This is a genomic window from Phaeobacter sp. 11ANDIMAR09, from assembly GCF_001294455.1.
In the GTDB taxonomy this organism is placed as follows: Bacteria; Pseudomonadota; Alphaproteobacteria; order Rhodobacterales; family Rhodobacteraceae; genus Pseudophaeobacter.
Genome location: NZ_LIKT01000001.1, coordinates 57156 through 169966 on the forward strand (window position 1 = coordinate 57156; position 112811 = coordinate 169966).

Genomic DNA, 112811 nt, shown 5'->3' on the forward strand with positions numbered 1-112811 from the left:
TGACGCCGCCACATTGGCACTGTCCAACCGGCTCATCTGGCCGGCGCCAACGCCAACGGTCGCATTGCCTTTGACATAGACGATGGCATTGGATTTGACGTGTTTCGCCACTTTCCAGGCAAAAAGCAGATCCTGCATCTGTTCATCCGTAGGTGCCTTCTTGGTGACAACCTTCAGATCCTCCATGCCAACGTAACCCACGTCTTTGTCCTGAACCAACACGCCGCCGCCCACCTGTTTATAGGCGGTTTGGGCCGCACGGGTGTCAGGCAGGCCATCGGTCAGCAAAAGACGCAGGTTCTTTTTGGCAGCAAAAATCGCCTTGGCCTCATCCGAGGCACCGGGGGCAATCACCACCTCGGTGAAGATTTCGACAATCTTGGTCGCGGTCTCTGCGTCCAGCGGCTGGTTCAGGGCAACAATACCACCAAAGGCCGAGGTGCGGTCACAGTCAAAAGCCTTTTGGTAGGCCTCGGTCAGGCTCGCGCCTTTGGCTACACCGCAGGGGTTGGCGTGCTTGATGATGGCCACGGCAGCTGTCTCTGCCGGATCAAACTCCGCCACCAGCTCATAGGCGGCGTCGGTGTCATTGATGTTGTTGTAGGACAGTTCCTTGCCCTGCAGCTGCACAGCAGTGGCCACACCGGGACGGCCCGTGCCATCGGTATAAAAGGCCGCCTGCTGATGGCTGTTTTCACCATAGCGCAGGGTTTGCTTCAACTCGCCGGCAAAGGCACGGCGACGTGGCGTTGGTTCGTTGATCGCCCCCGCCATCCAGGTCGACACGGCCGCATCATAGGCGGCTGTGCGCGCGTAGGCGATCTGCGACAGGCGCTGACGGAAGGCATAGGAGGTCTGACCGTCGTTGGCGTCCAATTCCGCCAGCAGAGCATCATAGTCTTCGACATCGGTCACCACGTTCACGAACAGGTGGTTCTTGGAGGCGGCGCGGATCATTGCCGGACCGCCAATGTCGATGTTTTCAATCATCTCATCATAACCGGCACCACGCGCCAGAGCGGCCTCGAACGGATAGAGGTTCACCACAAGCAGGTCGATGGCGCCAATGCCATGCTCGGTCATGGCGGCCACATGGGTGTCATTGTCGCGCAGCGCCAGCAGACCACCATGCACCATCGGGTGCAGGGTCTTGACCCGGCCATCCATCATTTCCGGAAAGCCGGTCACATCCGCGACGTCTTTCACGCTAAGGCCTGCGTCCCGCAGCGCCTTGGCGGACCCACCGGTCGACAGCAATTCAACACCACGCGCAGCCAGCGCCTTGCCCAGATCGATCAGGCCGGTTTTATCGGAAACGGAAAGCAGCGCGCGGCGTACGGGGTGAAGGTCGGTCATGGCAGGGCGGTCCTTTGTAGGCTCAGATGAGGCTCATTCAAAAATCTCGGGGTCATCCCGATTCAGGTCGCGCACGGCAATGGCAGTCTCCTGCGCCTTGCTGAGCGTCCACCGGACGCGTGTCGCATACTCGATTGCGCGCCCAGATAAAACGATCTGCTTTGCCGCACGAGGCTTTAATCGCGTTTTTTCCAGATAAACACTGGGTTCCAGCTTCAATTCGCAGCTTCCATCGTGGCGAAACACCCAGATCTCGCCGCTCTTCAGCGCCATCGACACCGCGGATCCGCCCAGATCCAGCGCCGAATCCACCTCCGGATGCAGGTGCAGGCGCAGTTCGAACTCTACGCCCTGGGTGCCGGAGCGATCCAAAACCTTGGAAAAGACCCGCTTGGCAGGGTCCTCAATGGCAACCAATAGGTCCTCCCCCGACAGCCCACGCCCATCATCCGACAATTCCAATGTACGCGCATGGGTGAGACCAAAGTCCCGCAGGTAGCCATCGTGGCCGCCCTGAAAGCGATGCCCATCGGCCAGTTCATCTAACGCAACCTGCACCGCTTTGGGGCCATCCACCAGCAGTTCTTGCCCCGTGGTGCGATCCGGCGTGGCCAGGCGGGCGCTGGAATGCCCCGCCAGACATAGGGTCGAATGAGACGGCGTTGCCCGCCCAGCACGGCGCCATTCCAAGCCAAAAGTCTCGCCAGAGCCGCAATTGACAATCAGCGGCCGTCGCCCGGAGGTCAGCTCAAAGGCCAGGCTGGAAGCATGGCCATTGCTTGATGCGGCCCCGGCGGGCGGCACGGCGGCATCAATCACGACCGAGGTACGACGCGCCGCCAGGCGCGCATAGCCCATAGCCAACCCGTCACGGTGATCGCCCGCAACATGGCTGGCCGCAAGGGCATGATCCAACCAGCCCTCCAAACCCCGTCCGCCGCCATGAAACCGTGCCAATCCGCCGTCGGCATGACGCAGGGTACGCAGTGCTGGGGCGATCCGCTCAATCGCCGCAGTCTGTGCCGCGGGCACGGTGCGACCGGCCTCGTGCAGGGCGGCCGCAGCCCATGTCAGCAGGGTAAAGACTTCCAGCAGTTCTTCAGGATTGCGCGTCGGCACGCCGCCGCCAGCATCAATCTGGGCTTCGCATTCCAGGGCCAGAGCTCGGATCGCTGGATCCGCAAGCTCTTCGCGCCCCTGCAGGGCCAGCCCGGCATAGATCAATCCTGTGAGGGCCTCAAACCGAGGCAGTCCTGGCGAGGCCCCCTGCCAGCGTTGAGACAAGAACCAGGTCTGTTGCGACAGGGATTGATAAAATACCTCGGTCTCGGCGCGATCTTTGCCACTGAGCAAGAACAGAGCGTGGTTGATCCAACGAATGACCCGCCGCCCTGTCAGATCCGGTGACCAGGCCAAGGCAGAGCCCCGTCCACCCCCTGATCCATGGGTTTCAATCCAACCCCAGACCCATTTCTGCGCCTTAACCCGCGCCCTGATATCGCCTACGGCGGCCAGATCATCGAGCCAGCCAAAGCCCTGCCGTTCGGCATCAAAGGCTGCATCTGGGGCATTTACGTCCCACAGGCCGGTGGTTTCCGATTCGACCAGAAAGCCCGCAAACAGCAGATTGCCGGCCACCAGCTGGCGGCCACGGGCAAAGCTGCCAATGGTGCGCGGTTCGGGTTGCGACACAAAGCCCGTCGCCGCTGGCTGCTTACGGGCGCGCCAGGCGTAAAGCCTATTCATCATGCGAGTCCCGCGACTCGCCACTCTGTCGTATCTGGACATGCTCTCTGCCTCACGCCTTTGGGGCTGTTGATTGCCGGCGTTTTGGCAAAAGGATAGCCGCCTTGGCCCGGCAAGTCACCGATGAATGCAGGCTCAAGGTGCGGCGCTAGGCAGATTTACGCAAGAGCGCCATGTAAAACCCGTCCATGCCACCCTGCTCGGGCCAATAGTCCGGCCGCAACCGCAGCCCACCCTCTTCGGTGATCCAGGTCGGATCAATTCCCAATGTCTCCAGCACAGATCGATCCACGGTCATATCGGGAAACATCTCCAACGCCTCTTCAATCTGGCACTCGCCTTCGTCCGGCAAGAGCGAGCAGGTGCAAAACACCATACGCCCGCCGGGTTTGACCAGGCTCCAGGCGTGCACCAACATCTGCGCCTGCAAATCAATCAACGCGCCAAAGGCACTGCCATCCTTGGCATGAGGCAAATCGGGATGACGGCGAATGGTGCCGGTTGCCGAACAGGGGGCATCGAGCAAAACCCCATCAAATTTGCCGGCCTGCTCCAGGGCATCGCCCACCACCAGATCAGCCACCAACCCGGTCCGGGTCAGGTTCTCCTGCAACCGCTCCATCCGGGAGGCTGAGGTATCCACCGCCGTCACACTGGCACCAGCGGCAGCCATCTGCATGGTCTTGCCACCTGGCGCGGCACAAAGATCCAGCACCCGCTCGCCCTGTTTGGCCTGCAGAATCTTCGCCGGCAATGCCGCCGCAGCATCCTGCACCCACCAGTCACCCGCCTCATATCCAGCCAGGGCAGAGACCTGCCCGGCTTCGGTCAAACGATGCGATCCCGTCGCCAGCACACGCCCCCCCAAAGCCGTCAGATCCGCACCGGGTTTGCCGGTGAGATCCAGCGGCGCGCCCGCATAGTGCGCGGCCTCAATCCTCAGCATGGCCTCGGCACCCCAGGCATCCGCCAAGGGCTTGCGCAGCCATTTGGGCAGGCGCGGCATCCGCAGCTTTGCCCATTCCGCCGGGCCTTGCTCCGCCACTTTGCGCAGCACCGCATTGACCAGACCTTTGAGTTTCCCATGACGGCGGTGCTTGGAGATGATCGCCACCATATCATTGACCACACCATGCGCCGCCGCGCCGTGACACAGTTCCACGGTGCCCAAACGAAGGGCATTTTGCACCGTCAGCGGCGTTGATTTCTTCAAGTGCTTTTGCAGCACCCGATCGGCGCGTTCCAGGCTGCGCAGGGTCTGCAGTGTCAGACGTTGGGTCCGCGCCCGATCCTCAGGTGTCAGACGTTCCAAGGCCCCCGCCGCATAGCATTCCGCCAGCAGACGCCCCTCACCCAGAACCTGATCCAAAAGATAGATCACCGTACGGCGGGCCTGAGTTCCATCGGACATTGCTGCTCTCCTTGCCTTAGACGGCGCCGCGCGCACCTCAGCGCAGACACCCCTGGTGACTTGTTCCCACCAGAAAGGCGCGTATATCATGGCCTCAGCATAAAGGAACCCGCCATGAGCGACGAGACCCCAAGCCCCAAAACGGCAGAACCCGCCATCGACCCCAATCTGCCGCCCGCGGCCCAGCGCGCCCTGGCTGAAGCCGCTGAACGCCGCAAACAGGCCGAAGCAAAAGCCCAACCACCAGCCGAGCTGGGCGGGCGCGACGGCTTGGATCCGGCCCGCTATGGCGACTGGGAGAAAAAGGGCATCGCAATCGACTTCTGACCCTTTTGCGCCTTTTGGATCGCGGAACATCGCGCTTTTTTCGGCGTGTGAACGCGTGGTTGGTTGCTTAAATTTCAGGATATCTACTTTGAAAATCGGCAATATTATTGGTGTGGTCTGCGTTCTTCTTGCAGCTGTCGCTGTTTACTAGCTCTTAACCCAAAAAAGCCCACAGGAACTGGCGCTGGATACCCTCCGGGATGCCCACTGGGCCGCCGAAGGCGCAGATGTCGACATTCGACTGGAGGCCTGCCGATTGGATATTTCAATCCGGCAGGTTCAACCTAACGGCACTGGGCTGCGTCGATCCCGTTTGGTCACCGAACTCTCCGACTTCCGCCAAGACACCGTAAATATCCTACCGACCAACGATGGACGCGCGATCCTGTCCTTAATACCCAAACCAATTTCGAATCAGCAGCTTGCATCGGCTCAAAGGCTTTTGTCCAATATCCCATCCAGCATGCGAGACCAAAAGGGCCATACCCTGACGATGTTCCACAATGATGGCAGGGTGACGCAGAACAGCCCTCTCCCATCCGGGCAGGAAGGCCATTGGCCAAAGACCGATCTGCGCCGCCTCCTGGAGCAGCCAAATGGGAAACTCACCTTTCAGCTCAGAGCGCTTCTCCCCGATACAGAACCGGGACAGGCCGCAGCAGCAATTCAACCCCACAAGGACGCCCCTGCGCTCTTTGACTTTGTACAGGCCGTTGAAGCCGATTCAACACTTGTCGGCTATAGTTTCAATCTGATCTTCAACACAGAGACAGCCGCGCGCGACACCCTGATACTTGGCGGTTTGGAGTTCCCCACCCAGGTCCGGTTTACAGTCGCCTCCGAAGACAGAGCCCGCGAAACTGCCAAAGCCCTGTTAGGATATAGTCACGCCAACTGCCGGTAAGACTGCAGCCCTTCAGCGTTGAGGACCTGAGATGATTTTGGAAATACGCCGCTACACCCTTCACCCTGGCCAGCGAGAGGCCTTTATAGACTTCTTTGAAGAGGTGAACCGCGCCGCCCTACGAGCGGCCGGCATGTTGGTTTTTGGGCCAATGCGCGATCTCGAAGACCCAGACAAAGTGCATTGGATCCGTGCTTTTGAAAGCCTGGAGCACCGCGATGCGGTCAAACAGGCCTTTTACGACGGCCCCATCTGGACGCAGGAGGTCGAGCCTCTGGTGATGCCGCTGATCGCCCATTTTGAGGCCTCCGTTGTGGAAACCACTAAGGGCTTTGAAGGGTTCAGAGAAACTCCCGATCTCTGACAGCAGCGTGCAGCAACGGGCTCTCTAAAGCCCCTTGCCCATCATCTTTCCAAAAATATTCCCGCCGGAGGCACACAGGCGGCTTTGCCGCCCAAGAACATGCGGCGCCCCAGCGGGGCGCCTCCGGGCTTCAAAGCCCCAACACATCCAGCATGTCGTATTCGCCGGGCGCCTTGCCCTGCCCCCAAAGCGCAGCCTTTAGCGCGCCGCGGGCGAAGATGGCGCGGTCTGTCGCCATATGGCGCAGCACGATGCGCTCGCCAGCCGCAGCAAACAACACGTCATGCTCGCCGACGATATCGCCACCGCGAATGGCGCTGAACCCGATATCGCCGCGTTTGCGTGCCCCCGTGATGCCATCGCGGCCAGAATCCGACACCTCCGCCAGTTTCACCCCTCGCCCCTCGGCGGCGGCCTCCCCCAGCATCAAGGCCGTGCCCGACGGCGCGTCCACCTTGTGGTGATGATGGGCTTCGATCACTTCGATGTCAAAATCCTCATCCAGCGCTGCGGCGACTTTTTTGGTCAGCTGTACCAGCAGGTTCACCCCCAGGCTCATATTGCCAGCCCGGATCAGAACCGCATGACGCGCCGCAGGTTCCAGCTGGGCGATCTGTTCCTCCGACATGCCGGTGGTGCCAATCACATGCACCGCCCGCGCCTGCGCCGCCAGCTTTGAAAACGCCAGCGTGGCTTCGGGAGAGGTGAAATCAATAACCGCCTGCGCTTTAGAAAAAGTCTCCAAAGGATCATCGGTGACCACCACCCCAATCTCGGCGCCACCCATGACGACGCCAAGATCCTGACCTACCCAGGCATGGCCTGCGCGCTCCACCGCGCCAACCAGTCGCGCCCTGTCGCTGTCCAGAACCGTCTTGATCAGCATCTGCCCCATGCGGCCAGAGGCCCCCGTAATTACGATGCCTGGTGTCTCACTCATTGCTGTGGTCCTCGCCGCTTGCTGGATGGATCGTTAAAAACTCTGCTGGTTTCCTCCTACCCGCTTGGCCATGACTTGGCAAAGGGCTGGTTTGGGCTTAGATCCAAGGTATGGCAAAGAACAAATCTCCCGAGGGGCGTGCCCCCTCCCAACGGCAGCTGCGCGTCGGCGAGCTGATCCGCCGGACCCTGTCCGAAATCCTGTCGCGCGGCGATCTGCATGATCCCGAGCTGAACCGTATGTCCGTCACTGTTGGCGAAGTCCGGGTCACCCCCGATCTGCGCATCGCCACGGCCTATGTGCTGCCTCTGGGTGGCAAAGGCCAGGAGGATCTGCTGAAGCTTCTGGGCCGCAACAAATGGGAGCTGCGCACCCTGGCGGGCAAGAAGCTGGGGATGAAATACACCCCCGATCTGCGCTTCCAGCTGGATCTCACCTATGATCAGATGGATGCCACCCGACGGATGCTGGAACAGGACGCGGTGCGCCGCGATATCGAGAGTTGATCCGCCGGACCCTGATCCTGCTGGCGGCCCTCTGGGCCCTGCCTGCAGTTGGGTCCGATTCCGGCGCAGTCAGCTGCTCTGACCTCAGCTACCAGGACAACCGCTACACGATCTGCGAAGTCGATGCGGCGCGGGCCCAGCTCAAGCTGTTTTTACGCGACGACAAGGAGCAGGTCTTTGGTCATTTCTCCAACATCGAGGATGCACTCAAGGCCGAGGGCAAAGACCTGATCTTTGCCACCAATGCCGGCATGTATCACGCCAACCGCGCCCCGGTGGGGCTCTATATCGAAGACGGCAAGCAGGAGATGCGGCTGATCCCCAATGCCGGGCCGGGCAACTTTGGTCTGCTGCCCAATGGGGTCTTCTGCCTGCGCCAGGGGCGCGCCGATGTTTTTGAAACCCTGGCCTTTCGCGATGCGGGCATCAGCTGCACCTCGGCGACGCAATCCGGGCCGATGCTGGTAATCGACGGCGCGCTACATCCGCGGTTTTTGCCTGACTCCAGCTCCTATTACATCCGCAACGGCGTCGGCACCTCCGCCGATGGTACGCGCGTGGTCTTTGCCATCTCGCGCAATGCGGTCACCTTTCACCAATTCGGCAGCCTGTTCCGCGATCACCTAAAGCTGCCCAATGCGCTCTATTTTGATGGCAATATCTCGCGGCTGCATGCGCCCCAGATTGGGCGCAGTGACGCGGGTTTCATGATGGGCCCGGTGGTGGGCGTGGTAGAGTAGCCCCCAGCTGTCAAGGTCAGTTGACTGGCGGCACGCCGCGCGCCTCGAGCAGTTTGACATCAACATCTTCGCGCCGGGCGCCTGCACGGAATTCATCGTAATAAATGACATGTGTTGGCAGCGCGACGCCCCAGTCGTATTCGAAAGGCGTTGGCGAAGGGCTTCTGGAAGTGCCATCCTCGTGGCTCTGCGCAAAGGCTCTTGCCGCGGCCGGTGTCCGCCCTTTTTGCGCCAGATAGCGGCTGACAAAACTATTGTAGATCCCGTACTTCAATCCCAGTTTGGGCCGCTTGTTGCGAAACTCTGCGGGCATAAAAGGTGTTTTGCGCTGACAAATCAGCTTGCCGTCTTTGAACAACTGAAAATAGCGCGCCTGCCCCTGATGCCCATAATGCGCGTAGATGGTGACATCTATCCAACGCCCCTTCCACGAGGCCATCGGCCCAATCCGACATTTCTGCCCATCAGCCCACTGCAGATAGGGGGAATCGTTGTAGGTGATATGCCACATCGGCATCGACCACCCCTCAGCCTTGACTTGCCCCAACAGGGTATTCGCCCGCCCCAGGCTGACAAAATCATTGGGTATCAGTATCGAATAGCCATACCAAACCCCCTGCCCCGGCTTTGAAAACGCATTCTTGGGGCGCTCTTTCATCTCGACCCGCCCCCGATCGGTACTGCAGTCATCCCAGCCAGAGCTGCGACCACAATCACCATGGCGAATTTCGAACTGCTGCGCCCGCTCTCCACGACGGGTCGGCTGTGACACCATCGCATGGCGATACCTTTGCCGGTGCGACAGATCCTCGATCTTGACGTTCCGCAAAACCGAATTGCGCAGGGGACGTTCCTTTGCCTGCAATAAATTAGGTGCGATCAGAGAAGCGACCGCCAGTAAAACGATGGAAAAATACTTCATAAAAACCCCCTATAGGTGTGCACATGTCGAGCAGAGGAGATCCTGCACGTCAATAAAAATTGACAGCCTCTTGGCGATCCGCTAGGCCGCGCGCCTCACTTGGATTTGGGGAATGGGCATGGCACGCAAACGCAAAGGGCGCGATATTTCTGGTTGGCTGGTGGTGGACAAACCCGCCGGGCTGACCTCGACCGCTGTTGTGAACAAGGTACGCTGGGCGCTGGAAGCCAAGAAAGCTGGCCATGCAGGCACCCTGGATCCCGAAGCCACAGGGGTTCTGGCCATTGCTCTGGGCGAGGCGACCAAGACCGTTCCCTATATTACGGATGCGCTGAAGGCCTATACCTTTACCGTGCGCCTGGGGCAGGCCACCAATACCGATGACGCCGAAGGAGAGGTCATTGCCTCCAGCGAAGCGCGTCCCTCGGATGATGAGATCAAAGAGGCACTGTCGCAGTTCATTGGCGATATCCAACAGATCCCGCCCAAGTTTTCCGCTGTGAAGATCGACGGACAACGCGCCTATAAACTGGCCCGTGATGGCGATGAAGATTTTGAAATCCCCGCCCGCCCCCTTTGGGTCGAGGAACTGGTGCTGGTGGATCGTCCCGATGCCGATCATGTGGTGCTGGAGATGACCTGCGGCAAGGGCGGCTATGTCCGCTCCATCGCCCGTGATCTGGGCGCGGCTTTGGGCTGCCATGGCCATGTAAAAGTGCTGCGCCGTATCTGGTCCGGCCCCTTTGATGCAGCGGATGGGCTCAGCCTTGATGAGGTGCTGCGCATGGAGCGGACACCCGAGCTCGACACGCATCTGCGCCCCCTGGAAGAGGGGTTGGCGGATCTGCCCGAGCTGAAATGCACCCCCGAGGGCGCGGTGCGCCTGCGCAATGGCAACCCCGGCATGGTGCTGGCCTCCACTCTGGAGTACGGCGAAGAGGCCTGGGCTTCGATCAATGGTAATGCGGTCGCCGTAGGCATCTACAAGGCGGGTGAATTGCACCCCAGTCGGGTCTTTGTACAGCCTGACTAAAGCCCTGTTTGGCTCACCTGGGCGCAAACGCCGGGCTTGCGTCCTGGCGGCGTGACTGGCAGGACGCAAGCCATGATCACTCGCAGCCATACCAAGGGCGACGCTCCCTCCACCGCCGTCTATTCCGACTGCGAAACCTTTCGCTACAGTCTCACCCGGGTCTGGGATCCGGCCGGGAAGACGGTGATGTTTGTGATGCTGAACCCCTCCAAGGCGACGGAGGTGCAGAATGACCCCACCATTGAACGCTGCGAACGACGCGCCCGCGCCCTTGGCTTTGGTGGCTTTCAGGCCACCAATATCTTTGCCCTCCGCGCCACTGATCCCAAGGTCATGCGCCGCGCCGCCGATCCGGAAGGTCCCGACAATCAGGCCGCGATCCTGGCCGGTGTCGATTGGGCCGATATGGTGATCTGTGCCTGGGGCACCCATGGCGCTCACCGCGACCAAGGCCCCAGCATCGAAACCCTGTTGCGCGGCCAGGGCGCTGTGCTGCACCACCTGGGTCTCAGCAAGCACGGCCACCCTAAACATCCGCTCTATATTGCCTACAGCCAGCCTCCTCTGCCCTGGGATTAACGTATTTTTTACGGGTCCGGATTTTGGAGAATCTTCCAACCCGTTGAAGTTTCCACGGAAAACCCGTTAACCGATGTTCCCTATTTGTTTGGATACAATTAATCCAAATATGGCAGACTGATCACGAATTGACGGTTTGGGTCTGCTCCAATCCGGATCGGTTTTGGAGAGATGCAATGTTGTGGATCGCAGGCCTGCTGGGTCTCATGGGAATAGGTGGCGCCGCCCTGTTGGATTTTGGGGAGGATATGCCAGCTGATGACGCCCAAACCACCGGAGATGGCCCGGATCCCAATGCTCCGGAAACCTCCACCGTCATCCCCGCGGATGAATTCCTTGATAGCACCAGCAGCGGCACCGATCAGGGCCTCGAGCTTTGTGATTTCATCGACACGAATGAGGGGACAACCCCCGACTCCCCCGGAACGGGCGACAGCGGTACTGGCGGGCAGGTCATCTTTGATGGCGACCAGCTCACCGGGACTGAGACAGCAGATATCCTGGGCGGTGGTGACTTTGGCGACGAAATCGCCGGACGAGAAGGGAATGATCAGCTCAATGGCTATGGCGGCAATGATTCCATCGCTGGCGACGCAGGTGATGACAGCCTGCACGGCGACAGCGGCGACGACACCCTGAATGGCGGCAGTGGCGACGACCTGCTGCACGGGGAATACGGCGATGACAGCCTTGCCGGGGGGGCAGGTCACGACAGTCTCTATGGTCACTTTGGCGCTGATACCCTGATGGCGGGCGGAGGCGATGATCTGGCACATGCCGGCCAGGGCAACGATTCCCTGAACGGTGAGCACGGCAATGACGCGCTGCATGGCAATGACGGCGATGACACTCTGCAGGGCGGCGCGGGCCAGGACAGCCTGTTTGGTGGGCTGGGAAATGATTTCGTCTGGGGCGCCGATGATGGGAGCGAACAGGACTATCTGAATGGGGGCGACGGCGACGACACCCTGGTTGCAGGCGGGGGCGATATCGTGACAGCCGGAGCGGGGGCAGATGCGATTTGGGCCGAAGATTTGGCTGCCAGCGGCGAGGCCGTGCAATTGATGGATTTTGACAGCACCGAAGATCAGCTGGTGGTGTTCTGGAATGCCAATACCGAGTCCGAACCAGAAATTTCCGTCCAACCCGATGACGAGACCCCTGGCCAGCACATCATACGCGTCAACGGAACCGAGGTTCTGCGCGTCACTGGGGCCGCGGGGCTAAGCGCCGAGGACATCGCCCTGATGGATGCCTCAGCTGGTCTTCCAGCTCAGACTTCATCGAGTTGATCGCTCGGATAGGTGTTTGGCGCGCGGGTGCCTGACGGGCTAGGCGGCTGGCCTATATCGGGGCTTTGATCTGCCAATGCAGTTCTTCTTTGCCTTTTCTAACAATACCGCCTATACGCCCGCATCTGCCTCGGCTCCTCAACAGATTCGCGGTGGATTACTCCATGGGCCTGTGCTGGACGACATCCCGGCCTGTGCCATCACTCTAACCTTTTAAAGGAGACCCCGATGTCGATCACAGCTGAAGAAAAAGCACGCTTGATGAAAGAATTCGCAACCAAAGAAGGCGACACTGGTTCGCCCGAAGTACAGGTTGCTATCCTCACCTCGCGCATCAACACCCTGACCGAGCACTTCAAAACCCACAAGAAAGACAACCACGGTCGTCGTGGCCTTTTGAAAATGGTTGCTCTGCGTCGTAAGCTGCTGGACTACACCAAAGGCAAAGATGAGGCCCGTTACCAGGACCTGATCAAGCGTCTGGGCATCCGCCGCTAAGAATACCCATCCTTTTGGGATGACCCACGCCCGCTCAATCCTGAGCGGGCGTTTTTTGTTGTTACAGTTTGACAGACCGGCTTGCATCACCTGGGATCGGCTCATAGAAAGAGATGATAGGTTATAACATATGAGATTCCATGCCGACCTCCTCTGCCCGCCCCCAGTCCACAGGCAATCTTGGTGAAACCGGCCTGAAACGCCGCAAACGCAACGAAGATCCCATGCAGACCTATGATCAATTGCCCCGCGATCTGCGACTGTGGATTCAAAGCGCGAAACTGCCCTGGTCGCCCGCGTCCTGCCGCCGTGTCTGGCAAAAGACCAAAGCCCGGGGTGACAGTCTTGAACAAACCCTAGCTAGTCTGGACCGGGCGGAAGCGGCAACGCTGGCACGCGGTATTGGACCGCGCCAGATCTGACAGATCGCAAGGGGCTAAGGCGGATAGGTCCAGAGGTTAACCGACCTAAACCTTTGGATATTTCCCGCCCCTATCGCACCAGGTTTTCGCCTCTTGCATATCTTCGGCTGCACCGTGTCCTCCGCTAGTAAAGGTTGCACAGCAATCACGAGGACACGCATTTTGACCTTTTCAATTCTCTTGCACCGATCCATGGAGCGGGGCGACTTCCAGCCTCTGACTTTGAACCGCGCCACATTCCAGCCAGGCCAAGTTCTTTCGCCCAACACCGCATCCGAACCAACACAACGGGCTGTGGCCCTGCAGGATTTTGCGCGTCAAAAGCCAACAGCAGCTGCGGATCCAGCCAGGGAAACGAGAGGATCCTCGTCGCTCCCTGGCATGCCCCCTAGGCCGTTTCAGGCAGAAACCGGTCAGGCAGCACCCCCCTTGCTGGACAACAGGATCACTCTGCCCCTTCGCGAGGCCTGCCAAGCCCTACCAGCGTCTAGCCTTTGGCGCCAATCCGAACCAAGAGGTCAATCAATTGATCCACATGCCGCTCTTCGGTGCGAAAGGACGACAGGCTGATGCGAAAAGCCGGGCGCTCTTGCCAAACGGTGCCGCCAAACCACGCGCTGCCGCTTTGCTGCACCCGCCGCAGGATCTCTTGCGTCGCGGCATCATCGCCCCCCCGGACCAGGACCTGATTAAGCACCACCCGGTTGAGCACCTCAAACCCCGCCTCATGCAGGGCCACGCCAATCCGTTTGGCCTGGGTATGATGGCGTGTCACCAGCTCGGCCACGCCACTCGTACCGAGGCTGCGCAGAGCCGCCCAGATTGGAATGCCTCGCGCTCGGCGGGAAAATTCCAAGGTCAGGTTCTTTTGCGCATCCGCCGAGGCGCTGGAATAGGCCGCATCACTGTTCATCACCCGGGCCAGGGCCTGCGGGTCGCGGCAGATGGCCATGGCACCGTCATAGGGCGTGTTAAGCCATTTGTGCCCATCCGTGGTCCAGCTATCAGCCGCTTCAATCCCCGTCGTCAGATCCCGCAGCAGGGGTGCCGCACGGGCCCAAAGCCCAAAGGCCCCATCCACATGCACCCAGGCCCTCGCCGCCTTGGCCCGCGGAATGATGTTAGCAAAATCATCAAACTCACCAGTGTTGACCTCGCCGGCCTGTAGTACCAGCAGAGTATTGGCATCAAGCTCCGGCAGCTGCTCTGGTAGGATGCGGCCCTTGTCATCGACCGGCGCCTTGATCACCCGGTTCCAGCCAAAACCTAGAACCTGCAGCGCCTTGCGCACAGTGACATGGGTGCTGGCAGGCACCACTACCTTCACCTCTGGCGCACCATAGAGCCCGTCCTGCACCACATCCCAGCCCTTGCGCGCCAAAAGAGCGGCCCGTGCAGCTGCCAGACAGCTGAGCCCACAGGCGGTGGCCGAGGTGCCAAAGGCCACGGCGCTGCTGCGCGGCAGGTCCAGAATCTCCAGCAACCATTTGCTGGCCTGTTTCTCGATGGCATAGGCCGCTGGGCTCCCGTCCTCGGTCGAGGCACATTGATCCCAGGCAATCGCCAAGCGTTCCGCTGCCGCAGCCACCGGCAGGCTGGCCCCGATGACAAATCCAAAATAGTTTGGCCCATTCGAGGCCACGGTAGCCGGAGAGCCAAGGTCATCCATCAGTGCAATGGTTTCTGCCGCTGCAAAGCCCCGCTTTGGCAGAGGTTCATCAAAACCCGCAAGCGCTGCAATTTCCCGGGTATCGGGAAAAACCCGGCGCTGGTCAGCGCCCGACACATAGCTGCGGGCGCGCCTGTCGGCTTCCTGTAGCAACTGATCCTCATTCATGGCACTCTCCCGCAATCCGAATCCATATCGAAGCCAATCTATATAGAGATTTCCCTATATGAACAAGTCCCTCACGCCCCATCTGATTGCACTGCGCGCGCTGGCCAACCCGCATCGGGTTCAGATCATGGATTGGCTGCTCGATCCCACCTCCCATTTTCCGCCGCAACGGGACGGCGACCTGGTGGAGGATGGTGTCTGCGTGGGCTTCATCACCGACAAGGTTAAACTGAGCCAGCCAACGGTGACCAGTCACATGAAGAGCCTGGAACAGGCCGGGTTGGTGACCTCAAAGAAGATCAAGAACTGGGTGTTCTACAAGGTGGATCCCATCGCCCTGCACCAGATTGCCAGCAGCTTCAGCGCCGCCAGCGCGGCGCGTTATTCCAAAGCAGATTGATCGGCCAGAGCCCCCATCGGCACCGGAAAGATCGCATCATAGGCCCAGTTAAAAACAAAGGCATAGATGAGGTAGAACCCGGCAAAGCCGAGATCCATCAGCAGGGCGGTCCATAGGCCTATTTGCAAGTACCAGGCGATAAAGGGCAACAGCACCGCCAACAATCCAGCCTCGAACAAGAGAGCATGAAAGACCCGCAGCAGTGGCCATTTTCGGGTATGCCCCACCCAGCGCATCATCGCGCGGTCAAAGCCGAGATTGAACAGATAGTTCCACAGTGTGGCCAGCGTTGCCCCAACCAAAGCCACAACGCCGATGGCATGCATCTCCATGGCAAAAACCCAGGCGCCAAGCGGTGTAATCGCCAAAAGGCCAATCACTTCAAAGCTCACCGCATGGCGAATACGGTCAGCTGTGCCGCGCATCACGCGTCCCATGTTTCTGTGTCGTCACGATGCGGGTCCCAAGTCTAAGTTTTCACCGCAACAGGCTTGCGCGGAGATTTCTGATGCTTGTCTTGATACATTTCTGCATCCGCCGCCGCAACAAAGGCATCTATATCCAGGAATTCATCGGGACCAACAGAGGCAGTGCCAATGCTCAGCTGCACCTTATCGCCGAATTCCTCTTTGACCTGCGCGTGAAGCCGAACAGCAAATGCGCTGGCCTGTTTGGCATCTGTGTCGCGCAACAGCACGCAGAATTCGTCACCGCCATAGCGAAAGGCCGTTTGAGGGGCAGCAACAACCTCTGTGATCAGTCTGCCGACAGTTTTTAGGATTTCGTCCCCTGCGACATGGCCTTCGGTGTCATTTATTCTTTTGAACCCGTCGAGATCGGCAAAAACCAGCGACAATCGCCCCTTGGCCCGCCGTGTTGTTTTCAGCTCTTCCGCAACTGAAGAGAAGAAGGCGCGCCGGTTGCCCAGTCCTGTCAAATCGTCCAACAGCGCCAGTTTTTGGATTGTTTCGGTACGTTCGGCCACTTTCTTTTCAAGAGAGCGCGAATACTCGACAAGTTCGTTTCTGGCCAATTGGACCTGAGACATCAGCCCCTGGATATAGGTGTCAAAAACAAATTGCAGATCAAAAGACAACAACCGGCGCAGGGCTTCGGTGGGCGCGCTGCCAGCGCCTGTCTGAGTGAAATGTTTGTTGATGATGCATTCCAGCACATAGAGGGAAGAGACATAGAGCTTGGGCGGCACCCCGATACGGGCATGGACCTTACCGATTCTAAGCCGCGAGTTGACATAATCCGTACCATAGTCCCCCTGAAACAGGGTTATCACATAGTCCCGCATGGCGCTGCGCAACCGCTGCAGGGTTTCCGTATCCCCGATCAATGTCCGAATATGTGGCACCGAAGTTTGGTTGACATAGAATTCGTCGACAACGTCCTGCACGACACGACGAGAAATCTCGCTAAATGACCCAAGTTCAGCCTCATCCTCGCGGCCAAGCCCAAGCAGATCTTTGCGTTCCTGAATATCGACATCCGTAATACCCAATTGTTCTGCAAGCGTCAGAGAAATGTTTTCAGAGGTCGGGGCCGTGCCATCGAGTTCCAAGAAAGCGCCTGATCTTGCTATCATTTTATCACCGCCACTTCGAAACACTTACAATACTCAGCCTCTGGCATCCAACGATCTTCAGACACTGCAGAATTCCCCCTTAACGAGAAAGATGGGTACAGATTACACTTTTAATGAAAAGATTTGAAAGGAATATTACCGTTAAATGTAAACCCTTCATTTGGAATCAGCATGCACAGATAGAGCGTTCACATCCCGGCTTGGCAAAGTTCGCCGCCCTGAGAAAATAGAGAGAGGCGAAAGCCATAAGCTCACTTTCGCCGCCAGCGGGCTCCGTTGGAAGCAGCCAAGCGCTTTTGCTTTCTTTTTCCAGCGTTCTCCTGTATGCGCGGCCTATCTGAGACACGTGCCATGGCCTCGGCACGCGAAATCAAGATGGAAGAGGCCGGCGGCAATGGGGCCGCTATATCAACGGGAGACCCGGGATCCGCCTGGGAGTGCTCCCATTTAGGATGCTGATATGTTCAACGTTACAAAGAAATCGATGCAGTGGGGCGAAGAGACGCTGACACTGGAAACGGGCAAGGTTGCCCGTCAGGCAGATGGCTCGGTCATCGCCACGCTGGGTGAAACCAGTGTTATGGCCAACGTGACTTTTGCGCGTAAGCAAAAGCCCGGCCAGGACTTCTTTCCTCTGACAGTCCACTACCAGGAAAAATACTACGCCGCGGGTAAAGTGCCCGGTGGCTTCTTCAAGCGCGAAGCGCGCCCAACCGAAAAAGAAACACTGACTGCGCGCCTGATCGACCGTCCGATCCGCCCGCTGTTTGTCCCCGGCTTCAAAAACGAAGTCCTGGTCATGTGCACCGTGCTGAGCCACGATCTGGTCAATGACCCTGACATGGTTGCGATGATCGCCGCCTCCGCTGCCCTGACCCTGTCTGGCGCCCCCTTCATGGGCCCAATCGCAGCCGCCCGCGTTGGTTTTGAAGGCGGCGAATACGTCCTCAACCCCACCGTTGACGACATGCAGGATCTGCGCCTGAACCCCGAACAGCGTCTGGATCTGGTTGTTGCCGGCACCAAAGACGCGGTGATGATGGTTGAATCCGAAGCTTACGAACTGTCCGAAGCAGAAATGCTCGGCGCGGTGAAATTCGCCCATGATGCTTTCCAGCCCGTGATCGACCTGATCATCTCGCTGGCCGAAGAAGCCGCAAACGAGCCCTTCGACTTTGCCGCCCCTGACTATGCGGACCTGTTTGAGGCCGTGAAAGCCGCTGGCGATACCGAAATGCGCGCCGCCTTTGCAATCAGCGACAAGCAAGAGCGCACCAGTGCTGTTGCCGCCGCCCGCGAAACCATCAAGGCCGCTCTGAACGAAGAGCAGCTGGACGACGCCAACCTTGGCTCGGCGATGAAGAAGCTGGAAGCTGGAATTCTGCGTGGCGACGTTGTCAAAACCGGCAAGCGTATCGATGGCCGTGCCACCGATGAGATCCGCGACATCGTTTCCGAAACTGGCATGCTGCCACGGACCCATGGTTCCGCCCTGTTCACCCGTGGTGAAACCCAGGGTCTGGTTGTGACCACTTTGGGCACCGGCGACGACGAGCAGTTCATCGACGCGCTGCACGGCAACTTCAAATCCAACTTCCTGCTGCACTATAACTTCCCTCCCTATTCGGTTGGTGAAGTTGGCCGTGTGGGCGGCCCCGGCCGTCGTGAAATTGGCCACGGTAAGCTGGCATGGCGCGCGCTTCAGGCGGTTCTGCCTGCAGCAACCGACTTCCCCTACACCATCCGCGTGGTCTCTGAGATCACCGAATCGAACGGCTCCTCCTCGATGGCGTCTGTTTGTGGTGGCTCCCTGTCGATGATGGATGCGGGCGTTCCGCTGAAAGCACCGGTTGCCGGTGTTGCCATGGGTCTGATCCTGGAAGACGACGGCTCCTACGCGATCCTGTCCGACATCCTGGGCGACGAAGATCACCTCGGCGACATGGACTTCAAAGTGGCCGGTACCGAAGCAGGGATCACCTCCTTGCAGATGGACATCAAGATCGCAGGCATCACGCCCGAGATCATGGAAAAAGCCCTGGAGCAGGCCAAAGCTGGCCGTATCCACATCCTGGGTGAGATGAACAAAGCGCTGTCTGGTGCTGCGGAATTCTCTGTCCATGCGCCCCGCATCGAGACCATGCAGGTGCCCACCGACAAGATCCGTGAAGTCATCGGTTCCGGCGGTAAGGTTATCCGCGAGATCGTTGAAGTTTCCGGCGCCAAGGTCGACATCAATGACGAAGGCATCATCAAGATCGCATCGCCAAACGGCGACTCGATCAAGAAAGCCTACGACATGATCTATTCGATCGTGGCCGAGCCCGAAGAAGGCAAGATCTACACCGGTAAAGTTGTCAAAATCGTCGACTTTGGTGCCTTTGTGAACTTCTTTGGCAAGCGCGACGGTCTGGTCCACGTGTCCCAGATCGAAAACCGCCGCCTGAACCACCCTTCGGATGTTCTGAAGGAAGGTCAGGAAGTGAAAGTGAAGCTCCTGGGCTTTGACGATCGCGGCAAGGTGCGCCTGTCGATGAAAATGATCGATCAGGAAACCGGCGAAGAAATGGCCCCTGAGAAAAAAGAAGACTAATATCGTCTTCTGACCAACCGAAAGGCCCCGGAGTTCTGCTCCGGGGCCTTTTTCGTTTCAACCACGCCCGCTTGCACCTGTTCCGGTGGGCCCCTAGCATAGACAATCAGGTGAGGCCGCCACGCCGGCGTCTATCAGCACGCCGTCTTCCTCGATCAGCGGCAGACAGGCGCAGTCTTTGGGCCAGGTGGTCCAAACCAGGCCCGCGCCCACCCCCAGAACAAGTGCTGCCACCACCACGCTCCACCGCATTTCAGACCCGCCTTTACGCCAACAAGCACCTGGGCAGTAGAGCGGCATTTTTCCGACAAATCCAACGATTTATCGCGCAGGCACCTTAGGAACGGCCCCGGTACTTTTCCCAATGCGCAATCTGCGATAGATGCAGTCCTATGCATTCGCTGATCATTCATATGCCGGGCAGCACCAAGCGCGCCGCCAATGTGGAACACCTGCTGTATTCACTGCCCCAGGCCGAGGTCGTTGAGGCGGTAAACGGGCGCGCCGTGGCCGCTGATCATGTGGAGAACCTGCACCCAGGGGATCTGCACAGTCCCAGATATCCGTTCTTCCCTCTCTCGCCTGGCGAGCTCGGTTGCTTTCTGTCGCATCGGCGCTGTTGGCAGCGCATTATCGATGCGGGCTGGGACTATGCCTTGATCGTCGAAGATGACCTGTCGCTGGACCCAGAGCTTTGGCGGGATGCCCTAACCTTGATCGGCCAACAGGCCAGCCCCGAGAGCTTTATCCGACTGCCCGCAAAAAACCGTGAGGGACCGGCGAACCAGATTGCCCAACAGGGAAGCAGCAAGCTGTTTCTGCCCAAGGTGGTCGGCCTGCAAACTGTCGCCCAGGTGGTTGGCCGTGCGGCCGCCCAGCGCCTGTTGGCGGCGACCGAAGCGCTCGACCGTCCGGTCGATACTTTTTTACAAATGCACTGGATCCATGGGCAACAGATCCAGACGATCCTGCCCAATGGGGTTTCCGAACAGACCGAGGCGCTGGGGGGCTCCACCATCCAGAAACGCAAAACCGGCAGCAAGCTGGCCCGCGAATTCAAACGCAGCCTCTATCGCGCGCAGGTCTCTGCCCGGCCCCAAAAAGCCTGAAGCGCCCCCCCGACCGAAGCGCTTACTTCAGGCGCCATTCTTCCCAGACAAAGGTATAACACCAGGTACAGGAATGGGTTGCAGCGAGCCTGCCGCGAATGGCGTCCCGCGTGGCGCTCCAAGCGGGATCAAACAGGTGAAACTGAACCTGCAGACGTTTGACACGGTCTATAAGACCGGCATCAATCATTCCGGGCAACAGGTCATACTCGCCGCCCTCGATATTGATCTTGGCCAGATCGACGCTCTGCAGGCCGGATGTCGCAAAGAAATCCGCAACTGAACGCACCTCGGCCAAATAGGTCTGACCCGGTTTTGCCCCAAAAGCGGAGGAGGCATCCGCTGAATCGCTCAGCTCTAACTGGCCCGCTTGTGACCCAATGGCGCATTCATGGACAGTTATGTTCGCATTGCCTGCAAATTTGCTCCGCAAGGCCTTGGCAAAACCGGGGTGGGGTTCAAAGATGTGGATCACAGCACCGGGACGCTTGGCGAGGATCACATCGCTCCAGCCCCCCTCAAAGCCGCCTATGTCCAGCACCACAGGCTGCTCGGGCAAATCGTCATAGGTATAAAGGTGGCTTTCAGAGGCTTTATCGGCCTTCCAGGCTTTCATCGCCTTGTGCAGCGGCGCCTTCCAGGGGTTTCGCTTGAGATCAATCCAACGCTTGAGAGACGCCACCTGTTTTTCCTCTTCCCGGTCATTCAGAGCCACACCAGACCGGGATAAGCGCTTTTGCACGCAATGCCAACCAAACAGGGCACGACCAACAGAACAGAAGATACCGCCGCAGCCCTACCACGGCAAAACGGGGCAACCCTGTGATGGCCGCCCCGTCCTTAGTCACGTCAATTTCAGTCCAGCTCAGCTCGGCGCTTTGGTTTTGCGCAGATAGGGGAAGATGGTCTCAAACTCACCGAATTTGGCGGTGGCGTCTTCGTTCGACACGGTGGGTGGGATGATCACATCTTCGCCGGGAACCCAGTTGGCCGGGGTGGCGACGCCATTGCCGGTTGCCATCTGCAGACCATCCAGCGCGCGCAGGATTTCGGCAAAGTTACGGCCTACGGACATTGGATAGGTCATCGACAATTTCAGCTGCTTGTCGGGACCGATGATAAAGACCGAACGCACAGTGGCGCTGTCAGCAGGCGTGCGGCCGTCGGGCATGTAGGCCTCGGCGGGCAGCATGTCAAAGGCTTTGGACACGGCCAGACCTTCGTCCGCGATGATCGGGAAACCTGCGGCGGCATTGCCGTATTTCTCGATGTCGCCTTTCCATTTCTTGTGATCTTCCACGCCGTCCACGGAAACGCCGATCACCTTGGTGCCGCGCTTGGCCCATTCATCATTCAGCTGGGCAACAGCCGAAAACTCGGTGGTGCAGACTGGGGTGAAATCCTTGGGGTGAGAAAACAGAATCGCCCAGCTGTCGCCGATCCAATCGTGAAAACTGATCTCTCCCTGGTCGGTATCAGCCGTGAAATTTGGAACTACATCATTAATACGCAAACCCATGACGGTCTCCTTTTCCTGTCAAATCGCCCCCCATGAAACCGGGGGTCTATTGCTATGCCGTAACGTTACAGTCCCACTTAGGAATGGCCAGCCCAAAAGACAATGCGCTTGGCCAATTGGTCGGATCACAGCCGAACCATGCCTGCCATCTCCTCTGCCTCAAATAATTTGATCAAATTTTTCCGCAAGAGCGCTTGCCCCTGAGGAACCGCAGTGACAAACTGCCGGGTGACTTCCGGCCAACGCGTCGGATTCTGCGTCTGAACAGGAGACCGGACATGATTGAAAAACGCGACTTTTACATCAACGGTGCGTGGGTTGCCCCCGCCCAGGCCCATGATTTTGAGGTCATTGACCCCTCAACCGAAGAGTCCTGCGCGGTGATTTCGCTAGGCGGTCAGGCAGATACCGATGCCGCTGTTGCCGCCGCCAAGGCCGCTCTGCCGGGCTGGATGGCCACCCCTGTCCAAGACCGTATCGCTCTGGTCGAAAAGCTGGTCGAAATCTACGGCAAGCGCAGCGAAGAGATGGCCCAGGCCATGTCCACCGAGATGGGTGCGCCCATTGATATGGCCCGCAGCCAGCAGGTCGGCGCCGGCAGCTATCACCTGCAAAACTTCATCCGCGCCGCCAAGGCCTATGAATTTGACGCGCCGCTGGGCGATCATGCGCCCAATGATCGCATTATCCACGAGGCGGTTGGCGTTGCTGCGCTGATCACCCCCTGGAACTGGCCCATGAACCAGGTGACGCTGAAGGTCGGGGCTGCGGCCGTTGCAGGCTGCACCATGGTGCTGAAACCCTCCGAACAAAGCCCGCTCAACGCCATGCTCTTTGCCGAGATGATGGATGAGGCCGGTTTCCCCAAGGGTGTGTTCAACCTGGTGAACGGCGACGGTGTCGGCGTTGGCTCGCAGCTGACTGCGCATCCGGACGTGGATATGGTCTCCTTCACCGGGTCCACCCGCGCTGGCACAGCGATCTCCAAATCCGCAGCGGAAACGCTGAAGAAGGTGCATCTGGAGCTCGGTGGCAAAGGCGCCAATGTGATCTTTGATGATGCCGATGAAAAAGCCGTAAAACGCGGTGTGCTGCACATGATGAACAACACCGGCCAAAGCTGCAATGCGCCCAGCCGCATGCTGGTTCAAAAAGGTATCTACGACCAGGCCGTTGCCACCGCAGCCGAGGTTGCCTCCAAGGTCACCGTTGGCCCGGCTTCCGAAGAGGGACGTCATATCGGCCCTGTGGTGAATGAGCTGCAGTGGAACAAGATCCAGGATCTGATCCAGAAAGGCATCGATGAGGGCGCCAAACTGGTGGCCGGCGGCACCGGACGTCCTGATGGGCTGAACAAGGGGTTCTACGTCAAGCCCACGGTCTTTGCCGATGCCAACAATCAGATGATCGTGGCTCGTGAAGAGATCTTTGGCCCGGTTCTGACGATGATCCCCTTTGAAACCGAAGAGGAAGCCATCGAGATCGCCAATGACACCCCCTATGGTCTGACCAACTACGTGCAGACCCAGGACAGCGCCCGCGCCAACCGCATGGCCCGTGTGCTGCGCTCTGGCATGGTGGAAATCAACGGCAAATCCCGCAGCGCCGGCGCGCCCTTTGGCGGCATGAAACAGTCCGGCAATGGTCGCGAAGGCGGCAGCTGGGGTATCGAGGATTTCCTCGAAGTGAAGGCCGTCGGAGGCTGGACACCAGAGTAAAGCCTGTCTCGTCAGAGACGGACAGTGCTGGAAGGCCGCCGCTTAGGCGGCCTTTCTTTTTGTCCTATTGGGACCTGGCCTCACAGGACGGGGTGCTCAAAACAAAGGTGGCTCTCCCGCGTCCCACCCCTGCCCTGGCCAAAGCCAGAACAGGGGCGGATCTTGGGCCGGGCGCCGCGCTTTTGCGCGGCGCCCGGCCCAAGGGGAGGAGGGCTTTCGCCAGAAAGTTTCCGACGCGCGGGAGCGCCCCCCCCACCCCAATTGTCTGAACACTGAAACACTGCACCTCAGGAGATTTGGCAAGGCCCTCAAGCAGGCCCTTCCACAACCAGTTGTGGCACCCCATCCGAGGTTTTCTGTACAGAACAGCCATCCCAACCGATCACCCCTTTGACCCGCTGGCGCAGGCTGGAAAAACTCTCGAACTTCACAACATCGACCGGTGTGTCAAAATGGAGGGTGACTCGCCGGTTCTCCCCATCTCCCATCAAAGACAGGGTCCGCAGCTCGCCGGTAAAGGCCTGGCCCAGATAGCGCCCGCGCACCCGATCCCCGACCCGGAGCTGCAACCGGTTGCCGGCGCGCGCCTGCAGGGTGTTCCAGTCCCGCGCGCCATATTGCTGCGCCACCAATTCCAGGGATTTGGAATGGCTCACCTCGACATCGCTGCTGTACAGTTTTTGTCGCAGGCGCTTGGCCTGCATCTTCAACGCTTCCGTCGAAGGTAGATTAGAAAAATCAGTCATCTGTTTCTCGTCCCGATAAGGGCACGCAAATCACGATGGGAGCCGCATTGCCATCCAGCGCGCCAAAATCTGAGCGATAGATGTTGTCTTGATCTTATCCGGGTTTCACCATGGCCCTGATACCAGGGCTGCGGCAGGCAGGAGACCCAAACCTCTGGGTCTCGCTTACGGCAGTTCCCCCGATCCCGTCAAGCCTCAAGACCTGCAGAAACACCTCTTGACCTAAAGCCGGGTTGAGAAAGCACAGTGCCAGGACACCTCACTCAAAGGACGACAGATGACTGCGCATAACCTTCCAGGCCCGGACCAGAGCAAAGCCAGCACTCGCAACACAGCTCAGATCACCGGCCAAGTTTCGGACCAAATCACAGGCCAGATCACCGGCCAGATCACCGGGCTTTATGAAACCCATTTGCCCGTCGCCAATCTGGCCCGCTCCCGTGCCTTTTACCAGGATATCCTAGGCCTCCCATTGGCCCATGAGCTGCCCCAGCGACGGGTGGCATTTTACTGGGTGGGCAGTCCGGAAACCGCCATGCTCGGCCTTTGGGAGACAGGCAGCGCACCGCTAGGGATGCGTTTGCATTTTGCCTTTCGCATGGGGGAGGCCGATATTCACGCCCTTTGCGACCAACTGATCCAGCGGGGTATTCAGCCCCTGGGCCTGATCGGAGAAGACATCACCGAACCAACCGTCATCGGTTGGATGCCCGCCCTGTCAGTCTATTGCAAAGACCCCGACGGCCATTCCATCGAATTCATCGCCAAGCTGCCACAAGCGCCGGATCCAGAATTTCCCCACGGTCCCTACAGCAACTGGTGTCAACGCAGCGTGCCACTGGCAAAATAGTGTTTCGCGCGCGAAACACCGGGGGTGCCAGGCAACTGGTCATGGGCCCAAAAGCGTTCTATGCAGGGCGGGCTCCCTCTGTCCGGGAGATCTACACAGGACCCCATCATGATCACCACCCGCCTGCATGGCCGCCTCGGCAATCAGATGTTTCAATATGCCGCCGCCCGTGCGCTGGCCCATCGTCTGAACACCGGCGTGGTCCTGGACAGTCGCGGGGCCGAGCTGCGGGGTGAAGGCGTTTTGACCCGTGTCTTTGATCTCGACCTCTCCCCTGCCACCAATCTGCCACCGCTGAAACAGAAGGCACCGCTGCGCTATGCGCTCTGGCGGGGACTTGGGCTGGCACCCCGGTTTCTCCGCGAACGCGGGCTTGGGTATAACCCTAGCTTTGAAAGCTGGAGCGATGGCGGCTATCTGCATGGCTATTGGCAGAGCGAGAAATACTTTGCCGACATCACGGATCTGATCCGGGCTGATTTCACATTTCCCACCTTCAGCAATCACCAGAATGCCGAAATGGCGGCGCGGATCACCAAAGACAATGCCATTTCCCTGCATGTGCGGCGCGGTGACTATGTGGCGCTTGCTGCCCATGTGCTCTGTGATCAGGCCTATTATGAGGCCGCCCTCGCCCGCCTTCTCGAGGGGCTACCTGGCGCGGCCCCAACCGTCTATGTTTTCTCGGATGATCCTGACTGGGCCAAAGCCAATCTGCCGCTGCCCTGCGATAAAGTCGTTGTTGATTTCAACGGGCCAGAAACCGATTTTGAAGACATGCGCCTGATGAGCCTGTGCAAACACAATATCATCGGCAACAGCTCTTTTTCCTGGTGGGCCGCCTGGCTGAACAGCAACCCACAGAAACGCGTTGCAGGCCCCAGCAACTGGTTTGGCGACGCTAAGCTCAGCAATCCTGATATCCTGCCGCGCGATTGGCTCAAAATCGCAGGCTGATCCGGGTGCCGCCCGGCGCGATCTAGAAAGGTGCCTTGGCGCGAAACTTCATCGATTCCCCACTGTCGGGATGTTTGACCCGCAGCTCTTCGGAGTGCAGCATCATACGAGGAAAATCGCGCGCCGCACCGGTTGCATACAGCGGATCACCCAGGATCGCGTGCCCCAGCGCCATCATATGCACCCGAAGCTGATGCGTGCGCCCGGTCATTGGCGTCAAACGGACGCGGGTTTCCCCCTCGCCATACTTCACAACGCGGTATTCCGTGAGCGCGGGTTTACCGCTGTCTTGGCAGACCATCTGCCGGGGTCGATTGGGCCAGTCCACGATCAGCGGCAGATCGACTTCGCCCGCACGGGGCTCCAGACGTCCCGCCAAACGTGCCACATAGGCTTTGCGCGTGGTTCGTTTTTCAAACTGCATCGACAGGTTCCGTTGCGCATGGGGCGTCACCCCAAAGACCATCACCCCCGAGGTATCCCGATCCAGCCGATGCACCAACAGGGCCTCAGGAAAAGCAGCCTGCACCCGGCTCAGCAGGCAATCCGCCAGATGTTCCCCCCGACCGGGTACACTGAGCAACCCGGCCGGTTTGTTCACCACCAGGATTTGCGCGTCATGATGCAGAATCTCCAACGGGTCCTGCGGCGGGGTATAGTCACTTGAAACAGCCATGAGCCCCTGCCTACTGTGGCTTTTCCCCGGCGGCAAGTTCCCGCGACGTCGTGCTTGCTGTGATCAGGGAGGAAACGCAGAGTTCGGCCCAGAAATCATAAAAAAACGTCCAGGGAGAGAGACTATGCACCCAACCATTATCAACATGCAGGAAGTTGTTGCCAAAGGCGATGAAGAAGCCATTCTGGAACTGCTGGCCGAAGATGTGACCTTCCTACCCCCCACCTACTGGAAGACCTGGACGGGGCGTGAACCGGTGGCGGCAGTTCTGGGCCATGTTGGCAAGATTTTCTCGGAATTTCGCTATCGCCGCATCATGGGCGAGGGCAAGGATTGGGCGCTGGAATTCCAATGCAAGGTTGGCGATCTGGACACCGTTGGTGTTGATCTGATCACCCTCAATGACGCCGGCCTGATCCAGAATTTTGAGGTGGTCATGCGCCCCTATAAAACCGTTGGTGCCCTGCGCGACGCGATCAATGCGCGGGTAATGACCGATGCCCGTTTTCTGGAATTCCGCAAGGCTCTGAGCTGACCGCACGGCCCCACAGCAACCTTTCACTCGGACTGGCCCTGGCCCATGCTGGCACTTGATCAAATTTTGCGCCTGCCGCTGTTGCCCCTTCTTATGCTTCAGGGTCTGTCCGTGCGGCGGCAAGCGCTGATCCTGCCAGAGCCCGAGGGGCCCCGAAGGGGGCAACAGGGGGCCGGGTCAAGGCTGCGCCTGCTGATTGCAGGGGACAGCTCTGCTGCAGGTGTTGGAGTCGCGCAGCAATCTCAGGCGTTGAGCGGCCAACTGGTGGCGCATCTGGCACCCTGCTTTGATCTGCACTGGCAGCTGGAGGCCACAACAGGGCACAAAACCAGCGACACCATCGCGCAGCTTCAGGCCCTGCCACAGCAGCGTTTTGATGTGGTCGTCCTGGCGCTCGGCGTCAATGACGTGACCGCGGGCACCTCGCGCAGGCAGTTTGCGAGACAACAGGACCAGCTGATGCGGATTCTAAAGGACCGGTTTGCTCCTGGGCTGATATTGATTAGCGGCGTGCCGCAGATGCAGCTGTTCCCTGCTCTGCCACAGCCGCTGGCCTGGGTCCTGGGCCGCCAGTCGGCGCGGCTTGATTCTGTCCTGCGCGCGCAGGCCGAAGAGCACAGCGCCATGGTGCACCTGCCTTTTGAGCTGCCGCATGATGCCGCACTGGTCGCACAGGATGGCTATCACCCTAGCGCCCGCGCCTATTGCATCTGGGCGGGCGTGTTATCCGAACGGATCACCCAGGCCTATAGCAGCAAGGAGTCTGCCTAGACCGCGGATTTAGCGCCGGTCCGCAACTGCCGGATCAGGGGGATGGAATAGATTACCAGCGCCGCCCAGATCATTGGGAAGGCAATCATCCGGGCGCGGCCGAACTCTTCCCCAAAAACAAAGACCGCGATCAGAAAGATCATTGTTGGCGCAATATATTGCAGGATCCCGATGGTGGAGAGCCGCAAAAGTTTAGCGCCATTGGCGTAGACAATCAGCGGCACCGCCGTCACCACCCCACATCCCATCAGCAGCCAGATATCGGCGCCTTGAAAATGGGTTCCGCCATTGGCCGACAGATAGGCCAGATAGCCCAGGGCTGGTGGTGTCAGGATCAGAACTTCGAGCATGAATCCCTGATTGGGGCCTACGGGCAGCTGTTTTTTGAAAAATGCATAAAACCCCCAGCTCAAGGTCAAGGCAATCGCCACCCAGGGCAGCCGCCCGGCCTCGATCGTCAGCACCACCACCGCAGCCGCAGCCAAAGCGATGGCCAGCAACTGCGTGCGGTTCAGGCGTTCTTTTAGCAGTACAGCCCCCAGGGCAATACTGAACAGCGGGTTGATGTAATAGCCCAGAGCCGCGTCCAGGGCATGTCCCGAGGCAATCGACCAGACATAGATCCCCCAGTTCACCGAAATCAGTGCTGCCGTCACACAGGCCATGCCCAGGGTGCGCGGGCTTTTAAGCGCGGCCCGCAGATCCTTGGTTCGCCCCAATAGGATCAAAAGCACCCCCGCCACGGGCACCGACCAAAGCACCCGATGCGCGACCACTTCCGCCGCCGGAATATGTGCGACCAATTTCATGTAGAGCGGCAGGAACCCCCAGAGAACATAGGCCGAAATGGCAAAAGCCAGCCCCTGTGGGGTATCGGTATTCTCTTGCGTTAACTGGGTCATCTTGGCGCTCCTCTGACGCGCCTTTATGGCAGCTCAGACAAAAAGGAGAAGCACAGTTTCTGTTAGATGGGCATCACCAATGGTGATGCATCGCAGCGGGGCTGCCCCGGAGGGCCACGCGCCCTCTGCCTTTTGACTTATCGAATCAAGTTGTTAAATAGCTTGCTATGATATATTGAATAGCTCGCTATTCAAATGAAATCGAAACGGAGACCCGCCATGAAAGCCCGTGTTCACGCCATCGCCGGCGCCCTCGGCCTACTGATGATCCTCACGTTTTGGCTGTCGACCCTCCTCTCCGAGATCTTCGGCTCTGCTGAAACGGTCGCCACGGTCAAAGGAGCGGTTCTTTGGGGGATGTTTATTCTGATCCCAGCCATGGTGATCGTGGGCGCCTCAGGCACTTCGCTGGGCAAGACACGCAGTGGCGCGCTTGTTTCGGCCAAGAAGAAGCGCATGCCTTTCATCGCAGCCAATGGTTTGTTGATCCTTGTTCCTATGGCCTTCATTCTCGAAAACAAGGCTGCCGCCGGTGCTTTTGACACTCTGTTCTACCTGCTGCAGGGCATCGAGCTGATTGCTGGCGCAACAAACCTGACCCTCATGGGGCTGAACATGCGGGATGGCATCCGGCTGAGGGGCAAAGCGCAGTTGGGAGCAAGTGCCAAGGTGACGGCCAGCGAAATACTGGCAGAGAACACCCTGGCGCTTCACCTGACCAAGCCCGCAGATTTCTCCCACAGGCCCGGGCAATGGCTGCGCCTAACCCTGCCCACAACTGGCGAGTCCCGCATTCTGTCGATTGTCAGCGCCCCGCATGAGCCTGTTTTGACCCTGGCAACCCGCATTAGCGACAGTACCTTCAAACGCGCGCTCATGAAGCTTTCAGCAGGCGCGGAACTCGGCATCACTCAAGCAAGCGGTCATTTTACCCTGCAGGAAGATGTCAGCCGCCCGGCGGTCTTTATTGCCGGAGGTATTGGCATCACGCCCTTCATGTCGATGATCCGAACTGCTGCCAAAACAGCTTCGGTTCAGAAGATCATTCTGTTCTACGCCAATCGCACTGCCAGCTCGGCAGCCTTTCTGAGCGAGTTGCAAGACCTGGCAAATACAAACCCAAGTTTCGACCTGGTCGCCACCCTGACAGCGCCAAAGGATGACACCACGGCTGGGACTGGCGAAACAGGCAAAGTGGACCACGAGATGCTCATGCGTCACCTGCCAGATCTCGCCGCGCCAATATACTACTGCGTCGGCCCCACTGCGATGGTCAGGGCTACAAGGCAGACATTGCTCGCGGCAGGGATCTGCGAAGCCGACATGGTCTTTGAAACATTCACTGGCTACTGAATCGACCTATGTCATTGGAAATCCTGGGGGTGTGTGACGCTGTTTTGCATGGTGCGAATAACACGCTGCATCAAACCGATGAACAGATCTCGCTCCGCTGCCGTGAGATCTGCCAGCCCCATTTCATTGACATCCGTCGCCGCAGCATAGGCCGTTTCCCGAATGGAATGCGCCTTTTCAGTTAGGCAGATGATCTTGGCGCGTCCATCACTGGGGTGGGCCTTGCGACTAATCAGCCCGTCGCGCTCCATCCGGTTGAGCGTATTGGCCATGGTCGCCTGTTCAATGGCAAGTTGTTCAACCAGCTGACGCTGGGTCTGCCCGTCCTGTTGCCACAGCGCCAGCAGGGCCGGAAACTGCCCCGGCGTGATGCCCATAGGCTCGATCTGATTGCGCAGGCCCTCAAAGAACAGCCGGGCCATGTGGTTGACGAGAAAACCCGCCGAAGTGCTGTGATCAAATGTCATGCAGCCTGTCTAGGATTACATAGCAAGGAGTGCAATATCAGGGCGCGGTCTGAACCTGTGGACGACCGGCCAAATTGCCATGTTTTGCAATCAACTGGATTTAGGCACACTGGTTTCTTTCGCCTAGAGTGGGAAACTGCGACTTCCCGGCAAAAAGTCTGGCCGCGCGATCTTTGCAGTTTAGAGAATGGCGCGGTCGAATTGCCGCTTGCTCCCACGCGCCAAGACGCAGGAGCAGCGCCAAGAATTTGGATCAGGTTGGCGTGCCAATCGGGGCCTTGTTGATCACACTCAGATCTTCCATGATATCAAAGATATAGTCGGTGATCTCAGTGACCCCAAATGCCTCTAGCCTCTTCATGTGCATCTCTTTGTAGGTTTCCAGCGCTTCAAGATCGCTGAAAAGATAGGTCGAGCCAAAACGGTCCGTACCGCTTTCGTGGGTCCAGATTTTCCAGATGACTCCTGGCTGCTGTGCGATGCTCTCTGCCAGTTGCTTCATGCCCGCTGCCGCTTCTTCGGTCATCGGGCCGGTAACACGCATATGAAGATCCCAGATTTTCTTGGTGCTCATTGCTTTGTCCTTTCGCTCCAAATTTCATGTCAGATTGATCACTGCATTGGACTCTAGAACTGGAAATTTGATAGGTATATTCGATCTATTTGATCATCCTGATAGGAAAATCGAACAATGCGTCATGGCAAGCTGAATGATCTGACCATTTTTGTTGAAGTCGCCCGCGCGGGCGGGTTTCGCGCGGCTGCAGCGAAACTGAAAATGGGAGCCGGTTCGGTCAGTGAGGCCATTCAGCGGTTTGAAGATCGTCTTGGGCTGCGCCTCATCGAGCGCACCACAAGGGCTATCTCACTCACCAAAGCAGGCGAAACGCTTTACCGGCGCAGCCTGCCTGCGATCAACGAGTTAGATGCCGCCCTTGGAGATATTCACGACCTCGGAGCTGGGGTGGGCGGCACGCTGCGCCTGAGTGCTCCGACTGGCGCAGGCAGCCTGTTTCTCGACGCGTTGATTGCAGATTTTGCCAAGGCGCATCCGACCTTGGCGATTGAGTTGATTTATGATGAGAAAAAGATCGACCTTGTGACCAGCGGCGTTGACGCGGCAATCCGAACGGAAACACTGCTTGACCCGGATACCTATGCCATCCCGATTGGCCCGCGCCATAAAATGGCGGTCGTTGCGTCGCCCCAGTATCTGGCAAAGACCCCATCTGTAAAATCGCCGCGGGACATCGCATATCACGACGGGGTTTGCTTTGCTTTTGGTAGCTCCGAGACCTTGGCCCCCTGGGTTTTTCGCACAGGGGACGGGCCCCTCACAGTCATGCCCTCACCGAGGATCATTTCTAACAGCGTGACCTCGGTGTTGAACCATGCCCAAGCGGGCCTTGGCTTGGCCTATGTGTTCTCTGCTGCCGCCAGACCTGCTATCGCGAGCGGCCATCTAATTGAGGTGCTTCCTGAAAGCACCGAAGCGCTTCCCAGGTTTTCGCTCAACTATCTGTCAAAAAGAAACATACCCGCGCGCCTCAAAGCCTTCCTCGGCTATGTAAGGACTCTAAGGTAGTTGGCATGTTTCCATAGCTGCCCAAATTAGCCTAGAAATCCAGGTTTTCGACGCTCAGAGCATTCTTCTGTATGAACTCACGCCGCGGTTCGACCACATCGCCCATCAGCTTGGTAAAGAGGTCATCCGCCCCCACCACGTCATCAACGCGGACCTGCAACAGGGTGCGGGCATCCGGGTCCAGCGTGGTTTCCCACAGCTGATCAGGGTTCATCTCGCCCAGGCCTTTGTAGCGCTGCAGCGAAAGGCCTTTTTCGCCCTCGTCCATGATCGCCTTCAACAGATCAAGCGGACCATGGATTGCCTGAACACGATCTCGCCGAATCAATTGCCCAGTGGTGCTGTAAATCTCCTGCAAGCTTTTGGTAAAGCTGCCGGTTTTGCGGGCTTCACCAGAACGCAGCATCGGGCCGTCCAGCGTGCGAACCTCTTCGACACCGCGCAGAATACGCGCCAGGCGAATGCCGTGATCCTGGGTGATACGGCCCTGCCAGCCCTTTTCATATTCCAGCGCAATAAGGTCGAGCCGCGTTGCAACACGATCCGCAACCCCCTGCAGATCGGCATCAACGGCACCGGGCACAAAGGCACCAGCCACGGCGGCCTGTTCCAGAATATGGCGCGGATAATGGGTCGGGAAAGCGTCCAGAACCCGCTTTAGCTGACGGGCTTCTTCGACCACGCGGGTAAGGTCATGCCCCACCAGCTCTTCGCCGTTACCCAGCTTCAGCACCGCCCCTTCGACGCCCTGGTGGATCAGATAGTCATCCAACGCCGCCTGATCTTTGAGGTAGACCTCGGATTTACCGCGCGCAACTTTGTACAGCGGTGGCTGGGCAATATAGAGGTAGCCACCTTCGATCAGCTCCGGCATCTGACGATAGAAGAAGGTTAGAAGCAGGGTCCGGATATGGGCGCCGTCAACATCCGCATCGGTCATGATGACGATCTTGTGGTAGCGCAGCTTTTCGATGTTGAATTCATCGCGGCCAATACCGGTGCCCAGTGCCATAACCAGGTTGCCAATCTCCTGGCTGCCCAGCATGCGGTCAAACCGGGCCCGTTCCACGTTCAGGATCTTACCCCGCAGCGGCAGGATCGCCTGGGTTTGACGATCACGGCCAGTCTGGGCGGAGCCACCAGCTGAATCCCCCTCCACCAGGAAGACTTCGGTCTTGGAGGGGTCTTTCTCAGAGCAATCCTTGAGCTTACCGGCCAGGAAGTTCACATCCATCGCTGTCTTGCGGCGGGTCAGCTCGCGCGCCTTGCGGGCCGCTTCGCGGGCCAGAGCGGCCTCGACAATCTTGCCGACAATCTGTTTCGCCTGATTGGGGTTTTCCTCGAACCATTCCGCCAGCTTTTCGTTGACCAGGCTTTCCACCACCGGGCGCACCTCAGAGGAGACCAGCTTGTCTTTAGTCTGAGAGGAGAATTTTGGATCCGGCACTTTGACCGACAAGACGCAGGTCAGGCCTTCGCGGGCGTCATCGCCGGTAAAAGAGACCTTCTCTTTCTTGGCAATCCCGCTGGACTGGGCGTAGTTGTTGATGGTCCGGGTCAGCGCGCCACGAAAGCCCGCCAGATGGGTGCCGCCGTCACGCTGGGGGATGTTGTTGGTAAAGGGCAACACCGATTCATGGTAGCTGTCGTTCCACCACATCGCCACTTCAACGCCGATGTCGTCCTTTTCGCCAGTGATATAGACCGGGGCATCCATCACCGGGGATTTTGACCGGTCCAGATATTTCACGAATTCCTTGACGCCGCCCTCATAGAACAGCTCGGTTTCCAGACGCTCTGCCGGGCGTTCATCCGCCAGGATGATTTTGACGCCTGAGTTCAGGAAGGCCAGCTCACGCAAGCGTTTCTCCAGGGTTTCAAACGAATACTCCAGGTTTGAAAACGTATCCGTCGAGGCCATAAAACGCACTTCGGTGCCGGTCTGGTCGCCACATTCGCCAACCACTTTCAGGTGCTCGGCGGTATCGCCACGTTCAAAGCGCGCTACATGCTCTTTGCCTTCACGCCAGATCCGCAGTTCCAGCCAATCAGACAGGGCATTCACAACCGAGACACCCACGCCGTGCAGACCGCCTGACACCTTGTAGGAGTTGCTGTCAAATTTACCGCCCGCATGCAGCTGGGTCATGATGACCTCGGCCGCCGAGACGCCTTCTTCCTCGTGGATGCCGACCGGAATTCCGCGCCCGTTGTCATAGACAGAAACCGAACTGTCGGCGTGAATTGTCACCCGAACATGGTCGGCGTGATTGGCCAGGGCCTCGTCGATGCCGTTGTCCACCACCTCATAGACCATGTGGTGCAGACCAGAGCCGTCATCGGTATCACCGATATACATGCCAGGACGTTTGCGAACTGCCTCCAACCCTTTGAGAACCTTAATGGAATCGGCACCATATTCGGCTGGGTTCTGTTCGTTCTCAGACATTCGCGACTTCCTGTTTTAACTTTCAGATTTTATACGCAACTTGGCCCCGAATGTCACCCACAGCGGGGCTTTTTCTTAGCCGGAAACCGCGCAGCGCTCCCCGGCCCCTGCACCGCTTCAAATCAGGGAAAACCTCAGGAAAAATCAGGTAAAGGGCAGCAGCAGACCCACACCGATCAGCAGGGCACCCGAGGTAAGATTGAGCCGCCGCAAAGCCTGTGGCGAGGCCATCACCGCACGCAGGGAATGCACCATTGCCGCCATCGCCAGATTACCCAGGAGCGGCACCGCAAAAGACAGGCAAATGATCACCGCAACATCAGCCCAACCCAGTGCCCCAAGATCAAAAAAGCCGGGCAACAGCCCCATATAGAACAGGATCGCCTTGGGGTTGCCCATGATCACCGCCACCCCCGCCACAAATCCAGCCCAGGCGCCAGGCCGGGTCAGCGCCCGGTTCTCGGCCAGTTTTTGCCCCGCATTGCGGATCACCAGAACGCCCATGGTCACAAACATTAGGCAGGCGGTCCAACGCAGCATCAGCATCACTTCGCTCAGGCTGGAAGCCAGCCAGGACATACCGCCAATCGCGACCAGCGGCCAGATCAGATCACCAACAGCCACCCCCACCGCCAGAGGCCAGGCCGCCTGAAATCCACCGGATACCGCCCGCGCCATCAGCGCCAGCCAAACCGGTCCTGGCGTCAGAAACAGCACAAACAGGCCCCCCGCATAGAGCACCAGATCCCAAACCGAGAGGCTCATGCCCCCCACCGCCGCAGGATCAGCCGGCAGCGGGCATCACGGGCAGTTTCTCTCACGCGCTTCCCTCCGAGGACACGCCACCCACCTCATCCACCTTCAACAGCTGGGCACGCCCTGAAAGTTCCGCAAAGAGCTCCGCCCCCGTGCCCGTCATCCAGGCCTGCGCCCTAAGTGCACAGATTTCATCATATAGGGCCGCCCGACGCCCCGCATCCAGATGGGCCGCGACTTCGTCCAACAGCAAAATCGGCGGTGCCCCCTCGCTGGCAGCCAGGGCCCGCGCATTGGCCAGAACCAGCGAAACCAAAAGCGCCTTTTGCTCTCCGGTGGAGCAGTCCTTTGCGGCGACCCCCTTGCGCGCATAGGTGCCAATCAGATCACTTCGGTGCGGCCCGATCAGGCTCCGTCCCACCGCCATGTCCCGAACCCGCCCCTCCGCCAGGGCCTGCACCAAATCCGCTTCGCTCCCCGGCATCTCGCCCTCGGATTGAACCAGCTGCAGCTGCGCGGTGGGAAAGGCGGTCTCCGCACTCTCCTGCGCCTCAGTCAATCGCTGCACGGCACTGCACCGCGCACCATGGATACGATGGCCCGCCGCCGCCATCTGCGCCTCGACCACCCGATACCAAGCCGCATCGCGTATCTGCTCTTTCAACAAACGATTGCGCTCGCGCATGGCCTTTTCATAGGTCAGCGTCGCCTCGGCATGGCCCGGGTCAAAGCTGAGGGCGATCCGGTCCAGAAACCGCCGCCGCCCCTCGGCCGCCTCGACCCAAAGCCGATCCATCACTGGCACCAGCCAAACCACCCGGCAGATCTGCCCCAGAGCAATCTGATTGGAGGCCTTGTTGTCGATCCGCACCTGGCGGGCGGCGCCTTCCTCGGACCAGGTCTCAATCTCATAGGCCTGATCCGGTGCCTGCAACACTGCCTTTAGCTTCCAGCCCAGACCTTCGGGGCGGCGCACCATATCGGCGGCACTGGCCCGCCGCAGACCGCGTCCCGGAGAAAACAGCGACACAGCTTCCAAGATATTGGTCTTGCCGGCACCGTTGTTGCCATGGATCGCCACCGGGCGCCCATCCAGATGCAATTCCGCCCGCAGATGCGAGCGAAAATGCGACAATGTCAAAGAGGTCAAGGCCAGCATGGGGTCCGTTCCGGCATCATCTTTCCCCAAATATTCCCGCCGGAGGCAAGCTCGCCAGACGGCTTTGCCGCCGAGAGAGAGGCTGGGGCGCTAGCCCCATACAGAGCTGATTTGTCTTGACCCTCAAACTCGCATCGGCATGACGACATAAACGGCGCTCTCGTCGCTGCCTTCGCGCATCAGGGTCGGGTCACCCGAGGAATTGAACATAAAGACCGCGTTTTCACGATCCACCTGATTGGCGATCTCCAACAGATATTTGGCGTTAAAACCAATCTCCAGGCGCTCATCCGCATAGGCAACTGCCAGCTCTTCTTCGGCGGCACCGCTGTCGGGCGCATTGACCGAAAGGGTCAGCCGATCCTCTTCCAGCTGAAGCTTAACCGCCCGCGAACGCTCGGAAGACACAGTGGCAACCCGATCCACCGCGCGGGCGAATTCATCTGCATCCACCTCCAGCCGACGGGTGTTTCCTGTGGGGATCACCCGGGTGTAATCGGGGAAGGTGCCATCAATAACCTTGGAGGTCAGGGTGATATTTGGCGTTGCAAACCGCACCTTGGTTTCTGAGACCGAAACGGCAATATCCATTTCATCATCATCCAGAAGCTTGCGCAGCTCTCCCACGGTTTTGCGCGGCACAATGACGCCGGGCATATCTTCGGCGCCCATGGGTAATGGTGCATCGATCCGCGCCAGCCGGTGCCCATCAGTGGCCACACAGCGCAGCACCTTGCCGCCCTCAACCGCATCCGAAACATGCATATAGACGCCGTTCAGATAGTAGCGGGTCTCTTCGGTGGAGATGGCGAATTTGGACTTGTCGAACAGCCGCCGCAGCATGGCGGCATTGGCGGTGAAATTCGAATGATACTCCGAGCTGGCCATGACCGGAAAATCTTCGCGTGGCAGTGTCGCGAGGGAGAAGTTCGACCGCCCCGCCTCGACCGTCAGGCGACCAGTTGCAGCATCCGCCGTCAAGGTCACCAGAGCGCCATCGGGTAGTTTGCGCACAATTTCATGCAGCGTGGTCGCAGCAACGGTGGTGGCACCGGCGCGTTCCACCTGGGCGGGCGCCTTGTCGACAACTTCGATATCCAGATCGGTGGCGCGGAACTGGGCCACATCGCCTTCCGCTTCGATCAGGACATTGGCCAGAATAGGAATGGTATTGCGGCGCTCGACCACTGATTGAGCCTGCGCAACCGCCTTCAGGAGTGTACCGCGTTCGATGCTGATCTTCATGTCGCTTTCCTCTTCGTCGCGCCGTTCTGTCATACCTGTTTCACCGCTGCCATGGGCTGCCGCCCAGGGTATGGCTGCGCAATGGTCGGGACAGGCAAAGTAGCGGTTTGCCCCTCATGCACAAGGCTTTTTATTGAGTTTTCCAAGGGAATCTCAGCAGCGTCAAGAGGCGAGATCCCGCAACCGCCTGAAAGCCCAGCAATCGTTGCGGTGGAACCAGAAACCGCCATTCGACAACAATCACCAAACGGAAAACGGCCCCGGAACCCCGGAGCCGCCTGTTTGTCCTGCAGATTGTCGACCGATCAGGATTCGAGCGACCGGCGCAACATTTCCACATCTTCAGCGATCTGCCCGTCGGTTGATTTCAGCTCTTCAATCCGACGCACCCCATGCATGACGGTGGTATGGTCACGGCCCCCAAAACGGCGGCCAATCTCTGGCAGGCTGCGACTGGTGAGCTTTTTGCACAGATACATCGCCACCTGACGCGGACGCGCATAGGAGCGCAGACGTTTGGGGCCAATAATATCCGACATCCGGATGTTGTAATACTCTGACACCTTGCGCTGGATCTCTTCGACGGTGATCTTGCGCTCAGAGGCGCGCAGAACATCCGCCAGACAGTCCTGGGTCAGGTCCATGTCGATTTCACGGCCCACCAAAGAGGCAAAGGCAAACAGCCGGGTCAGCGCACCTTCAAGCACGCGCACGTTGGTCGAAATCCGATGCGCCAGGAATTCAAGCACCCCATCAGCGATCTCCAGATCGGGATAGGTTTTTTGCTGCAATTGAACCTTGGTCTGCAAAATGCCCAGACGCAGCTCATAGTCCGTGGGATGCAGATCCACCACCAGGCCGCATTGCAGGCGGGATTTGACGCGATCTTCCAGATCCTTGATCTCGCCAGGGGCGCGGTCGGCCGAGATGATGATCTGTTTGTTCTGATCTACCAGCGCGTTGAAGGTATGGAAGAATTCTTCCTGAGTTGAATCCTTGCCGGCGATAAATTGCACGTCATCCACCATCAGCACGTCAACCGAGCGGAACAGATGCTTAAAGTCCATCATCTTGCGTTCGCGCAGGGCCTGCACAAAGCGATACATGAATTGTTCTGCCGACAGGTACAGTACGTTCAGATTAGGATTCTGAGCGGAAATCTCCCAGGCAATCGCATGCATCAGGTGGGTTTTACCCAGTCCGACACCGCCATAGAGCACCAGCGGATTGAAAGTCACCGGACCACCTTCTGCCACGCGACGCGCCGCAGCATGGGCCAGCTCGTTGGGTTTTCCGACAACAAAATTGTCAAAGGTGAAACGCGGGTCCAGCGGCGCCGTCTGCAGGCTGTCCAGCGGCGCAGATGCCGTGGCCTTGCTGGACAAAGAACTGCCCGCATGCGCTGCAGCCACAGGCTCCTGAGTGCCATAGTCGCGACCAGCCTCTGCAAAACCCGAATCCTGCATCTCGGCAAATGGCTCGGCTGGCTGTTCGACCTGGCGCACTGGACGTGCGGGCGAATTGGCAGCAACCCGAAAGGCGAGACGTTGGACCGACTCACCAGAGAGGGTCAGCTCATGCAGAATCAGATCCGAAAAGTTCTGACTGACATAATTGCCCATAAAATTGGTCGGCACGTGGAACACCGCGACCCCGTCGTCAACTGAATTGAACTCCAGCGGTTCAATCCAAGTCGTAAAATTATTTTGGCCGACAGTCTTCAAAAGCCGTGTTCTGAGCTGTCCCCATTTTTCTTCCGTCATGCTGCGCCTCGTGCATCCCCAAAAACAAGCAGCGGCCTGTTTATCTTTCGCCTATCATTTCTTCGCGCCCCTCTCAGAGCGGCTTTTCACCCATAGCTTCTGTGTTTACGGACAGGGGTTATCCTGACCGCACTCCCTTTCGGGGCAACGGATCGTCCAACAAAAGTCACCAGAACACGGCGGCTTTAACCTGAAACGAAAACCCGTTTCTGCACACAAATGAGACAAGGCCGCTGATTGGAAAGTCCAATGCAGCAGGACGCAGAATCAAAAGCAGGCAACCTAGCCTGTTATGACCTCCTGCGCTTTCGACAACCTTGATGCCCGTCAAAGTTACCTTGAGCAGCCTGTCCCCCCAGCGAGTGAATCGCTGTATATGTGGTAGCAATTTGCGAGGGGCAGCGGCAATGAAACTCTGTTGTTGACTCCTGCTTTGCCCAGAAAGAATCTCTCGCAGCTGCAGCAGGCGCCACTGAGATAAGGACAAAAGGAAAAGGCGCCGCAAAAATGCGACGCCTTCACTTTTTTCAACTTCTTGCTTGCAAGAAATTCCCGGCCGAGAATCAACCCAGCGCTTTGACTCGTGCGGTCAGGCGGGAGACTTTCCGCGAAGCGGTGTTCTTGTGATAGACGCCTTTGGTCACGCCACGCATCAGTTCAGGAGCGGCAAGGCGCAGAGCTGCGGTTGCATCTTCTTTGTTGCCGGCTTCGATGGCTTCTTCAACTTTACGCAGGAAGGTGCGGATGCGCGAACGACGGGCTTTGTTTACTGCAAAACGCTTTTCGTTCTGACGAGCGCGTTTTTTTGCTTGGGGGCTATTTGCCATGTCTCTGTGACCTTATCTTCGGGTTCGTTGTGTATATCGGCGCAAGCCAGCCAAACCCGGATCGGATCTCGGAGTGATTCTAGCCAAGCGGGCTGCACGCGCATGTATGGCGGCGGTCTATATAGGCTGAACCGCCAGGATGCAAGGGGGTGGCCAGAGCCTTTCCTTGAAACAGAAAGCGGCGCACCATCGGACCGCCGCTTTCCTGAATGTTCTGTGCCCCAGGCGTCAGCCCAGGCCAGATCTATTACTTGTCGCGGAACTGCGCTTCGCGCTTTTCAAGGAAAGCCGCCATGCCCTCTTTCTGATCCTCGGTTGCAAACATCGAATGGAACACCCGACGTTCAAACAGGATGCCGTCATTCAGGCTCATCTCATAGCTCTGGTTGACGGTTTCCTTCACAGCCAGGGCCGTGAGCTGGGATTTCTCAGCGATCTTTTGCGCCGCCCCCATGGCTTCTTCGATCAGCTTCTTGGCAGGCACCACCCGCGACACCAGACCAGCGCGCTCGGCTTCTTCGGCATTCATAAAGCGACCGGTGAGATTCATATCCATGGATTTAGATTTGCCCACAAATCGGGTCAGGCGCTGGGTGCCGCCAATACCGGCCACCACGCCCAGATTGATCTCGGGCTGGCCAAATTTGGCGGTTTCCGCCGCGATAATGAAATCGCAAAGCATCGCCAGCTCGCAGCCACCGCCCAGCGCATAACCGGCCACAGCCGCGATGATCGGCTTGCGGATGGCAATGATGCGATCATTGACCTGCGCAAAGAGGTTGTTGGTGTAGACATCCGTAAAGCTCATCTCCGACATCTCTTTGATGTCAGCGCCAGCGGCAAAGGCCTTCTCCGAACCGGTCAGCACGATGCAGCGCACCTTGTCGCTGGCGTCGGCTTCTTCAAGGGCAGTGCACAGCTCGCTCACAAGCTCTGCGTTGAGTGCGTTCAACGCCTCGGGGCGATGCAGTTTGATGAGGCAAACGTGGTCCTGCACATCGACGTTGATCGTCTCATAGGCCATAGATATCGCTTTCATTGTTCCGTTCAGAACCGAGTCATTACCACGACAAACATCGCATTCAAGCTATCTTTGGCACTTGCCACAGTAGAAAGAGGATCGCCCGGACTGGGTGATTCTCGCAATAGTGCCGTCGCAGCCCTCACGGCGACAAGGTTCTCCCTCGCGCCCATACGTATCAAAGCTGTGCTGAAAATATCCAAGTTCACCATTGGCTTGTCGGAAATCCTTGAGCGAAGAACCGCCCGCCAGAATCGCATCCTCCAGCACCTTTCGAATGATCGGAACCAGGGCGGAAACCCGCGCTGCTGACAGTTGCCCCGCCTTGCGTTTTGGTGAAATGCCGGCACGAAAAAGCGCCTCGCAAACGTAGATATTGCCGAGGCCGGCGATGATTCCCTGATCCAGAAGCGCCGATTTCACCGGTGAATTCTTACCCTTGAAGGCAGCAATCAGGTGGTCTTCATGAAAGTCATTGCCCAGCGGTTCCGGCCCCAGAACCTTTAGCAGCTTATGCTCCGCCAACCCGGCGGTTTTGATCAAATCCATGGCACCAAAGCGGCGCGGATCGTTAAATGTCACTCGCGCGCCATTCTCCATGTCAAAGACCACATGGTCATGTTTCTCCGCCTGCGGATGTTCATGCACAAATTGCCCCAGGGGATCGCCCGAAACCGTCATCCGCCCCGACATGCCCAGGTGCACCAGCAGCGTCTCACCCCGGTCCAACTCTGCCAGGATATACTTTGAGCGGCGCCGCAGTGCCGTCACACGCGCGCCCGTCAGCCGCTCCGCCATGCGCTCCGGGAAGGGCCAGCGCAGATCAGGCCGGTTCACCTGCGCCTGTGCAATCACTGCGCCCTCCATCGAGGGCTGCAATCCCCGCATCACGGTCTCGACCTCGGGCAGTTCAGGCATTACAGGACTCCTCACATGACAGTGACATATGGGCCGCATTGTGCCTGCCCTCCAAGGCCCTATAAGTGGGGCGATCATCAAAAAACGGCAAGTCCCCATGGCAGACAGATCAGACAGCACCACCCATTTTGGTTTTGAAACCGTCCCCGAGCATGAAAAAGCAGGCCGGGTTCAGGGCGTGTTCAATTCCGTGGCCTCCAAATATGACATCATGAATGACGTGATGAGCATGGGGATTCACCGGGTCTGGAAAGACGCAATGATGGACTGGCTGGCGCCACGCCCCGGTCAACGCTTGCTGGATGTGGCCGGTGGGACGGGCGATATCTCTTTTCGGTTCCTCAAGCGCGCCGGCCACGGCCATTCCACCGTGCTGGATCTGACCGCGCCAATGCTGGAGGAAGGCCGCAAACGGGCCGAGGCTGAGCAGATGGCTGAGAGCCTGGATTGGGTCACCGGCGATGCCATGGCCCTGCCCTTCAAGGACAATACATTCGACGTCTACACTATCTCCTTTGGCATCCGGAACGTCACCCGCCCACAAGAAGCCCTGAACGAGGCCTATCGCGTGCTGAAACCCGGTGGCCGCCTGATGGTGCTGGAGTTCTCGCAGCTGCCCAATGACGGCATGCAGAAACTCTATGATCTCTACAGTTTCAACGTGATCCCACGTATGGGAAAACTCATTGCCGATGACTACGACAGCTACCAGTATCTGGTGGAATCGATCCGCAACTTCCCCGATCAGGACACCTTCTTGGAGATGGTAAAAACCGCAGGCTTTGCCAATGCCAAATACCGCAACCTCTCGCTGGGGATCGCGGCGCTGCATTCCGGCTGGAAAATCTAAATAATGCGTGGTCCCCATAATATCATCCGCCTGATCCGCACCGGTGCCACCATGGTGCGCACTGGCGCCATGAATGTGGTGTTGGATGCATTTGACGCCCCGGCCCCCTTGCGCGCTCTGGCCTATACCCTGGGCTGGCCCTTTCAGTGGCTGGGCTACAAGGGCGACCCTGATATGCCCCCCGCCACCCGGGCGCTGACGGCGCTGGGGCCCGCCTATATCAAATTCGGTCAGGTGCTCTCGACCCGCCCCGATGTGGTGGGCGAGGATATGGCACAGCAGCTGCGGGTGTTGCAGGATCAGCTGCCCCCCTTCTCCCGCGCCGAAGCCATGGCCGAGGTTGAGCGCGAGCTGGGTCGCCCGGTCTCCGAGCTCTTCTCCGAGTTCAGCGAGCCCATCGCCGCGGCCTCCATCGCCCAGGTGCATCGGGCCCGGCTGGCGGAAACCGGCGAAGACGTCGCGGTCAAGGTCCTGCGCCCTGGCATTGAACGCGCCTTCAACAAAGATGTTGATGCCTTCTATTTCGCTGCCCGCATTGTTGATCTCTTTGCCCCTGGCGCCCGCCGTCTACGTCCCATGGATGTGATCGAACATTTTGACGGTGTGGTGCAGGGCGAACTGGACCTGCGTCTCGAAAGCGCCGCAGCTTCGGAGTTTGCTGCCAATACCACAGGAGATGCCGGCTTCCAGCTGCCGCAAATTCGCTGGGAGCTCTCGGCCCGCCGGGTGATGACAATGGGCTGGGCTGATGGCACCGCCATTGGTGACAACGCCGCACTGGACGCCGCAGGCCATGATCGCCGCATCCTAGGCGAACGGGTGCTGTCGCTCTTTCTCAATCATGCCCTGCGCGACGGGTATTTCCACGCTGACATGCATCAGGGCAATATGAAGGTCGCCGCAAACGGCGATATCATTGCCTATGATTTTGGCATCATGGGCCATATCGACGAATACACACGTCGCGTCTATGCCGAGATCCTCTTTGGCTTCATCAAGCGCGATTACAAACGCGTCGCCGAGGTGCATTTTGAGGCTGGCTATGTCCCTGCCGACCGCGATGTCGATGAATTTGCCCGCGCCATCCGTGCTGTAGGCGAGCCGATCTTTGGCATGGATGCCAGCCATATCTCGATGGGCAACCTCTTGAACTACCTCTTTGAAGTCACCGAACGTTTTGGCATGGAAACCCGCACCGAGCTGATCCTGCTGCAACGCACCATGGTGGTGGTCGAAGGCGTCGCCCGCTCACTGGACCCAAAGATCAACATCTGGGAAGTCGCCCATCCGGTGGTTGAGGACTACATCAAGAAGAGCATCGGCCCCCGCGCCGTGGCCTCGGACCTGCTGCAAACCGCCAAGGTTCTGGCCCGCTTTGGCCCGCGCCTGCCTGCGCTGATGGAACAGGCGCTGATCGCCCAGTCGCAGCCCCCATCCAGTGATAAGACCCCACTGGGACGCCGAAGCGCTGCCCTCTTGGGCGCTGTGGCCGGAGCCCTGGCAACACTCTTGTTGGTCCAGATCTTCTGACAAACACAAAAGGGGGCCGTCAAACACCGCCCCCTATATCATCTTTCCATAAATATTCTGGGGTGAATGGCCCAAAGGGCCAGAGGGGCAACGCCCCTCTTTTATCGAACGCTTTGGGGCAAAGCCCCTCCCCTACCCCCTGTCTTCAGAGACGCTCAATCGCCAGGGCGATACCCTGGCCACCCCCAATACACATGGTGATCAACCCGCGCTTGCCGCCGATGCGCTCCAGTTCATACAGCGCCTTCAGCGTAATGATCGCACCAGTGGCGCCCACCGGATGGCCCAGCGCAATTGCGCCGCCATTGGGATTCACCTTGGCCGGATCCAGACCCAGCTCCTTGTTCACCGCCAGCGCCTGTGAAGCAAAGGCCTCGTTGCTTTCGACCACGTCGAAATCGCTCGCCTTGAGCCCGGTCTTGGCCAAGAGGTTCTGCACCGCGGGCACCGGACCAATACCCATGACCTCTGGCCGAACACCCGCATGGGCATAGCCCAGCACCCGTGCCTTGGGCTTTAGACCGGCCTTCTCCGCCGCCTCGGCCCGCGCCATCACCAGGGCGGCCGCCCCATCATTGATGCCGCTGGCATTGCCCGCAGTGACCCGTCCGTCTTTCTTGAAAACAGCCCGCAGACCACCCAGCGCCTCCATCGAGGTGCCCTTGGGGTGCTCATCCACTTCAAAAGGCACCATGTCGCGTTTGACCTTCACCTCGACGGGTGTGATCTGGCTTTTGAAGTAACCCGCCTCGATCGCTGCTGCCGCTCGGGTCTGGCTGGCCAGGGCAAATTCATCCATCTGTTCGCGGGTGATCTCGTGCTCATCCGCCACGTTTTCCGCTGTCACCCCCATATGACCCGTGCCAAAGGGACAGTTCAGCGCGCCCAGCATCATGTCCAGCGATTTAACATCGCCCATCTTGGCGCCCCAGCGCTGCTGCTGCATGATGAAGGGGCTGCGCGACATGTTCTCGGCACCACCGGTCAGCGCATAATCCGCATCCCCCAGCATCAGCGTCTGAATGCCCGACACCAGCGCCTGGGCCCCAGACCCACAGAGCCGGTTCACATTCATCGCGGGGGTCCCATGTGGCACACCGGCCTGCATCGCCGCCACGCGGGACAGATACATGTCGCGCGGCTCGGTGTTGATCACATGACCAAAGACCACATGACCAATCTGCTCCGGGTCAACACCGGAACGCTCCATCGCGGCCTTAGAGGCCACAGTCGCCAGATCGATAGGGGCAGTATTGGCCAAGGCGCCACCAAAGGTGCCAATTGCGGTGCGGGCACCGTCCAGAATGACGATATCAGTCATGATCTCTCTCCTCATGAGTCAGTTGCCCGTATTATGCAGCTGCAGCATCTCCCTGTCTGCCCCCGCGCCCTTGGGACGTCCCGTCATTGACAAATTGTCCCATAACACGCAGGACATCTGTTATGACGGAAAACACAGACGAAATCCTGACATTGCTCCCCGCCCGCCTGAAAGAGGCGCGCCGTGCCCAGGGGCTCAGCCTCGAGGCGGTGGCCAATCTCTCCGGCGTCAGCCGCTCAATGGTGAGCCAGATTGAACGCGGTGAAAGCTCTCCGACCATTGCCACCCTGTGGAACCTCACCCGCGCACTGCAGGTGGATTTTGCCGGTTTGCTAGAGGCTGGCGACATGCAGGACCGGATCGAGGTTCTGCGCGCCGTCGATGTGCCCAAGATCGAGAACATCGGTGAAGGCTGCCGCATCCGCATCCTGTCGCCACCAGAAGAGGCCGGCGGGCACGAGGTCTATGACATCCGGTTCGACAAAGGCGGTTCCCTGACCAGCCAGCCCCATACCCGCGGTGCCATGGAACAGCTGACGGTGCTGGAAGGCGAGATCGAGGTCACCTCTGGTAGTGCCAGGGATCATCTGCAAGCCGGCGATACCGCCCGCTATGCTGCCGACGTGAGCCATGCAATCACCGCGCCGGGTGGGGCGGCACGGGTGTTTTTGATTGTGAAGAATGCCTGAGATCAACTGAGATTAGGGCCGCGCCCGTCCCGGAGGGCGTTGCAAACAATGGTTTTGGCCAAGACTTTGCCAATATCGAAGCTTCAGTAAAACTGGCTAGGGGGCAAATGCGCCCTCCCCACGGGAGGGCGCTTCCCTCCGAGCTCCAATTCCACCTTCACGGATTTTTTTCCGAGATAGTGAAATCTCCTATTTGGGAATTCTATCCGTTATGATAGATACGATTCCACGGATAAGGAGTTTCCCGCCATGAGCACTGCATTTCTGAACGACATCTCTGAGACGCTCACCCAGATCGAGGCCGATGGGCTCTATAAGCGGGAACGAATGATCACCTCCCCACAAGGGGGCGAGATCACCGTTGGCGACCGAGAGGTCATCAACCTTTGTGCCAACAACTACCTTGGCCTGGCGGATCACCCCGATCTGATCGCAGCCGCGCGAGGCGTCATGGATGACAAGGGCTTCGGCATGGCCTCGGTCCGCTTTATCTGCGGCACCCAGGATATTCACCGAGAGCTGGAGCAGCGTCTGGCCAAGTTTTTGAACAAAGATGACGCCATCCTGTTTGCGGCCTGTTTTGACGCCAATGGTGGGCTGTTCGAGCCCCTCCTGGGGCCAGAGGACGCCATTATCTCGGACAGTCTGAATCATGCGTCCATTATCGACGGCGTGCGCCTGTGCAAGGCCAAACGCTACCGCTACCTCAACAGCGATATGAACGACCTGGAAGCCTGGCTTAAACAGGCGCGCGAGGATGGTGCGCGTCATATCATGATCGCCACCGATGGGGTGTTCTCGATGGATGGCTATCTGGCGAAACTTCCGGAGATCCGTGCTCTCGCTGACAAATACGACGCCGTGGTCATGGTGGATGATTGCCATGCCACCGGCTTTATGGGGCCAAATGGCGCAGGTACGCCGGATCATTTTGGGGTGGATGTGGATATCCTCACCGGGACTTTGGGCAAAGCACTTGGGGGGGCCATCGGCGGTTACATCGCCGGGCCGCAGCCAGTGATCGACCTGCTGCGGCAGCGGGCGCGGCCCTATTTGTTCTCCAATTCGCTGCCGCCCTCCATCGTTGCTGCCGGGCTCGAGGCCATCCGCCTTGTCGAAGAAGGCGGTGCCCTGCGCCAGCAGCTGTTTGAAAACACCAAGTTCTGGCGCGCCGGGCTGGAAGAGCTGGGCTTTGACCTGCTTCCCGGCGAACACCCCATCGTGCCGGTGATGCTGGGCGAGGCTCAGCTGGCGCAGGACATGGCCACAGCCCTGTTTGACGAAGGCGTCTATGTCTCTGGCTTTTTCTTCCCGGTGGTGCCGCGCGGCCAGGCCCGCATCCGCACCCAGATGAATGCCGCCCTGACCCGCGAGGAGCTGACCCGCGCGCTTGCGGCCTTTGGCAAAGTCGGGCGCGGGTTGGGGGTGATCTCATGAGTTCGGTTGCACCACGACCCAACACCATGAAGGCGCTGGAAAAGAGCCATGCGCGCGAAGGCCTGTGGATGGCGCAGGCGCCAGTGCCGGAAATTGGCCCGGATGAGGTGCTGATCAAGATCAATAAAACCGGCATCTGCGGTACCGATGTCCATATCTGGAACTGGGATGACTGGGCACAGAAAACCGTGCCTGTGCCACTGATCACCGGACATGAGTTCGCTGGCGAGATTGTCGAACTGGGGCGCAATGTCACCGATTTGCAGATCGGTCAGCGCTGCTCGGGCGAGGGCCATCTGATTGGGCACCACTCGCGCCAAAGCCGCGCAGGCAAGTTCCATCTGGATCCCGAAACCCGCGGTATCGGCGTCAACGAGCAGGGGGCCTTTGCGCAATATCTGGCACTGCCTGCCTTTAACGTGGTGCCACTGCCGGATGAAATCCCGGATGATATCGGCGCCATTCTCGACCCATTGGGCAATGCCGTGCATACCGCGCTGAGCTTTGATCTGGTGGGGGAGGACGTGCTGATCACCGGGGCTGGTCCCATCGGCATTATGGCCGCAGCGGTGGCGCGCCATGTTGGCGCCCGCCATGTGGCCATCACCGATGTGAACCCCGGTCGGCTGGAGCTGGCGGCACAGGTGGCAGATGTCCGCCCGGTCAATGTCGCTGAGGAGGATCTGAAGGATGTGATCCACGGGTTGGGAATGACACAGGGCTTTGACGTTGGGCTGGAAATGTCGGGCAACCAGATGGCACTGGATCAGATGGTCGAGGCTCTGGTGATGGGCGGGCGCATTGCCCTGCTGGGCATCCCACCTGGCAAATCCCCGGTCGACTGGAGCCGCATCGTTTTTAAGGCCCTGACCATCAAAGGCGTCTATGGCCGCGAGATCTTTGAGACCTGGTACAAGATGATCGCCATGCTGCAAAACGGGTTGGATGTGAGCGCGGTCATCACCCACCGGTTTGACGTTGACGACTTTGCCACGGGCTTTGCTGCCATGAAATCGGGCAATAGCGGCAAGGTGGTGCTGGATTGGAGCGCATTGCCCTAGAGCGGGCTGAGGTGTTTGAGACAGAGACTCCGCGGAGTAAAGCCATGATCGGCGACATATCTAACAGGTAGAGAAATCATACCCCACAATCACTCGTAACCGGGTCGCCGATCACCCGGTCATACTACACGGAATTCCTTTACTGAATATGTTCAAACTGCGCACAAATGGAAAATTTATGCGTTTCATCAGATATTTCGATCAGGCCGTTTCCGGCAAGAGTGGCACGCGCCCAGTATCCGCCAAGACCCAGCACTGTTTCCCCTCAAATACGGCTGTCGTCAGAGAGCGCCCAAAGCCGGCGCCGGAATCCAGGTTGATCCGATTGCCATAATGCTGCGGTGCCGGGATTTGAGTATGGCCATGCACCACCAGCCAGGGATGTTCGGTCCGATCTTTCAGAAACTCCTGGCGGATCCAGATCTTATCATCCTGGCTCTGATCCTGCAGCGTCACGCCGGGGCGAATGCCGGCATGCACAAACAGCAGTTCTCCCGCCTGATGATAGTCGGGCAGCGCGTTCAAAAAGGCACAATGCTCCTCGGGCACCGCCTGCCGTGCCTTGGCGTGCAGCTCATAGATGCGGATACCCTCGGGCACCTCAACACCATAGGATTGCAGCGTCTCCACCCCGCCGATACGGTCATGCAGCCAGTGATAGCCCACCAGCAGCCGCGCATCATTGCGCGGGTAGTCCTCCATGAACATGGAGAACATCCGGTCGTGATTGCCCAGTAGACAGGTCCAATTGCGCCCCTCATCCAAGCCTTTCGACAACAGCTCGATCACCCCGCGCGAGTCCGGGCCGCGATCGACATAATCACCGAGGAAAACCACCCGAGCCTCCGGCCCGCCATCCGCCTCGATCCGCGCCAGCGCCTGCTCGAGCATCCCAAGCTGGCCATGAATGTCTCCAATGGCATAGATCGGTTGGGTCATGAGGCATCTCCTTGGATCATTTGCGCAATTGATGACCCAAGCCGTCCTTCATCACAAGGGCATAGGCTCTGCAGGGGCAAAGGATTTGCCCCACAGAGCGGTGCTTGCCCTGATGCGACCTTCGGTTTGCCGCCACGAGCGCCGCCCCGGCAGAAGCCTCGACAGCGACCTAGGTCGTCCAACACAATGACACTTTCAATGTCTTTGCCTAGGCAGCAGAGGACTCCATCCCGCCGATAGTATTGGGTCAGAAAAAGCCGCCGGGGTTTCCCTCCGACGGCTTTTTCGTTTTCGCGTCAGCCGTGATCAGACCACGTCGAACTGCAGCGGTTTGATCTGGTTGAACAGATCGGTTTCGGCCAGCTTGGCACGAACCTCGGCCGGCACGGCGGCGTCCACATAGAGCAGGGCAATGGCTTCGCCACCAGCTTCGGCGCGACCCAGGGTGAAGTTGGCGATATTGACGCCATGCTCGCCCATGGTCTGGCCCAGCGCACCAATGATGCCGGGCACATCGTTGTTGGTGGTGTAGAGCATATGGGCACCCACCTCGGCGTCGATATTGATGCCTTTGATCTGGATAAACCGGGGCTTACCATCCGAGAACACCGTTCCACCAACCGAACGCTCGCGCTTTTCAGTCACGGCCGTCACCTTGATATAGCCATCAAAGGCGCCGGATTTGTCCTGGTTGGTGGTGGAGATCTGGATGCCACGCTCTTTGGCCACAACGGGGGCGGAGACCATATTCACATCCGGATTCACCTTTTTCATGATGCCGGCCACAACAGCGCAGTTCAGCGCGTCGAGGTTCATGTCCGCGGCCACACCATCATAGAGGATGTTGATCGCCTTGATCGGCTCATCCGTCATCTGGCCAACAAAGGCACCCAGATGATCGGCCAGCTTGATCCAGGGGCCCATGACCTTGGCCTCTTCGGCGGTGACGCTGGGCATGTTCAGCGCGTTCTCAACCGCACCGGTCAGCAGGTAGTTCGACATCTGCTCTGCCACCTGCAGGGCGACGTTTTCCTGTGCCTCGGTGGTGGCGGCGCCAAGGTGCGGTGTGCAGACCACGTTGGGCAGGTTGAACAGGGCATTTTCCTTGGCGGGTTCTTCAGAGAACACGTCAAAGGCCGCACCAGCGACATGGCCCGATTGCAGGGCTTCGGCCAGGGCTTCTTCGTCCACCAGACCGCCACGGGCACAGTTGATGATGCGCACGCCTTTCTTGGTCTTAGCCAGGTTTTCGCGGCTCAGGATATTGGCTGTGGCATCGGTAAAGGGCACATGCAGGGTGATGAAATCGGCGCGGGCCAGCAACTCGTCCAGCTCGACCTTTTCAACACCCATCTTGTCGGCCTTTTCCTGACCCAGGAAGGGATCATAGGCCACGACCTTCATCTTGAGGCCGCGGGCACGGTCGCAGACGATGCCACCGATATTGCCGGCGCCAATGACGCCCAGGGTTTTATTGGTCAGTTCGGTGCCCATGAATTTGGACTTTTCCCATTTGCCCGCATGGGTCGAGGCAGAGGCCTCGGGGATCTGACGCGCCACGGCAAACATCATCGCAATCGCATGTTCGGCGGTGGTGATCATATTGCCAAAAGGCGTGTTCATCACGATCACGCCCTTTTTCGACGCGGCCTCTTTGTCGATATTGTCGGTGCCGATACCAGCGCGGGCGATGACCTTGAGGTTCGTCGCATTGGCGAGGATCTTTTCCGTCACTTTGGTGGCGGAACGGATGGCGAGACCATCATACTGGCCAATCACTTCGGCCAGTTTGTCTTTGTCTTTGCCGAGGTCAGGCTGGAAATCTACCTCGATGCCACGATCGCGGAAGATCTGTACGGCGGCTTCGGAGAGTTTGTCGGAGATGAGTACCTTGGGAGCCATGGGTTTGGTCCTTTTATACGGGGGCCACTTGCGGCCTGTAAGTTGGTGGATCGCCCCCGGCCCGAGGGTGGGGGCAAATCGCCCCCGCCCATGGGGGCGGGTCGGGGGCGATCCGAGGCTATCGCCTCGGAAATGAAATCAATCAGCCTTGCGCGGCGATCTCGGCCTCAAAGGCCCAGGCGAGCCAGGGCAGCATGGACGCGATATCGGCGGTCTCAACCGTACCACCGCACCAGATCCGCAGACCGGCGGGCGCGTCACGATAGGCGCCAATGTCCAGCGCGATGTTTTCCGCTTCCAGACGTTTGGCCACAGCCTTGGCAAAGGCAGCGCCATCCTGAATGCGGTCATCAGTGAACTTCAGGCAGACAGAGGTGTTCGAACGTGTCGCATCATCCTCGGCCAGATTGGCGATCCAAGGGTTGGCGTCGCAGAAATCAAACACCGCTTGCGCATTGGCGTCAGCACGGGCGATGAGACCTTTCAGGCCGCCAACGGAACGGGCCCAGTCCAGCGCAAACAGATAGTCCTCAACCGCCAGCATCGAAGGCGTGTTGATGGTGGCACCGGTAAAGATCCCCTCAATGAGCTTGCCGCCTTTGGTCAGGCGAAAGATCTTGGGCAGGGGCCAAGCCGGAGTGTAGCTTTCCAGACGCTCCACCGCACGGGGGCTGAGGACTAGGATACCGTGGGCCGCTTCACCGCCCAAAACCTTCTGCCAGGAGAAGGTGGTCACATCCAGCTTGTCCCAAGGCAGATCCATCGCAAAGGCTGCAGAGGTGGCATCGCAGATGGTCAGGCCCTCGCGGTCGTCGGCGATCCAATCCGCATTGGGAACGCGCACGCCAGCGGTGGTGCCGTTCCAGGTAAAGACAACATCGTTGTTGCAATCGACAGAGGCCAGATCAACGAGCTGTCCGTAATCTGCGGTTTTCACCTCGGCGTCGATTTTCAGCTGTTTCACCACATCGGTGACCCAACCGGCACCAAAGCTTTCCCAGGCCAGCATCTCGACCTTGCGCTGGCCCAGCAGCGACCAGAGCGCCATTTCAACGGCGCCGGTATCCGAGGCAGGCACGATGCCAATACGATAATCAGCGGGGATGCCCAGGATTTCGCGGGTGCCTTCAATCGCGGCCTTCAGCTTGTCCTTACCGATGGCGGCACGGTGCGAGCGGCCCAGAGCGGCGTCGGCGAGTTTGGTGACATCAAAAGTGGGGGGTTTGGCACAGGGGCCAGAAGAAAAACGCGGATTGGCCGGCCGCGTAGCCGGTTGCTGAGTAGCCATCAATGCTATCCTTACAGATATCTGCCCTTCGTTGGGGAAGGGTGTCCCGCCGCTAGAGCTAGGGGGCCATGCTCTGGTGCGCAAGCGTCAAAATCGCCAGTCCGCGCCGCTTTGGCCAAATTTTGCGACACATGCTGACGCCTAAAGGAAACTTTCCTGACAAAGAATGAAGCGCGCCGCCGCCATTGCCCGCATGGGTCAGCTGTGGTTTCTGGTGTGGCAAATCTTGATTCGGAGCGGGTGATGACAGGTAGATTGGCACTGGTGACCTACTCGCTGGCCTTGATGCTAATGCTGGGCTGGCTCTTGGTGGCGGGGCAGTCGATCCTGCTGCCGGTGCTGGTCGGGGTGATTTCCGTCTATATTTTGACCACCGCCGCCGAAGCCCTGGTGCCGGTGCCCCTGATCGGGCGTCTGCCCCGCATCTGGCGCCGCATCCTGGCCTTGGTGCTGATGTCGCTTGGCTTTGCCATTCTGGCAGGGTTCATCACCAATAGTGCTGCATCCCTGTCGGCAGCGCTGCCGCATTACGCCGAGAACTTTGATATTCTACAGGAGCGGTTCCTGACCGCATTGGGCATCAAGGAAACCCCAAACTGGGGCGACCTGGGCGCGCAGCTGGTCGAAATGCTCGATGCCACCACCCTAATGCCCATCGCGCTGAGCACCATCAGCAACGGCGGCTCAATCCTGTTGACCGCGACGCTCTATGCTGTGTTTTTGCTGGCCGAGCTGGACCGGCTGCCGGCAAAAACCCTGAGCGCAGTGAAGGATCCCGCTCAGGCCGAACGCACTCTGGCGCTGGCCCATCAGATCAATGACAAAATTGGCAGCTATCTGGCGGCCAAGACCCTGGTCAATGTGATCCTCGCCCTGGTGTCTTATGCTCTCTTGTTAGCCCTGGGTATCAACCACCCCGCCTTTTGGGCCATCATCATTGGACTATTGAACTACATCCCCTATATCGGCTCGATCATTGCGGTCGTCTTTCCGGTGACCATGAGCCTGATCCAGTTCACCTCCTTTGCCCATGCTGGAATGGCCCTGGTGTTGTTGATGATCCCGCAACTGGCCGTTGGCTACTATATCGAGCCGAAATTCCTCGGTCGCTCGGTCAATCTCAGCCCCTTTACCGTGCTGTTGGCTTTGGCGGTCTGGACAGCGCTTTGGGGCATGACTGGCGCCATCCTGGCGGTGCCACTGACGGCCATGGTGATGATCATCCTGGCCGAGATCCCCACCACCCGCTGGATCGCGGTGATGATGTCGGAAACCGGCGACCTCTAGTCGCATCAGGGCCACAGACCTTGGGACGGGGCTGGCTCCCGCCCCCACATCCGGCTATGAGAGCGCGACCCACGCGCCAGATGGAACTGCCACATGTATATTGTCACCCTGCTTTGCGACCCCGCCAAACCCTGCCTAGACCCTGCCTTGGTCGACTCGCTGCGCAATGCCTGGGGTGGCGGCGAAGCCAGCTGGCTTGCCCCTGATATTGCGGCAGAATTCCCGCTCGAGCGGGAGCCCGACAATCTGTGGGAGGTCTGGAAAGATCTGCAGAGCATGGGCGTTGACCTGGTGCTGCAGGAGGCCGCCAACCGGCGCAAGAAGATGCTGCTGGCGGATATGGACAGCACCATGATCCAGCAGGAATGCATTGACGAGTTGGCCGAAGAGGCAGGTGTTGGCCCCCGAGTCAAAGAAATCACTGCCCGCGCCATGAACGGCGAGCTGGATTTTGACGGTGCCCTGACCGAACGCGTCGCGCTGCTGAAAGATCTGCCCGAAACGGTGATCACTCAGGTGCTGGACACACGCATTACCCTGATGCCTGGCGGGCCTCAGCTCCTGGCAACGATGAAGGCCGATGGCGCCTATACCGCGCTGGTCTCCGGCGGTTTTACCGCCTTCACCGCACGTATCGCAGCAGAGCTGGGCTTTGACGAAAACCGGGCCAATACATTGCTGGTGGCAGATGGCAAGCTTACCGGCAAGCCGGGCCTGCCGATCCTGGGCCGCGAGGCCAAGGTGGCGGCGCTGGAGCAGATCACCGCGCGGCTGGGCATCAGTGAGGCAGAGGTGATCGCTGTGGGCGATGGTGCCAATGATCTCGGGATGCTGCTGCGCGCCGGATCCGGCGTGGCACTGCATGCCAAGCCATCTGTGGCGGCACAATGCGAGATCCGTATCAATCACGGCGATCTGACAGCGCTGTTGTATATCCAAGGCTATAGCCGCGACCAGTTCAAAGGATAATCCCAGATGCTAGAAGTGGGAATTGAGACCCTGCTGCTTTTGATGGCGGCGGGCTTTGTTGCTGGGTTCATCGATGCTGTTGCCGGTGGTGGTGGCTTGATCACGGTGCCAGTGCTTTTGCTGGCCGGTGCCAATCCGGTAACCGCACTGGCAACTAACAAGATCCAGGGTCTGTTTGGCGCCGCCACAGCGGCCCGCGCCTATGCCAAGGGTGGCCATGTCAACCTGCGCGAGCAGGCAGGATCGGCGCTCATTGCCTTTGTCGCCTCTATCATTGGTGCCCTGCTGATCACCATCCTGCCGACGGGATGGATCCGGTTGATCCTACCTGTTCTTCTCATCGCCATTGCTCTGTTCTTTGCCTTCAAGAAAGGTCTCGGCGATCAGGATCGCGCCCGCCGGCTGAGCCCAGCGCTCTTTGCCATGACCATGGTGCCGCTCTGCGGTGCCTACGACGGGTTACTAGGGCCAGGGGCTGGCAGTTTCTACATGCTCGCCTTTGTCTCGCTTGCAGGCTACGGCATTCTCAAAGCCACCGCCCATACCAAACTGCTCAATCTGGCCTCCAATGCCGGCGCGCTTTGCGCCTTTGCCCTGGTGGCGACGCCCTGGTGGATCACCGGGCTTTGCATGGGGGTAGCGCAGATTGCCGGCGCACAGGCTGGCGCCACCCTGGCCCAGACCAAAGGCGCCGGGTTGATCAAACCCCTGTTGGTGCTGACCTCCCTGTCGCTGGCCTTCAAGCTGATCTGGGACATGCTGTAAGGGATCCGGTTGATCCGGACCCCTTGCCAAGGATAGCGGACTGTCAGCTTGGCAATGCAACCTGCCACAGAACAAGGGCAAGCAAAGCAAAAACCACTGCTGGGCCAATGGACTGCAGGGTTTCGCGATGGTGCAGCAGGGTCAGATGTGCAGCTGCCATAACCCCCATACCCAGGATCGCGCCCCAGCCGATGCCCGCTGGGAACAAAAGCAGCAACGCCACCGCCAATTCCAGCAGTGCGGTCACATAGCGAAACCAGCTTGGATAGCCCCAGCGGGCGTATCCCTCGCGGATCGTTTGCGGGCCATAGCCATTGGTGAAGGTGCCAATCAGGAAGAAAATGCTCAGAAACCAGATCAGGGCTTGGGTCATGTCGTGTACTCATCTTTCGAATTGTTCGAGGATGCGTACAAGGAGCCCGTCAGAGGACCACAAGCGCGCCCCTCGAAAAGTTAAGGGCACGCCGCGGTCCAGCAGAACCAACCTGATGATTGGCGCAGGAATCACCACCCTGCTACTCTGTTTTCGGCTGATTGCGACCTAGGTTTTCACAGAGGCTTCGTCAAGAGAGAATGCACGATCGGATGAGCGATGTCATAAAAAAATGTTCTATTTCAAATTGATAGCCCCTCACTTTAAAAAGTTTCCACCGCTATTATTTAACCCTTTCATTAATTAACTTTTTGGTTAATATAAGTTTCATGACACCGCTGCTGAAAACCTTTTCCGCCCTTGCCGATGAAACCCGCATGGGAATTGTCGAACAGCTGATGCAACAGGGCGAACTGCCCGCTGGTGCGCTGGTGCGTGATGCCAGCATCACGGCACCAGCGATTTCCCGCCATCTCAAGGTGCTGCGCCAGGCCGGGCTGATTGCCCAGCGCGCCGAAGGCACCAAACGGCTTTATTCGGCACGCCCTGAAAGCCTGCGGCTGATCGCGGATTGGACCCAATCCCGTCGGGCCTTTTGGGACAGCAGCTTGGACCGGCTGGAAGCCGCGCTACGTGAAGATATGGACCCGGAGGATTTTGAATGAGTGATGTATTGAGCGATCTGCAATTGGACCGCAGTTTTCCGGTTAGCCCCGAGCGGCTCTTTGCCTGGGTGACCCAGGCAGACAAGCTGATGCAATGGTGGGGGCCCGAGGGGCTTGATGTCTATGATCACGCCTTGGACCTCACCCGCCCCGGCCCCTATTTTGCCCGGATGCGTGGCTCTGAAGGCAATGAATACCATGTGTCGGGTCAGGTCACCCATGTCACCCCGCCACGCTCGGTTGGCTTTACCTGGGGCTGGCATGACGACACCGGCGCACGCGGGGCCGAAAGCCATGTCACCTTTACCATCACCGCAGCGGGCAGCGGCGCACGTCTGGTAATTGATCACCGCGATCTGCCCAACTCCGAGCAGGCGGAAAGCCATGCCAAAGGCTGGACCTCCACCCTCAACAAGCTCGCCTCAAAGATCCACTAGCACTGCAAACTCAACCAAAAGGGAGACGATCATGCCACAGTTCATTTTTGCCTATCACGGCGGCAAAACCCCCGAAAACGCCGAGGAAGGCGCAGCAGTCATGGAGGCCTGGAAGAACTGGATGGGCTCTATGGGCGCCGCCCTGGTGGTGCCAGGTAATCCCGTGGGCCTGTCTAAAACCGTGAGCCAAGGCGGCATTGCCGAGGATGGTGGCGCCAATCCTCTGTCGGGCTATTCCGTAGTGGAAGCCCGGGATCAGGCCGCTGCCTGCGACATGGCCCGGGGTTGCCCGATGGTGGTCAGCGGCCATGGCTCTGTCGAAGTGGCAGAATTGGTCGAGATGTAGTCCATCCCCGCCTGATCGCAGAGAACCCTGCCCGGCCAAACGGCGGGCAGGGCGGATCAGATGAGATCAGAACAGCATCTCGGCACTGGGACGGACCGCGCCGCAGTCGATGCCGCGGCGGTTCAGCAGCGGCGCATTCATGTATTTGCGGGTCTCCGGGTGATCTGCCTCCAGCACGCCCAGCCCCACCAGAATGGACGCAATCGCGCATTCGCTGGCCCGGGTGGCCCCATCCACGATTTTCACGGCAACACCCAGTTTCTTCTCGGGGATGATGGCGACAAACACCGCTTCGGCCCCAGTTTTGATCGCCACTTTACCGCCCATGGCACGCATCAGATTGGTACAGGCGCGGGTTTCACCGGCCACCAGGTCCGGATGGCTGGCCATGGCAGAGGTCAATGCCGCCGCCGCCTCGGAACTGCGATCCGAGCGCTCATGCGCCGAGGCAAACCAGCCCATCGCCCGCGCCAGCCCACGTACCGTGGTGGCAAAATTCGGCGCCGAACAGCCGTCAATACCATAGGTGGGGCTCGCCATGCCTGTCACCTCTTCAAAGGCGGTCAGGCAGGCCTGCTGCACCGGATGGTCGATCTCCACATATTCCGAGCCCGCGCCAAGATGCTGGTTCAGGGTCAAAAAGCCCGCATGTTTGCCCGAGCAATTGTTGTGGACCTGACAGGGGCTGTTGTCGGTCTTGATCAATTCATCGCGCGCCGGCAGATCCGCAGGCTCCTGTGAGCCACAGCGAAAATCACTATCCGACAACCCCAGCTGCGCCAGCCAGCTGTTGACCCGATCAGTATGGATATGGGCACCATTGTGCGAGGCACAGGCCAGAGCCAACTGTTCAGAGGTCAGACCGTATTTGGCCGCCGCGCCGGATGTGATCAGCGGCAGCGCCTGGATCATTTTGGCAGAGCTGCGCGGATAGATCACCGCCTCCGGATCCCCCCAGCTGCGCACAATCTGGCCAGCTTCGTCGCAAATTACAGCATGCCCCAGATGCAGGCTCTCCAACAGAGAGCCGCGCCAGATTTCAGCCATAGGAACTGGATTTACCATCGTTTAAGCCTCTTTTCTTGGCGATTTCCTGCCAAACGCACTTTCGCCCGTAGCGCTTGTTACGTTAGTGTGCTTGTGTATGGCAAGCGAGAGCATCAGGCACAGACGGCGGTCTTAACGCCGCCCGCTCTCGGTCACTTGAGGTAAAGACAGTCTTGGAGTCGGGACAAATGGCATCGAAATTCGCTCGCATGGTCGCGGGCCTATGTCTGGCAACATTGGCCACAGCAGCAACCGCGCAGCAAACCACAACCGACAATCGTGTTGGGGCAAATGTGGATTGGAGCGTTTTTCAGGGCGACAGCCCAAAAGAATGCTGGGGGGTTTCCGCCCCGAAGGAGAGCGTCAACACCCGCGATGGTCGCGTGGTCGCGGTGCGCCGCAGTGAAATCCAGCTGTTTGTCTTTTACCGACCCGACAGTGGCGGCAAGGGTCAGGTCACTTTTACCGGCGGCTATCCCTTTGCCCCTGGCTCAACCGTCAACATGACCATTGGTGATACAGAATTTGAGCTCTTCACCGAGGGTGAATGGGCCTGGCCAGCGACAGCCGCCGATGATGCCAAAATCATCACAGCCATGAAGCGCGGCGCTGGGGCCGTCCTGACGGCGCGGTCTGCACGGGGCACCCAGACCAAAGATTCCTTCTCCCTGCTTGGCTTCACCGCCGCGATTGAGGATGCGGAAAAGCGCTGCGGCAGCTGAGCGCCCCCTTAGAAAAATCTAAGCGTTGAACCCGGTCTTTTGGCCGGGTTTTTTATTCGCTTGGGTTGCGCGCCAAAATTCAGCCGTGAAACGGTCGCCCCTTACTGCCGCTGATTGACCCCACGTCTGCTTGCCTTCTTGACCCAGGTCAAAGCAGCTCCTTTGCGTTGAAAATTACCCTGAGTTGAATGCAACAGGAGATCAACCAATGCCCAAGTCTACTCTATCCTTGTTATTCACCCTTGCCGCGCTGGGGCTGGCCGCCTGCGACAAAACGCATGAAACCTACCCGATTTCGGGGGAGCAATGCGGGCCAGAAGATCCGGTAAAGACCCTGGATGCTGCCGATTGCAATATCCCGCTTCCTCCCATCTGACCCGGCGCTCACAGGGGGGCCTAACAACTGCCAGTTCTTTGCCACCGCAGGGCTCCGATCCCGCCCTGTGGTCCAATTTGTCTGCGCCAAGACAGATTGAATGATCGTTGTGCGCGCATCTTGCTACTTCACCACACGCTATGATCACGCAAAACCACAAGCGTGAGAGCTCGGTTCTTTAGTGCGCAGACCCTGTGGACCTCTGCCGGTTATCATCGGAAAACGGCGTCTTAGCTATGGCGGGCACAGACAAAAGGACCGCTGTTATGACCCCGACCACCCTGCATACTCTGGACACCGCCCCCCAGGCCGCAAAGCCTCTGTTGGAAGAATCCATAAAAACATATGGTATGATTCCGAACCTCTATGCCGTCATGGCCGAAAGCCCCTCGCTGCTGGAGGGCTATTTCCAACTGCACCGCCTCGCCGATGCGTCAGGCTTTAGCCCCGAAGAGCGCACGGTCATCTGGCTGACCGTCAATGTTGCCAACCAGTGCCACTACTGCGTGCCCGCCCATACCATGATCGCCCAGGGCGAAAAAATCGACAGCGCGGTGATCGAAGCTCTGCGCAACGAAACGCCGCTGCCCAGTGACCGCCTGGAAGCTCTGCGCAGTTTTACCCTGGCGGTGCGTGAAACCCACGGCCACCCCGGTGAGACTGCCATCGCGCGCTTTCACAAGGCTGGTTTCGACAACAAGGCGATGATGGATCTTTTGGTGATCTATGCTCAAAAGGTGCTGTCGAATTTCACCAATTCTCTGTTTGACACCCCGCTGGATGCCCCCTTCCAGAGCTTTGCCTGGCAACCTGCGGCGGAGTGATCCGCTATTGCTGACAGGCACTCTGCGCGGGCCGTGGGCCATCCCCCTGCGGCCCGCGCCACGGATTCTTGACGACAGGACAACCCGGCCATGCGGTCCCGTGCAGAGGTTTTCTTTTGATCTTTGCGCAATCTCCTATATGTAGCCGCATCCTGCCTCCAATAGTCGAGTCGATCAGCCATGACCGCCAATCCGCCAATCACCCCGGATATCCTGACAGTTCCCCGCAAGGAGAGCGAGGCGGGCAAGACCAATCTTGTCGGCATGACACGCGATAAGATGCGCCAGGCCCTGATTGACTGCGGCGTGCCGGAAAAGCAGGCCAAGATGCGGGTCGGACAGATCTGGCAGTGGATCTATCAGTGGGGCAAACGCGACTTTGCCGAGATGACCAATCTTTCCAAATCGCTGCGCGCGCAGCTGGAAGAGAGTTTTGAGATCGCCATCCCAGAGGTGGTGAGCAAACAGGTTTCCGAGGATGGCACCCGTAAATATCTGGTGCGCATCGCTGGTGGTCACGAGGTCGAGGTGGTCTATATCCCCGAAACCGATCGTGGCACGCTTTGCATCTCCAGCCAGGTGGGCTGCACCCTGACCTGCTCCTTCTGCCACACCGGCACCCAGAAACTGGTGCGCAACCTGACCGCAGCGGAAATCATCGGTCAGGTGATGATGGCGCGCGACGATCTGGACGAATGGCCCGTCCCCGGCACCCGCAACACCGATGAGGCACGTCTGCTGTCCAATATCGTGCTGATGGGCATGGGCGAGCCGCTGTATAATTTTGACAATGTGCGTGACGCAATGAAGATCGCCATGGATCCCGAAGGCATCCAGCTCAGCCGTCGCCGTATCACCCTGTCGACTTCGGGTGTGGTGCCCGAGATTGCCCGCACCGCAGAAGAAATCGGTTGCCTGCTGGCGGTGTCTTTCCACGCCACCACCGATGAGGTCCGTGACAAGCTGGTGCCGATCAACAAACGCTGGAACATCGAAGCCCTGCTCGAAGCCCTGCGCGCCTATCCCAGCCTGTCAAACTCGGAACGGATCACCTTTGAATATGTGATGCTGGACCATGTGAACGACAGCAAGGAAGACGCCCATCGTTTGGTGCAGCTGATCAAGGGCATCCCGGCCAAGATCAACCTGATCCCGTTTAATGAATGGCCCGGATCGGCCTACAAGCGTTCGTCGAACAACCGGATCAGGACCTTTGCCGATATCATCCATGATGCCGGCTATGCCTCGCCCATTCGCAAACCGCGCGGCGAAGACATCATGGCGGCCTGTGGCCAGCTGAAATCGGCAACAGAACGCGCCCGCAAAAGCCGCAAGCAGATCGAAGCAGAGGCCGGGGTCAAACCCTGACAGCCCGCCCAAAGGATCAGCCCCTAAGACAAAGACGCCTCGGGATCAGATGGTCCGGGGCGTTTTTTATTGCGCCTATGATGCCATCAGGCGCGTTGCCACAATCTTTCCTTAAACCGGATATAATCCGGCCACAGGCAACCAACAGTTTCTATTTCATAGACAATCAAAAAGAATCTGTGAGGAACGAGCATGGCCCTGACAACACATATCCCCGAACCCGCGAATAGCAACCTGGAACCCTATGTTCTGGACCTGATCCGTGAAGAACGTGAAAAAGCATTGAGCCCGCGCGAATGGCAGTTCCGTCTGCGCGGCTATGGCTATGCCATCAAGAATGTCGATGGCGCACAGATCGTGACAAGCCTGCCTAAGGGCACCGAAATTGGCGTCCTGCCAGCAGAATTCGCCTAAAATCCGGCCGCCAGGCCGGTATTCACAAAAGGATCCCCCACCCAAACATCTACATTTTCCACCCAAAAATTGGGGCCCCACACCCCGCTTTTGACGTTTACAAAGCACTCAGCCGGACACAGCTCCCACCTGTTCTGACTGAGTGCTTTTGTCATTCCACCTTAGCGATCGCGCCCCGGAAGACTGTCGCGCGCAGGTGCCGGCGACCAGTTCTCAATAATTTCCACAGCTTCCTGCGCCGTTTCAACAAAGCGGAACAGGCCCAGGTCCTCGGCCGAGATCGTGCCCGCATCTGACAGCGCGTCCCAGTTGATGATTTTCTCCCAGAATGCGCGGCCGAACAGAATAAAAGGCACACGCTCCATACGGCCCGTCTGAATCAGAGTAAGGCTCTCAAACAGTTCATCCAGAGTGCCAAAGCCACCGGGAAAGACGGTGATCGCCGCCGCCCGCATCAGAAAATGCATCTTGCGAATGGCAAAGTAATGAAAGTTGAAGCTCAGCTCGGGCGTGACATAGCCATTGGGGGCCTGTTCATGCGGCAGTACGATGGACAGCCCCACCGAATGACCGCCCGCATCCAGCGCGCCACGATTGCCCGCCTCCATCACGCCGGGGCCGCCACCGGTGACGATGACATTTTCACGTCCACCACTTTCCTTGGACTTTTCCGTCATCAGCCGGGCAAACTCGCGCGCCTCATCGTAGAAATGCGACAGATCCGCCAATGTCTGGGTGCGAGCGCTGTCTTTGTTGGCTGGGCTAGGAATGCGGGCACCACCAAACATGACGATGGTGCTGTCGATCCCCTGCTCGTTCAGCATCAGTTCTGGCTTCAGCAACTCCAGCTGAAGACGCACAGGGCGCAGCTCCTCGCGGCACAGGAAATCCTCATCCGCAAAGGCCAGCCGATAGGCAGGCGAGGCCGATTGCGGCGTCTCGGGCACATGTTCGGCGCGGCTCCGGTCGGAATGAGCATCCGGAAAGCGGCTGTGGCGATCATCATTCATGGCGTCTCGAACAATCCTAATTGAAATTCTGGAGGTCCAGCTTAGCGCCCATCCGCCGTGCAGCGCCAGCCCCGCTGTCTGCGCTTTGCTGAGATTTAAAACAGGAGCGCTAAGACTTGTCTCATCTGAGACAACCGCTAAGGTCCCCGGGCTGAGAAGAGGGAGAGCACGCAGATGGATTGGACCCGCGAAATCAATGAGGCCGTGCAGCGGATTGCAGGCCACATCCAGGTCACCCCGGTGATGCAGAGCCAGGGCTTTGGTCTGGATTTCCCAATCGAGATGAAGCTCGAGCAACTGCAACATACCGGCAGTTTCAAGGCGCGCGGCGCCTTTAACACCCTGCTGAGCCAGGATGTGCCCAGCGCCGGGCTGGTCGCGGCTTCGGGCGGCAACCATGGTGCAGCCGTTGGCTATGCAGCCCATCAACTGGGCCACAAGGCGCGCATCTATGTGCCGGAAATGGCTGGCCCAGCCAAGATTGCCCTGATCAAAAACACCGGTGCCGATCTGCAGGTGGTTCCCGGCGCCTATGCCAATGCCATGGAACAGGCGCAGGCCTATGAGCAACAGACCGGCGCCGGGCAGGTGCATGCCTATGATGCCCCCAGCACAGTCGCAGGACAGGGCAGCTGTTTTGCCGAATGGCAGGCCCAGGGGCTCGAAGCCGATACGGTGATTATCGCCGTTGGGGGTGGCGGCTTAATTGCCGGGGCCATGGCCTGGTTTCAAGGCGCCAAAAAGATCGTGGCCGTGGAGCCGGAAACCTCCTGTGCGCTGCACATGGCGCTGCAGGCAGGGGCTCCCGTGGATGTCGAGGTCTCGGGCGTGGCGGCAAACGCGCTGGGCGCGCGCCGGATCGGTTCCATCTGCTTTGACTTGGCCAGGACCCAGGATCTGACCTCACTCACCGTCAGCGATGACGCCATCACCGCCGCGCAAACCGCTCTGTGGCGCGAACGACGCCTTTTGGTGGAACCCGCAGGTGCCACGGCTCTGGCTGCGCTCACATCTGGCGCCTACCGCCCGGCACGGGGCGAAAAAGTGGCGGTTCTGCTATGCGGCGGCAATATCGCTCCCGACCCCATGGGCTGAGACTTGCACCACGGCCGCAGCCGCCCTATCGAGCCAAGCATGAGCGCAACAATCGCAGATACCATCTACCTCGCCCTGAGTGAGCAAATCATCCAGGGCGAGCTGGAGGCAGGCGAAAAGCTGCGCCAGGACCATATCGCGCGGGCCTTTGACACCAGCCACGTTCCGGTGCGCGAGGCCCTGCTGCGGCTGGAAGCCCATGGTCTGGCGATTTCCGAGCCCCGGCGGGGCACCCGTGTCAGCGCCCTCAACCCGTCGGAAATCCGCGAAGTGATCGAAATGCGGGTGGCTCTGGAGATTCTGGCGCTCACCCATGCCTTTGCCCGTATCAGCCAGGCAGATCTGATCGCAGCAGAAACGGCCCGTATCGCCTGCGACGAGGCCACGGATATGGTCACTTGGGAGCGCTGCAACCGCGCCTTTCACCGAATCATTCTGGCGCCCTGTCAGATGCCCCGGCTGCTGGCCTCGATTGACGACCTGCATATTGCATCCGCCAGGCATCTCTTTGCCAATTGGCAGCACCAATGGCGCCCCCGCATCGACCAGGATCACGCCGCCATTTTGCAAGCCATGCAGCGCCAGGATGCCGGCACGGCCTGTGAAATCCTGCGTCGACACCTGCGCCGGGTGGGGTAAAGGCGGCAAAACGCCGGGCGCGGCGTCATTTTGGCCGTAATCCGGGCATGACCTGCGGGCAGATTGCCGTTAGAAAGCTGCGAATCCTAATTTAGCAAACACGCCGGAGTACCCCCCAATGTCCAACGCTCAGCTGGAAACCGCGATCGAGGCCGCCTGGGAGGCCCGTGACACCATCACCCCCGCCACCACTGGCGAGCAGCGCGAGGCCATTGAGGCCACTTTGCAGGCTCTGGACTCCGGCTCCCTGCGGGTTGCCGAAAAAATGGACAGCGGCGACTGGCACGTGAACCAATGGGCTAAGAAAGCTGTCCTGCTGGGCTTCCGTATCAAGGATATGGAGATGCAGTCCGGTGGGCCTCAGGGCTCCAGCTGGTGGGACAAGGTCGACAGCAAATTCATGGGCTGGGGCGATACGGAATGGAAAGAGGCCGGCTTCCGTGCCGTTCCCAACTGCATCGTGCGTAAATCCGCATTCATCGCCCCCGGCGTTGTCTTGATGCCCTCTTTTGTGAACCTGGGTGCCTATGTGGACGAGGGCACCATGGTTGACACCTGGGCCACCGTTGGCTCCTGTGCGCAGATCGGCAAGAACGTACACCTCTCCGGCGGTGTCGGTATTGGCGGCGTGCTGGAACCCATGCAGGCCGGCCCCACCATCATCGAGGACAACTGCTTTATCGGCGCGCGCTCGGAAGTGGTCGAAGGCTGCATCGTGCGCGAAGGTTCGGTTCTAGGCATGGGCGTCTACATCGGCCAATCCACCAAGATCGTCGACCGTGAGACCGGCGAAGTCATGTATGGTGAAGTCCCGCCCTACTCCGTCGTGGTCTCCGGCTCGATGCCATCGAAGAACGGCGTCAGCCTTTATTGTGCCGTGATCGTCAAGCGCGTCGATGCAAAGACCCGCTCCAAGACAGGCATCAACGATCTGCTGCGCGACTGATCTCGCTATTTTTGTTGTGACTGCTGCGCGTCTCCTTGACCCCAAGGGGGCGCGCTTTTTCTTTTGCGGTTAGATCAGTTCCAATCCTACCAGAACCGCCCGGCTCCCCGGTGCAATTTCAACCAAACCAGAGAGGTCGCCGTGCCAGCCATCGCCCTGACCAAGGCAGATTTCAGCCTCCGGCAGGTCCAGCCGCAGTTTCCCAGTGAGTGCAAAAACCAAGTGCGCCCCATCGCCAAGCCTATGAGTGCCCGCTTCACAAATCTGCATTTCGGGACGGATTAGGTTTGGCTCATAGATCAGATTAAAGGCTGTGCAGGGGCCCTCTTTCAGGCGCGCTTCCAGATCCAGACCACCGTCAAAATACAGCGGGTCTAGCGGTTTGGCTGAAAGGCGATAATCCCCGTTGGACAGCTGCAAACCAGCGCCTGCGACAATACAGTGAATGCGGGACAGTCCGGGAAAGGTGGAAAAAGGCCCATCCTGATCAATCTGCGCCAGACTTGCCCGCCAGATCATCTGCGCCGTCCCCGCATCCCCATCCGCACGAGCCAGCTCCTGAGTGGAGCCGCCTCCGTTTTTCCAGGCTTGGGGGGCAATCTGTGAAATCGAAAACCGCATGATATATCCTGCAACAGCCTGTCAGCCGAGCGCAGCTTTGCGCCCTTTCTCGGCCGCTCGCAAGCAGGATTTCAGGCCTATCAGCCGGACAGTCCGGATCCGCTGAGCAAGGCGCGAGCCTCAAAGGGTTTCAGCGACAAGCGCGCGCTGGCGCCATATGCGCTCAGATCGCCGCCCATCAGTTCCAGCACCTCGGCCCGCGTGGCGCCATCAAAGCTGGCCAGGGTTTCCGCGCCGGGATGATAGCTTTCGCTCTCCAGCCCATTGCCGCAGATGATTTGGTGTTGATCAAACAGGAGATGCACATAGGTGACGGCCCTGGCATCCACCCGCCGGGTGATGCTGTGACCATTGATGAGATTCACTGCTTTGACCAGGACCTCGGAGGTGCCAAAGAGCACCTCGGCCCATTGATCCTTTAGCAGCACCCGGTGGCAGGGGGATAGCTCAAGCGCGGCATGGTCGCCCAGAGCACCAGCCGCAAACCGCACCGGAGCATCTGCCGCTTCGGCCCGACGCCGCGAGCGCCCGATCCAGCGCAGAGGCTGGGCGCCATGGTCGCGTGTCAGCACCAGATCTCCCGGCTCCAAATCTTCAATCCGAATGGGGCCATTGGGCGTTTCAATCAAGGTGCCCGCCACAAAGCAGGGCGTTGTCGTGACTTCGACAACCCCGGTGTCCGAATTCCCCAGATCGTCCTCAACCGTGTAGGTAAAGGTGGTCTCTTCGTCGCTATCTACATCATCCTGGCCCTCGATGGTCATGGTGCCATCGGAGTTCAGCGTGATCACTTCGCCACCCGCCAGGGTCACCGTCGACCCGGACACAACCGGCTGACCATTGATTTCGGTGATTGTCAGGCTGGCCCCATCCGCATGGATGTCATTGTCCAAGACATCTAGCGTTGTCTCGCCGCCTTCCTGCACTGTCGCCTCATCATCCTGAGCGATCAATTCGGTCTGAACGGAATCACCGGCTATCAGCAGATTGGAATCGTATTTTGCATCGCCCGCATCGGCGATGCCGATCTTGATGGTGTTCACCACATCCGGGTTGACCGGCGCCTTCAGAGTCAGCGTGACGGTGAACCCGTCCATTTCGGTGTTGTAAAGGTCATCATTCTGCGAATTGTCGACATAGAGATTCTCGTTCGACCCGGTGTTGATGTTGTCGATGGAGATATCGCCATCGCCAATTGTCATCTCGGCCTTTACGCCATTGACCCAGACGCCCACTGCATCGTTGAACCCCTGGTCGACATATTCCAGATACTCCTCTGAGGAGAAGGTAAACTGCATGGTCAGGGTGGAGCCGGCCGGAATGAACTCGGCTTCAAAGATGGCTGCATCATAGGTGCTGCCTCCGGCAATCGCGCTGAGATCGCTGTCACCGCTCGTGCCCATTTCTGTAGTGGTTCTGCTGGAGTCGTTCACATCCCCACTGCTGTTGGTGATGTCGGTGGCCTGACCCGTCGACAGGATAACACCGGTATCCGAAGGCGTCACACCCGGCGCGACACTGTCGCCATCTGTGTAGATCCCCGAAGAAGACGCAGCGCCTGTATAGCTGGCGCTTTGAATGGAAATGCCATTGCCGAACATTGCCTCAGCCATTTCCTGGGCTGTTGCAGAGGTATCAATTGGTAACTCTGAGGCGGTCGGCATATCGGAACCCTCTTGGATCTATGATTTCGCCTATCAAAGGCCGCGTGCCTGCGTAGGTGAAGAATCGTTTTCCCTATCTAATCAAACAGGCCTTACTGTGAGGTGAATGCTCGACAATTGACCCTCGGAGTTCCCTGCAAAACTGGATGAACTGAATTCGATTGACCCCGAGGCTCCGACAGGGCTATGGCGACGCCATGGAAAAAAAGAAGATATCCCGCCAGCAGGTCTATACGCTCCTGGTTCAGATCGGTCGCAAAGAGGGCGATGGTCTACCAGAAGGTGCAACCGGGGCTGCCCTGATGATCTATGCCTCCGGCGTGGATGAGGCAGAAGCCGTGCGCGAGACCGTCGCGATCCTGAAGCAGGCAGACACGGCACCGCTGGATGTGACCGGCTATGGCACCCTGGCGGAACGCCAGGAGGAAGGCCATGAAATCGGAGAAGAAGAGCTTGCTCTGATGCAGCGCGCTCTGGAGGAAAACTCCGTGATTGTTGCTCAGATGACGCCGTTCTTTGACGGTGATCAGCCGACTTTTCACTGATCTAGCAGCAAATTCTGCAACCAGGCCAGCCATCCGCGCTGGCTTGGAACAGCCGCGCGCGCAGAGCAGCCGGGCTTAGTTCATGCGGCCAAACCAGCTGTGGTAGAGCGCTTCATAACTACCATCTTCCTGCATTTCCAACAGGCTGCGATTCACCTGCTCGGTCATGGCAGAGCCCTGTGGGAAGACAAAGCCGTAATATTCCCGCAAGAACACCGATCCAATGGTGCGCCCATGCGCGCTGCCACCGTGCTGAACATAGTAATTCAGCACTGGCGCATCAAAAACCACCACGCGAATATCCCCTGCCTCAAAGGCCGCCAGTAGCTCTTCCAGGCTGTTGTAGCCCTGATAGTCGATATCGCGGCGCTGCAAAAAATTCGCCGCAGTTGAGGCCTCAATGGTGCCGGTCCGTTTGCCGTAGAGATCATTCACCGAAGTGATTGATCCGCTGATCGCCTCGACCGTCATCACGGCAGTGATCTTGGCGACAAAAATCGACACGATGAACAGCGAGGACAGCACCAGCATCACGCCAAACACCCGCCCGACGGCCGTACGGGGCACCCGCTCCTCAAAGCCGCCATTCACGACCAGATTGAGCGCCCACCAAAACGACGGGAACCAGGCCTCTTTGAGCGGGCGGTCAAAATAAGGCTGGGCACGGCGTTCCAGAGCCCACATGAACATGCCGCCCACCATAAGCAGCAGAAAGGCGAGGCCAATGGCCAGGGCAAGATCCCAGGACATCAAGGCATTGACCAGGGAGGGCTCGCTCACATCGTCCACATGAACCAGAATCTGCAGGCCGCTCTCGAACACCGGCTGGCTGAAATCCATCTCGGCTTCGCGGGCTGCGGTGATCGAGATATTCGCAGCCGCCAGATCCACCTCGGCGTCGCGCACCCCCGACAACATATCCGAAAAGCTGTCCTTGCGATGGATTACGAGCTCCCAGTCCAGGCGTTTGGAGATCTCGCGCAAGAGCTCAATGGAGAAACCGGTCTCGCGGCCCTTTTCAATCATTGAAAAGGGAGGGCGTGTCACCGTGTTGACTTCCACGACCTGCGCCGCCAGCACATTGCTCCAAAGCAGGAAGAGAAACGGGGTGATCAAGCGAAGAGCGCGCAAATCAAGACCTCAGGACCAGATACAACATTTCTGAAACTGTCTAAGTTGTTCATCTCGTTCAGGCAAGCGCGAAGGCGTCAGGCCACGCGCCGCTCTGCCAGAACTGCCGCGTCAAATGCTCCCAGCACCGGATATCTTGGCGGGCCATGTTCTGGCAGGGTCGCCCGCTCCACATTGGCCAATTGGCTGGCCCCAAGACGGGTGGCATCGCGGCGCAGGCTGCCAAGGTATAGACTCTCCAAAACCGAACCCGCCACCAGCAGCGGCGCGTGATCGGGCAGCACCAGTTGAGTGTACCGGGTGGTCAGCCCCCGGGCCTGCCCCGGTGTCGCCACAGGGGTACCCAACAGATGGCGCACGGGCACCAGAACTGCGGGCCGTCCAAACAAGTATTCCACTTCACTGCCGCTCAACACGACACGCTGTGAGGCCGAAACCTGGAGCGATTGCTGCAAACCGAAGTAGGGCGCGCGCAGGAGAACAGGCCGAAAGATCCCCAGGGCCGGCACTTCCCGGTGCAACACATGCAGGACCGGCAGGCTGTCGCCCGTTTCGCTCAGCACCAGATCCCCGCGCTGCAGGGTTTCAACAGGGCGATACCCCAGAGGGGTCGCCACCTGGCTTGCCGGATCAAGTCCGGGCATCGGCCCCAGGGGCTCCAGCCTGTCCGATATCGCCATGTAGCTCAGCGCCGCAGCGGTAAAGCGTAGCGGTCCGCAAGAGACCAGAGTTTTCAGATCCTGATAGCGCCAGGGACGCGGCGGGGGCAGCCGGGTGATCTGCACCCGATCACTGTCGGCACGTTCCAGGCCCAGGCGCGCATAGCCCGCCAAACTGTCCCAGGCATAGGTCAGCCTGACCTGTCCGGCGCGCCCGGATCCGCTGGGGTTCAGCGTCGCATGAGACAGGCTGCCCGCCTGTTGCAAGACCAGACTCACCCCGCCACCGGGCACCGCCTGAAGCCTCAAATCTATGGGCCAGTCGCCTCCCTGGGCAAACATCACCAGTGGTTCCGGCCTGCGCGTGTCGGGGATCGCCATCTCGATCACCAAGGTGCCGCGCAGCATCAAGGCGTCACCGCCCCCAGCAGCCTGCATGGCCTGCACCAGACCGGACAGGTCGGACCCGCCGCCCTCCAGATCGTTGATGCCCAGCCAGCCCATCGGTTCAGGCGGCCTGCAGTGCAGCAAGCAGCTTGCCTTCAAACCCCTTCAACCCCGGTCGAGCAGAGGCACCATAGCCAAGGCCCGTCTCTGGGTCGAGCTCGGGGAACAGCGCATAGATCTCTTGCAGGACAGGCTGTTCAAACAGCTGTCCGGTCTGCGGCCCTGGTAGGAAGCTCTCGGTCGCGAGCCCTTCGGAATAGATGACCTGATGCTGATCAAACAACAGATGAACATAGGTGACCTCGCCGCCAAACTGGCGAGAGACGTTGCCGCCGTTCAGCAGATCCTTGGCCGCCACCAGAACCTCTCCCTCCCCAAAGAGCAGCTCGGCATAGGCGTCGCGCAACAGGATCCGGTGTTGCGGAGACACCATCAGATCGCGATGCGAGCCAAAACTGCCTTCACGGATCAGAATCGGAGCAAAATCACCCTCGGCGGTCACGGTGCGGGAGCCAATCCAGCGCAGGGGCTGCGCCCCGTGATCCCGTGTTGTCACCAGATCTCCAGGGTGCAGATCCTCAACCCGGACTTCTCCGCCCGGCGTGCGGATCATGGTTCCCGCCACAAAGCAGGGGATCGAACTGGCATTCACAAAGCCGGTGTCGCTGTTTGTCCCGTTGCTGGCAGTATAGGTGAAATTGAAATCTTCGATATCCCCATCGCCATGCAGCGTCAGAGTGCCATCACCGTTCACCTCGACCTGCTGACCTGTGGTCAGCGTTACCACCGAGCCCGCCGTAACGGCCACACCGTTGACATGGGTTACCGTCAGAACCCCGCCCGAGGTACTGACATCATTGGCCAGAACATCAACAACCTTGCTGCCATCCGCCGCCACATGGGTCACATCTGTCGTTGCGACCAGATTGGTCTGCACCGAATTCCCGGCAATCAGCAAATTACTGTCATAGCTGCTGTCACCTACATCGGCGATCCCGATGCGGATGTCGTTCACCACACCGGGATTGACAGTCATGGTCAAAGTCATGGTGACGGTCAGGCCGTCCATCTCTGTGTTGAAATCGTCGCCGGTATTGTCGAGGTAAAGGTTCTCATTGATCGAGGCGCTGATATTGCCCGGATTGGCGGTGCCGCCGCTCACATCCATCTCAACAATCGAGCCATTTACCCAAACGGCCACCACATCCTGATAGACCGAATTTTGATACTCCGGGAACTCTTCAGAGGAAAAAACAAACTCCATGGTCAGGACCGAGCTGTCGGGCACAAAGCTCACATCCAGATAGGAGGCATCATAGGTTCTGGCACCCGCCGCAGCGTTGAAATCGGAGTTGTTGTTTTCGCCGCTTGTATTGCGCGAGGTATTGGTCGCCCGGTTCGGATCACCGCTGGAATTGGTAAAGCTGTTGGCCCGCCCGGTTGACAGAATAACGCCTGTATCACCCGGAGTCGCACCCGGTGCCAGGGCATCCCCATTCGAATAGATCGCCGATGACCGATTGTCGCCGGTGTAATCGGCGCTGACCACGGTGACACCGTCGCCAAAAATCTCTTCGGCCATCTCGGTGGCTGTTGCGCCGGTATCATATCCCAGCTCTGCTGCTGTCGCCATTTGCCTCGCCCCAATCCTCAATTGGAGAGACACATCACCTGTCACGCCACAGCAGAGTCCCAGTGTGCGCCCGAGCCTTGTTTGGCCCTTTTGTTTTGGCAAACCCACTTTGTGGTGTTTTGCGCTCTGGTGACCTGCCTCTGGTCTTATTTACTAATAATTTCTTAACACGGGTTTTTGCGCAGAGTCATCCGGGAAGTTTTGCCAAAGCCAAAACGCAGCTTTTACGCCACAAATGCCAGCCCCAAGCGGTCCGGCCTACTGCATCTTGCCACCGCAGGATCTGGCCGCATTTGCACGGGATCACAAAGCGCGCTAAACCCCTAAAAACCTTAGTCCAGGTGACAGATTTCAGCGCCACACAGGAGCAGCCCCATGCCCCCTATCGACCCGATCCAACTCACCGCAGATCTGATCCGATGCCCCTCGGTCACCCCAGAAGAGGGCGGCGCCCTGCAGCTGTTGGACGAGCTGCTGACCCAGGCCGGATTTGCCTGCACCCGCGTAGATCGCGGCGGCATTGCCAACCTCTTTGCCCGCTGGGGCGACAAGGGCCATGCCCGCAGTTTTGGCTTTAACGGCCACACCGATGTGGTGCCCCTGGGGGATGAGGCCGCCTGGACCATGCCCCCTTTTGGGGCCGAGATTAAGGAGGGCGTGATGTATGGCCGGGGTACCACGGATATGAAGTCCGGGGTTGCGGCCTTTGCCGCTGCCGCCATTGATTTTGTCACAGATACCCCTCCCGATGGCGCCGTCATCCTGACCATAACCGGCGACGAAGAGGGCGATGCCATTGATGGCACCACTGCTTTGCTCGACCATATGGAGGCCACGGGAGAGGCCATGGATGTCTGCTTGGTCGGGGAACCCACCTGCCCCAATACCATGGGCGAAATGATCAAGATCGGCCGTCGTGGCTCGATGACCGCCTGGTTCACTGTGACGGGCAAACAGGGGCACTCTGCCTACCCGCACCGCGCCAATAACCCGCTGAACGCCATGGCGCGGCTGATGGATCGCCTCGCCAGTCACGAGCTGGATCAGGGCACCGAGCATTTTGATGCCTCAACCCTGGCGGTTGTGACCATCGACACCGGAAACCCTGCTACCAATGTGATCCCGGCCCAGAGCAGCGCAACGGTGAATATCCGCTTCAATGACAGCCATAGCGGGGCCAGTCTCAGTGCCTGGCTACAGGAAGAAGTCGACCGAGTCACAACCGAGTTCGGTGTCGCGGTCGGCATGACCATCAAGATCTCCGGCGAGAGCTTTATCACCCCGCCCGGCGCCCTGTCCGATCTGGTAGCAGCAGCCGTTGAAGCCGAGACAGGCCTTGCGCCCGAGCTGTCGACCACGGGCGGCACTTCGGATGCGCGCTTTGTCAAACACCACTGCCCGGTTGTGGAGTTTGGCCTGGTTGGCAAAACCATGCACCAGGTCGATGAATGCGTACCGGTTGAGCAGATCACCCAGCTGAAATCCATCTACACCCGCATCCTGAAAGACTACTTTGCATGAGCACCTCCATCGCCGTGACCCAGGATTTTGAAGCCTGCCTTGCCCTGCGCCATACCGTTTTTGTGCAAGAGCAGGGTGTGCCTATTGAGGAAGAACAGGATGCGCTGGATGCAACGGCGACCCATCTGATGGCACGCGACGGCGACACCCCGGTGGGGACTGCGCGCATTCTGTTTCAGGAGGGCACGGCCAAGGTCGGGCGGGTCTGCGTGCTGGAACGCGCCCGTGGCACCGGGCTCGGCGCTGATATCATCCGCGCCACTGTCGATATTGCCCGCGAAACACCCGGCATCTCTCGTGTCAAACTGGGGGCCCAGATTCAGGCGCTTGGTTTTTATGAAAAGCTCGGTTTTCAAGCCTTTGGCCCTATCTATGATGACGCGGGCATTGATCACCGCGACATGGTGCTGGAGCTGGCGTGACACCCGTCCTGATCATCATGGTGAAGGAGCCCCGCCCCGGCCGGGTCAAAACCCGTCTGGGACGGGACATCGGTAGCATCGCCGCCACCTGGTGGTTTCGCCATCAAAGCGCCCGGCTGATCCGCCGCCTTCGGGATCCGCGCTGGCGGATTGTGCTTGCTGTTGCCCCTGATATGGCCGTCGCCTCGCGGGTCTGGCCCGCCGATATTCTGCGTCACCCGCAGGGACAGGGCGATCTGGGCCAGCGGATGAAATCCATGCTACGCCGGGCTGGTGCCATGCCGGGACAGATCAACCAAGGCCCCACTTGCCTGATTGGCGCCGATATTCCCGGCATTAACCGCGCCCATATAGCCCGCGCCTTTGCCGCGCTTGGCAATCATGACGCAGTTTTTGGCCCAGCACCGGATGGCGGCTATTGGCTGGTGGGGGTCAAACATCCCAAACGCCTGCCACGCAGCCTGTTTAAAGATGTGCGCTGGTCCAGTGAACATGCACTGGCTGATACATTGCGCGGCCTGCCCGGGTACCGGATCGCCCTGACAGATCAGCTGCGAGATGTGGATACCGGCGCCGATCTCAAACAGTCCTGAAGACAGGGTTGCGCGCCCCGTAACGCTTTTCATCATGACCTCCCTGTCCAGCCGTGCTAGGCGGGAGATATGACCCGTATTCCCTCCAAGGCCGAGATCCTCGACTGGATCAGCGCCCACCCGACCCAGACATCAAAACGCGACATTGCCAAGGCCTTTGGCATCAAGGGCGCGGACCGCATTGATCTCAAGCGCCTGCTGAAGGAGCTGGAGGCCGAAGGGCATCTGCAAAAGCGCAACAAGACCTATCGCGATCCGGAACAATTGCCGCCCGTCACAGTGCTGCTGATCAAGGCACCGGATGAAAACGGCGATCTTTATGCGCAGCCACTGGAATGGCACGGCGAGGGGATCGAGCCCATCGTTTTGGTGGTGACAACGCCTGCGGGCCCCGCCCTAGGACAGGGTGATCGTATTCTCGCCCGCCTCAGCAAAGTCGAAGGCTCGGATCACCACTACGAGGCGCGGATCATCCGCCGCATCGGCGTCAATCCCAAACGGGTCATTGGCATCTTCCGCAAGGGGGCTGAGGGCGGCCGCATTGTGCCTATCGACAAATCCTCCTCAAACGAGTGGATCGTTCTGGAAGACGCCATACAGGGCGCCAAGGATGGTGAACTGGTGGAGGCGGAACAGGCCGGTCCCAAGGGCCGCATGGGATTGCCGCGGGCGCGGGTGATCAACCGGCTGGGCGATCCATCCGCCCCCAAGGCCGTGTCGCTGATCGCCATTCATCAGCACGGCATTCCCGATGACTTCCCCAACAAGGTGGTCGCTGAGGCGGACGCCGCCAAACCGATGGGCCTGTCGGGGCGCGAAGATCTGCGCGATATGCCACTGATCACCATCGACCCAGCTGATGCCCGCGACCATGATGACGCCTGCTATGCCGAAGCCGATAGCGATCCAAAAAACCCTGGTGGCCATATCATCTGGGTCGCCATTGCCGATGTCGCCGCCTATGTCACAACCGGATCTGAACTGGACCGCGAAGCCCGCAAGCGCGGCAATTCCTCCTACTTCCCGGATCGCGTAGTGCCGATGCTGCCCGACCGGCTGTCGGGCGATCTGTGCTCGCTGCACGAGGGCGTGCCGCGCCCCTGTCTGGCGGTGCGGATGCAGCTGGATGCCGAGGGCAACAAGCTCTCGCACCGCTTTGTGCGCGGTTTGATGCGCTCGCAGGCCTCGCTGCATTACGCCGAGGTCCAGGACGCCATGGACGGTCAGGTGACAGACCGCACCGAGCATTTTCTGGACCCCGTGATCAAGCCGCTTTATGCCGCCTATGCCGCGTTGAAAAAGGCGCGTGCCAAGCGCGAGCCGCTGGACCTGGATCTGCCCGAACGCAAAATCGTGCTGAGCGACAGCGGACAAGTGACCTCAGTGGCTTTCCGCGACCGGCTGGATGCGCATAAACTGATCGAGGAATTCATGATCCTCGCCAATGTCGCAGCCGCCGAAACCCTGATCAAAAAACGCTCGCCGCTCTTGTTCCGGGTCCACGAAGAACCCGCGCCAGAAAAGCTGGAGTCCCTGCGCGAAACCGCCATGGCGGCCGGTTTCCCGCTGGCCAAGGGTCAGGTGCTGCAGACCAAACATCTGAACGCCCTGTTGAATGGCGCTGCGGGCACCGATGACGCAGAGCTGATCAATATCTCGACTCTGCGCTCGATGCAGCAGGCCTATTACACGCCAGAAAACTTCGGTCACTTTGGCCTCGCCCTGCGCAACTATGCGCATTTCACCTCTCCCATTCGCCGCTACGCGGACCTGATCGTGCATCGCTCGCTGGTCTCGGCTCATGGATGGGGAGACGATGGCTTGCAGCCAGCTGAGATCGAACGCCTCGAAGAGACTGCGACCCATATCTCCGAAACCGAGCGTCGCTCGATGATCGCAGAACGCGACACCACCGACCGCTATCTGGCCTCCTATCTGTCCGAACGGGTCGGCACTGAATTCACTGGACGGATCAGCGGCATCGCGCGCTTTGGTGCCTTTGTGAAAATGGATGAAACCGGGGCGGATGGTCTGGTGCCCGTGCGCACCATCGGGCGCGAGTTCTTCCACTTTGACGCCGAGGCCGGAACCCTGATGGGGGCCGATACCGGGTTCACCATCTCGCTAGGCCAGCGGGTAACCGTACGCCTGACCCAGGCGGCGCCCGTTACCGGCGGTTTGGAGCTGGAGCTTTTGTCGATTGAGGACGCAGACCTGCCCAAAGGCGGCTTTGGCGGTGGGGGCGGCAAGGGGGGTGGTCGTCGGCGCAGCCCCGCAGGACATACCGCAAAACGCAAAAGCAGCCGCTCCAAGCACAAGACTGCCAAGGTCAAGCGCAAGGTCGAACGTAACAAGCGCAGATGAAGTCTGGGCGCAAAGATCGCTCTTTGCGCCCCATCGCCCTCAGGGCATCTGCCCTGCTTGGTCAAAAACCCGTGTCAGGTACCGGCAAAGCACCGGGTTCCCTGTGATCCGCTCCACCGTGGGCGTTTTCACCATTGTCGAGCCCATGGCTTGGAGCATGGCCGCAACGCTCATGTCGGCACTGGTCACCTGCTTGCCAAATAGGAAATCCTGCCCTTCTAGCAAATCGGCGATGGCCTGTAGGTGGCCGTCAAGCTGCGCAAAGCGTTCAGCATCACTAAAACGGCCAATGCCCTGGAACTGCAGCCCTTGATGCACCGATCGCCGTATCGCCCCGGTGACCGGACGGCGCAGCAGAAAGGGAACTTCCTGAAAATAATTGTCACGGATGGTGGGCCAAACCGCATCGTTGTCCCAACGATCCCGCACCACAAAAAAGTAGAGCGTCTCTTCGGCCATGCGGATCAGGCTATGGGCCTGCGCCCGCTCCCGCTTGCCAAGCCCCGGATCAAACTCCGCGCCCCCTGCCTCCAGATAGCGGCGGATATTTGCGCTGTCGGAAATCAGCTCTTGGCCCACACGCAGGACCGGCAGTTTTTGGTGGGGCATCTTGCGCGGATCGCGCAGATCCTGGCGTTGCCATTTGGCCTGGGCATGGTTCAGCAGCAGCGCCGCCTTGACGCAAAAGGGGCTGAGGCTAAAGACCTCGGCGTTGCGGGGGTAAGTCAGCAGTGTGAGCATTGGGAAATCCTGTCTTTTGTTTCCAAAACAGACTATCGCTGACCAATGACAATATTTGTCATCAGGAGGCAGCAACACCCATGTCCAGAACCCATCGTCTGTTTCACCTCATGCAGCTGCTACGGCGCGGCGCTGGTCCCAAAACCGCAGCGCAATTGGGGCAGGACCTGGGAGTCTCTGGCCGCAGCATCCACCGCGATATTGCCACCCTGCGCCAGCTTGGGGCCGTCATCGACGGCGAGGCAGGCTATGGCTTTACCCTCATCGAGGACAACGCCCTGCCGCCGCTTGGGTTCCGAGACCTGGAACTCGAAGCCCTGGTTTTGGGGCTGCGCGAGGTTGAACAGATCGGCGATCCCGATCTGGCTGAGGCCGCCGCCGAGGCCCTGCGCAAATTGCAGGGACGCCTGCCCGAACGGCAATCGCACAGGTTGCGCCATGCAGTACTGAGCGCTCACCGCTTTGAGCGGCCACCCCTGCCCGGCATCACCCTGTCCGATCTGCGTCAGGCCACCTGGGACGAGGTCGAAATCGGGTTTGCCTATACCGACTTCAAAGGCACGCAGACCCAACGCCGGGTTCGGCCGTTGGGGCTGATCTACCTGGATCGCTCCAATGTGCTGATTGCCTGGTGTCTGATGCGCCGCGACTTCCGGATCTTTCGCCTGGATCGCATGGCCGCGCTACAGCTCACCGAGACCAGCTTTCGCCCCCGACGGATCCCGATGCTGCGCGAGGCACTGGCCCAGATCGACAGATCAAATTCGGCAAACACATCCTGATCCAGCAATAAAAAGGCCCCGGATATCTCCGAGGCCTTAATAGTTTTTTCCGTTTGCGCTGCTGATCAGCTAGGGCTCATGCCCCGCAGACGCTCCGAGCGACGTCGCAACATTTCAACGGTTGCAAGCAGCGCGATGGAAATCGCCACCAGGATCGTTGCAACCGCCAGAATGGTGGGCGAGATCTGCTCACGCAAGCCAATGAACATCTGCCAAGGCAGCGTCTTTTGTCCCGCCGAGCCAACAAAGAGAACCACCACAACCTCATCAAACGAAGTGATAAAGGCAAACAGGCCACCAGAGATCACGCCAGGCAGGATCAATGGCATCTGGATACGGAAGAAAGTGGTCACTGGGTCTGCACCCATGTTTGCCGCCGCACGGGTCAGCGAACGGTCAAAGCCGACCAATGTGGCCGTCACGGTGATGATCACAAAGGGAATACCCAGGGCCGCATGAGCCAGAACCACGCCGATATATGTCCCCTGCAGGCCAATACGGCTGTAGAAGAAGTACATGCCAGCCGCAGAAATGATCAGCGGCACAATCATGGGCGAAATCAGGATCGCCATAATGGCGCGCCGGAAGGGCACATGGGGTTGGCTGAGGCCAATCGCAGCCAGGGTACCAAAGGTCACAGAAACCAGTGTCGCCATGGGGGCAATCTTCAGCGAATTCCACATCGCGCTTTGCCAGGAGTCATTGCTGAAGAAGTCACGATAGTGTTTCAGCGAGAACCCTTCTGGATCCAGCCGCAGCATTTCCGGTGTGAAGGTAAAGAAGTCCTGCGAATTGAAGCTCAGCGGGATGATTACCACGATCGGAGCAATCAGGAAGAAGAAGATCAACCCGCAGATCACCCGAAAGGAGTAGTACCAGGCCCGCTGGCCGGTGGTCGCATATGGAGGAAGTGCACTCATTGTCGGTTACCCCAGCTTCACGTTGTCGATGCCGACAATTTTGTCATAGACCCAGTAGAGCAACAGCACCACTGCAAGGAGGATCGCACCCAGTGCCGCACCCAGACCCCAGTTGCCAGACGACGAGATGTGATAGGCAATCAGGTTAGAGATAAAGGTACCCTTGGTACCGCCTACGAGGGCAGGTGTGATGTAGTAGCCAACCGCGAGGATGAAGACGAGGATCGATCCCGCCCCAATGCCTGGAACAGATTGAGGGAAATAGACCCGCCAGAAAGCCGTCCAGTTGGTCGCGCCCAGAGATTTGGCGGCACGTAGATAGGTCGGTTGGATGGTCTGCATCACCGAATACATCGGCAAGATCATAAAGGGCAGCAGGATATGGGTCATGGCGATGATTGTGCCTAGCTCGTTATTGATGAGCACAAGCCGATTGTCGTCGCCAACAATCCCTATCCAGACCAGCACGTCATTGATGACGCCTTGTTGTTGCAGCAGAATTTTCCAGGACGAGGTCCGCACCAACAGCGAAGTCCAGAAGGGCAAGAGCACCAGAATCAGCAGCATATTGGCGGATCGTGTGGTGATATTGGCCAGCAACCAGGCAACCGGGTAGCCCAGCATAATGCAGCTGAAGGTAATGATCAGCGACATCCGCATGGTCCGGATCAACATGGTGTTGTAGATACGCTCGGTCTCAGGTCGTACCTCGGCACCGTCGGCCCCCAGCTTCATATCCACCGCATTGAGGAAATAGCCCATGGTCCGTTGCCCGGAATAGGTCTTGATGGTGCGCCAAAGCTCGATATCAGCCCAGCCATCGTTGAGCTCGATCAGGCGCTCTTTGTAGGGGCCTTCGTTCTCAACATCCCATTTTCGAACCTTGCGCCCTGATTTACGGAACACCGAGGCCATGCCCGGGTTCTCATAGTTCAGGCGTTTGGCGACTTTGGTATGAACCTTGATCTCAGCCGCAGCCTTGAGATCCACGGCCATAGCGGCAAAGACAGCTTCATCAGGAAGCTCCGATGACGCGGCATCCCAGTTTTCGAGTGCGCGCACAGTATTTGGCAGCACATCCTGAACGATTCGGTTGTCCACCGACCGGAACAGCATGTCGCCAACGGGCAGGATAAAGGTCACAAGGATAAACAAGAGCAATGGTGCGATGAGCATCAAGGCCCTGAGCTTCTGCATCCGCAGTGCCTTCGCGAGGCTACGCTTTAGAGGCGTGCCATCAGCGGCCAGCACTGGGCCGTTTTGGGTGGTGTCACTCATGGTGGGGGTCCCCGTCGGGTCGTTTTTTTTGGTGGAGAAAGGGCCCTGGCATTGGGGCCGGGCCCTTTCCCGTTGTCACAACGAGGTTAGATTACTTAACCAACCAGGCCTGGAATTTCGCGTCCAGATCGTCGCGGTTGTCTGCCCACCATTCGTAGTCATAGGTGTGCACGTTACCCGCGTTGGCAGGATCGGTTGGCATGTGTGGCGCCATTTCGATACCCAGTTCCGCGTGCTTACCAACCAGTGGCGCCGAGGAGGCACGTGCTGGACCGTAGGAGATGTAAGCCGCCTGATCAGCCAGACGCTGAGTGTCGGTGGCGAACTTCAGGAAGTCCATGGCGCGGGCTTTGCGGTCCGCAGGCAGACCGGCGGGAACGATCCAACCGTCAAGGTCAAAGGACTGCATGTCCCAGAGCATACCAATTGGCTGGTTCTGTTCAGCAATCGCCGAGAACAGGCGGCCGTTGAAGGTCGAACCCATCACAACTTCGCCATCGGCCAGCAGCTGGGGAGTTTCTGCACCAGCAGACCACCAGACAACGCTGTCTTTGATGGTGTCGAGCTTGGCCAGGCCACGGGCTACGCCTTCGTCGGTGCCCAGAACGTCATAGATGTCGTCCTTGGCAACGCCATCGCAGTACAGAGCCCATTCCATGTTATCGATTGGGCGCTTCTGCAGCGAACGTTTGCCTGGGAATTTCGCCAGGTCAAAGATGTCGCAGACAGAGGTTGGTGCTTCTGCGCCAACCAGGTCGGTGCGGTAGCCAAATGTGGTCGAGTAAACGATCTGTGGAATGAAGCAGTCGGACACCAGCAGGTCGCCGAAATCTTCAGAAGCCGAGGTGCCATCGGGGGCAGCAGCCAGATCTTCGTCGTGGTTGATTTCTTCGGCCAAGCCTTCGTCGCACAGACGCATCGCATCCGAGGCCACAACGTCAACCAGATCCCAGGTTACATTGCCGGCTTCGTTCATGGCGCGCAGTTTTGCAACAGCTTCAGCCGAGCTCTCGTCCCAAACAGCTTTTACGCCGGGGTTGTTGGCAATGTAGGGCTGTACATAGGCTTTGTCCTGGCTGGACTGGTAGGAACCGCCCCAGGACACCAGGGTCATTTCATTGGCCATGTCTGCGGCAAATGCCGCCGGCGCGACCAGCGCCGTAGTCATTACCAATGCTGACAGTTTTGTCATCTTCATGAGATATCTCTCCTTGTTGAATTTCTTAAGTTTCTTGCCCCCGGTCATGAGCGCCGGGGGTTTGCACGAGTAGACTTTAGGCGTCCAGAGCGCGGCAATCTTCGGGCAGCCAACCAATTTCGATCTGCTGACCTGGCTTCAGGCGAACCTGATCAGGGGCGTTCCGGGTCTTGATGACAAACTCATCATTGCCAGCCACCCGCAGACGGGTGCGGAAAATATCGCCCATGTAAATGAATTCAAGAACCTCAGCCTTAAGCGTATGTACGCCTTCGCTGAGACGGTCTTTGTTGTATTCAACACGTTCCGGGCGGATCGAAACACGGGTACGCTCACCCGGCTTGCTGACGTTGACCGGCTTACAGTCAATCAACTCGCCATCGTCCAACTGAACCAGAGCAACGCCGTTGTTGATCTCTTTGACCACGCCTTCCAGCGTGTTGTTCTCACCGATGAACTGGGCAACAAAGCTGTTCTGTGGCTCTTCATACAGCTTGTCTGGCGGGGCCAGCTGCTGAATGCGGCCATCTTCGAACACCGCAACCCGGTCCGACATGGTCAGCGCTTCGGTCTGGTCATGGGTCACATAGACCACGGTAATGCCCAGACGGTGCGCCAGATGGGTGATTTCGAACTGCATCTTTTCCCGCAGCTGCTTGTCCAGCGCGCCCAGCGGCTCATCCATCAGAACCAGCTCAGGTTCAAACACCAGGGCACGGGCCAGGGCGATTCGCTGCTGCTGACCACCGGAAAGCTGCGAAGGACGGCGGCCGCCAAAGGCGCCCATTTCCACCATATCCAGAGCGCGCTTCACCTTGGCTTCCCGCTCGGACTTGCCCATTTTGCGGACTTCCAGTGGGAATGACAGGTTTTCTGCGATCGTCATATGGGGGAACAGGGCGTAGTTCTGAAACACCATGCCAATGCCGCGTTTATGCGGTGGGATATTGTTGATCGAGGTACCACCAAGACGAATATCGCCATGGGTTGCCGTCTCAAATCCAGCCAACATCATCAGACAGGTGGTTTTCCCGGAACCTGAGGGGCCCAGCATGGTGAGGAACTCACCTTTGGGCATAATGAGGTTCAGATCTTTTACGACAAGATTTTCACCGTCGTAGCTCTTTTGCACGCGTTCGAATTCAACGAACGCGTCATTATTCGACGCATCAGCCAAAGCAGGCTCCCCGTTATGTAATCGGCAGATTGGTTCTGCGCTTCTGTGACGATGTAAGCATACCCTTGGCAGGGGATGCAACCGCCTCATCCGATTAGAGATGTTAAATTAGCTTAGGGGCCAAAAATTGACCGTTTAGACTGGCTGCGACGTCCGAAACCAGTTTTGCGACATTCGCAAGGCAAATCGCCTGCCCCAAGGGAAACTTTTGGAAAAAACGAAAATTTCTGGCGAAATAAAAATTCAAGACCCCACATCACAGGGATGCGGGGTCTTAGGGTCGTACACTTCAAAGCTGTGGCGCCAGGTCAGGCGCTTTTCAGCAGATCTTTCTCTTGCAGAATTGCGTAGCACTCATCCAAAGATTTGCGCGCACGCTCGATCAGCACATCGATCTCTTCCGGTTTGATCACCAGAGGCGGCGAAATGATCATCCGGTCGCCCACATGGCGCATCACCAGATTATTGGCAAAGCAACGCTCGCGGCAAATATAGCCCACGGTGCCCGCATCCGAGGCAAACACCGCCCGCGCCGCCTTGTTTGGCGTCAGAGCAATCGAGCCCATCATACCGACAATTTTGGCTTCGCCCACCAAAGGGTGATCTGCCAGGGCTTCCCATTTCTCTTTCAGATAGGGGCCCGCCACGTTTTTCACGTGTCCGACGACATCTTCCTCTTCGAGGATGCGCAGGTTTTCCAGCGCCACAGCCGAGGCCACGGGATGGCCGGAGTAGGTGTAGCCATGGTTGAACTCATCAGAGCCGATCACCGCAGCGACCTCATCCGTGACGATAGAGCCACCAATGGGGGCGTAGCCCGATGACAGACCTTTGGCGATGGTCATGATATCCGGACGAATACCCACCGTTTCGGAGCCAAACCAATTGCCGGTCCGGCCAAAACCGCAGATGACCTCATCGGCAATCAACAGGATTTCATACTTGTCGCAGATCCGCTGAATCTCAGGCCAATAGCTGGCCGGCGGCACGATGACGCCTCCGGCACCCTGAATAGGTTCGGCGATAAAGGCCGCAACGCGATCTTCGCCCAGCTCCAAAATCGCCGCTTCCAGATCCTGCGCCCGCTGCAGACCGAAGTCTTCCTCGGGCATATCACCGCCTTCTGCCCACCAATGCGGCTGATTGATGTGGTGAATATCCGGGATCGGCAGACCACCCTGTTCGTGCATGGCGCTCATGCCGCCCAGCGAGCCACTGCCCACCGAAGAGCCGTGATAGGCATTCTTGCGACTGATAATGATGGATTTTGTTGGCTTGCCCTTTAGCGCCCAGTAGTGGCGCACCATGCGGATATTGGTGTCGTTGGCCTCGGAACCTGAGCCTGCAAAGAATACATGATTCAGATCCCCCGGCGCCAGCTCGGCAATTTTGGAGGCCAGAGCAATTGCAGGCACATGGGTGGTCTGGAAGAAGGTGTTGTAATAGGGCAGCTCGCGCATCTGGCGTGCCGCCACTTCGGCCAGCTCATCGCGGCCGTAGCCGATGTTGACGCACCACAGACCCGCCATAGCGTCAAGGATTTCATTCCCTTCGCTATCGGTCAGGGTCACGCCCGTGGCGCGCGTAATGATACGGCTACCTTTTTCGGCCAATTCACCATTGGCTGTGAAAGGGTGCATGTGATGGGCTGCATCCAGGGCCTGCAATTCGGCCGTGGGCAGATGGTTGGTGATCGCGTTCATAAGACTGACTCCAGCGGTATGAGATTGCCACCAGAATATGATCAAATTTCGCCATGTCAATCGAATCAGTTGGTGCCCCCCAGGCCCTGACTCACTTGTTCCATGCCCTGCTCGACATCTTTTTCCATCGCCTGCGCCACTTTTTCCACCGCACCGCGACGCATGGCCTCAATGATGTCCTTGTGCCGGTCCGGAAAGCTCTGGGTTCCAAAGCGCCCGCAGACCACGCGCAGCGAGGGGCCAAAGCGCAGCCAGAGCCGATCTGCGAGGTCCGCCATGATGGGCGCATCAGCATAGGCGTAGAGCTCGGAATGGAAGCTGTAGTTCTGCACCAGATAGCCTGCGACATCCCCCGTTGAAATCGCCTGATCCAGGGCAATGTCAATGGCTTCCAACTGGGCAATCTGTTCCTCGGAGACCCGCAGGGCAGCCCGGCGAGCTAGCTCGGATTCTATTGATTTTCTTACATAACTCAGCTCATCAATGTCTTCTGAGCGCAGCAGTGGCACCGATACCCGGCGGTTGCCCTGAAATACCAAAGCCCCATCCGAAATCAACCGGCGAATGGCCTCGCGCACGGGTGTCATCCCGGCCTCCAGGGAATCCGTCAGCCCCTGTATGGTGACAGCCTGTCCCGGCGCCAGCTCACCAAAAAGAATCTGCGCGCGCAGCTTTTGATAGACCACCTCATGGGCGGGCAGCTTGGGTTCATCGCTTGGGGCTGCCTGGGCTGCTGAATTTGTCACCGACACTGGGGTTTTTCCTCCTGAATTTTGGGCAGCTTGCACGAAGTTTGCCCCGGTGAAAACATAAACAGTATTGCCGAAAGAGGCAAAACTTGATCAAATCCAGTACAGCCGGGCCAACACCGGTACCCACAGGGAGAAAACAATGACACTCAAAATGATGACAACGACTGCTCTTGTCGCCTTGCTCGGCTCCGTGGCCATGGCTGAAGAAGTGCGCGTCTACAACTGGTCCGACTATATCGACGAAGAACTGCTGGCACAGTTCGAGGAAGAAACCGGCATCAAATTGATCTATGATGTTTTTGACAGCAACGAGGTTCTGGAAACCAAAATGCTGGCCGGCGGTTCGGGATATGACGTTGTGGTTCCAACCGGTTCTTTCATGGCGCGCCAGATCCAAGCGGGCTCTTTCCAGAAGCTCAACAAAGATGCGCTGCCCAACCTCAGCAACATGTGGGATGCCATTGAGGAGCGCACCAGCCTCTATGACCCCGGCAATGAATATTCCATCAATTACATGTGGGGCACCACCGGTATCGGTGTAAACGCCGCCAAAGTCGCCGAAGTCTTGGGCGCAGATGCTCCGGTAGATTCGCTGGAATTGGTCTTTAACCCAGCCAATATGGAAAAACTGGCCGCCTGTGGTGTCTATTTCCTGGATGCGCCGGATGAAATGATCCCGGCGGCGCTGAAATACATCGGCGAAGACCCCAACAGCATGGATCCCGCAGTCGTGGCCAAGGCCGAGCCGGTGCTAATGGCCATTCGCCCCTATATCAAGAAGTTCCACAGCTCCGAGTATATCAACGCCCTGGCCAATGGTGATATCTGCGTGGCCTTTGGCTGGTCCGGAGACATCCTACAGGCGCGGGACCGCGCCGCCGAAGCCGAAAATGGCGTCGAAATCGAATATAACGCCCCTAAGGAGGGCGCGTTGATGTGGTTCGACCAAATGACCATTCCAGTGGATGCCCCCAACCCCGAGGGCGCCCATAAGTTCCTGAACTTCATCATGAATGCCAACAACATGGCGGCGGCGTCGAACTACGTCTATTACGCAAATGGCAACGAGGCCTCGCAGGAATTCCTGGAAGCAGACGTGATCGACGATCCGGCGATCTACCCTGGCCCGGAAACCGTGGAAAACCTCTATATCAAAGAGGCCTACCCAACCAAGGTACAGCGCAAGGCCACCCGTATGTGGACCAAGATCAAATCCGGCACCTGATCGCCTGGATGCCTGATCCGGCAGGGCGTGATGCTGCGCCCTGCCCTTTGCCTATTCGCACCAAAACCTCTGATCGCGCGCGGCCCAAGCTTGGCGCCTGTCAGAACCTGTGGGGGACGCAGCTTGACCATTCCTGTATTCGAACCCTGGAACGATCCCGAGGCCAAGCCCTTGATCCAGTTTCAGAACGTCACCAAACGATTTGGTGATTTCACGGCGATTGATGATCTGACCATCGGCATCTACGAGAAAGAGTTCTTTGCGCTGCTTGGGCCCTCTGGCTGTGGCAAAACCACCATGATGCGGATGCTGGCCGGTTTTGAAACCCCGACCGAGGGCAGCATCTATCTGGCTGGACAGGATATGGCGCCGGTGCCGCCCAACAAACGCGCCACCAATATGATGTTTCAATCCTATGCCCTGTTCCCGCATCTCAGCATCTGGGAAAACATTGCCTTTGGTCTGAAACGTGAAAAGATGCCAAAGCACGATATCAATGACCGGGTTGAAGAAATGCTGCGCCTCACCCGGTTGGAGAAATTCGCCAATCGCAAGCCGCATCAGATCTCGGGCGGTCAGCGCCAGCGGGTCGCTCTGGCGCGCTCGCTTGCCAAACACCCCAAACTACTGTTGCTGGATGAGCCGCTCGGCGCGCTGGACAAAAAGCTGCGCCAGGATACCCAGTTTGAGCTGATGGATATTCAGGAAAAGACCGGCACCACCTTTGTGATCGTGACCCATGACCAGGAAGAGGCGATGACCGTGGCCAGCCGGGTTGCGGTGATGGATCACGGTAAGATCATTCAGGTCGCCACCCCCGATCGCATCTACGAGACCCCCAATTCCGTCTACGTCGCTGACTTCATCGGTGAGGTAAACATCATCGACGGCACCGCCACCCCCAACGGCCCCGACAGCTATTCGGTGGCTTGGAAAGACGGCCAGGCGCCGCTGAATGTGCAAAGCCCCGCCGACTTCTCAGAGGGGCAGACATGCCACCTGGCTATCCGCCCCGAAAAGGTCACGATCAATGCCGAAAAACCTGAGGGTGTCGACAATCTGGTGCAGGGCAAAATCCTAGACATCGCTTACTTGGGCAATATCTCCACCTATCACGTTGAGCTACCATCCGGCGCGGTGATCAAGGCGCAAAGCGCCAATACCCGCCGCATCTCGCGTCGTGCTTTCACTTGGGAAGACACTGTCTGGCTGTCCTGGACCGCCACGGCAGGTGTTCTGCTGGCCGAATGATGCGCCGCTTTACCCTGATCGCTGTCCCGTATCTGTGGCTTTTGGCGCTGTTTCTGGTGCCCTTTGTCATCGTGTTGAAAATCTCACTGTCGGATGTCGAGCTGGCGCGCCCCCCCTATGCGCCGCATTTTGACTGGGCCACTGGCATTTGGGCCTTCCTCTCCGAGCTGGATTTTGAAAACTTCACCTGGCTTGCCGAAGATGATCTCTACTGGAAAGCCTATCTCAGCTCGCTCAAAATTGCGGTGGTCTCGACCTTCTTCACCCTGCTTGTGGGCTATCCGATGGCCTATGCCATGGCCCGTGCGCCGCAGGAATGGCGCGCCACCCTGATGATGCTGGTGATCCTGCCCTTCTGGACCAGCTTTCTGATCCGGGTCTATGCCTGGATGGGAATTCTGTCGAACGAAGGCTTCCTCAATCAGTTTCTAATGTGGACCGGGGTGATTTCAGAGCCGCTGACCATCCTCAACACCAACGCGGCTGTCTATATCGGCATCGTTTATACCTATCTGCCTTTCATGATTCTGCCGATCTATGCGGCCCTTGAACGGCTAGATGAATCCCTGATCGAAGCGGCCGAGGATCTGGGCTGTTCGCGTCTGTCCGCCTTTTGGCTGGTGACCATTCCACTGTCAAAGACCGGCATCATCGCCGGCTGCTTCCTGGTTTTCATTCCGGTATTGGGCGAATTCGTCATTCCTTCGCTTTTGGGTGGATCCGACACGCTGATGATCGGCAAGGTCCTGTGGGAAGAGTTCTTCTCCAACCGGGATTGGCCTGTGGCCTCGGCTGTGGCTGTGGTGCTGTTGCTACTCCTGATCATTCCCATTGTGCTGTTCCAGCGTAATCAGCAAAAACAGCAGGAGGCCGAGCAATGAAACGCATGAGTTGGTTCAACACCGTCTCGCTGACGCTGGGCTTTGCCTTCCTTTATGTGCCGATGCTGATTCTGGTGATTTACAGTTTCAACGCCAGCAAGCTGGTGACCGTCTGGGCGGGTTTCTCGACCAAATGGTATGGCGAGCTCTTGCAGAACGAAGCCTTCCTGAATGCCGCTTGGGTGACCATCAAGGTCGCGGTGATATCCTCGACCATTGCTACCGTTCTGGGCACCATGGCCGCCTATGTGCTGGTCCGCGGTGGACGTTTCATGGGGCGCACCCTGTTTTCCGGCATGATCTATGCGCCACTGGTCATGCCCGAAGTGATCACCGGTCTCTCCCTGCTTTTGCTGTTCATTGGCCTGGGACTGGATCGCGGCGTGATGACCATCGTGCTGGCCCATACCACCTTTTCCATGTGCTATGTCTCGGTGGTGGTGTCGTCGCGGCTGGTGACATTTGATCGCTCGCTGGAAGAGGCGGCGCTGGATCTGGGCTGCTCCCCGTCTGAGGCCTTCCGGCTGGTGACTCTGCCAATCATTGCCCCTGCGGTGATTTCCGGTTGGCTATTGGCTTTTACCCTGTCGCTGGATGATCTGGTCATCGCCTCCTTTACCTCAGGGCCTGCAGCCACCACGCTGCCGATCAAAATCTATTCCGCTGTGCGTCTGGGGGTCAGCCCTGAAATCAACGCGCTCTCCACCTTGATGATTGCGGTTGTCACCATTGGCGTCATCACCGCGTCATTGGTCAACAAACGCCAGATGGTACGGCAAAAACGCGACGAACGGGCGGCAGAGCGCAGCGCATGAAACGGATCTTTTCCAACTATGCCTATGGTCCCGGCCCGCGCGACAACTGTTGGTGGGACGAGACCATAGCAGCCCCCGATTGGCCCGAACAACGCGGCGAGATGCAGGTGGATGTCACCGTCATTGGCGGTGGCTTTACCGGGCTGTCGGCGGCGCTGCATCTGGCCGAAACCGGTGTCAATGTTGTGGTACTGGAGGCCGAGGGCCCCGGATGGGGCGCTTCGGGGCGCAATGGCGGTTTCTGCTGCCTCGGGGGCTCCAAGCTCTCGACCAAAGCGATGCTGCGCAAATACGGCGAAGAGGCCACCCGAACCTACGCAGAAGGCGAAGAGGCCTCGGTCGCGCTGGTGGCTGACTTGTTGCGCAAGCACCAGATCGAAGCTGACACCCATTCGCGCGGCGAAACCGTTCTGGCCCATAGCCCGCGCGCATTGAAGCAGATGAAGCAGCAAGTTGATCATATCAGGGCCGCAGGTGTGGACGTAGCATTTCACCCCAAGGAAGAGCTCGCCTCTGTTGGGATGAACGGCGCATTTTTTGGCGCTATGACAACGCCGGTTGGCTTTGGCCTTAACCCACGCAAATATCTGTTTGGTCTGGCGCAGGCAGCAACAGACGCGGGCGCCAAGCTGTTTCAACACAGCCCGGCGCTCAGGATCGCACAGGCGGGTGGCCAGCAGATTGTCACCACAGCCAAGGGTAAGATTCGCAGCGAAAAGGTGGTGATTGCCACCAATGGCTATTCCTCTGATGATCTGCCGGATTGGTTGGCGGCGCGCTATATGCCGACCCAATCCAGCGCCATGGTAACCCGGCCACTTAGCGAAGAGGAACTGCAAGCCCAGGGCTGGTTCAGCGATCAGATGGCCTATGACAGCCGCAATATGCTGCATTACTTCCGCCTGATGCCGGATCGGCGTTTTCTGTTTGGAATGCGCGGCGGGCTGATGTCGTCACCCGGTGTAGAAGCAGGTATTCGCCGCCAGCTGCGTCGCGATTTTGAAGCCCTATTTCCGCATTGGAGAGAGGTCGAAAGCACCCACAGCTGGTCCGGCATGGTCTGCCTGGCGCGGGACCTGGTGCCCTTTGTCGGGCCGATCCCGGATCATCCCGGACTGTTTGCGGGCCTGTGCTATCACGGCAATGGCGTTGCTATGGGCAGCTATGCCGGCCGGTTGCTGGCGGATCTGGTGCAGGGCAAAACGCCTGAGCTGCCCTATTCACCGGTGATACAGGGTCTCAGACGCTTTCCCTTTGGCACGGCCCGCCGGGTGGTGATGCCGCCGGCCTATGCCTTTTTTGGGCTGATGGACCGTTTCAGCGCCTGAAGCTCCAGCTCCAGCGCGCGGCGGTCCTGTGCTGCCCCTGCCTGGCTGCGCCATAGGCAGTATGCGGCCATGCGCCAATGATACCAGGGTTTTAGCGACAGGTAGCGCCCGACCACACCTGGGTCGGGATAGGCGGCAAGAAAGGCCTCCTCTTCGCCAGTCGACAAAACCTCCCCCCGGTAGAGGACCTGCATGGCCGGCGACAGAAACAGGGCCAGATCCTCGCTTGGGTCACCCAGTTGAGGGCATTGCCAGTCAATCAGCGTCAATGTCCCATCATGTGCCACCAGGTTCCCCGGCACCGGATCGCCATGGATCAATGACAACTGTGACAGGGGCGGCACCTGACCAATCGGGCGCAGACCCCGGATCTGCGCGACCGGTTCAGACGCGGTGGAGAGCTGGTCTAGGATCGCCTTCCCCTGCCACTCCAGGGCGGCGCTGCCGTTCATTCCCTCTGGCAGATCCTCAAAGCCGGGCTGATCATGCAACCGCCCCAACAGCTGCGCGACATGACCGCTGTCCTGCCTCCAGGGGGCTCCAGTGATATGGCCATAGATCAGCCAGGCCCGGCCCTCAAAGCGCCCGCTGGCGAGCAACTGGGGCACCATGCCGGTGCCAGCCAACGCCAGTAACGCCGCATTTTCTCGATGCGGGTCATTGGCAAACAACGGGTTGCCCCCGCGTGGTTGATAGAGTTTGAGCACGCGATCCCCGGCGCGCCAGACACGGTTTGACCGCCCCCCCTGCAAGGGAACAGGCGCAGAGACAATCAGTCCCCGCGCCCGCAACGATCTAAACAACCGCTGATCAAAATCCAGATCCGTTTCGTGCAGGGTCAGATGCTCCCATCAGAATCACCCAGCTCATGCAGGTGACAGATGTCGCCCGTTTACACGTCTGTCTGCTCATCCGCCATGTTTTCATCAGAATCACGCAGAGCTGTGGCCGAGGTGGCCAGAACCTTGGCACCGGTCTCCGTTACCAGAACCACATCGACACCAATCATCTGAGTTTCTTTTACCAAGGAATAGACTTCCGCTGTTTCCGAGAGGATCACCTCATCTTCCTTCTTGCTTTCCACCACAAAACTGTAGGTTCCAGCTGGAACGGTATCACCAGAGAAATTGGTGCCATCCCACTCATAGGGTTCTGCCGAGACGGGCAATGCAATGCGATTGACCTCATCGCCGCTCTCATTTCGGACGACCAATGTTACTTCATCCGCAGCGGCTGCCGGGTTGGGGGCTACAGTCACGGAATTGGTGCCGTCAAACAAGGCAGGCGCTGCAGCGCGGACTTCCTTGCCAACCCAGCCTGTCAGCGATGCCATATTCGCCAGCCCCAGCTGACTGTGCACAACGCTCAGATTGTCGTTGGTCAGAACCTGCTGTTCCACCATGGAGAATTCCGCCAGCTGCGACGCATATTCGGTATTGTCCATCGGTTCTGTCGGATCCTGGTACTTGGCCTGGGCCGTCAGCAACTTGATGAATGTGTCAAAATCGGAGGTCAGATTGGTGCCACCGCCCGTCGTAGAACTGCTGGAGGTCGTAGTGGCGGTGCTTGCGCCTGAAACTTCTGTCGTCATCGGTTAAACCCTCATGTCCACGCCGGCGTTTCCGAGCCGGAGATGTTGTACCTGTGTTTGTGCAATCTCAGCTGCTGCCAGCTCTTCAGAATCTCCTGTCCGGGAGGTGCCGCCAGCGGATTGGCTTTCGCCTTCGCCACTGGTTTGTCCACCCGAAGCTCCGCCGCCACTGAATTGGAAGGAGATATTCTCAAAACCCATCTTGCGGAACTCATCCGCCAGCTCATTGATATGCCGGCGCATCAGATCGCCTGTTTCTGCCCGCTCGGTCTGGATCACCACGGTGATTCCCGCCTCGCTGGTGGAAACCCGCATTTTCACCCGACCCAGCTCTTCCGGGTTCAAAGCCACATCAACATTGCGCTCACCCTTGGCGACAAAGGCCTGCGCCAGTTGCACGGCGACCAGGCGCGGAGTTTCGGGACGATGCACAGTGCCCGGCTGAATCGCCGCCTCGGTCAACAGCTGGGACAGGCCCGGCATATCTGGTGACTGATCAGAGTTCAGAAGTTGGGCCTCGGCGCCCTGGCCCCCGGCTTTGGCAGCATCACCACCAAGCATTTGCGCGTTAAAGGCCTGTTGTACAGCGCTGACCTGAGGAGTGGTGGTCGATTGTTTGGAGGTTGCTGCCGTGGCACTGCCAGAAACCACAGCATCGGCGTCACGCGATTCGCGGGCGCGCCCCTCTGCCCGGCGACCGGGTTCAGTGGCTGCCGCCGCGCGGGATTGGCCTGCAACGGCTGCCAAAACCTCGCCAGAGCTTGCCGCTTTGCCGAATGTGTCGCGCCCAGCCTTATCTGTCAGGGGCGCGTCCTCGAGCTCATTCGCGGCCACCGCGGCATCATCACCCCCGGCAGCCTGAGGCACGGACATCGTGTTTGCAGATGGGGCGCGAGAATCGCCCGCGCGGCGCCCGCTATCCTGTGAAACGGTGGCGCCAGCTGCGGGCACCGAAACAGCCTGAGCTTTGTCACTGGGCTTTTGCTCTACCGCCAGATCTTGATCCGGCTCCACATCCGTTGCTGCAACAGATTTCTCTGCGGCCGCTGCCTGGGCTGCATTTTGGATCCCCGCTGCGGCTGCCTGTTGCGCGCCCGAAGCGGCCTGGGTGCGGATCGCGGTGGCGGTCTCTGCCTCAACACCGTCAATCATGGATTCCGGCGCGGCCTCTGCCAAGGTTGGCTGAGCCGTTTTGTCCGCATCACCTGCAGCAACACTATCACCTTTTGTGACATCGGTCTGCGCACCAGCAGATCCAGTCGATCTGCGCGCCTGAACAGCGCCCTCAGACACCAATGCCGGGGCCACAGAACTGGTTTTCACTTCTGTATTCTGGGCGCCGCCGACAGGTGGCACATCCGAGGCCAACACGTCGGTTTCTGTTTCCTGAGTCTGGCCCGGATTGGCTGTCAGATCACTGTCAGCAGCAGAGGTATCGCCCCCGTCGGGCTGAGCGGGGGAGGCATCTGTTTCATTGGTCTGTGAATTTGTATTGTCGTCTGATGCAGCGGTCTGGTCATCCGCTTTTTGGGTTTCAGACGCAGACGGCGCTTTGTCAGCCCCCTTAGCGGGGGTTTCCCCGGTCTCAGCCCGACTTTGATCGGCCTGCTTGGGTCGATCAGCGGTCTTTAGCCTTTCCGTCGCGCGGTCAGATTGGTTTGACCCTTCCCGTTCAGAGGTGGCCTTTGCCTCATCTCTACGGGCACGATCGTCGATGTGATCAGAAAAACTACGATTCCCATGCTGTCGCTGCGGGCTTTCTGCCGCCTTGACGCCAACGGGGTCTGCAGCGCCGGAGCGCACCTGTCCAAAGTGTACATTTGTAAGCATTAGGTTTCCAGACATTCTATCTCGATACCCCAGCCCTAGAGCAAAGCAGTTACGGTAATTTTAACCGCTATCTGGGCATTCTAGGAAAAATCAAACAAATCTGAATTAATTCCAGAGGAGAGGTGCAGGATGCCCAATCTGACGACAACCCACCAGGCCACAACAGCGCCGCCTAAGCTTCAACCCACGACGCAGGACGCGGCGATTCGCGATGCTGCAAACAAGCTAGAGGCTTCTTTTCTTACCGAAATGTTGAAATCCGCAGGGCTTGGAAAAAGCCGTGAAGGGCTTGGCGGTGGCGGCGCTGGTGAAGATCAATTCAGCAGCTTTCTTGTCCGCGCCCAAGCAGAACAAATTACCGAAGCCGGCGGCATTGGCCTCGCCGAATCGCTTTATCACGCAATGAAGGAATCCTCTAATGATTGACCAGAACCTGCAAATTACTCACCAAAATCCCCAAAACCTCATTGATGAGCTGGATGAGATTCTTGACCAAGAGCGCAGCGCATTGGTGCGCGGCGAATTGGACAAGATCGAAGAACTGCTTGCACGCAAAGAAACGATCATCGCCCGCCTCAACACAATTGACAGTCTGGAACGCGAGGCCCTCGCGCAGGTACAGACAAAGGTGTCGCGCAATCAGGAGCTGCTTAATAGCGCCATGGAAGGCATTCGCAGTGTCGCCACACGGATGGCAGAACTGCGCCGGGTGAAAAAGGGACTTGATGTCTATGATCGCGCAGGACGCAAGGCGCGCTATGGCACCACCATGGGGCAACGTCTGGAGAAGCGCAGCTAATAGGCGAAAGCTAAGTCGCTCCAGGGTTTAGTAAAATTCTACGGATTGTAGATTTAGACATTAGCACTCCCTTAGCAACTTTCGCGGCAATGTCTCCTTGCATCTCATCACTGAGGTGGCGCGAAAGCCGATTGGCTGAACGCACTGTCAGAAAGACGCTAAACGCCCCCTTCGGGGCAGGGAAAACTATCGAGACCAAAGTGTCTCAATCGCTAAAGGAATAAAGCTATGACCAGCATTCTGACAAACAATGGCGCAATGGTTGCTCTGCAGACTCTGTCTTCGGTGAACAGCAACCTCGACGAGTCCCAGACACAGATCTCTACTGGTAAACGAGTCAATGGCGCCAAAGACAACTCCGCGGTTTGGGCGATTTCCAAGAATATGGAATCGGACATCTCCGCTTATGAGTCGGTTCAGGACAGCCTCGATTTTGGTGCCGCGACCGTTGGTGTTGCTTCCGCCGGTATGGAGCAGATCGTTGAGACACTGAAAGACATGCGTGATCTCGTGGTTTCGGGTATCTCTCAGAACGTCGACCATGCTCAGATTGAAGCAGATCTGGCCAACAAGCGCGAAACCATCACGTCGATCATCAGCTCGGCGTCGTTCAATGGCGCAAACCTGCTCGATTCGGGCACAACCGCGCAGCTCGATGTATTGGGTGGCTTGGATTCTTCCGCGCCTATCACCGTTGCCGGAGTTGATACTACTGCCGATGTCATCACCGCCATGGGCAACACCCTGTCCGCGACCAACGCTGACACTGTTATGACCGAAATCGAAACAGCATTGGGCAACGCAATTGGCCATGCTGCGACATTCGGTGCTGCGGACAACCGTCTGACGGATCAGAAAGAGTTTGTGAGCAAGCTGACCGACTCGATGAAAACTGGTGTATCGGCCATGACCGATACCAACATGGAAGAAGCATCTGCCCGCCTGAAGGCGCTGCAGACGCAACAGCAGCTGGCCGTCCAGTCGCTGACCATTGCGAACCAGAACCCATCGACACTGCAGCAGCTGTTCCGTTAACAGCCTGATCCGGGGCGCTTTTAGCGCCCCGGACACCTTATCGTTTCAGAGAATCTGATGGAATAGTACGTTAGGAAAATACGTGAATGCCTTAAGCAAAGCGCGAAGCGCTTATTCAGCGGTGAAATCCCCGATCCGAACATCCAAAGACATGGAATACGAGACCATTGCGCATGTGACCCGCAAGATGATTGTTGCGGCAAGACGCGGAAAAGGTGGATTTTCAGAACTGGCACAGGCCCTGAATGACAACAACAAGCTGTGGAGAATATTTGCCGCGGACTTGGCCTCGGTCGATAACCCGCTGCCGCAAGATCTGAAAACCGATCTGAGCGATTTGGCTACCTTCACGCGTCAACACACCAGCAAAGTACTGCAGCGCAAAGCCCATGTGGGACCGCTGGTGGAAATCAACACGGCCATCATGCGTGGCCTTCGCAGCGGAGCAACTTAATTATGAGCGGACTGGTTCTAAAACTTGCGCCGAAAGAGCGTGTCCTGGTCAATGGCGCCGTCATTGAAAACGGTGACCGCCGCAGCAGACTGTCCATTGTGACCCCTGACGCAAATATTCTGCGTCTTCGCGACGCAATCCACCCCGAAGAAGCAAACACCCCGGTGCGCCGTGTATGCTATGCAATGCAACTGATTTTGACCGGCGACATCGATCCAGAGGAAGAACGTCTTCCGATGCTGCGCCGGATTGAAGAATTGAGCCAGGTTTTCACCGATCCGGACAGCCGTGCATCACTGGCCGAGGCCACAGATGCCTTTCTTCAGGACAACTACTACCGCTGTCTCAAATCGTTGCGTGCCCTGATGCCACGTGAAGATCGTCTGTTAGCTGTGCGTCCGTCATGAGCTTCCAACCCATCATACCCATCTCAGGTATCGGCGGTTGGAACTTTCTGCAGTCTACCTACGATAAACAGTTAGACTCCTTCTCCAAAAGCCCAGTGTTGCAACGCGACACTGAGTATTTTGAAGAAAACATCGGCAATGTTAAAACGGTTGATGATCTGGTCAACGATCGCCGCCTGCTATCTGTTGCACTCGGGGCCTTTGGCCTCGAGGACCAAGTAGACTTTAAAGGCTTGGTAAAAAAAGTTTTGCAGGAGGGCTCCACCGCTGATGATGCCCTTGCAGGCAAGCTGGGTGACGACCGTTGGGTGAGCTTTACTGAAACCTTTGGCTTTGGCCCAGGTGAAACAGTGAAAACCGGCGATGCAGCTGCGATGAAGAATCTGTCGGAGATCTACAAAGTGCAGTCCTTCGAGACCGCTGTCGGTGAGCAAGACAATTCCATGCGCGTCGCCATGTATTCTCAGCGCGAGATACAAGTCTTGGCTGAAGATGGTACCAGTACCGACACAAAATGGTTCAACGTGATGGGGCAGCCCGCCATTCGCGAGATGTTTGAGATAGCGCTTGGCTTGCCCACCAGCATGGGACAGGCGGATTTGGACACTCAGCTGGTCAATTTCAAAGACCGAGCAAAAGCGATGTTTGGCACTGACGACATTTCGGTCTTTGCGGAGCCGGAGAACATGGAGCGTCTGGTTAATGTTTATCTGGCGCGCTCCGAGATCGCAGAATTCAACGCATCAAATTCCGCTGGTGCAACGGCCTTGATGCTGTTGCAATCCTAGCGCAGCTTCCCCGAAACAAAAGGCGCCTGCCGGATATCCCGGCGGGCGCCTTTGTCATTTTCGCAATCTGACCTTTGCCATGAGTTGCAAACTCAGGAGGAACAGATCCGCCCCTTAACGCCCTTTGCCAGCGCGGCGCAGCATCAGTTGCAAGCGGCTGAAGCTGTTGCTCACGCCCTGTGGGTCTTCCTTGCCAAAGAAGGCATCCAGCTCTGGCCAGATCTTCACCGCCTGATCCAACACCGCATCATTGCCTTCGGAATACAGACCGGCACGGATCATCACTTCGGATTGCTCGTAAGAGCCCAGGAACTTGCGCACCTCCAGAATGGCTGCATTCTCTTCTGCAGTTGCTGCCGCTGGCAGGCTCCGCGAGACCGAGCGCGAAACATCAACCGCCGGGAAACGTCCCCGTTCAGCGATTTCCCGGTTCAACACGATATGCCCGTCCAGAACACCACGCAGGATATCCGCAATGGGTTCATCCATGTCTGAGCCCGCCACCAGGACGCTGAACACCGCGGTGATGTCGCCCTGCCCCTCAGAGCCAGGACCGGCCCGCTCACAAAGCCCGGTGATCAGTGGCGTTACAGAAGGCGGGAAACCACGCAGCGAAGGTGCCTCGCCAGAGGCGGCAGAGATTTCACGATGGGCCTCGGCAAAACGCGTTACGGAGTCGGCCATGAACAGCACGTTTTTGCCCTGATCGCGGAAATGTTCCGCAATGGTCATCGCCGCCCAGGCGCTGCGGCGGCGCACCAGGGCAGATTGGTCAGAGGTGGCAGCGACAACAACGGCCCGCTTCATGCCTTCCGGACCCAGGACGTCTTCAACAAAGTGATTCACTTCGCGCCCACGCTCGCCAATCAGCGCCATGACCACCACATCGGCCTGCATAAATTGCGCCATTTTTGCGAGCAGCGTCGATTTACCAACACCAGAGCCCGCAAAAAGACCGATGCGCTGGCCCTGGACGATGGGGAGAATCGTATTGAACACCGAGAGCCCTGTGTCCAGCCGCGCGCCCATATGGCGCCGTCCGGCCGCCTTGGGCGGCGGCGCCATCAGGTCGCGGGCCTGTTCTCCGCGCAGCAAAGGCCGCCCATCCAGCGGCTCGCCAAAGGGGTCAATGACCCGGCCAATCCAGTTGTCTCCCGGCGCGAAATCTGGCGCAGGCATCAGTTTGACCCGATCATTCATCGCCACGCGATCTGGCGAGCGATCAGGTAACATGCTGATTTTGTTGCTATCAATTTTCAGAACTTCCCCGTGCAGCTCATCCCCTGGCCCCCGGATCAATACCAGGCGGTCGCCGATTCGCGCTTCGCGTTCCAGACCGGAAATTTCGATTTCTCCACCAGAAATTCCGCTGACGCGGCCCATAGATGTTGCCAATTTCTTACTGGCGATTTGTTCGGTCAAAGCTTTCAGCTCTGGAATCATGGCCTGAGGCCTCCAACTAGTTCCTGAAACAATTTCTAAAGGAATCAGGGTTAAGCCTTGATTGAAATTGATCGAGGGAGAAGCCCCGGTGTTCACCGAACTGAACGTTTTTAAAATCGCATATTCGATGGCCAGCCACGCCGGCAAGCGTCAGGCACTGGTGTCTGAGAACATCGCAAACGCGGATACCCCTGGTTACCACGCCAAGGATATCAAGCCGTTTAAAGAGGTCTATGCCGCCGGGCCACGCCCAGGCGATATGGTGGCCTCTCGTGGATCGCATCTGAATGGTATTAACGGCTCCAACATGGATTGGGCTGTGACCACCTCCCCCAACGGTGCCGACCCCAACGACAACTCCGTCTCGATCGAAACCGAAATCCTAAACGGGGTCGAGGTCAAGCGTCAGCACGATCGTGCCCTCGCCATCTACAAATCTTCCATGAACATTCTGCGCACCAGTCTGGGGCGCTAAAGGAGGCATGAGCAATGAGTGAATTTTCCAATTCCCTGAGTGTGACCGCCAGCGGCCTGAAAGCACAGGCCACCCGCCTGCGGCACGTCTCTGAAAACATCTCTAACGCCGATACCCCGGGCTATCGGCGCAAAAGCGTTCCCTTTGAAGCCACGCGCGATTTGGAGAATGACGTGGAACACGTCAGGACCGGCCGCGTCACCCTGGATCGCAGCGATCTGGAAAGCATCTATGACCCCTCGCATCCCCTGGCGGATGGCAGCGGACACTATGATGGCTCGAATGTCGATCTGATGATCGAAATCGCCGACGCCCGCGAGGCCCAGCGCAGCTACGACGCCAACCTGAAAATGTTTGAACAAACCCGCAGCATGTCCTCTTCCCTGATGGATCTGCTGAGAAAATAACCTAACCCCCGAGGAGATCCAGAATGGATATTCGCTCTATCACCTCCGCCGCCGGAGGCTACGCCGCCGCCCGTCCCGCCACCAAAGTGGACCCCGAGTTCCAGGGCAATAGCCCCACGGACCAGCTGCGTTCCAGCTTTGCCAGTTTTGCCAACACTATGCAGGTTGGTGAGCAGACAGCGGTACAGTCGATGACAGGTGCAGGTGACCCGCATGCGCTTGTTCAGGCTCTGGCCCAGACCGAGCTGGCGGTAGAGACCGCAGTGACCGTGCGCAACAAGGTTGTTGAAGCCTATCAAGAAATCCTGCGGATGCCGGTCTAAGCCAATGATGAGCGAAGGCCAATTCTACGACACATTGCGACAGGCTCTTTGGGCTGCAGTGACCATGTCAACGCCGATCCTGGCGGTGGCTTTGGTCGTCGGCTTGGCCATCGGTCTGTTTCAGGCCCTGACATCCGTGCAGGAAATGACCCTGACCTTTGTTCCCAAACTGGCGGCAATTGTTGTCGTCTTCTGGATGACCATGGGCTTCATGACCCAGACACTCGTGGCCTTTTTTAATGGCCATGTCATTCCTTTGATCGCAGGAGTTTCGTGATGGAAACCGCAGGCTATGCAACCCTATCCCGCCAGTCCGGCCTGATGCGCGAAATGCGTGTGGTGGCAAATAACATCGCTAACTCTGCAACCACCGGCTATCGCTCAGAAGGTCTGATCTTTTCTGAATTTGTCCAGACCGCCCCGGGCCAGCAATCGCTGTCGATGTCGCAGGCCAATATTTTCAACACCTCGATGGAACAAGGCCAGCTGACCCAGACCGGCGGCTCCTTTGATTTTGCCATCGAAGGCGACGCCTATTTCATGATCGAGACCCCGCTGGGGGAGCGGCTGACCCGCTCTGGCGCTTTTTCACCAAATGCCGAAGGCGATCTGGTCACCATGGATGGCCATCGGGTTCTGGATGCAGGTCGCGCGCCAGTCTTTATCCCGGGCACCGCCGAATCCATTCATGTCGGCGCCGATGGCACCATCACTGCCGATGGCAATACCGTTGGCCAGATCGGGCTTTTCCAGCCGGATGAGGAAACTGTCCTGATGCGCGAGGACGGTGTGATGTTCCGCGCCGAGGGTGAGATCATCGATAGCGAAAACGCCAAGATGGTGCAGGGGTTTCTGGAAGGATCCAACGTCAATGCGATCACCCAGGTTACCCGCATGATTGAAATCCAGCGTGCCTATGAAATGGGCCAGAGCTTTCTGGAAACAGAAGACAAGCGCATCCGCAACGCCATTGAAAAACTGATCAAGTAAAAGGAGACCACCGATGCGTGCCCTTAAAATCGCTGCAACCGGTATGAGCGCTCAGCAACTGCGTGTTGAAACCATCGCGAACAACTTGGCCAACATGAACACCACGGCCTATAATCCACGTCGCGCTGAATTTGCCGATCTGCACTATCAGCAGGTGACCCGTGCGGGTACGGTGAATGCCTCGGATGGGACCATTCTGCCAACCGGTGTTCAGGTTGGTCTGGGTGTGCGCCCGGCCGCCATTTCGGTGCATCTTCAACAGGGCGCGTTGGAACAAACAGGCAGCGATCTGGATGTGGCCATCGAAGGCAAAGGTTATCTGGAAGTCACCCTGCCATCGGGGCAAAGCGGCTATACCCGTGATGGTGCGCTGAAACGCTCCGCCGAGGGGCTGATTGTCACCTCGGATGGATTGGCCGTGGCGCCGGATGTGACCATTCCGGACGACGCGCTGAGCATTTCGATCAACGCATCGGGCGAAATCTACGCCTATTTTGACGAAACCGCCGAAGGCCAGCTTTTGGGCCAGTTCAACCTGGCCAGCTTTACCAATCCCAAGGGGCTGGAAGCCATTGGCGGCAATCTCTTTGTCGAGACCGAAGCCTCAGGGGCGCCGAATGTTTCCACCGCCGGGGAAGATGGGCTGGGCACTTTCCGCCAGGGCTATCTCGAAGGCAGCTCCGTCGATTCGGTCCGCGAAGTCACCGAGCTGATCGAGGCCCAGCGTGGCTATGAAATGAACTCGAAAGTCATCTCGGCCGTCGACCAGATGATGTCGGCCACCACACAGATCCGCTAATGAAACATATTCTCGCCCTTCTCATCGCAGTGACAGCCCAGACCGCCTGGGCCGAAATCCTGGTGCCCACGCGGACGATCCGGGCCAAGGAAATCATCCTCGCCACCGATCTGACCTTCAAACAGGTCAATGTGGCTGGCGCCCTGTCAGATGCAAACGAAGTGGTGGGAATGGAAGCCCGTGTGCCGCTCTATCCCGGTCGCCCCATGCGTCCCAGCGATATCGGCCCCCCCGCGATTATCGACCGCAACGACCTTGTCTCGCTCAGGTTTCGCCGCAATGGGCTGACCATAGTGGCCGAAGGCCGTGCTCTGGGGCGGGGCTCGGAAGGGGAATGGATCAAGGTCATGAATTTGGCATCACGGAACACCGTGTCCGGGCGTGTAAACGCTGACGGGTCAGTAGAGGTAAAATAATGAACACTAAATCGATTGCCACCAAACTTGCACTGACTGGCCTGGTCCTGCTGGGGGCCTGCGCCCGCATGGATCATATCGGCAAACCACCGACGCTGTCAGAATCCACGCAATCCCCGGAACATGTTGCTATGCTGTGGCAGGGCCTGCCGACCGAGATCCAAAACCAGCGCGCCGTGGATGGCTCCTCCCTTTGGAGCGGCTCACAGAACTCTCTTTTGGGCGATCGTCGCGCGGTCAACAGGGGCGATATCCTGACCGTCGTAATCGAATTCGACGAAGAGGCCGAGATCTCCAACGGCACCAGCCGCTCGCGCTCAAGCGCGGAGAGCATGGGCGTCCCCCAGCTCTTTGGCGTACCACAACGCATTGACGAAAAACTCCCCGAAGGCGCCTCGATGGCGACGGCCGTGGATCTGACCGGCGCCAGCAGCTCCAAAGGCAACGGATCGGTCAAACGCAACGAAAAACTGGAAATGCGCGTCGCTGCCACGGTGGTGGATGTGCTGCCCAACGGGGTGCTTGCCATCAGCGGCAAACAGGAAGTTCGGGTAAACTTTGAGCTACGTGAACTGCTGGTTTCGGGCTATGTGCGGCCACAGGACATCAGCCGCCAGAACCAGATCACCTATGATAAAATCGCCTCGGCGCGTATCTCCTATGGTGGCCGTGGACAAATCACCGATGTGCAACAACCGCGATACGGCCAGCAAGTGCTGGACGCGATCCTACCATTCTGAGGTGAGCCATGATCGCTAAACTACTCCCCGTCATATTGCTGATTATCGGAACCGGAGCCGGGATTGGGGCGGGCATCATGCTTGCCCCCGCCCCGGAGCCCAAGGCCGAACATGCCGCTGGCGACGAAATGGGCGATGACATTGATCACGCCGATGAAGAAGAGGCCCTCGCCGAAAACGAAATGGGCGAGGACGTGTTGGAAGGCGACCCGACCCGCGAATATGTCAAGATCGCCAATCAGTTTGTCATCCCCGTGGTGGAGCGTGAAAACCTGTCTTCGCTGGTGGTGATCGCGCTCAGCCTCGAGGCCAAGGTTGGCATGAGCGACAAGATCCATCTCTATGAACCCAAGCTGCGCGATGCCTTTTTGCAGGTGCTATTTGACCACGCCAATATGGGCGGGTTCCGCGGCGCCTTTACCCGCTCTGATGTGTTGAACCCTCTGCGCACGGCGCTGCGAGAAGCCGCGCAAAAGGAACTGGGCAAGGGCATCTATGATGTGCTCATCGTCGAGATTTCGCGCCAGGACGTCTAAAGTCTCAAGTTGAAATTCTGAATACTTTTCCGGGCCCGCTCTCGTGAGCGGGCCCGTTTTTTAGGATCTGCGACCATCTGATCCTGTGACATCCCTTTGACCGGAATGGCGCCTTGCTCTGTTCCCTCGAGCCCGAGAGCAGCCATTCCTCACCCTTTGCGTCCTTTTTCCCTAAAGTAGATATTCAGGGTGCTGCCCTTAAACCGCAGGACAAAGCCGCCGTTTGGGGGCAGTACCCAATGACAGCTTTCAGTAAATGACTGATGACAATAGAGCCGATTTCAATTTGCGTTTCGCGACCAGTACGTCTCAGCCGCGGCCGAACATTCGTTGTCGAACCAGCACGCTTGACTGTCTAAATTGTGCGATTGCGCGACTGCGGCACCGGCCACCATCAAGTCGTCAACGCCCGACACACTGATGAAGAACTGCTGACCGTTCAACTTAACAGCCTCTCCAACAGACAGTAGTCTACCTTTTGCCCCTCCAGGAAAAACAGGTTGCCCTTCGTTGCCCAACCGTCGGCGCAGCTCTCCAATTTTCTGATCTAGTTCATCTCGCTCGAATGTGTGTCCAACAGCGCAAGCAACGACGGACTCGTAAGATCGGCCAGATATTACGAGACGAACGGTTCTAACATCGTCACTAGAAATGGCATTTTGCCGTCGAGGATTGATTACAACGCTTGGTTCGAAATGGAGGTGCTTTGCCAGAAGGAACACGAACTGAGAATTGAGAGCACCCACATTCGAACAAATGATATCAACACTCTCGGCCCGGCTACTCGTTGTAGCGAATGCCAAAAATAGAATCGCTACAAAGCCCGTGCACAATCCTTTGAACATTTCACCAGCCTACGATATCGCATCAATTTCCCAGAACTTATTGGTATGTAAAAAATTTCTATATTTTGCGCAAGACGTGAGCCGTCATTCGCTGCAAACTCCTGGACTGGTAAGTCTGGGCTCATAGCCGCCTTTCGCTGTGCATAGGATAAAATCCTGCGTTTGCTGATCATTGCGCCCACCTTTTACCCTGGCAGCATTACGAAGGATCTGCCTACAGCCTCGCAGGGGCGCGCTGTCTAAATACGGCTGAGCAGCTGCTCTTCCAGGGTTTTTGCCTTTGCCGCCTTGCGGCGCAGTTTTTCAGCTTTTTCCATATCACTCACCGCCGTCTTGCGGCCAAAGGTCTTGCGCAGCCGGTCCATCGCCATCAGCTTCCGAGCAGTGACCTGCGCCAGTTGCATGTTGAGGTTGCGTCGGGTGTTCAGATGCCAGCCTTCCCACAACAGATCCGCCCCAAGCGCCTTCATGGGCATATCGCCGTCTGCCTCTGTACGTGCCTCGCGCACCTGCGCCTCGAGCTTGGTCAATTGCCCGCGCAACCGAGCCTCGTGATCCAGGATCGGCTTAATCTTGGCATGTTCTTTTAGGTATTGCGCCTCGGTGACCGCCGCCATCTGCTCCAGCATTGCCAGTTTCTGTTTCATCACAGACCTCCCTTGGCGCGCTCACGCATCTCATCCGCAAAACGGATCGCGGCGGCAACCGGCGCATAATATTCTTCCTCGACCTCGCCGCCGATATCGATGGTGGCATAAAGCGCCCGTGCCGTTGGTGGATCGCTGTGGATCGGAATGGCGTTTTCATTGGCGATCCGGCGGATGGTGGCGGCAACTTCATCAACCCCCTTGGCAACACAGATCGGCGCTGTGCCCGCAGCACCTTCCCATTTCAGCGCCACCGCGTAATGGGTCGGGTTGACGATCACGACACTGGCCTCGGGCACCGAGGACATCATCTGACCCATGGCAATCTCCTGCGCCTTTTGCCGCCGCTTGCCCTTCATATGCGGGTCACCCTCGGCATCCTTGTTCTCGTCCTGGACTTCCTTGCGCGACATCATGTTTTTGCGGCGATGCTCATCATGCTGGAAAATTGCATCCACCACCCCAATGCAGATCGAAATCAGCAGGGCAATTACCAGGAACTCCATCCCCAGCTCGGCCAGCATCTTGATCACCGACGAGGCACCAGTGGCAGCGGAAGCGATCATTTCCGGCATGCGATAGTTGAGATAGACGCCGAGACAGATCGAATAGAGAATCAGCTTAAAGGCACTTTTGCCGAATTCAAACAGCCCGGCACGGCCAAATTTGTTCTTGGCGTTGGAGATCACCGAAATCCGCGACATCTTTGGTTCCAGCTTGGTTGGCGCAAAAACCAGAGCTCTTTGGCCAACAATCGACAACAACACCAAAACAAAAGGGATCATGAATAGAGGAATCAAGGGCCAGACCATGGCTGCAATCATGCCGCCAACGGGAGGCGTGCCATTGCCAGAGAACAGCTGTTTTGCCAACCGATCAGGCTGATCGATGATCGACATCAACACGGTGCCAAATTCGGTCACCATATTATGGCCCGCCGCGTAGAAAGCGACAACCAGCCCCATATAGGCCGCAGCGACGGAAAGGTCGGTCGATTTGGCAACCTCACCTTTATCGCGCGCTTTCTTGAGCTTGGCTTCTGTTGGCTCAAATGACTTGTCTGAATCGTCGTCGTCGCTCATTGCAGGCCACCTCCGGGATCAGAAAAGAAGGCCATCATCTCGCGCAGCCAGGTATCCAGGATCATCGGGCTGGCGACCATCAGAATAAACAACCCGCCAAAGGTAATCACCGGCGCACCCACAAAGAACACCATGAGCTGAGGCATCGCGCGGTTAATCACGCCCAGCGCCAAATTGTAGATCACCGCCGTGATCAGGAAAGGCGCCGCCAGGGTGAAGGCCAGATAGAAGGACTTGGAGATCCGGTGCAGCCCCCACTCGGAAAAGCCTGCAGGCTCAGGATAGGCGCCGACCGGAAAGATCTGGTAGGAATAGATCAGAAACTCCGCCACCCGGACATGCAGCCCCATCATCACGGCCAGCGCCAGACCGGAGACCAGCAGCACACCACCGATCGCAGGCAGCGCATCCGCACCGATACTGCCAAGAACTTGCGACAAGGAGGTGCTTTGTGCTGCAATTGTCCCGGCAATCTGTAGCCCCATGATAAACAGACGCACCGACACCCCCAAAGCCAGGCCGATAATGGCCTCGCTGGCGGCCAGACCGGCAAAATGCAGCGGTGTTGCGGGTTCGGGAAACAAGGACAAGGCCGGTGCCACAACAAAGGTGAAGGCAACGGCGATCCCCAGTTTCACATTCATCGGGACATATTGTTCGCCAAAGGCCGGCAGTACTGCCGTCATGGCGCCGACCCGCAGGAACACGATGGCAAAATGCCAGAAACTCGCCCCTAGAAATGCGCGCAGCTCTGGAGGGAAGTCCAGCGGTGTCATGCCGCGACCATTCCAACAAGCGCAGGGCGAGCCTCTAGGCCGATCTCCTCAAAGGAGAGAACCGGATTGGTGATGCCGCGGGATTTCAGGATAGTGCGCAGGTAGCGCCTGCGCCGGGTTGAGGTCACCACAGCGGCAAAGACACCCTGCTCGGTCACCGTGGTCAGGCGCTCGCTCAGCCCTTCAGCTAGGCGGTTGAACATATCGGGCGGCAGGGCCACGTCAAGATTTCCGGCGCTGACATCCATCTGATAGGTCGAGAAGGTATCTTCCCATTCCGGCGCCAGCTGGATCAGCGGGATGGTCCCGTCTTCGCGCTTCATCTCGGCAACCAACTGGAAACCCAGACGCTGACGCACCTGCTCACAGATCACTTCCGGTTGGGTGGACTGGATACGGGCTTCAGCAATGGCTTCCAGAATCAACGGCAGATTTCGGATCGAAACACGCTCGTCCAGCAACAGACGCAGAACCGAATGCAGAGTATCTAGCGGCACCTTGTCAGGCACCAGATCATCCAGCAGCTTGCGATTGGCTTCGGCGCGGAACTGATCGGTCAGTTCAGTCATTTCATTCAGCAGGCGACGCAGAGATTTGAAGGTCAGCAAACGGGCAAAGTTTTGTTTGATCACTTCCAGCAGATGGGTTGCCAGAATTTCCGGCGGGGTCACAACCGTCGCGCCTGCCAGCACCGCATCCTGTTGCTGAGCCGCATTGATCCAGCGCGCGGGCGCGCCATAAACGGGCTCGGTCACATCGGTTCCAGGTGGCAGGGCCCCATGATTGTCCGGCATCAGGGCCAGCACCATATCAGGGTGAAGAGTGCCACGGACCTGTTCCACCCCCTGAACCTTGACCACATAGGTGCCGCGTTCCAAATCGGCCTGATCGGTCAGGCGGATTTCGGGTAGAATGAGGCCAAAGCTTGTCGCGATATGGGTTCGCATATTGGCAATACGCGCGTCCAGGCCGGTGCCGGCATCCAAGACCATGCTCACCAGATCCGGTGCAAACTCCAGGTGCAGATCGTCCAGGTCCAAAATATCCCCCAGGGCTTTTGCCGGGGTCGGATTGGCGGTTTCTTCCATTTCCTCTTCGATTTCAGCCTCTTCTTCGGCCTTGATCTTTTGCTGAATGCGATAGGCTGCAAACCCCAGCACCCCGCCGCCAATGACAAAGGGCAGGAAGGGGAGGCCAGGAACCAGAGCAAACATAACCATCAGGACCGCAACCGTGGCCAGGGCCGCCGGGTGCTTACCGAACTGATCCATCAAAGCGATATCAGTCGCCCCGGTGGCGCCGCCACGCGCCAGCAACAACGCAGCAGCAATCGAGATGATCACCGATGGAATCTGCGAGACAAGCCCATCGCCGACAGTCAGGATCGCATAGGTCTCAAAGGCGGTGGAGACCGGCATGCCGTGGACCAGAACGCCCATCACCAGGCCCATCACCAAGTTCAATAGGGTGATCAACAGACCTGCAACCGCATCGCCTTTGACGAATTTTGAGGCACCATCCAACGAGCCAAAGAAGGTGGTCTCCTTCTGGTCGTTTTCGCGACGAGCCTTGGCGGTGGCGTGATCAATCGCGCCAGCCGCCATATCGGCATCAATCGCCATCTGTTTGCCGGGCATCCCATCCAGCGCAAAACGCGCCCCAACTTCGGCCATCCGGGCCGCACCCTTGTTGATCACCATGAAGTTCACGATGAGCAAAACACCAAAGGTCACCAAACCCAGAAAAACGCTGCCACTCATGACAAACTGGGCAAAGCCCTGGATCACATTGCCAGCCGCATCGGTGCCGGTGTGGCCCTGGCCGATGATCAGCTTGGTGGAGGAGATGTTCAGCGACAGGCGCAGCATCAAAGAGGCCAGCAGGATCGTCGGAAAGGAGGAGAAATCCAGCGGCCGTTCAATGAACAGGGTGATGGTAAAGATTAGAATCGCTAGGCCAAAGGAGGCGGCGAGACCCACATCAAGTACCCAGGCTGGCATCGGCAGAATCATCATGACGATGATTGCCATCAGAGCCAGCGCCAAAAGCACGGTCGGGCTGAATAGCTGTTGAGCGGTTAATTTAGGCACAAGCATTCTCTTGTTCTGGAGCAATCAGGCTGCTGATTTCGACGTGGAATTTGATGGCAGGCCAAAGCCCCCCACAAAATGGCGGGTCCTGGGCTATGTCGGAGGGGGGCATTGGCGGGGAGCAGGCCGCTGCCCGCTGCCCTGAAACAACAGGGGCAGGCCTATGGTGCAGTGACTGCGACAGGGCGCGGTCCAAAGTTCTGATAGCTAACAGCATTCTGCCTGTCCAATCGCGGATTCATCTAAAATCCAAGGTAGTTTCAGACAGTTGACAAAGTGTTAGCACGGACGGCGAAAGGCCGCCCTGCTGGACGGCCTTGCGGTTATATTTTGAAAGGGTGGGCGAGGTTTGCCCGGAGGTCGTTATTCTTCTGCGGGGGTATTGGCAGTGTCGACCCGGTTGAGCAGATCCAGAATATTGTCGCGGGTGCCGATACTGCTTTCGACCAAAGCACGGGCATGGGCCAGCGGCGTCAAACCTTCGGGATCTTGACTGGTTTCAGAGATCTGGCTGGTCACATTTGCCACCTGCCCAAAGGGGGCATCCTCGGCCGGGGTTATGGTTTCAATCGCTTCCAGATCTTCGGAATGCCAGAACCCGCGCGCAGCCGCGTTCATGTCCTCTTCTTCCAGCATATATTCACCCGAGCGCGCATATTCTCCGTTGCGCCACAGGGCTTCGGCCCGCATCCGGTTGGCGTCAGAGCCATCCAGACCCATTAGCTCAACCAGCGCATTATGGGGTTTGCCCAGCGCCAGCGCGGTTTCAGCCATCATCAGGCGACGGTCCTTATTCTCTGGCTCCAGCGCCAGCTTTTGCAGCAGCGACTGCGCCTGTTCTGCAAAGCCCAGATCCAGCATGCGGCGCGCCATCAGCTCGGCCACCGGGGCAGCTTCGGCGGCACTCGCCTGGCCAGAAAACACCAAACCATACTGCAGGAAGGTCACATCGTCCGCGCGTTCTGTCAGCAGCGTCATCAGTGGATCGACGACCTCGACACGTGCGGCCGGCCCATCCCGCTGAGTGATCTTCTTCAGCTCATCAAAGGCCTGGGTGAACTGGCCGGTCAGTGCCAGAGACATGACCCCGGCCTTGCGCAGCCTCGCGCCCAATTCAGTATCACGGCTTTCCAGTTCATAAGAGGCAATCAACTCCGGCACATCCGGCGACAGAGCCTTGCGCTCATTATAGCTAAGGTCGATCAGATCGATCAAAGCCGTTGGCGCGCTCTCGGTGCGCTCCGCCACCTCGTCGATCAGCTTTTCCGCAACAACTTCAGTATCCCCTTCCAGCTCGGCAATAGCGGCTTCGGCCAGGTTGAGCTCCGGCACAAATTCCATCCCGGTCCGGCTGACCGAGCGCAGAATGGATTCGGCAATGTGAAGATCACCAGAATCAGCAAACATAGAGCTGAGGCGCGGGCCAAAGTTCACCCGAAGATGTACTGGCAATTTGGCAAAGCCCTGCTGGATGGCATCGGTATTTGCGGTCTTGCGAATATTGCCATCCGCCAACACCGACCAAAGCGCCGATTGCCCGTTACAACCCTGCTGGCCCGAAAAGGGGTGATTGATTCCCAGCTCCCGACCATCCATC

General features: G+C 58.5%; 117 protein-coding genes and 1 pseudogene (2 of these 118 cut by a window edge). 66 read left to right on the forward strand and 52 right to left on the reverse strand.

The window, feature by feature from the left end; all coding sequences use genetic code 11:
• The 3 genes from purH to AN476_RS00280 form a co-directional block, all read right to left on the reverse strand.
• On the reverse strand, nt 1-1356 hold the 5' portion of the coding sequence (gene purH / locus AN476_RS00270; RefSeq protein WP_054458393.1) for a bifunctional phosphoribosylaminoimidazolecarboxamide formyltransferase/IMP cyclohydrolase. The gene continues 234 nt to the left of window position 1, outside the view; 1356 of the gene's 1590 nt are visible here — the first part of the coding sequence; its start codon is at nt 1354-1356; its stop codon lies off the left edge, out of view.
• 33 nt (nt 1357-1389) lie between these two features.
• Nucleotides 1390-3144 (reverse strand): heparinase II/III family protein, encoded by a 1755-nt coding sequence (locus AN476_RS00275; protein WP_054458394.1) that lies wholly within the window; start codon nt 3142-3144, stop codon nt 1390-1392.
• A gap of 106 nt (nt 3145-3250) precedes the next feature.
• Entirely contained in the window at nt 3251-4513 is a 1263-nt protein-coding gene (locus AN476_RS00280) for an RsmB/NOP family class I SAM-dependent RNA methyltransferase (protein ID WP_054458396.1), read from the reverse strand.
• Between the two features lie 114 nt (nt 4514-4627).
• Here AN476_RS00280 and AN476_RS00285 point away from each other — a divergent pair, with 114 nt between their 5' ends.
• The 3 genes from AN476_RS00285 to AN476_RS00295 all read left to right on the forward strand — a co-directional run bounded on the left by AN476_RS00285 (nt 4628) and on the right by AN476_RS00295 (nt 6108).
• Entirely contained in the window at nt 4628-4840 is a 213-nt protein-coding gene (locus AN476_RS00285) for a DUF1674 domain-containing protein (RefSeq protein ID WP_054458398.1), read from the forward strand.
• 256 nt (nt 4841-5096) lie between these two features.
• The gene (locus AN476_RS00290; RefSeq protein WP_054458400.1) at nt 5097-5744 is read left to right on the forward strand and encodes a hypothetical protein; all 648 of its coding nucleotides are present in this window, start codon (nt 5097-5099) and stop codon (nt 5742-5744) included.
• A 31-nt stretch (nt 5745-5775) separates the two neighbouring features.
• Entirely contained in the window at nt 5776-6108 is a 333-nt protein-coding gene (locus AN476_RS00295) for a putative quinol monooxygenase (protein WP_054458402.1), read from the forward strand.
• A gap of 130 nt (nt 6109-6238) precedes the next feature.
• Here AN476_RS00295 and dapB read toward each other — a convergent pair whose 3' ends face one another.
• On the reverse strand, nt 6239-7048 hold the full coding sequence (gene dapB, locus AN476_RS00300; RefSeq protein WP_054458404.1) for a 4-hydroxy-tetrahydrodipicolinate reductase: 810 nt from the start codon (nt 7046-7048) through the stop codon (nt 6239-6241).
• Nucleotides 7049-7158: 110 nt separating this feature from the next.
• Between dapB and rbfA the strand changes: the two genes are divergently transcribed.
• On the forward strand, nt 7159-7554 hold the full coding sequence (rbfA, locus tag AN476_RS00305) for a 30S ribosome-binding factor RbfA (protein WP_054458406.1): 396 nt from the start codon (nt 7159-7161) through the stop codon (nt 7552-7554).
• The gene (locus AN476_RS00310; protein WP_371257246.1) at nt 7551-8294 is read left to right on the forward strand and encodes a phosphodiester glycosidase family protein; all 744 of its coding nucleotides are present in this window, start codon (nt 7551-7553) and stop codon (nt 8292-8294) included. Before rbfA ends, AN476_RS00310 begins: the two co-directional genes overlap by 4 nt.
• A gap of 16 nt (nt 8295-8310) precedes the next feature.
• On the opposite strand, the gene AN476_RS00315 is transcribed toward AN476_RS00310, so the two are convergent.
• Nucleotides 8311-9216, reverse strand: coding sequence for a heparin lyase I family protein (locus AN476_RS00315; protein ID WP_054458408.1), 906 nt, complete (start codon nt 9214-9216; stop codon nt 8311-8313).
• A 118-nt stretch (nt 9217-9334) separates the two neighbouring features.
• Between AN476_RS00315 and truB the strand changes: the two genes are divergently transcribed.
• From truB to AN476_RS00340, 6 genes are all read left to right on the forward strand, one after another.
• Nucleotides 9335-10249: a tRNA pseudouridine(55) synthase TruB gene (gene truB, locus AN476_RS00320; RefSeq protein WP_054458410.1), complete on the forward strand. Its 915-nt coding sequence runs from the start codon at nt 9335-9337 to the stop codon at nt 10247-10249.
• A gap of 72 nt (nt 10250-10321) precedes the next feature.
• The gene (locus AN476_RS00325; protein WP_054458412.1) at nt 10322-10828 is read left to right on the forward strand and encodes a DUF1643 domain-containing protein; all 507 of its coding nucleotides are present in this window, start codon (nt 10322-10324) and stop codon (nt 10826-10828) included.
• 176 nt (nt 10829-11004) lie between these two features.
• Nucleotides 11005-12120 carry a calcium-binding protein gene (locus AN476_RS00330; RefSeq protein WP_054458414.1) on the forward strand — a complete coding sequence of 372 codons (1116 nt, stop codon included), beginning with the start codon at nt 11005-11007 and terminating at the stop codon, nt 12118-12120.
• Between the two features lie 76 nt (nt 12121-12196).
• Nucleotides 12197-12337 carry a hypothetical protein gene (locus AN476_RS22755; protein WP_157063652.1) on the forward strand — a complete coding sequence of 47 codons (141 nt, stop codon included), beginning with the start codon at nt 12197-12199 and terminating at the stop codon, nt 12335-12337.
• Between the two features lie 11 nt (nt 12338-12348).
• On the forward strand, nt 12349-12618 hold the full coding sequence (gene rpsO, locus AN476_RS00335; RefSeq protein WP_027241964.1) for a 30S ribosomal protein S15: 270 nt from the start codon (nt 12349-12351) through the stop codon (nt 12616-12618).
• Between the two features lie 140 nt (nt 12619-12758).
• The gene (locus AN476_RS00340) at nt 12759-13040 is read left to right on the forward strand and encodes a DUF6525 family protein (protein ID WP_054458416.1); all 282 of its coding nucleotides are present in this window, start codon (nt 12759-12761) and stop codon (nt 13038-13040) included.
• 487 nt (nt 13041-13527) lie between these two features.
• Here the strand turns inward: AN476_RS00340 and AN476_RS00350 are convergent, their stop codons facing one another.
• On the reverse strand, nt 13528-14877 hold the full coding sequence (locus AN476_RS00350) for a pyridoxal-dependent decarboxylase (RefSeq protein ID WP_054458421.1): 1350 nt from the start codon (nt 14875-14877) through the stop codon (nt 13528-13530).
• A gap of 58 nt (nt 14878-14935) precedes the next feature.
• Between AN476_RS00350 and AN476_RS00355 the strand changes: the two genes are divergently transcribed.
• On the forward strand, nt 14936-15277 hold the full coding sequence (locus tag AN476_RS00355) for a helix-turn-helix transcriptional regulator (protein WP_054458423.1): 342 nt from the start codon (nt 14936-14938) through the stop codon (nt 15275-15277).
• Here AN476_RS00355 and AN476_RS00360 read toward each other — a convergent pair.
• Together AN476_RS00360 and AN476_RS00365 are read right to left on the reverse strand one after the other, a co-directional pair.
• Complete coding sequence (locus AN476_RS00360; RefSeq protein WP_054458425.1) at nt 15259-15702, reverse strand: PACE efflux transporter; 444 nt, start codon at nt 15700-15702, stop codon at nt 15259-15261. The genes AN476_RS00355 and AN476_RS00360 overlap by 19 nt on opposite strands.
• A gap of 44 nt (nt 15703-15746) precedes the next feature.
• Nucleotides 15747-16871 carry a GGDEF domain-containing protein gene (locus AN476_RS00365; protein WP_083464168.1) on the reverse strand — a complete coding sequence of 375 codons (1125 nt, stop codon included), beginning with the start codon at nt 16869-16871 and terminating at the stop codon, nt 15747-15749.
• A 460-nt stretch (nt 16872-17331) separates the two neighbouring features.
• Here AN476_RS00365 and pnp point away from each other — a divergent pair, with 460 nt between their 5' ends.
• Nucleotides 17332-19464, forward strand: coding sequence for a polyribonucleotide nucleotidyltransferase (gene pnp / locus AN476_RS00370; protein WP_054458429.1), 2133 nt, complete (start codon nt 17332-17334; stop codon nt 19462-19464).
• Between the two features lie 93 nt (nt 19465-19557).
• On the opposite strand, the gene AN476_RS22760 is transcribed toward pnp, so the two are convergent.
• Entirely contained in the window at nt 19558-19716 is a 159-nt protein-coding gene (locus AN476_RS22760; protein ID WP_157063653.1) for a hypothetical protein, read from the reverse strand.
• A 140-nt stretch (nt 19717-19856) separates the two neighbouring features.
• Here AN476_RS22760 and AN476_RS00375 point away from each other — a divergent pair, with 140 nt between their 5' ends.
• Complete coding sequence (locus tag AN476_RS00375) at nt 19857-20573, forward strand: glycosyltransferase family 25 protein (RefSeq protein WP_054458432.1); 717 nt, start codon at nt 19857-19859, stop codon at nt 20571-20573.
• 22 nt (nt 20574-20595) lie between these two features.
• On the opposite strand, the gene AN476_RS00380 is transcribed toward AN476_RS00375, so the two are convergent.
• Complete coding sequence (locus tag AN476_RS00380) at nt 20596-21255, reverse strand: FkbM family methyltransferase (RefSeq protein WP_054458874.1); 660 nt, start codon at nt 21253-21255, stop codon at nt 20596-20598.
• 183 nt (nt 21256-21438) lie between these two features.
• Entirely contained in the window at nt 21439-22092 is a 654-nt protein-coding gene (locus AN476_RS00385; RefSeq protein ID WP_054458435.1) for a peroxiredoxin, read from the reverse strand.
• 278 nt (nt 22093-22370) lie between these two features.
• Between AN476_RS00385 and AN476_RS00390 the strand changes: the two genes are divergently transcribed.
• Nucleotides 22371-23810, forward strand: a complete 1440-nt coding sequence (locus AN476_RS00390) for an aldehyde dehydrogenase family protein (RefSeq protein ID WP_054458437.1) — start codon at nt 22371-22373, stop codon at nt 23808-23810.
• A 308-nt stretch (nt 23811-24118) separates the two neighbouring features.
• On the opposite strand, the gene AN476_RS00395 is transcribed toward AN476_RS00390, so the two are convergent.
• Complete coding sequence (locus tag AN476_RS00395; RefSeq protein ID WP_054458439.1) at nt 24119-24556, reverse strand: glyoxalase superfamily protein; 438 nt, start codon at nt 24554-24556, stop codon at nt 24119-24121.
• 277 nt (nt 24557-24833) lie between these two features.
• Between AN476_RS00395 and AN476_RS00400 the strand changes: the two genes are divergently transcribed.
• Nucleotides 24834-25406, forward strand: coding sequence for a VOC family protein (locus AN476_RS00400; protein WP_083464170.1), 573 nt, complete (start codon nt 24834-24836; stop codon nt 25404-25406).
• Between the two features lie 108 nt (nt 25407-25514).
• Nucleotides 25515-26363 carry an alpha-1,2-fucosyltransferase gene (locus AN476_RS00405; protein ID WP_054458441.1) on the forward strand — a complete coding sequence of 283 codons (849 nt, stop codon included), beginning with the start codon at nt 25515-25517 and terminating at the stop codon, nt 26361-26363.
• Between the two features lie 22 nt (nt 26364-26385).
• Here the strand turns inward: AN476_RS00405 and AN476_RS00410 are convergent, their stop codons facing one another.
• On the reverse strand, nt 26386-27039 hold the full coding sequence (locus AN476_RS00410) for an RluA family pseudouridine synthase (RefSeq protein ID WP_054458444.1): 654 nt from the start codon (nt 27037-27039) through the stop codon (nt 26386-26388).
• Nucleotides 27040-27163: 124 nt separating this feature from the next.
• On the opposite strand from AN476_RS00410, the gene AN476_RS00415 reads away from it, so the two are divergent.
• Both AN476_RS00415 and AN476_RS00420 read left to right on the forward strand, forming a co-directional pair.
• Entirely contained in the window at nt 27164-27574 is a 411-nt protein-coding gene (locus AN476_RS00415; RefSeq protein ID WP_054458446.1) for a nuclear transport factor 2 family protein, read from the forward strand.
• 45 nt (nt 27575-27619) lie between these two features.
• Entirely contained in the window at nt 27620-28345 is a 726-nt protein-coding gene (locus AN476_RS00420) for an SGNH/GDSL hydrolase family protein (RefSeq protein ID WP_054458448.1), read from the forward strand.
• Here the strand turns inward: AN476_RS00420 and rarD are convergent.
• Nucleotides 28342-29247: an EamA family transporter RarD gene (rarD, locus tag AN476_RS00425; protein ID WP_054458450.1), complete on the reverse strand. Its 906-nt coding sequence runs from the start codon at nt 29245-29247 to the stop codon at nt 28342-28344. The two genes, AN476_RS00420 and rarD, sit on opposite strands and share 4 nt — an antisense overlap.
• Nucleotides 29248-29466: 219 nt before the next feature.
• On the opposite strand from rarD, the gene AN476_RS00430 reads away from it, so the two are divergent.
• Nucleotides 29467-30600: a ferredoxin--NADP reductase gene (locus AN476_RS00430; protein ID WP_054458452.1), complete on the forward strand. Its 1134-nt coding sequence runs from the start codon at nt 29467-29469 to the stop codon at nt 30598-30600.
• 11 nt (nt 30601-30611) lie between these two features.
• Here the strand turns inward: AN476_RS00430 and AN476_RS00435 are convergent, their stop codons facing one another.
• Nucleotides 30612-31067: a MarR family winged helix-turn-helix transcriptional regulator gene (locus AN476_RS00435; protein ID WP_054458454.1), complete on the reverse strand. Its 456-nt coding sequence runs from the start codon at nt 31065-31067 to the stop codon at nt 30612-30614.
• Nucleotides 31068-31320: 253 nt separating this feature from the next.
• Entirely contained in the window at nt 31321-31641 is a 321-nt protein-coding gene (locus tag AN476_RS00440) for a monooxygenase (protein ID WP_054458456.1), read from the reverse strand.
• A 117-nt stretch (nt 31642-31758) separates the two neighbouring features.
• Here AN476_RS00440 and AN476_RS00445 point away from each other — a divergent pair, with 117 nt between their 5' ends.
• Nucleotides 31759-32652: a LysR substrate-binding domain-containing protein gene (locus tag AN476_RS00445; RefSeq protein ID WP_054458460.1), complete on the forward strand. Its 894-nt coding sequence runs from the start codon at nt 31759-31761 to the stop codon at nt 32650-32652.
• A gap of 31 nt (nt 32653-32683) precedes the next feature.
• Here the strand turns inward: AN476_RS00445 and gyrB are convergent, their stop codons facing one another.
• From gyrB to mutM, 8 genes are all read right to left on the reverse strand, one after another.
• Nucleotides 32684-35101, reverse strand: a complete 2418-nt coding sequence (gyrB, locus tag AN476_RS00450) for a DNA topoisomerase (ATP-hydrolyzing) subunit B (protein WP_054458463.1) — start codon at nt 35099-35101, stop codon at nt 32684-32686.
• A gap of 144 nt (nt 35102-35245) precedes the next feature.
• Nucleotides 35246-35866, reverse strand: coding sequence for a LysE family translocator (locus AN476_RS00455; protein ID WP_054458465.1), 621 nt, complete (start codon nt 35864-35866; stop codon nt 35246-35248).
• 52 nt (nt 35867-35918) lie between these two features.
• Nucleotides 35919-37016 (reverse strand): DNA replication/repair protein RecF, encoded by a 1098-nt coding sequence (recF, locus tag AN476_RS00460; RefSeq protein ID WP_054458467.1) that lies wholly within the window; start codon nt 37014-37016, stop codon nt 35919-35921.
• Nucleotides 37017-37139: 123 nt separating this feature from the next.
• Nucleotides 37140-38261: a DNA polymerase III subunit beta gene (gene dnaN, locus AN476_RS00465; protein WP_054458879.1), complete on the reverse strand. Its 1122-nt coding sequence runs from the start codon at nt 38259-38261 to the stop codon at nt 37140-37142.
• Between the two features lie 305 nt (nt 38262-38566).
• Complete coding sequence (dnaA, locus tag AN476_RS00470; RefSeq protein ID WP_054458470.1) at nt 38567-40024, reverse strand: chromosomal replication initiator protein DnaA; 1458 nt, start codon at nt 40022-40024, stop codon at nt 38567-38569.
• A 563-nt stretch (nt 40025-40587) separates the two neighbouring features.
• Nucleotides 40588-40851: a 30S ribosomal protein S20 gene (gene rpsT, locus AN476_RS00475; RefSeq protein WP_054458473.1), complete on the reverse strand. Its 264-nt coding sequence runs from the start codon at nt 40849-40851 to the stop codon at nt 40588-40590.
• 247 nt (nt 40852-41098) lie between these two features.
• Nucleotides 41099-41875, reverse strand: coding sequence for an enoyl-CoA hydratase (locus AN476_RS00480; RefSeq protein ID WP_054458475.1), 777 nt, complete (start codon nt 41873-41875; stop codon nt 41099-41101).
• 63 nt (nt 41876-41938) lie between these two features.
• Nucleotides 41939-42790 carry a bifunctional DNA-formamidopyrimidine glycosylase/DNA-(apurinic or apyrimidinic site) lyase gene (gene mutM / locus AN476_RS00485; protein ID WP_054458477.1) on the reverse strand — a complete coding sequence of 284 codons (852 nt, stop codon included), beginning with the start codon at nt 42788-42790 and terminating at the stop codon, nt 41939-41941.
• A gap of 97 nt (nt 42791-42887) precedes the next feature.
• Between mutM and ubiE the strand changes: the two genes are divergently transcribed.
• Together ubiE and ubiB are read left to right on the forward strand one after the other, a co-directional pair.
• Complete coding sequence (ubiE, locus tag AN476_RS00490) at nt 42888-43640, forward strand: bifunctional demethylmenaquinone methyltransferase/2-methoxy-6-polyprenyl-1,4-benzoquinol methylase UbiE (protein WP_054458881.1); 753 nt, start codon at nt 42888-42890, stop codon at nt 43638-43640.
• A 3-nt stretch (nt 43641-43643) separates the two neighbouring features.
• Nucleotides 43644-45170 carry a 2-polyprenylphenol 6-hydroxylase gene (ubiB, locus tag AN476_RS00495; RefSeq protein WP_054458479.1) on the forward strand — a complete coding sequence of 509 codons (1527 nt, stop codon included), beginning with the start codon at nt 43644-43646 and terminating at the stop codon, nt 45168-45170.
• Between the two features lie 145 nt (nt 45171-45315).
• On the opposite strand, the gene AN476_RS00500 is transcribed toward ubiB, so the two are convergent.
• Nucleotides 45316-46491, reverse strand: coding sequence for an acetyl-CoA C-acyltransferase family protein (locus AN476_RS00500; RefSeq protein WP_054458481.1), 1176 nt, complete (start codon nt 46489-46491; stop codon nt 45316-45318).
• A 122-nt stretch (nt 46492-46613) separates the two neighbouring features.
• Between AN476_RS00500 and AN476_RS00505 the strand changes: the two genes are divergently transcribed.
• From AN476_RS00505 to tdh, 3 genes are all read left to right on the forward strand, one after another.
• Nucleotides 46614-47180 carry a helix-turn-helix domain-containing protein gene (locus AN476_RS00505; protein ID WP_054458483.1) on the forward strand — a complete coding sequence of 189 codons (567 nt, stop codon included), beginning with the start codon at nt 46614-46616 and terminating at the stop codon, nt 47178-47180.
• A gap of 249 nt (nt 47181-47429) precedes the next feature.
• Nucleotides 47430-48617 (forward strand): glycine C-acetyltransferase, encoded by a 1188-nt coding sequence (locus tag AN476_RS00510; RefSeq protein ID WP_054458485.1) that lies wholly within the window; start codon nt 47430-47432, stop codon nt 48615-48617.
• Entirely contained in the window at nt 48614-49678 is a 1065-nt protein-coding gene (gene tdh / locus AN476_RS00515) for an L-threonine 3-dehydrogenase (protein WP_054458488.1), read from the forward strand. Before AN476_RS00510 ends, tdh begins: the two co-directional genes overlap by 4 nt.
• A 201-nt stretch (nt 49679-49879) precedes the next feature.
• On the opposite strand, the gene AN476_RS00520 is transcribed toward tdh, so the two are convergent.
• From AN476_RS00520 to AN476_RS00530, 3 genes are all read right to left on the reverse strand, one after another.
• On the reverse strand, nt 49880-50617 hold the full coding sequence (locus tag AN476_RS00520) for a metallophosphoesterase family protein (protein ID WP_054458491.1): 738 nt from the start codon (nt 50615-50617) through the stop codon (nt 49880-49882).
• Nucleotides 50618-50923: 306 nt separating this feature from the next.
• On the reverse strand, nt 50924-52519 hold the full coding sequence (serA, locus tag AN476_RS00525; RefSeq protein ID WP_054458493.1) for a phosphoglycerate dehydrogenase: 1596 nt from the start codon (nt 52517-52519) through the stop codon (nt 50924-50926).
• 142 nt (nt 52520-52661) lie between these two features.
• The gene (locus AN476_RS00530; protein WP_054458495.1) at nt 52662-53807 is read right to left on the reverse strand and encodes a phosphoserine transaminase; all 1146 of its coding nucleotides are present in this window, start codon (nt 53805-53807) and stop codon (nt 52662-52664) included.
• 243 nt (nt 53808-54050) lie between these two features.
• Between AN476_RS00530 and AN476_RS00535 the strand changes: the two genes are divergently transcribed.
• From AN476_RS00535 to AN476_RS00545, 3 genes are all read left to right on the forward strand, one after another.
• Nucleotides 54051-55094 (forward strand): AI-2E family transporter, encoded by a 1044-nt coding sequence (locus AN476_RS00535; protein ID WP_157063654.1) that lies wholly within the window; start codon nt 54051-54053, stop codon nt 55092-55094.
• 93 nt (nt 55095-55187) lie between these two features.
• The gene (serB, locus tag AN476_RS00540; protein WP_054458498.1) at nt 55188-56063 is read left to right on the forward strand and encodes a phosphoserine phosphatase SerB; all 876 of its coding nucleotides are present in this window, start codon (nt 55188-55190) and stop codon (nt 56061-56063) included.
• Nucleotides 56064-56069: 6 nt separating this feature from the next.
• On the forward strand, nt 56070-56828 hold the full coding sequence (locus tag AN476_RS00545) for a TSUP family transporter (protein WP_054458500.1): 759 nt from the start codon (nt 56070-56072) through the stop codon (nt 56826-56828).
• Nucleotides 56829-56871: 43 nt separating this feature from the next.
• On the opposite strand, the gene AN476_RS00550 is transcribed toward AN476_RS00545, so the two are convergent.
• Nucleotides 56872-57201, reverse strand: coding sequence for a DoxX family protein (locus AN476_RS00550; RefSeq protein WP_054458502.1), 330 nt, complete (start codon nt 57199-57201; stop codon nt 56872-56874).
• A 329-nt stretch (nt 57202-57530) separates the two neighbouring features.
• Between AN476_RS00550 and AN476_RS00555 the strand changes: the two genes are divergently transcribed.
• From AN476_RS00555 to AN476_RS00565, 3 genes are read left to right on the forward strand one after another with little or no spacing between them, the layout of a single operon-like run.
• Nucleotides 57531-57866, forward strand: a complete 336-nt coding sequence (locus tag AN476_RS00555; RefSeq protein ID WP_054458505.1) for a helix-turn-helix transcriptional regulator — start codon at nt 57531-57533, stop codon at nt 57864-57866.
• The gene (locus AN476_RS00560) at nt 57863-58303 is read left to right on the forward strand and encodes an SRPBCC domain-containing protein (protein ID WP_253279807.1); all 441 of its coding nucleotides are present in this window, start codon (nt 57863-57865) and stop codon (nt 58301-58303) included. The genes AN476_RS00555 and AN476_RS00560 overlap by 4 nt, the downstream gene beginning before the upstream one ends.
• A 31-nt stretch (nt 58304-58334) precedes the next feature.
• Nucleotides 58335-58649, forward strand: a complete 315-nt coding sequence (locus tag AN476_RS00565; protein WP_054458508.1) for a YciI family protein — start codon at nt 58335-58337, stop codon at nt 58647-58649.
• A 66-nt stretch (nt 58650-58715) separates the two neighbouring features.
• On the opposite strand, the gene AN476_RS00570 is transcribed toward AN476_RS00565, so the two are convergent.
• Entirely contained in the window at nt 58716-59714 is a 999-nt protein-coding gene (locus AN476_RS00570; RefSeq protein WP_054458510.1) for an asparaginase, read from the reverse strand.
• 170 nt (nt 59715-59884) lie between these two features.
• Between AN476_RS00570 and AN476_RS00575 the strand changes: the two genes are divergently transcribed.
• The 5 genes from AN476_RS00575 to AN476_RS00590 all read left to right on the forward strand — a co-directional run bounded on the left by AN476_RS00575 (nt 59885) and on the right by AN476_RS00590 (nt 63400).
• Entirely contained in the window at nt 59885-60418 is a 534-nt protein-coding gene (locus AN476_RS00575; protein ID WP_054458512.1) for an invasion associated locus B family protein, read from the forward strand.
• Nucleotides 60419-60626: 208 nt separating this feature from the next.
• Entirely contained in the window at nt 60627-60794 is a 168-nt protein-coding gene (locus AN476_RS23020) for a hypothetical protein (protein WP_172684781.1), read from the forward strand.
• A 266-nt stretch (nt 60795-61060) separates the two neighbouring features.
• The gene (locus tag AN476_RS00580; RefSeq protein ID WP_054458886.1) at nt 61061-61618 is read left to right on the forward strand and encodes a carboxymuconolactone decarboxylase family protein; all 558 of its coding nucleotides are present in this window, start codon (nt 61061-61063) and stop codon (nt 61616-61618) included.
• Nucleotides 61619-61798: 180 nt separating this feature from the next.
• A complete protein-coding gene (rlmN, locus tag AN476_RS00585) occupies nt 61799-62986 on the forward strand; it encodes a 23S rRNA (adenine(2503)-C(2))-methyltransferase RlmN (protein ID WP_054458514.1) in 1188 nt (395 codons plus the stop codon).
• Between the two features lie 192 nt (nt 62987-63178).
• A complete protein-coding gene (locus AN476_RS00590) occupies nt 63179-63400 on the forward strand; it encodes a hypothetical protein (protein WP_054458517.1) in 222 nt (73 codons plus the stop codon).
• 161 nt (nt 63401-63561) lie between these two features.
• Here AN476_RS00590 and AN476_RS00595 read toward each other — a convergent pair whose 3' ends face one another.
• Nucleotides 63562-64410: a TIGR00730 family Rossman fold protein gene (locus AN476_RS00595; protein WP_054458518.1), complete on the reverse strand. Its 849-nt coding sequence runs from the start codon at nt 64408-64410 to the stop codon at nt 63562-63564.
• A gap of 174 nt (nt 64411-64584) precedes the next feature.
• Between AN476_RS00595 and AN476_RS00600 the strand changes: the two genes are divergently transcribed.
• From AN476_RS00600 to dapD, 3 genes are all read left to right on the forward strand, one after another.
• A complete protein-coding gene (locus AN476_RS00600; protein ID WP_054458520.1) occupies nt 64585-65505 on the forward strand; it encodes a threonine/serine dehydratase in 921 nt (306 codons plus the stop codon).
• Between the two features lie 39 nt (nt 65506-65544).
• Nucleotides 65545-66144, forward strand: coding sequence for a GntR family transcriptional regulator (locus AN476_RS00605; RefSeq protein ID WP_054458521.1), 600 nt, complete (start codon nt 65545-65547; stop codon nt 66142-66144).
• A 118-nt stretch (nt 66145-66262) separates the two neighbouring features.
• On the forward strand, nt 66263-67090 hold the full coding sequence (gene dapD / locus AN476_RS00610) for a 2,3,4,5-tetrahydropyridine-2,6-dicarboxylate N-succinyltransferase (RefSeq protein WP_054458523.1): 828 nt from the start codon (nt 66263-66265) through the stop codon (nt 67088-67090).
• A 69-nt stretch (nt 67091-67159) separates the two neighbouring features.
• Here the strand turns inward: dapD and AN476_RS00615 are convergent, their stop codons facing one another.
• Nucleotides 67160-67711 (reverse strand): HutD family protein, encoded by a 552-nt coding sequence (locus tag AN476_RS00615; protein WP_054458525.1) that lies wholly within the window; start codon nt 67709-67711, stop codon nt 67160-67162.
• A gap of 80 nt (nt 67712-67791) precedes the next feature.
• A complete protein-coding gene (locus AN476_RS00620; protein ID WP_054458527.1) occupies nt 67792-69375 on the reverse strand; it encodes a choice-of-anchor L domain-containing protein in 1584 nt (527 codons plus the stop codon).
• A 197-nt stretch (nt 69376-69572) separates the two neighbouring features.
• Here AN476_RS00620 and AN476_RS00625 point away from each other — a divergent pair, with 197 nt between their 5' ends.
• A complete protein-coding gene (locus tag AN476_RS00625; RefSeq protein WP_054458529.1) occupies nt 69573-69920 on the forward strand; it encodes a hypothetical protein in 348 nt (115 codons plus the stop codon).
• 75 nt (nt 69921-69995) lie between these two features.
• On the opposite strand, the gene AN476_RS00630 is transcribed toward AN476_RS00625, so the two are convergent.
• The 3 genes from AN476_RS00630 to AN476_RS00640 form a co-directional block, all read right to left on the reverse strand.
• Nucleotides 69996-71051, reverse strand: coding sequence for a transporter substrate-binding domain-containing protein (locus tag AN476_RS00630; protein WP_083464171.1), 1056 nt, complete (start codon nt 71049-71051; stop codon nt 69996-69998).
• A 77-nt stretch (nt 71052-71128) separates the two neighbouring features.
• Nucleotides 71129-72241, reverse strand: a complete 1113-nt coding sequence (locus AN476_RS00635) for a Hint domain-containing protein (protein WP_253279808.1) — start codon at nt 72239-72241, stop codon at nt 71129-71131.
• On the reverse strand, nt 72219-73790 hold the full coding sequence (locus tag AN476_RS00640; protein WP_054458534.1) for a Hint domain-containing protein: 1572 nt from the start codon (nt 73788-73790) through the stop codon (nt 72219-72221). Before AN476_RS00640 ends, AN476_RS00635 begins: the two co-directional genes overlap by 23 nt.
• A gap of 375 nt (nt 73791-74165) precedes the next feature.
• Here AN476_RS00640 and dapE point away from each other — a divergent pair, with 375 nt between their 5' ends.
• The 4 genes from dapE to rnr all read left to right on the forward strand — a co-directional run bounded on the left by dapE (nt 74166) and on the right by rnr (nt 78690).
• Nucleotides 74166-75311: a succinyl-diaminopimelate desuccinylase gene (gene dapE / locus AN476_RS00645; protein ID WP_054458537.1), complete on the forward strand. Its 1146-nt coding sequence runs from the start codon at nt 74166-74168 to the stop codon at nt 75309-75311.
• A complete protein-coding gene (locus AN476_RS00650) occupies nt 75308-75733 on the forward strand; it encodes a GNAT family N-acetyltransferase (protein ID WP_054458539.1) in 426 nt (141 codons plus the stop codon). Before dapE ends, AN476_RS00650 begins: the two co-directional genes overlap by 4 nt.
• On the forward strand, nt 75730-76326 hold the full coding sequence (locus AN476_RS00655; protein ID WP_157063655.1) for a TIGR04282 family arsenosugar biosynthesis glycosyltransferase: 597 nt from the start codon (nt 75730-75732) through the stop codon (nt 76324-76326). Before AN476_RS00650 ends, AN476_RS00655 begins: the two co-directional genes overlap by 4 nt.
• 69 nt (nt 76327-76395) lie before the next feature.
• Nucleotides 76396-78690 carry a ribonuclease R gene (gene rnr, locus AN476_RS00660; RefSeq protein WP_054458541.1) on the forward strand — a complete coding sequence of 765 codons (2295 nt, stop codon included), beginning with the start codon at nt 76396-76398 and terminating at the stop codon, nt 78688-78690.
• Between the two features lie 39 nt (nt 78691-78729).
• Here the strand turns inward: rnr and AN476_RS00665 are convergent, their stop codons facing one another.
• Nucleotides 78730-79431: a glutathione S-transferase family protein gene (locus AN476_RS00665; RefSeq protein WP_054458543.1), complete on the reverse strand. Its 702-nt coding sequence runs from the start codon at nt 79429-79431 to the stop codon at nt 78730-78732.
• A gap of 80 nt (nt 79432-79511) precedes the next feature.
• On the opposite strand from AN476_RS00665, the gene AN476_RS00670 reads away from it, so the two are divergent.
• Complete coding sequence (locus AN476_RS00670; RefSeq protein WP_054458544.1) at nt 79512-80213, forward strand: YafY family protein; 702 nt, start codon at nt 79512-79514, stop codon at nt 80211-80213.
• Nucleotides 80214-80278: 65 nt separating this feature from the next.
• On the opposite strand, the pseudogene AN476_RS23325 reads toward AN476_RS00670, so the two are convergent.
• The 6 genes and pseudogenes from AN476_RS23325 to AN476_RS00700 all read right to left on the reverse strand — a co-directional run.
• Nucleotides 80279-81124: pseudogene (locus AN476_RS23325) on the reverse strand (ABC transporter permease); the annotation flags it as partial.
• A gap of 15 nt (nt 81125-81139) precedes the next feature.
• On the reverse strand, nt 81140-82411 hold the full coding sequence (locus AN476_RS23330; protein ID WP_054458548.1) for an ABC transporter permease: 1272 nt from the start codon (nt 82409-82411) through the stop codon (nt 81140-81142).
• A 91-nt stretch (nt 82412-82502) separates the two neighbouring features.
• The gene (locus AN476_RS00685; RefSeq protein ID WP_054458551.1) at nt 82503-83609 is read right to left on the reverse strand and encodes an extracellular solute-binding protein; all 1107 of its coding nucleotides are present in this window, start codon (nt 83607-83609) and stop codon (nt 82503-82505) included.
• Nucleotides 83610-83685: 76 nt separating this feature from the next.
• Nucleotides 83686-84786: an ABC transporter ATP-binding protein gene (locus tag AN476_RS00690; protein ID WP_054458553.1), complete on the reverse strand. Its 1101-nt coding sequence runs from the start codon at nt 84784-84786 to the stop codon at nt 83686-83688.
• A 308-nt stretch (nt 84787-85094) separates the two neighbouring features.
• Nucleotides 85095-86489, reverse strand: coding sequence for an aspartate aminotransferase family protein (locus AN476_RS00695; RefSeq protein ID WP_054458555.1), 1395 nt, complete (start codon nt 86487-86489; stop codon nt 85095-85097).
• A 65-nt stretch (nt 86490-86554) separates the two neighbouring features.
• Entirely contained in the window at nt 86555-87241 is a 687-nt protein-coding gene (locus tag AN476_RS00700; protein ID WP_253279809.1) for a GntR family transcriptional regulator, read from the reverse strand.
• A gap of 139 nt (nt 87242-87380) precedes the next feature.
• On the opposite strand from AN476_RS00700, the gene AN476_RS00705 reads away from it, so the two are divergent.
• From AN476_RS00705 to AN476_RS00725, 5 genes are all read left to right on the forward strand, one after another.
• The gene (locus AN476_RS00705; protein WP_054458559.1) at nt 87381-88466 is read left to right on the forward strand and encodes a polyamine ABC transporter substrate-binding protein; all 1086 of its coding nucleotides are present in this window, start codon (nt 87381-87383) and stop codon (nt 88464-88466) included.
• Between the two features lie 123 nt (nt 88467-88589).
• Entirely contained in the window at nt 88590-89717 is a 1128-nt protein-coding gene (locus AN476_RS00710; RefSeq protein WP_054458892.1) for an ABC transporter ATP-binding protein, read from the forward strand.
• On the forward strand, nt 89717-90598 hold the full coding sequence (locus tag AN476_RS00715) for an ABC transporter permease subunit (RefSeq protein WP_054458894.1): 882 nt from the start codon (nt 89717-89719) through the stop codon (nt 90596-90598). The genes AN476_RS00710 and AN476_RS00715 overlap by 1 nt, the downstream gene beginning before the upstream one ends.
• Nucleotides 90595-91413 carry an ABC transporter permease gene (locus tag AN476_RS00720; RefSeq protein WP_054458561.1) on the forward strand — a complete coding sequence of 273 codons (819 nt, stop codon included), beginning with the start codon at nt 90595-90597 and terminating at the stop codon, nt 91411-91413. Before AN476_RS00715 ends, AN476_RS00720 begins: the two co-directional genes overlap by 4 nt.
• Nucleotides 91410-92741, forward strand: a complete 1332-nt coding sequence (locus AN476_RS00725; protein ID WP_054458563.1) for an FAD-binding oxidoreductase — start codon at nt 91410-91412, stop codon at nt 92739-92741. Before AN476_RS00720 ends, AN476_RS00725 begins: the two co-directional genes overlap by 4 nt.
• Here the strand turns inward: AN476_RS00725 and AN476_RS00730 are convergent.
• From AN476_RS00730 to AN476_RS00740, 3 genes are all read right to left on the reverse strand, one after another.
• Nucleotides 92702-93514, reverse strand: coding sequence for an aminoglycoside phosphotransferase family protein (locus AN476_RS00730; protein WP_083464177.1), 813 nt, complete (start codon nt 93512-93514; stop codon nt 92702-92704). The two genes, AN476_RS00725 and AN476_RS00730, sit on opposite strands and share 40 nt — an antisense overlap.
• Nucleotides 93515-93633: 119 nt before the next feature.
• Complete coding sequence (locus tag AN476_RS00735) at nt 93634-94332, reverse strand: flagellar hook capping FlgD N-terminal domain-containing protein (RefSeq protein ID WP_054458565.1); 699 nt, start codon at nt 94330-94332, stop codon at nt 93634-93636.
• A 3-nt stretch (nt 94333-94335) separates the two neighbouring features.
• Nucleotides 94336-96162 (reverse strand): flagellar hook-length control protein FliK, encoded by a 1827-nt coding sequence (locus AN476_RS00740; protein WP_054458567.1) that lies wholly within the window; start codon nt 96160-96162, stop codon nt 94336-94338.
• A 129-nt stretch (nt 96163-96291) separates the two neighbouring features.
• Here AN476_RS00740 and AN476_RS00745 point away from each other — a divergent pair, with 129 nt between their 5' ends.
• The 6 genes from AN476_RS00745 (at nt 96292) to AN476_RS00770 (ending at nt 99645) form a co-directional block, all read left to right on the forward strand.
• Nucleotides 96292-96588, forward strand: a complete 297-nt coding sequence (locus tag AN476_RS00745; protein WP_054458569.1) for a rod-binding protein — start codon at nt 96292-96294, stop codon at nt 96586-96588.
• Nucleotides 96581-96961, forward strand: coding sequence for a flagellar export chaperone FlgN (locus AN476_RS00750; RefSeq protein ID WP_054458571.1), 381 nt, complete (start codon nt 96581-96583; stop codon nt 96959-96961). Before AN476_RS00745 ends, AN476_RS00750 begins: the two co-directional genes overlap by 8 nt.
• 228 nt (nt 96962-97189) lie before the next feature.
• On the forward strand, nt 97190-97996 hold the full coding sequence (locus AN476_RS00755; RefSeq protein WP_054458573.1) for a flagellin: 807 nt from the start codon (nt 97190-97192) through the stop codon (nt 97994-97996).
• Nucleotides 97997-98078: 82 nt separating this feature from the next.
• Nucleotides 98079-98450: a flagellar biosynthesis regulator FlaF gene (flaF, locus tag AN476_RS00760; protein WP_054458576.1), complete on the forward strand. Its 372-nt coding sequence runs from the start codon at nt 98079-98081 to the stop codon at nt 98448-98450.
• A 2-nt stretch (nt 98451-98452) separates the two neighbouring features.
• A complete protein-coding gene (gene flbT / locus AN476_RS00765; protein ID WP_054458578.1) occupies nt 98453-98857 on the forward strand; it encodes a flagellar biosynthesis repressor FlbT in 405 nt (134 codons plus the stop codon).
• The gene (locus tag AN476_RS00770) at nt 98854-99645 is read left to right on the forward strand and encodes a DUF1217 domain-containing protein (RefSeq protein WP_054458581.1); all 792 of its coding nucleotides are present in this window, start codon (nt 98854-98856) and stop codon (nt 99643-99645) included. The genes flbT and AN476_RS00770 overlap by 4 nt, the downstream gene beginning before the upstream one ends.
• Nucleotides 99646-99759: 114 nt before the next feature.
• Here the strand turns inward: AN476_RS00770 and AN476_RS00775 are convergent, their stop codons facing one another.
• Nucleotides 99760-101088, reverse strand: coding sequence for a FliI/YscN family ATPase (locus AN476_RS00775; RefSeq protein WP_054458583.1), 1329 nt, complete (start codon nt 101086-101088; stop codon nt 99760-99762).
• A gap of 88 nt (nt 101089-101176) precedes the next feature.
• On the opposite strand from AN476_RS00775, the gene AN476_RS00780 reads away from it, so the two are divergent.
• The 9 genes from AN476_RS00780 to AN476_RS00820 are packed head-to-tail and all read left to right on the forward strand — an operon-like array spanning nt 101177 to nt 105774.
• Nucleotides 101177-101563 (forward strand): FlgB family protein, encoded by a 387-nt coding sequence (locus AN476_RS00780; RefSeq protein WP_054458898.1) that lies wholly within the window; start codon nt 101177-101179, stop codon nt 101561-101563.
• A 14-nt stretch (nt 101564-101577) separates the two neighbouring features.
• Nucleotides 101578-101970: a flagellar basal body rod protein FlgC gene (gene flgC, locus AN476_RS00785; RefSeq protein ID WP_054458585.1), complete on the forward strand. Its 393-nt coding sequence runs from the start codon at nt 101578-101580 to the stop codon at nt 101968-101970.
• Between the two features lie 23 nt (nt 101971-101993).
• Nucleotides 101994-102293: a flagellar hook-basal body complex protein FliE gene (gene fliE, locus AN476_RS00790; RefSeq protein WP_054458587.1), complete on the forward strand. Its 300-nt coding sequence runs from the start codon at nt 101994-101996 to the stop codon at nt 102291-102293.
• A gap of 4 nt (nt 102294-102297) precedes the next feature.
• Nucleotides 102298-102570 carry a flagellar biosynthesis protein FliQ gene (gene fliQ, locus AN476_RS00795; RefSeq protein WP_054458589.1) on the forward strand — a complete coding sequence of 91 codons (273 nt, stop codon included), beginning with the start codon at nt 102298-102300 and terminating at the stop codon, nt 102568-102570.
• Nucleotides 102570-103283, forward strand: coding sequence for a flagellar hook-basal body complex protein (locus AN476_RS00800; RefSeq protein WP_054458591.1), 714 nt, complete (start codon nt 102570-102572; stop codon nt 103281-103283). The genes fliQ and AN476_RS00800 overlap by 1 nt, the downstream gene beginning before the upstream one ends.
• Before the next feature lie 13 nt (nt 103284-103296).
• Entirely contained in the window at nt 103297-104082 is a 786-nt protein-coding gene (gene flgG / locus AN476_RS00805; RefSeq protein WP_054458593.1) for a flagellar basal-body rod protein FlgG, read from the forward strand.
• Nucleotides 104082-104498: a flagellar basal body P-ring formation chaperone FlgA gene (gene flgA, locus AN476_RS00810; RefSeq protein ID WP_054458596.1), complete on the forward strand. Its 417-nt coding sequence runs from the start codon at nt 104082-104084 to the stop codon at nt 104496-104498. Before flgG ends, flgA begins: the two co-directional genes overlap by 1 nt.
• On the forward strand, nt 104498-105238 hold the full coding sequence (gene flgH / locus AN476_RS00815; RefSeq protein ID WP_054458597.1) for a flagellar basal body L-ring protein FlgH: 741 nt from the start codon (nt 104498-104500) through the stop codon (nt 105236-105238). Before flgA ends, flgH begins: the two co-directional genes overlap by 1 nt.
• An 8-nt stretch (nt 105239-105246) precedes the next feature.
• Nucleotides 105247-105774 carry a flagellar basal body-associated FliL family protein gene (locus AN476_RS00820; RefSeq protein ID WP_054458599.1) on the forward strand — a complete coding sequence of 176 codons (528 nt, stop codon included), beginning with the start codon at nt 105247-105249 and terminating at the stop codon, nt 105772-105774.
• A gap of 1084 nt (nt 105775-106858) precedes the next feature.
• Here the strand turns inward: AN476_RS00820 and AN476_RS00830 are convergent.
• The 5 genes from AN476_RS00830 to AN476_RS00850 form a co-directional block, all read right to left on the reverse strand.
• Nucleotides 106859-107266, reverse strand: a complete 408-nt coding sequence (locus AN476_RS00830) for a hypothetical protein (RefSeq protein WP_054458603.1) — start codon at nt 107264-107266, stop codon at nt 106859-106861.
• Nucleotides 107266-108348, reverse strand: a complete 1083-nt coding sequence (locus tag AN476_RS00835) for a flagellar biosynthesis protein FlhB (protein ID WP_054458605.1) — start codon at nt 108346-108348, stop codon at nt 107266-107268. The genes AN476_RS00830 and AN476_RS00835 overlap by 1 nt, the downstream gene beginning before the upstream one ends.
• A complete protein-coding gene (locus tag AN476_RS00840) occupies nt 108345-109124 on the reverse strand; it encodes a flagellar biosynthetic protein FliR (RefSeq protein WP_054458607.1) in 780 nt (259 codons plus the stop codon). Before AN476_RS00840 ends, AN476_RS00835 begins: the two co-directional genes overlap by 4 nt.
• Nucleotides 109121-111154: a flagellar biosynthesis protein FlhA gene (gene flhA / locus AN476_RS00845; RefSeq protein ID WP_371257264.1), complete on the reverse strand. Its 2034-nt coding sequence runs from the start codon at nt 111152-111154 to the stop codon at nt 109121-109123. Before flhA ends, AN476_RS00840 begins: the two co-directional genes overlap by 4 nt.
• A gap of 423 nt (nt 111155-111577) precedes the next feature.
• A protein-coding gene (locus tag AN476_RS00850) for a hypothetical protein (RefSeq protein WP_172684782.1) crosses the window boundary here: on the reverse strand, nt 111578-112811 show its end. Its footprint extends 1340 nt past the window's final position; the window shows 1234 of its 2574 coding nt (coding positions 1341-2574); the start codon falls outside the window, past its right edge; its stop codon occupies nt 111578-111580.

Coding starts and splice junctions, on each gene's coding strand:
- AN476_RS00500 (WP_054458481.1), bottom strand. CDS start 46,491: ATGACTGATATCGTCATTCTGGACGGTGCCCGCACCGCAATTGGCACC.
- serA (WP_054458493.1), bottom strand. CDS start 52,519: ATGGCTCCCAAGGTACTCATCTCCGACAAACTCTCCGAAGCCGCCGTA.
- AN476_RS00720 (WP_054458561.1), top strand. CDS start 90,595: ATGAAACGCATGAGTTGGTTCAACACCGTCTCGCTGACGCTGGGCTTT.
- ubiE (WP_054458881.1), top strand. CDS start 42,888: ATGGCAGACAGATCAGACAGCACCACCCATTTTGGTTTTGAAACCGTC.
- AN476_RS22755 (WP_157063652.1), top strand. CDS start 12,197: ATGCAGTTCTTCTTTGCCTTTTCTAACAATACCGCCTATACGCCCGCA.
- flgG (WP_054458593.1), top strand. CDS start 103,297: ATGCGTGCCCTTAAAATCGCTGCAACCGGTATGAGCGCTCAGCAACTG.
- AN476_RS00535 (WP_157063654.1), top strand. CDS start 54,051: ATGACAGGTAGATTGGCACTGGTGACCTACTCGCTGGCCTTGATGCTA.
- AN476_RS00405 (WP_054458441.1), top strand. CDS start 25,515: ATGATCACCACCCGCCTGCATGGCCGCCTCGGCAATCAGATGTTTCAA.
- AN476_RS00545 (WP_054458500.1), top strand. CDS start 56,070: ATGCTAGAAGTGGGAATTGAGACCCTGCTGCTTTTGATGGCGGCGGGC.
- AN476_RS00330 (WP_054458414.1), top strand. CDS start 11,005: ATGTTGTGGATCGCAGGCCTGCTGGGTCTCATGGGAATAGGTGGCGCC.
- AN476_RS00510 (WP_054458485.1), top strand. CDS start 47,430: ATGAGCACTGCATTTCTGAACGACATCTCTGAGACGCTCACCCAGATC.
- dnaA (WP_054458470.1), bottom strand. CDS start 40,024: ATGACGGAAGAAAAATGGGGACAGCTCAGAACACGGCTTTTGAAGACT.
- AN476_RS00420 (WP_054458448.1), top strand. CDS start 27,620: ATGCTGGCACTTGATCAAATTTTGCGCCTGCCGCTGTTGCCCCTTCTT.
- gyrB (WP_054458463.1), bottom strand. CDS start 35,101: ATGTCTGAGAACGAACAGAACCCAGCCGAATATGGTGCCGATTCCATT.
- AN476_RS00440 (WP_054458456.1), bottom strand. CDS start 31,641: ATGAGCACCAAGAAAATCTGGGATCTTCATATGCGTGTTACCGGCCCG.
- AN476_RS00840 (WP_054458607.1), bottom strand. CDS start 109,124: ATGACACCGCTGGACTTCCCTCCAGAGCTGCGCGCATTTCTAGGGGCG.
- AN476_RS00835 (WP_054458605.1), bottom strand. CDS start 108,348: ATGAGCGACGACGACGATTCAGACAAGTCATTTGAGCCAACAGAAGCC.
- AN476_RS00285 (WP_054458398.1), top strand. CDS start 4,628: ATGAGCGACGAGACCCCAAGCCCCAAAACGGCAGAACCCGCCATCGAC.
- AN476_RS00580 (WP_054458886.1), top strand. CDS start 61,061: ATGACCCCGACCACCCTGCATACTCTGGACACCGCCCCCCAGGCCGCA.
- AN476_RS00820 (WP_054458599.1), top strand. CDS start 105,247: ATGATCGCTAAACTACTCCCCGTCATATTGCTGATTATCGGAACCGGA.
- AN476_RS00430 (WP_054458452.1), top strand. CDS start 29,467: ATGAAAGCCCGTGTTCACGCCATCGCCGGCGCCCTCGGCCTACTGATG.
- recF (WP_054458467.1), bottom strand. CDS start 37,016: ATGCTGGCCTTGACCTCTTTGACATTGTCGCATTTTCGCTCGCATCTG.
- AN476_RS00695 (WP_054458555.1), bottom strand. CDS start 86,489: ATGAACGCGATCACCAACCATCTGCCCACGGCCGAATTGCAGGCCCTG.
- AN476_RS00705 (WP_054458559.1), top strand. CDS start 87,381: ATGACACTCAAAATGATGACAACGACTGCTCTTGTCGCCTTGCTCGGC.
- fliQ (WP_054458589.1), top strand. CDS start 102,298: ATGATGAGCGAAGGCCAATTCTACGACACATTGCGACAGGCTCTTTGG.
- AN476_RS00615 (WP_054458525.1), bottom strand. CDS start 67,711: ATGCGGTTTTCGATTTCACAGATTGCCCCCCAAGCCTGGAAAAACGGA.
- AN476_RS00670 (WP_054458544.1), top strand. CDS start 79,512: ATGTCCAGAACCCATCGTCTGTTTCACCTCATGCAGCTGCTACGGCGC.
- AN476_RS00530 (WP_054458495.1), bottom strand. CDS start 53,807: ATGGCTACTCAGCAACCGGCTACGCGGCCGGCCAATCCGCGTTTTTCT.
- AN476_RS00340 (WP_054458416.1), top strand. CDS start 12,759: ATGCCGACCTCCTCTGCCCGCCCCCAGTCCACAGGCAATCTTGGTGAA.
- AN476_RS00640 (WP_054458534.1), bottom strand. CDS start 73,790: ATGGCGACAGCAGCAGAGCTGGGATATGATACCGGCGCAACAGCCACC.
- AN476_RS00735 (WP_054458565.1), bottom strand. CDS start 94,332: ATGACGACAGAAGTTTCAGGCGCAAGCACCGCCACTACGACCTCCAGC.
- AN476_RS00365 (WP_083464168.1), bottom strand. CDS start 16,871: ATGATAGCAAGATCAGGCGCTTTCTTGGAACTCGATGGCACGGCCCCG.
- rpsT (WP_054458473.1), bottom strand. CDS start 40,851: ATGGCAAATAGCCCCCAAGCAAAAAAACGCGCTCGTCAGAACGAAAAG.
- AN476_RS00555 (WP_054458505.1), top strand. CDS start 57,531: ATGACACCGCTGCTGAAAACCTTTTCCGCCCTTGCCGATGAAACCCGC.
- AN476_RS00550 (WP_054458502.1), bottom strand. CDS start 57,201: ATGACCCAAGCCCTGATCTGGTTTCTGAGCATTTTCTTCCTGATTGGC.
- flbT (WP_054458578.1), top strand. CDS start 98,453: ATGAGCGGACTGGTTCTAAAACTTGCGCCGAAAGAGCGTGTCCTGGTC.
- AN476_RS00415 (WP_054458446.1), top strand. CDS start 27,164: ATGCACCCAACCATTATCAACATGCAGGAAGTTGTTGCCAAAGGCGAT.
- AN476_RS00375 (WP_054458432.1), top strand. CDS start 19,857: ATGCATTCGCTGATCATTCATATGCCGGGCAGCACCAAGCGCGCCGCC.
- AN476_RS00740 (WP_054458567.1), bottom strand. CDS start 96,162: ATGCTTACAAATGTACACTTTGGACAGGTGCGCTCCGGCGCTGCAGAC.
- flgH (WP_054458597.1), top strand. CDS start 104,498: ATGAACACTAAATCGATTGCCACCAAACTTGCACTGACTGGCCTGGTC.
- AN476_RS00685 (WP_054458551.1), bottom strand. CDS start 83,609: ATGAAGATGACAAAACTGTCAGCATTGGTAATGACTACGGCGCTGGTC.
- pnp (WP_054458429.1), top strand. CDS start 17,332: ATGTTCAACGTTACAAAGAAATCGATGCAGTGGGGCGAAGAGACGCTG.
- AN476_RS00600 (WP_054458520.1), top strand. CDS start 64,585: ATGGATTGGACCCGCGAAATCAATGAGGCCGTGCAGCGGATTGCAGGC.
- AN476_RS00650 (WP_054458539.1), top strand. CDS start 75,308: ATGAGCACCTCCATCGCCGTGACCCAGGATTTTGAAGCCTGCCTTGCC.
- fliE (WP_054458587.1), top strand. CDS start 101,994: ATGGATATTCGCTCTATCACCTCCGCCGCCGGAGGCTACGCCGCCGCC.
- AN476_RS00325 (WP_054458412.1), top strand. CDS start 10,322: ATGATCACTCGCAGCCATACCAAGGGCGACGCTCCCTCCACCGCCGTC.
- AN476_RS00275 (WP_054458394.1), bottom strand. CDS start 3,144: ATGTCCAGATACGACAGAGTGGCGAGTCGCGGGACTCGCATGATGAAT.
- AN476_RS00830 (WP_054458603.1), bottom strand. CDS start 107,266: ATGAAACAGAAACTGGCAATGCTGGAGCAGATGGCGGCGGTCACCGAG.
- AN476_RS00350 (WP_054458421.1), bottom strand. CDS start 14,877: ATGAATGAGGATCAGTTGCTACAGGAAGCCGACAGGCGCGCCCGCAGC.
- rarD (WP_054458450.1), bottom strand. CDS start 29,247: ATGACCCAGTTAACGCAAGAGAATACCGATACCCCACAGGGGCTGGCT.
- AN476_RS00725 (WP_054458563.1), top strand. CDS start 91,410: ATGAAACGGATCTTTTCCAACTATGCCTATGGTCCCGGCCCGCGCGAC.
- tdh (WP_054458488.1), top strand. CDS start 48,614: ATGAGTTCGGTTGCACCACGACCCAACACCATGAAGGCGCTGGAAAAG.
- serB (WP_054458498.1), top strand. CDS start 55,188: ATGTATATTGTCACCCTGCTTTGCGACCCCGCCAAACCCTGCCTAGAC.
- dapE (WP_054458537.1), top strand. CDS start 74,166: ATGCCCCCTATCGACCCGATCCAACTCACCGCAGATCTGATCCGATGC.
- flgC (WP_054458585.1), top strand. CDS start 101,578: ATGAGTGAATTTTCCAATTCCCTGAGTGTGACCGCCAGCGGCCTGAAA.
- rpsO (WP_027241964.1), top strand. CDS start 12,349: ATGTCGATCACAGCTGAAGAAAAAGCACGCTTGATGAAAGAATTCGCA.
- AN476_RS00355 (WP_054458423.1), top strand. CDS start 14,936: ATGAACAAGTCCCTCACGCCCCATCTGATTGCACTGCGCGCGCTGGCC.
- AN476_RS00505 (WP_054458483.1), top strand. CDS start 46,614: ATGACGGAAAACACAGACGAAATCCTGACATTGCTCCCCGCCCGCCTG.
- AN476_RS00595 (WP_054458518.1), bottom strand. CDS start 64,410: ATGAATGATGATCGCCACAGCCGCTTTCCGGATGCTCATTCCGACCGG.
- AN476_RS00295 (WP_054458402.1), top strand. CDS start 5,776: ATGATTTTGGAAATACGCCGCTACACCCTTCACCCTGGCCAGCGAGAG.
- AN476_RS00750 (WP_054458571.1), top strand. CDS start 96,581: ATGATTGACCAGAACCTGCAAATTACTCACCAAAATCCCCAAAACCTC.
- dapD (WP_054458523.1), top strand. CDS start 66,263: ATGTCCAACGCTCAGCTGGAAACCGCGATCGAGGCCGCCTGGGAGGCC.
- AN476_RS00280 (WP_054458396.1), bottom strand. CDS start 4,513: ATGTCCGATGGAACTCAGGCCCGCCGTACGGTGATCTATCTTTTGGAT.
- AN476_RS00390 (WP_054458437.1), top strand. CDS start 22,371: ATGATTGAAAAACGCGACTTTTACATCAACGGTGCGTGGGTTGCCCCC.
- dnaN (WP_054458879.1), bottom strand. CDS start 38,261: ATGAAGATCAGCATCGAACGCGGTACACTCCTGAAGGCGGTTGCGCAG.
- AN476_RS00590 (WP_054458517.1), top strand. CDS start 63,179: ATGGCCCTGACAACACATATCCCCGAACCCGCGAATAGCAACCTGGAA.
- AN476_RS00665 (WP_054458543.1), bottom strand. CDS start 79,431: ATGCTCACACTGCTGACTTACCCCCGCAACGCCGAGGTCTTTAGCCTC.
- AN476_RS00565 (WP_054458508.1), top strand. CDS start 58,335: ATGCCACAGTTCATTTTTGCCTATCACGGCGGCAAAACCCCCGAAAAC.
- rnr (WP_054458541.1), top strand. CDS start 76,396: ATGACCCGTATTCCCTCCAAGGCCGAGATCCTCGACTGGATCAGCGCC.
- AN476_RS22760 (WP_157063653.1), bottom strand. CDS start 19,716: ATGCGGTGGAGCGTGGTGGTGGCAGCACTTGTTCTGGGGGTGGGCGCG.
- AN476_RS00570 (WP_054458510.1), bottom strand. CDS start 59,714: ATGGTAAATCCAGTTCCTATGGCTGAAATCTGGCGCGGCTCTCTGTTG.
- AN476_RS00755 (WP_054458573.1), top strand. CDS start 97,190: ATGACCAGCATTCTGACAAACAATGGCGCAATGGTTGCTCTGCAGACT.
- AN476_RS00620 (WP_054458527.1), bottom strand. CDS start 69,375: ATGCCGACCGCCTCAGAGTTACCAATTGATACCTCTGCAACAGCCCAG.
- AN476_RS00395 (WP_054458439.1), bottom strand. CDS start 24,556: ATGACTGATTTTTCTAATCTACCTTCGACGGAAGCGTTGAAGATGCAG.
- AN476_RS23330 (WP_054458548.1), bottom strand. CDS start 82,411: ATGAGTGACACCACCCAAAACGGCCCAGTGCTGGCCGCTGATGGCACG.
- AN476_RS00775 (WP_054458583.1), bottom strand. CDS start 101,088: ATGATTCCAGAGCTGAAAGCTTTGACCGAACAAATCGCCAGTAAGAAA.
- AN476_RS00770 (WP_054458581.1), top strand. CDS start 98,854: ATGAGCTTCCAACCCATCATACCCATCTCAGGTATCGGCGGTTGGAAC.
- AN476_RS00315 (WP_054458408.1), bottom strand. CDS start 9,216: ATGAAGTATTTTTCCATCGTTTTACTGGCGGTCGCTTCTCTGATCGCA.
- AN476_RS00385 (WP_054458435.1), bottom strand. CDS start 22,092: ATGGGTTTGCGTATTAATGATGTAGTTCCAAATTTCACGGCTGATACC.
- AN476_RS23020 (WP_172684781.1), top strand. CDS start 60,627: ATGCCCAAGTCTACTCTATCCTTGTTATTCACCCTTGCCGCGCTGGGG.
- AN476_RS00480 (WP_054458475.1), bottom strand. CDS start 41,875: ATGGCCTATGAGACGATCAACGTCGATGTGCAGGACCACGTTTGCCTC.
- AN476_RS00560 (WP_253279807.1), top strand. CDS start 57,863: ATGAGTGATGTATTGAGCGATCTGCAATTGGACCGCAGTTTTCCGGTT.
- AN476_RS00605 (WP_054458521.1), top strand. CDS start 65,545: ATGAGCGCAACAATCGCAGATACCATCTACCTCGCCCTGAGTGAGCAA.
- AN476_RS00445 (WP_054458460.1), top strand. CDS start 31,759: ATGCGTCATGGCAAGCTGAATGATCTGACCATTTTTGTTGAAGTCGCC.
- AN476_RS00800 (WP_054458591.1), top strand. CDS start 102,570: ATGGAAACCGCAGGCTATGCAACCCTATCCCGCCAGTCCGGCCTGATG.
- AN476_RS00400 (WP_083464170.1), top strand. CDS start 24,834: ATGACTGCGCATAACCTTCCAGGCCCGGACCAGAGCAAAGCCAGCACT.
- AN476_RS00520 (WP_054458491.1), bottom strand. CDS start 50,617: ATGACCCAACCGATCTATGCCATTGGAGACATTCATGGCCAGCTTGGG.
- mutM (WP_054458477.1), bottom strand. CDS start 42,790: ATGCCTGAACTGCCCGAGGTCGAGACCGTGATGCGGGGATTGCAGCCC.
- AN476_RS00360 (WP_054458425.1), bottom strand. CDS start 15,702: ATGCGCGGCACAGCTGACCGTATTCGCCATGCGGTGAGCTTTGAAGTG.
- rlmN (WP_054458514.1), top strand. CDS start 61,799: ATGACCGCCAATCCGCCAATCACCCCGGATATCCTGACAGTTCCCCGC.
- AN476_RS00410 (WP_054458444.1), bottom strand. CDS start 27,039: ATGGCTGTTTCAAGTGACTATACCCCGCCGCAGGACCCGTTGGAGATT.
- flhA (WP_371257264.1), bottom strand. CDS start 111,154: ATGGCAATCATCGTCATGATGATTCTGCCGATGCCAGCCTGGGTACTT.
- flgA (WP_054458596.1), top strand. CDS start 104,082: ATGAAACATATTCTCGCCCTTCTCATCGCAGTGACAGCCCAGACCGCC.
- AN476_RS00435 (WP_054458454.1), bottom strand. CDS start 31,067: ATGACATTTGATCACAGCACTTCGGCGGGTTTTCTCGTCAACCACATG.
- AN476_RS00745 (WP_054458569.1), top strand. CDS start 96,292: ATGCCCAATCTGACGACAACCCACCAGGCCACAACAGCGCCGCCTAAG.
- ubiB (WP_054458479.1), top strand. CDS start 43,644: ATGCGTGGTCCCCATAATATCATCCGCCTGATCCGCACCGGTGCCACC.
- truB (WP_054458410.1), top strand. CDS start 9,335: ATGGCACGCAAACGCAAAGGGCGCGATATTTCTGGTTGGCTGGTGGTG.
- AN476_RS00625 (WP_054458529.1), top strand. CDS start 69,573: ATGGAAAAAAAGAAGATATCCCGCCAGCAGGTCTATACGCTCCTGGTT.
- rbfA (WP_054458406.1), top strand. CDS start 7,159: ATGGCAAAGAACAAATCTCCCGAGGGGCGTGCCCCCTCCCAACGGCAG.
- AN476_RS00575 (WP_054458512.1), top strand. CDS start 59,885: ATGGCATCGAAATTCGCTCGCATGGTCGCGGGCCTATGTCTGGCAACA.
- AN476_RS00455 (WP_054458465.1), bottom strand. CDS start 35,866: ATGAGCCTCTCGGTTTGGGATCTGGTGCTCTATGCGGGGGGCCTGTTT.
- dapB (WP_054458404.1), bottom strand. CDS start 7,048: ATGAGTGAGACACCAGGCATCGTAATTACGGGGGCCTCTGGCCGCATG.
- AN476_RS00715 (WP_054458894.1), top strand. CDS start 89,717: ATGCGCCGCTTTACCCTGATCGCTGTCCCGTATCTGTGGCTTTTGGCG.